The organism is Microlunatus spumicola (assembly GCF_039536445.1).
Taxonomy (GTDB): Bacteria; Actinomycetota; Actinomycetes; order Propionibacteriales; family Propionibacteriaceae; genus Microlunatus; species Microlunatus spumicola.
The window spans coordinates 820150-911289 of sequence record NZ_BAAAYR010000004.1 but is presented as its reverse complement, the minus strand read 5'-3'; the positions used below and the strand labels follow the sequence as shown (position 1 = coordinate 911289).

The window sequence follows — 91140 nt, the reverse complement described above, 5'->3', positions numbered from 1 at the left end:
GTGGTGACGGTGCCGCGGGAGCCGCGGCGACCGCGCCACGCACCCAGGAGGACCCCATGCTCGGTGGCTCAGCGGCGTTCCACGGATTCTCGGTCGACGACGTCGACGCGGCCCGCGCCTTCTACGGCGACGTCCTCGGGCTGGAGGTGACCGAGGAGAACGGCATGCTCTTCCTCCACCTCGCCCAGGGCACGCGGACGCTCGTCTACCCCAAGCCCGACCACGTGCCCGCCACGTACACGGTCCTCAACTTCCCGGTCGCCGACGTCGAGGCGGCGGTCGACGCGCTCGTCGAGCGCGGTGTGACCTTCGAGCACTACCCCCACGTCGAGGACCCCAAGGGCATCCAACGCGGCTGGGGGCCGACCATCGCCTGGTTCAGCGACCCGGCCGGGAACGTGCTGTCCGTGATCGAGGAGTGACCCCGGGCGCCGCCGTGCGGCCGGCGGCCAGGGGCCGGTCCCAGGCCTGAGCCGCGGCGGCCGGTCCGGTGCGCGTGGCCTCGGGCGCGGGGCCCGGCTGGCAGTGCGGGCACCACCAGGTCCGGCGGCGCTCTGCGTCGCCGGGCACCTCGTCGACGACCCGGACGGGCGTGCCGCAGCGCAGGCACGCCTGGCCGGCCCGTCCGGACACCCAGTGCTGGCGGCCCTCGCGCCGGTCGCCCGTCGTCACCTGGTAGGCCCCGGCCACGAGGGCCGAGTGCCGCAGGCAGCGTCGGGCCAGGGCGACGAGGGCGGGGACGTCGAGCTCGCCGACCGGCGTCCAGGGGCTCGTCCCGCGCAGGAAGCAGAGCTCGTTCACCCACAGGTTGCCGAGGCCGGCCAGGTTCCGCTGGTCGAGCAGCGCCGCGGCGACGGGGCGGCCCGGCTGCGCCTCGAGGCGGCGGACCGCCTCGGCGGCGTCCCAGTCGGACCGGAGCGGGTCCGGCCCGAGGTGCCCGACCACGTCGTCCTCCTGGGCCGTCGGCACGACCTCGACGACCGGCAGGTCGATCCCGTACGCGGTCGCCCCGTCGTCGAGCTCGAGCAGCACGCGGACCTGGTCCATGAGCCGGGAGGGGAGCCGCTTGCCCGCGCCCACGACCGTCCAGCTGCCCGTCATCTTGAGGTGGGTGTGGAGCGTGAGCGCCTCGCCGGCTTCGGTGACGAGCCGGGTCAGCTGGTGCTTGCCGTGGGTGACGATGCCGCTGACCGTGGCGCCGGCGAGGTCGAGCGTCGCGTACGTCGGCACCCGCAGCTCCGCGCGGACCAGGCGCCGTCCGACCAGCGCCGGCTCGAGGCGCCGGGCCAGCTTGTAGACGCTGTCTCCCTCGGGCACGCGTCCAGTGTGCGCACTAGGGTTTCGCCATGGCGGTGGCGGCGGTTCTCCCGGGCGCGCCCGTCCGCCTCCGGGCGTGGACGGGGCGTCTGCCCGCGCCGTTCGTGATCGGCCTGTGCGTCGCCCTGCTGCTGACCGCGGGCGGGGCCGTGCTCGCGCGGGTGGCCCCGCAGGACGCCGACGTGCCGCTGTTCAGCGGGACCGTCGCGACGGGTCCCGACGGTTCTGTGTCCGAGGTACCGACGGGAACGGGCGCCGTCGTGCCCGGCACACGGGTGCTCGCCGGCCCGGGCAGCGCGGCCGCCGTCGCGGCCGAGCAGGCCTGGCTCGACGCGGGCACCGTCCCCGCGGTGCCCGAGCTGGGGGCCGGCAGCGACCTCGTGCGCGGCGCCCTGCTCGACCTGCACGTCCTCACGCAGACCTACGGCGTCCCCGTCGCCGGCTGGACCCCGCAGTGGCGCTACGTGTGGCCGCGCGACGCCGCCTTCGCCGCGGTGGCCTTCGCCCGGACCGGTCACGACGACGACGCGGAGCGGGTGCTCGCCTTCCTCGGCCGGGTGGAGCCCGCGGCGGGGGTGCTCCAGGCCCGCTACCTGCCCGACGGCAGCGGCGTGCCGGACGACCGCGGCACCCAGCTGGACGGGGTCGGCTGGGCGCTGTGGGCCACCGCCGGCGTCGCCGCGTCGCTGCCCCCGGCGGAGCGCGCCGCGTTCGTCGCGCGGCACCGGGCGCTCGTCGACCGCTCGACCGCCGCCGCGCTGGCCGCCGTCTCCACCCGGGACGGGCTGCCGCCCGCGTCGCCGGACTACTGGGAGGTGCGCGAGCGCCGCACCACGCTCGCGACGGCCGCGGTCCTGCGCGCCGGGCTCGAGGCGGCGGCGCGCCTGCAGGGCCTCGTCGGCGACGACACGGCCGCCGCGCGGGCCGCGACCGGGGCCGAGCGGCTGGGCGTCGCGATCGACCGGGAGTTCGCGCCCCACGGCTACCCGCGCCGGCTCGGCGGTCGGGCCGGCAGCGTCGACCTGGGCGTGGCGTTCCTGCTGCCCCCGTTCGCCGACGCCGTCGACCCGCAGGCGTACGCCCGCTTCGAGACGGCGCCGGCCGCGCTGGCCCGGCCCGCGGGCGGCCTGGCCCCCGGCGGTTCCTGGAAGCGCGACGGCGTGAGCTGGACGCCCACGACCGCGACGTGGGCGCTCGTCGCCGCGGGTTCGGGCGACCGCGCCCAGGCCGTCTCCCGGCTCGCGTGGCTGGAGGCCCACCGCACGGCGGAGGGCTCGCTCCCCGAGAAGGTCCTCGCCGACGGCCGCCCCGCGGCCGTGGCCCCGCTCGCCTGGACGGCGGCGTCCGTCGTGCTCACGGCCGACGTGCTCTCCCGCTCCTGAGCCGACCTTCTCCGCTCTCTGAGAGACGCACACCCTTCCCCCAGCAGGTGCTCAGGGTGTATCAAGGGTTCACCCCGCGCCTCTTCCCGGCCGTACAGGTGGCGCACCCGCCACCACCCGTCCGATCGGAGCCCGAAGTGTCGCGTCCCCTCAGTCTCGTCAGCCTGGTCCTCGCCGGCCTGCTGCCCGTCCTCCTCGTGGGGGCACCGGCCTCGGCCTCCCCGCGGTCGCCCGATCCGGAGGTGACCCAGGCGCCGGCCCGCAGCGCGGACCGGTCGGCCGCCAAGGTCGCGCCCGCCACCGTCGACTCCGACGTCTACGTCTACACGACGACGGCCTCGTCCCGCACGTCCTTCCTCGTCGCCGGCCACCTCACGCTCACGCTGAAGTCCGGCAGCATGACCTCGTACAAGGGCAGCCTCGTCGACTACAACGGCCAGAAGTCCTACAAGGCGAGCGCGGACACGACGGACGTCTCGGCGCCGGTGCTCAAGCTCGAGGGGAAGAACGGCAAGTTCACCATCACGACCAGCTCGAGCTTCGGCGGCACCTACTACTCGGGCACGGCGACCTCGAAGCCCTCCAAGGTCAAGCTGCCGCTCTCCTCGATCGCCCTCAGCGCCTCGGCGCACTCGACGCACACCGCCACCTACTCCTTCATCCTGTCGGAGCGGACCGGCGCCCTGAACAACCCGGTCGAGTACGTCGGGACGCTCACGATGGCGTACGACGCCAACGGCCGGATCTCCGGCGGGCAGGTCACCGTGACCAACGCCAAGGGCAAGGTCGTCACCAACGCCCTGAAGAGCAGCGGCTACTACGGCGGCGGCTCCTTCTACACCGTCGCCAAGGTCGACAAGAAGCACTTCGGACTCAGCGCGACCCTGTCGGGGAGCAGCTTCAGTGGCTACGGCTTCGGTGCGGACGGGTCGAAGACGACCATGTGGGTCCTGTCCGGCACGGTCTGACGGCGGCCGGGACTCAGCGCAGCAGGAGCACGCCCGCGTAGGCGGTCACGGCGACCAGCACCCAGGAGGCGAGCCCGAGCACCAGGGCCCGCCCCCCGGTGCGCCGGAGCACGGACAGCCGGATCCCGGTGCCGAGCCCGACCAGGGCGGCCACGAGCAGCACCGACTGGACCTGCTGCACCGCGTGCAGCAGGTGGGCGGGCAGCAGCCCGGTGCTGGTCAGGCCGACCGCGGCCAGGAAGCCGACGACGAAGAGCGGCACGACGGGCGCCGGTCGACGCGTGCCGCTGGTCGCCGTCGCGGTGCCCCGCGCGCGGCGTCGCCGGGCCAGCCCCACGCCGGCCACCAGGGGGGCCAGCAGCACCACCCGGCTGAGCTTGACGACGACGGCGGTCGTGAGGGCGCCGGGGACCCGGTCGGCGGTGGCGACCGTCTGGCCCACGTCGTGCACGCTCGCGCCCACCCAGCGCCCGAAGTCGGCGGGGTCGAGCCCGAGCGGCACGCGCAGCAGCGGCAGCAGCACGATCGCGAGGCTGCCGCAGAGGGTGACGAGGGCGATGGCCACCGCGGTGTCGTCCTCGTCGCCGTCGGCCACGTCGGACATCGCCGCCACCGCGGAGGCGCCGCAGATGGAGAAGCCGGTGGCGACGAGCAGCGCGCGGGCCCGCGGGACCCGGAGCGCCCGGCCGAGCAGGCGGGTGCCGACGAAGGTGACGGTCACCGTGACCAGGACGACGGCCAGACCGCCGACGCCCAGCCCGAGCAGCTGGGGCAGGCCCAGCTGCAGCCCGAGGAGCACGACCGCGATGCGCAGCAGCCGGTGCGAGGCCACGTGCGTCCCGGGCTGCAGGACGGGGCGGTGCAGCCCGAGGTTGGCCGCCAGGGCGCCGATCACGACCGCGACGGTCGACGGGTTGAGCCCGGGCGCGAGCCGGGCGACCCCGAAGGCCAGGGCGGTGGCGGCGGCGACCGCGGCCAGGCCCGGTAGCGCCCCCGGCGTCCGGCGCCCGTCCGGGGTGCGGTGCCCGAGGAGGTGACGCAGGTCCAGCGGGGCGAGGTCGCAGCCCGGCCGGCAGCGGCTGCGGCCCTCCGGCTGCGGTTCGGGGGCCGGTCGGTGCCGGGCGTCCGGGAGGACCCTCACGATGCTCACGGGTCGAGTCTCGGCTCGGGAGCGGTCCGGCAGTAGGGGTCAGGACCCGATGCACCCATCGAGCGGCTCGATGGCTGCCGATAGGGTCGCTGGATGGTCTCCGCGCACGTCCCCGACCTCGACAGCCTCAGCCTGCTGCTGGAGATCGCCCTGGCGGGCTCGCTGGGCGGGGCGGGCGCGGCGCACGGGATCAGCCAGCCCGCCGTGTCGGCCCGCGTCCGGACGATGGAGGCGCTGGTCGGCGTCCCGCTGGTGGAACGCACGGCCCGGGGCTCCACGCTGACGCCGGCCGGGGTCCTGGTGGCCGGGTGGGCGCGCGACGTCCTCGCGGCCGCGGAGGTCCTCGACGCCGGGATCGCGTCGCTGCGCGCCGTGAGCCGGCAGCAGCTGCGGGTGGGCGCGAGCATGACGGTGGCCGAGCACCTGCTGCCCCGCTGGCTGGTGCGGCTCGCGGCGGAGCGGCCCGAGACGGCTGTCAGCCTCGAGGCCATGAACTCCAGCCAGGTCGAACGCGCGGTCCTCGCCGGGCGGGTGGACCTCGGCTTCGTCGAGGGACCGACCGTGGGGGAAGGTCTGACCGACGAGGTCGTCGCCCGGGACCGGCTCGTCGTGGTCGTCGCCCCCGGTCACCCGTGGACCCGGCGGCGTCGGGTCGACGCGGCGGAGCTGGCCGCGACGCGGCTCGTGCAGCGCGAGCCCACCTCCGGCACCCGGGCGGCGCTCGAGTCCGCGCTGGCCGCGTACGCACCCCTGGCCGCTCCGGTGCTCGAGCTCTCGACGAGCAGCGCGGTGAGCGCGGCGGCGGCCGCCGGGGCCGGTCCGGCGGTGCTGAGCCGGCTCGCCGTCGCGGACGACGTGGCCCGCGGACGGCTCGTCGAGGTCGCGACCTCCGGGGTCGACCTCACCCGCCTGCTGCGGGCGGTCTGGGTGAGCGGGCGCCGGCCGGGCCCCCCGGCCCGGGACCTGCTGCGGATCGCGACGACCGCGCCGGTCCGGCCCCGCCCCTGAGGCGGGCGTCCCCGACGGTCAGCCGGCGGCCGAGGCCGCCCGGCTCTTGGCGATCAGCGGGGTCAGGGCGGCGTGCAGGGCCTGGACGTCCTCGAGGGTCAGGTCGAGGCGCTCCATCACCGTGACCGGGACGCTCAGCGCCTCCTCGCGCAGCGCCAGACCGGCGTCCGTGAGCGTCACGCGGAGCGTCCGCTCGTCCGCGGGGTCGCGGCGCCGGTCGACCAGGCCGAGGGCCTCCAGCCGCTTGATCAGCGGGGACGCCGTCGCGAGGTCGAGCTGCAGCAGCCGGCCGACGTCGGTGACGGAGAGCGGGGACTGCTCCCACAGCGCCAGCATCACCAGGTACTGCGGGTGGGTGAGGCCGAGGCGCTCGAGGACGGGCCGGTAGACCCCGATCACGCTGCGCGAGGCCACGGCGAGCGCGAAGCAGACCTGCCGCTCGAGCGCGAGCGGGTTCGTCGCGTCCCCCCAGGGGCCGGAGGGGGCGGACGGGTCGACCGTGGTGCTCGCCATGCCGGCGACTTTACGCGTGCGCAGATGCTTCGTACACTAAGTGTCATGGTGAAGACGCAGGAGACGGTGAGCACGGACGACGACTTCGGTCTCTGGTACCGCTTCAGGTCGCTCGTGGTCTTCAACCTCCTGTACGTCGCCGGGCCCGCCCAGCTGGACGCCCACAACGACCCGCGGGCGGCGGTCGAGCAGGACTACGAGCGGCGCCGCGACCTGCACCGCGCGCGGCACGGCAAGCCGCCCGTCGTGAAGAAGCCGCCGTCGAAGCACGGCGGCGTCGACCCGGTGCTGCTGTGCGCCGTCGGCGGGGTCCTCGCCCTCGTCGCGCTGCTCGTCTGGGCGATCGCGGCCCGCTGACGGCCCGCCGGCCACCCGGTGCGGGCCGCCTCGGCTCCCGCCCACGAGAGCCGCGGTCGCCGTAGGTTGGACGACCTCGACGGGCGGGAGGCGCTGATGATGGGCACGACGGGACGGGTGCCGACGGGACGGGTGCGCGGGCTGGCGCGCGCGTGGGCGCAGGGCGCCGCGGCCGGGCTGGTCGGGGTGGCCGCGATGACCGCGGGGGAGAAGCTCGAGCAGGCCCTGACCGGCCGCCCGGGCTCGCACGTCCCGGCGCGCGCCCTGCTCGGGCTGCTCGGTCGACCGACCGGCGACGCCGAGCGCCCCACCGGGTGGAACCACGCCATGCACTGGGGCACGGGCGCACTGGTCGGCGGGCTCCGCGGCGTGTCGGCCGTGACGGGGATCCGGGGCCCGGTCGCCACGACGTGGCACACCGTGGTCCGGCTGGCGTTCGACCAGACCGTCGAGAACGCCACGGGCGCCGGAGCCCCGCCGACGACCTGGCCGCGCTCGGAGCAGGTCGTCGACGTGCTGCACAAGGGGGTCTACGCGACGGTGACCGGGCTCGTGGCCGACGCCTGGATCGCCCCGGACCTGCGGACGCTGCGCGGGCGCACCAGCCACTAGCCGGACGCTGCTACGGAAGGCTGAGGTTCAGCGGGCGGGACCGGACAGGCGCTCGACGAGGGCCCGGACGACCGCGTCGGTGTCGGTGCGGGCGCCGATCGACGGCGTGAGCAGGTCGAGCAGCAGCCCGTCGACCGCGTGGTGGAGCAGCCTGACCGAGAGGTCGCCGCCGGGGAGCCCGGCGGCGCGGTGGTGCGCGAGGTCGTCGGCGAACCCGCGGCTCAGCGTCCGGTGCAGCCGCGGGCCGAGCTCCGGGCTCCGGGTCGCCTCGAGCCGGAGCTCCACCAGCGCGAGCCACAGCGCCGGCTGGGCCACGACCCGGGCCACGACGTCCGTGACGGCGGCGACGTACGCGTCGACGTCCGGCGGGGGCGGTGCCTGCCCGGGGGGCGTCGCGACCGGCTGCAGCCGCTCGAACACCCGGTCGGCCAGGGCGCCCAGCAGGGCGGCACGCGTCCGGAAGTAGTTCGACGTCGTCCCCGCGGGCTCGCCCGCGGCCCGGTCGACCGCGCGGTGCGTCAGCCCGCGGGTGCCGCTGGCCGCGAGCACCTCCAGGCCGGCGTCCGCGAGCCGGGCGGCGCGTTCCGGGTTGGCGACCACGGGCCCACCCTAGGCCAACCACTACAGACGTAGTACGGTCGGTGGACCAGGACGAGAGGGGAGCGCCCCGTGCGAGCACTGACGTACTTCATCGCGACCTCGCTGGACGGCCGGGTCGCCGCCCCCGACGGGTCGACGGACGACTTCCCGCTCGACGCGGCCTACCTCGGCGAGCTGGCCGAGGACTGGGGCGACGCGTTCCCGACGGCGTTCCACGCGGCGACCGGCACGGAACCGCCGGGGACCCGGTTCGACGCCGTGGTCATGGGCCGCGCGACGTTCGAGCCGGCGCTCGCGGCCGGGGTGGCGGACCCGTACGCCCACCTCGACACCCACGTGCTCTCCGCGACCCTCGACCCGGCCGCGCTGCCGGCGGTGCGGGTGGTTCCGGGCGACGCGGTCGCGCACGTGCGGGCGCTCAAGGCGGCGCCGGGCGGAGGGATCTGGCTGTGCGGGGGTGGACGCCTGGCCGCGGCCCTGGTCGACGAGATCGACCGGCTCGTGGTCAAGCTGAACCCGGTGACGCTCGGTGCGGGCCGCCCGCTGCTCGACGGCGCGCTCGCCCCACGACGGTGGCGGCTGATGTCGACCCGGACCTACGACGTCGGGGTCGTGCTGCTCGAGTACGAGCCCGAGGGCCGGTGACCGCGGTCGACCGGCCGACGGGTCAGCGCAGCGGCGTGGTGAGGGCGAGCGGGTCGTAGAGGCAGGCGTCGCGGGCGGCGAGGACGGCCCCGGCCGTGACCGGCGGGTCCTCGTCGGTGACGAGGATCTGCGTGTCGGCGTACGGGCCCTCGTGGACACGGGCCCGCAGCTGGCGGTCCAGCGCCGGCATGAGGAACGGCGCGAGGTGCCCGAGGTAGCCGCCGAGGATCACGGCGTGCGGGTTCACGGAACCGAGCACGTCGTCGACGGCACGACCGAGCGACGAACCGGCCTGGTCGAGCGCGTGGCAGACCTCGGGCTGGTTGGCCCGGGCCCCCTCGACCAGCAGGCCGACGGCCTGCTCGGGGTCGGTGAGGACGAGCTCGGCGGCCTCGTCGGCGTCCCGGAGCCCGGCGCGGACGAGGAGCTCCTGGATGCGGACGACGGAGTTCAGGCAGCCGTGCCGCCCGCACCAGCACTGCGGACCGTCCGCCTGCACGTGCAGGTGGGCCAGGTCGCCCGCGCCGCCACCGGCGCCGCGGAAGATCTCGCCGTTGACGACCAGGGCGCTGCCGACCTCGGACATGCCGCCGAAGTACGCGGCCACGGTCGAGGAGGGGTCGTTCAGGAGCACCCGCGCCGCGTAGAGGCCGGCGAGGTGGAAGTCGGAGGAGATGCCGACGCTGACGTCGGTCAGGCCGGCCTCGGCGAGCGCGGCGCGCACGGCCTTGCCGACGCCGGCGCCGTCCCAGCCGAGGGCGCGGGAGGTGACGGTCATGCCGTCGGGACCGACGTAGCCGGGCACCGCGATCTCGACCGCGACGAGCTGGTGGCCCTCGGGGATGCGGTCCAGCTGCGCGCCCAGGAGGTCGGCCAGCACCGTGGCGCCGTCGTGGTTGTCCGCGAAGACCGCGGGCAGCGTCTCCCGCCACAGGTCGGTGCCGCCCACGGTGGCGCCGTGCACGTGGACGCGGTCGACCTCGACGTGCACGCCCATGACGCACCACGGCTCGCCGTCCAGGGCGATCGGGCGGGTCGGGCGGCCGGCGCCGGGGCGCCGGATCGGGTCGAGCTCCACGACGAGGCGGCGCGAACGCAGGTCGCCGACGAGGTCGGTCATGGTCGAGACGCCGAGCCCGCAGCCGCGGGCCGTGTCGTGGCGGCTGCTCGGGCCGTGGTCGCGCAGGTAGCGCAGGATCGCCGTCAGGTTGCTCTGACGCAGCTCCCCGGAACCACCGCCGCGCGAGACGTTACCGTCCCTGAGACCGATCGGCTCGGCCATACGTATCCCCGCCATGGAAACCAACTTAACCGTTGAAACGAAAACTGACGGGAGTTGGGAAACCCTGCCGAAATCTTGACGGAAAGCCAACGTCAGAAAGGTTTTCTCACGGCGGCTCAGGGAAGCCCGGACCCCCTCCCACCAGGGGGTGAACCCCCTGGTCACGGGGAGATAACGGTGGTTCAGGGCCCCTGCGGAGGGGGTACGACCGATCAGGCGTGCACGACTGACAACGCTGTCTCACGTGGCGGTACGGGTCGTCGGTCCGCCCCGTCCCGACGCCACCGGATCGCGTGCCGCGGGCCCCGTGCCGACCCCTTCGCTAGGGTTCACGTGCGCCGGCGCCGGACCGGCCCGCAGCGCAGGAGTGCCCGCCCCCGTGACCGACTTCGCCCGCCTCGACGTCGACGACGTCCCCGCAGCGTTCACCGAGGCGGCGTCGCGCTACGACCGCATGGTGTCGCTGAACCCGGGTTACCACCGCCACCTGCGCTCGGCCGCCACGGCCCTGCTCGAGACGCTCGACCCGCACCGCCCCCTCCGCCTGGTCGACCTCGGCTGCGGCTCCGGGGCGTCGACCCGGGCCGTGCTCGCCGCGGCCCGGGACGCCGGGGCCGAGGTCGAGGTCACCGGCGTCGACGCCTCGGCCGGGATGCTGACGCAGGCCGAGGCCAAGACCTGGCCGCCCGGCGTCACGTTCCACCAGGGGCTGGCCCAGGACCTCGCCGGCCACCGGGCGGAGTGGGACCTCGACACCCCGGTCGACGGGGTGCTGGCCGCCTACCTCTTCCGCAACGTCGCCCAGCGCGACGCCGTCCTCGCCGACGTGCACGACCTGCTCTCCGACGGCGGGACGCTCGTCGTCCAGGAGTACTCCGTCGCCGGCTCGCCGGCGGCCTCGGCCGTGTGGACGCTGGTCTCGTGGGCCGTGGTCATCCCGCTGAGCTGGATCACCTCGCGCCAGACCCGCCTGTACCGCTACCTCTGGCGCAGCGTCATGGCCTTCGACCCCGTCCAGACCTTCGTCGACCGCCTGTACGCGGCCGGGTTCGTCGACGTCGAGGTGCGCACGGTCCCGGGCTGGCAGCAGGGCATCCTCCACACGTTCCGGGCCCGAAAGGCAGCGTGAGCTTTTCTCGAGGAGACGCGTGACCACCCCCTTCTTCCCCGGTTACGACCGCCACGCCGTCCGGCACCCGGCCGCCGCGGGCAGCCGGCGCGTGACGCAGGACCGCGGTCCGGTGGTCGTGGTCGGCGGCGGCGTCGCGGGCATCGCCGCGGCGACGGGCCTGGCCGAGCGCGGCGCCCGGGTCGTCCTGGTCGAGCCCGAGGTCGAGCTGGGCGGTCGCGTACGGGCGTGGCCGCTGGGCGACGGCCGCACCATGAGCCGGGGGTTCCACGCGTTCTTCCGGCAGTACTACAACCTCCGCTCGCTGCTGCGCCGGGCCGACCCGGGGCTCGAGCGACTGGTGCCGATCCGCGACTACCCGCTGGTCTCCGCCGACGGCCCCGAGGACTCCTTCACCGGCATCCCGCGGACCCCGCCGCTGAACCTCGCCGCCTTCGTCGCCAAGAGCCCGTCCTTCACGCTGCGCGACCTGACCCGGGTGGACGCCGGTGCGGCGATGGAGCTGCTCGACGTGTCCTTCCCGGGGACGTTCTCGGCCTACGACGGGGAGAGCGCGGCGCACTTCCTGGACCGGCTCCGGTTCCCGCCGCTGGCCCGGCACCTCGCCCTCGAGGTGTTCGCCCGCAGCTTCTTCGCCGACCCGGACGACTTCGCGGCCGGCGAGCTGGTCGCGATGTTCCACGCCTACTTCCTCGGCTCCTCCGAGGGGCTGCTCTTCGACGTGCCCGACGACGACTACGAGACGGCGCTGTGGGGACCGCTGCGGCGCCACCTCGAGGGCCTGGGCGTGGACGTGCGGACGCAGACCTCGGTCACCGGGCTCGACCTGTCGGCCGAGGGGCCCGCGGTCGTCGCGCTGTCCTCGGGCGAGGAGCTGCGGGCCGCGGCCGTCGTGCTCGCGGCCGACCCGACGACCTCGCGCGGGCTGCTCCTCGCCGCCGGCGTCACCGACCCCGCCTGGCTCGAGCGGGTGGCCGCCCAGCGGCTCGCCCCGCCGTTCGCGGTCTGGCGGCTCTGGCTGGACCGCCCCGCCGCTGCCGGACGGCCGCCGTTCCTGGGCACCAGCGGCTTCGGCCCGGTGGACAACGTGTCGCTGCTCGAGCAGTTCGAGGACGGGGCGCGGGACTGGTCGCGCGAGCACGGCGGTTCCGTCGTGGAGCTGCACGCGTACGCGCTCCCGCACGACGACGGCCGGGTCGACGAGCCCGCCCTGCAGGCGCGGATGCGGTCCGAGCTGGCCCGCCTCCACCCCGAGCTCGCCGACGCCCGTGCCGTGCACGAGGAGTGGCTCGTCCGGCGCGACTGCCCGCTGGCCGCCCCGACGCCGTGGCGCGAGCGCCTGACGGTCGAGACCCCCGACCCGCGGCTGGTGCTCGCCGGCGACGGGGTCCGCTGCGACTACCCCGTGGCGCTGATGGAGCGGGCCGCGACCACCGGCTTCCTCGCGGCCAACCGGCTGCTCGCCGACGTCGGCGTCCAGGGCCACGACCTGTGGAGCGTGCCGATGCGGGCCCGCAACCGGGTCAGCCCGCCCCTGCACCGGCTGCTGCTGAAGGTCTCGTAGGCGGCCGCCAGACCGCAGGAGACGCAAGAACGCCCCCTGAGCCCGTCGAAGGGCCCCGAAGGGGGTCGGCGTCCCCCTGCTGCGGGGTGCCGACCTCTCCGAGGCCCTTCGACAGGCTCAGGGGGCGTTGCTTCTCGACCCCTGAGCCTGCGCTGACTAGCCCTTGGCGGGCGTCTTGAGCTTGAGCGCCCGCGCGATCGTGAAGTGCAGGTCCGTCTGGTCGGTCAGGCCGACGACGTTCGCGGCCTGCGGGCCGTAGCCGGCGATCCGGACCTGGGTGCCGGTGTGCTCCTGGCTCTTGCCGGCCGCGGCGGTGCCGTAGCTCAGCGTCATCGGAGCCTTGTCCGCGGTCTCCAGCGTCACGGTGAGGCCCGGGGTGTTCGTGCCGGTCTCGACGATCTGGCTGGTGTGGCCGTGGTCGGCCGTGACGAAGACCGACGTGTTGCCGTCGTCCTTCGCGAACTGCAGGGCCACCTTGACGGCCGCGTCGAACGCGACGGTCTCACCGATCTGCCCGCAGGCGTTCGCGGCGTGGTCCTGCTTGTCGATGCTGGCGCCCTCGACCTGGAGGAAGAAGCCCTTGTCGTTGTTCTTCAGCAGCGAGATCGACTTCGCCGTCATGGCCGCCAGCTGGGGCTGCGTGGCGGGCAGCTCGGGGTTCGGGGTGCACCGCACGGCCGCCTGCTCGGCACCCGTCGGGGTGGCCTCGGGGCCCGCCCACTGCACGGGCAGGTTGCCCGGCGCGAAGAGGCCGAGGACCGGCTTCTTCTGGTCGGCCTTGGCGATGGCCGACATCTCGGCCGCCGTGCGGACGACCTGGTAGCCGCGCGCCTGCGCCTGCTGCGCGAGCGTCAGGCCCTTGTACGTGCCGGCGGTGGCGGTCTCGGCGAAGGTCGTCTCGCCGCCACCCATGGTGACGTCCGCGCGGGTCTTGAGCAGCTGCTCGGTGATCGAGCCGTCGCCGCCGTTCTCGAGCGCGTTCGTCGGGCAGGTCTTGGTCGTCGCGACCGGCCCGTAGCAGGAGCGCGCGGTGACGTGCGAGGCCTCGACGGCCGGGGTGGCGTCCTGGATCTCGGAGGTGGTGATGTTGCCGGTCTTCAGGCCGCGCTTCTTGGCCAGCTCCAGCAGGGTGACCTGCTTCTTGCCCTTGACGTCGACCGAGATGGCGCCGTTGTAGGTCTTGGTGCCCGTCGCCCAGCCGCTGCCGCTGGCGGCGGAGTCGGTGACGTAGTCCGGCTTGCCGGTCTCCTGGTCGAGCGAGAAGGTCGTGTACTGCCCGGTCAGGGGGAGCGCGTCGATGCCGGGGAACCGGCCGTCCGCGCCGAACTGGTAGTTGCGGGCCGAGGTGATCTCGGAGTCGCCCATGCCGTCGCCGATCAGCAGGATGACGTTCTTGGCCTTGCCGCCCTCGACCGCCTTGCGGATCTTCTTGGTCTGGTCGGAGCCGATCCGGGTCGCGCCACCGTGCTGCGCCAGGACCTCGGGGGTCTTGGCCGGGCCGGCGACGGCGACACCCGCGCTGAAGGCGAGGCCGGTGGCGGCGAGGGCGACCACGACGGCGCGAGCGCGGGGCCGGGGGAGGGAGAGCTGTGGCATGGGCCAACTTTCATGACGTCGCTCCTGCCCCGTGCAGGAGTCGCCATGATCTGACCCAGCGGGGCGGAACAGCGGGTGAACGGACGTTGAACGGCGGGGCACGCGGGCGGCAACTCTGAGACCCGGCTGTGCGCGGCTGTCAGGACGCTGTGATCACGATGATCATGACGTCCGGCCCTGATCAACAGGATTGTCCACAGCCTGAGGACGGCGGGCGGGGCAAGATCAGCAGCGCACCGGGCGAAGGGTCGCCGGCCCCGTACGGTCGGGCGGTGAGCACCCCGACGGAACCGGTCGACCACGCGCAGCGCGACGACACGATCACGGTGAGCTCGTACACCACCGTGCTGGGGCGGCGCAGCCTCGCCGAGGCCGACTTCCGGGCGTACTGGCGCGACGTCCACGGTCCGCTGTGCTCCCGGGTGCCGGGCCTCGGCTGGTACGTGCAGCACCACTTCGCGCGCCACCACGACGCCCACCTGTGGCCGTTGCCGGACGGCGTCGAGCGGCTGGCGGGCTACGAGCTGGACGGCATGGTCGAGATCGGCTGGCGCGACGCGGACGCGCAGGCGGTCTTCACCGAGGCCTCCGGCATCCTCTTCTCCGACGAGCAGAACGTCTTCGAGGAGACGGCGGCCTACCCGCTGCCGACCGGTTCGACCACGCTCGTGGACCGGACGCCCGACCCGACGCCCAACGGCGCCGACCCCGTCGACCGGCTGCACGTGCACCTCGGCGTACGGCCGGAGACCCGGGACGCAGTCGTGACCACGCTGGAGGAGGGGTTCCGCGAGCTCGCCGGGCGCACCCCCGACCTGCTCAAGGTGCGGCTGCACCCGCTGGAGCCGCACGACAACTCCACGCCGAACCCGCCCGCGCCCGGGGTGGCGCACACGGTCCCGACGGGGCGGGTGGACCTGGTGGCCGTCGAGGTCGCCTTCACCGACCCGCTGGCGCGCCGGCGCGCGCTTGAGGGGGAGCCGTTCCGCGCGGTGAACGCGGCGCTGGCCGGGCTCGTCACGCACGTCACGGCGTTCGCGGTCACGGGTGTGCACACCTTCGTGCGCGACGGCCGGCTCACCGACGCCGGTCTGCGCGGCAGCCGGGTCGCCGAGCTGATCACGTCCTTCGCCGCGCTCAACCAGGTCGACGACGACGTGCGGCACCTGATGCGGACCGGGACGCTGCCGTCGCACCCCGGGGCGTGACCGGGGCGGGCGTCAGCCCGGGAACTCCCCGCGCCGGCGCAGCGCGTAGCGCCGTTCGGCGTAGTCGCGGTCGTCCATCCAGAGCAGCCGCGTCGTCCGCTTGATCACGGGGACCAGCAGGGGCGAGAGGACGTTGGCGACCTTGAAGCCCTTGCGGTCGGAGTAGGCGATCGTCGCCTCGGTGATCATGGTCATCGGGCGGCCCTCGCCGTCCACGCCGAGCGGGGTCGCGTGCGTCTCGACGACGCTGCCGGTGCCCTCGCCGTCGGTGATCGTCATGACGATCGTGCGCGAGTCCGGGCAGGTGAACTCGGCGCGCACCGGGACGCCCCAGGTCTTGTTCAGCCGGAAGGTCACGTCGGTCACGAGCCGCTCCGGCGTGCTCGCCGCGTCGTCGACGACTAGGTGGCTGAAGGCGTACGGGTGGAACCACGCGCCGTGCCAGGGGTCGAGCCGGTTCGCGATCACGTCCTGCGGCTCGCAGACGGCGGTCTCCGCGATCACCGCGGCCACCGAACCCCCGGCGGGCGGCCGGACGGGCAGCGCGGGCCGCTCGGTCGCGGGCTCGCCCCTGGTGGGCAGGCCGACCCAGATGAGCACGCCGTCGTCGTGGGTCCGGTACGGGCTCCAGGTGCGGTCGCCCTCGCGGGTAAGCGCCAGCCCGTGCCAGCGGCAGTACATGGTGCCGTCGATCACGGGGCAGCGGTCCATCAGCGCCCCGAGGTGCGGGCACGACCCCGGCCCGGCGACCAGGCCGCCGTGCTCGTCGCGCCAGAAGACGACCTCGCGCCCGGCGATGGTGCGGGCGACGGACTCGGTGCGGCCGATGTCCCCGCTGAGCCCGGCGACGAACCAGCCGCCGGCGTTGCGCGTCTGCGCCCGCTCGAGGGAGGTGCCGATGCGCGACGGGCGGGCGAGCCGCCACGTCTCGCTCATCTTGTCCTCGCGCGGCTGCGGCACGCGCTCGATCGGGACGCGGGGACGTTCGCGCCCGGCCACGGGCACGGGCGCGGGCGTCGGCGCGGCCCGCCGGGCCCGGGCGGCGGGGGCCGCGGGGCGGTCGGCCTCGATCGTCACACCAGCTCCTTCTCGCTCCTGCGTCCGACGCGGCCCGGTCCGAGGACCAGCACGCGACCGGTGGTCAGCGCCTTGCGCCAGGTGGGCACCCGCACGCGCCCCGCGAACACGTCGTACCCGGCCCGCTCGATCCGGTCGAGGATCCGGGCGTAGAGGACGCGCGCCGCGCCCACGCAGCGGGCCGACCGCGGCGGCAGCAGCGCGATCCCGGTGTCGGCGTGGGCGTACAGCTCGCGGTTGCGGGCGATCTCGAAGGCGAGGCAGGCCCGCCACTGCGGGGTGACCGTCCGCCCGCCCGGGCCGGTGAGGTCGACGCCGAACCGACGCAGGTCCTCCTGCGGGATGTAGACCCGCCCGCGGTCGAGGTCCTCGTCGACGTCGCGGAGGAAGTTCGTGAGCTGGAAGGCGAAGCCGAGCGAGCGCGCCGGGTCCTTCGCGGCGGGCGAGGTCGGCCGCAGGACGGGCAGCATCATCTCGCCGATGACGGCGGCCGAACCCTCCATGTAGCCGAGCAGGTCCTCCCACGTCTCGTACGTGGTCGTCGTCAGGTCCATCGCCATGGCGGCAAAGAACCGGTCGAAGCACTCGGGGTCGATCGCGCACAGCCGGACGCTGTGCACGATGGCGGCCAGCACCGGGTCGTCGCTGCCGCCGCTCGCGAGGGCGTCACGGAACGCCTGGGCGAACGCCTCCAGGCGCGCCGCCGTCTCGGCCGGGTCCGCGGTGTCGATCGTGGTCTGGTCGTCGACGATGTCGTCGGCCAGCCGGCACAGCGCGTAGACGGCGTAGACGTGGCGGCGCCGCTCCTTCGGCAGCAGCGCGGCGCCCCAGAAGTAGGTGGTGCCGTGCCGCCAGGTGAGCCGGCCGCACTCCTTGTAGCCCTCGGCCAGCTTGGCCGCCTCGGCCGACCCGTCCACCGGCTCGGCCAGGGGGAACGGCTCGAGCGCCGCCCCTGCGGCCCGGCCGGCCGGCTCCGTGCCCTGGCTCATCGCCCGGACGTCGGCAGGTAGTCCGCCACCCGGCGGGCGGCGAGCTTGCCGGAGATCAGGACCATCGGGACCCCGACGCCGGGCACGGTGCCGGAGCCGGCGAAGAAGAGGCCCGGGAGGCGCTTCTCGACGTTCGGCGGGCGGAAGGGGCCGGTCTGGGCGAACGTGTGCGCGAGCGCGAACGGCGTGCCCGCGGCCATGCCCTGCTCCTGCCACTCGACCGGGGTGAGCAGCTCCTCGACGACCACGTCGTCGGGGTAGCCGTTCTGGCCGAGGAAGCCGTGCAGCCGGTCGCGCATGCGCGGCGCCTCCTGCTTCCAGTCGATCCGGCCGGTGTCGAGGTTCGGCACGGGCTCGAGGACGTAGAGCGACGAGCAGCCCTCCGGGGCCTGGTCGGGCGCGTCCAGCGAGTGCACCGACACCAGCCGCGACGGGTCGGGCATCAGCGTGCCGCGCTCGAGCAGCGCGTCGAAGGACTCGTCCCACTGCTCGCCGAAGTGGATGTTGTGGTGCGCGGCCTCGGCCGGCGGCAGCCCGCGGACGCCGACGTGCCAGACGACGGCGGAGGGCGAGTAGTCGCCCTTGCCGGGACGCGCGGCCCGCGGCGGGCGCAGGTCGGGCAGCAGCTGCTCGTACGCGACCGGGGTGTCGAGGGTGCACACCACGGCGTCGGCGCGCAGGGTCTCGCCGCCCGCGAGGCGGACGCCGGCGGCCCGGCCGGTGGGGGAGCGGAGGATCGCCTCGACCGACGCGCCGTAGCGCATCTCGGCGCCGTTCTTCTCCGCCGCGGACGCCAGGGCCTGCGGGACGGCGTGCATGCCGCCCTCGGGGAAGAAGACGCCCTCGATGCTGTCCATGTAGGTGATCACGGCGTAGATCGCGAGCGCCTTCTCGGGCGCCAGGCCGGCGTACATGGCCTGGAAGCTGAAGAGCTTGACCAGGCGCGGGTCGTGGAAGAACGAGCGGACCGCGTCACCGAGCTTGCGGAACGCGCCGAGGCGCACCAGCTGCGCGGCCGCCCGCGGAGAGCGGAGCAGGTCGAGCGGGGAGTCGAAGTTCGCGTCGATGTAGTGCGGCATCTCGGCGAGGTAGAGCTTGCGCAGCCACGTCACGAACTCCTCGAACGCGGCGGCGTCGACGCTGCCGCAGGTGTCCGCGATCTCCTGGCGCATCTCCTCGCGGCTGCCCTTGACCAGGATCGTGCTGCCGTCGGCGTAGCGGGCGCGGTACGCGGGGTCGAGCCGCTTGAGCGGGCCGAGCGCCGAGAGGTCGGACCCCGCGGCGCGCAGCGCGTCGGAGATGAGGTCGGGCATGGTCAGGACCTTGGGCCCGGTGTCGAAGGAGAAGCCCCCGAGCTGCAGCTGGCCGCTGCGCCCGCCGGGACCGGAGGCCCGCTCGACGACGGTCACCTCGTACCCGGCCCCGGTGAGGTGGCAGGCCGCAGCGAGGCCGGCGAGGCCCGCCCCGATGACGATGACGGGACTCAACGAGATCTCCAGATCCTTGCGGTGCTGCGTCGGACGACGGTGGTTGTTCGGTCGCGGGCACCCCCGCGGATGACCGGACCGGCGGACCGGCTCAACGGTCCCGCCAGGCGATCAGGTGGGCCATGCCGGTGAGGCCCGCGACGCCGGCCGGGTCGAGCGCGGTGCGGGCGAGCGCGGCGCCGGCGGCCTGGACGTGCTCGCTGATGCGGGCCTCGACCGCCTCGACGACGCCCTGCTCGGCGAGCGCGGACTGGAGCGCCGTGACGTCGGCGGGGCTGAGCTCGGGCGTGCCCACGCGGCGCAGCAGCCGCCGGGCGCCGCCCTGCAGCCGGTCGTCGGCGAGCGCCATGATCACCGTCGGCTTGCCGTTGATCAGGTCGTCGCCCGCGGGCTTGCCGGTGGAGCGCGGGTCGCCCCAGACGCCGAGCAGGTCGTCGCGCAGCGCGAACGCCTCGCCCACCTCCTCGCCGTAGTCCATCAGCGCGTCCCGCACCTCGTCCGGCGCACCGGCGGCGGCCGCGCCCAGCTCGAGGGGGCGCTGCACGGTGTAGCGACCGGACTTCATCCGGGCCACCCGCCGCGCGTGGTCGAGGTCGCGCCGGCCCGAGGCGCTGCCGGTCAGGTCGCGGCTCTGGCCGTGCACGAGCTCGACGACCAGCAGCCGCCAGATCTGGCGCATCGGCCGTGGCAGCTCGGTCACCAGGTGGTCGGCCTCGGCGTGCGCGAGGTCGCCGACCAGGACCGCGATCGACTCCCCGAAGTGCCGGGCGTCGCCGCGGGCGCCCGCGTGCAGGTGCAGCTGGGCGGCGAGGGTGTGGACCGAGGGCTGGCCCCGGCGCGAGTCCGACTCGTCCATGACGTCGTCGTGGATGAGGGCGAAGATGTGCAGCAGCTCGAGGGCGGCCCCGGCGCGCACGACGGCCGCCCGGCCCTGCTCGTCGTCGCCGCCCCCGGCGGCGACCCAGCCCCAGTAGGCCATGCTCGGCCGGATGCGCTTGCCGCCCGTGCCGTTCAGGGCCTGGAGCATCTCCGGCAGGTCGTGGTCGAGCAGGATGTCGGCCGGCCCGGCGGGCGGGCTGCCCGGGCCCAGGGGCGAGGCCAGCTCGACGTGCCACGTGCGGACGAGCGAGGCGATCGCCTCGGTGAGCTCACGGTCGACCGCGACGAGGTAGTCCTGCGTGAGCGCGGTGGTGGAGGCGGCGGGCAGCGCGTGGACGGTGCCCTCGCCGGTGCGGCGCGCGTCCCCGGCGCTGCGGGGTGCGGCGGGCGACGGGCTGGCGGCGGGGGTCACGGCCTTCTCATACCCACGCGTCGGCGCGCTGGTCGAGCAGCGGCACCTGGAGCGCGGACCACGGGCTGAACGCGAAGGGCGTCGCGCCCACCGCCTGCCCGAGCGAGGCCCACGGGACCCAGCGCCACTCCATCACCTCGGCGACGTTCGCGGTGATCTGCGAGCCCGCGTGCGTCGACGCGACGAAGACGGGGCAGACCTCGTTCTCCACGACGCCGCTCGCGTCGGTGGCGCGGTAGGCGAAGTCGGGCAGCGCGCAGGTCACCTCGCCGACCTCGAGGTCGAGCTCGTCGACCAGCCGGCGGCGGACCGCGTCGACCAGCCCCTCGCCGGGCCGCGGGTGGCCGCAGCAGCTGTTGGTCCACACGCCCGGCCACGTCCGCTTGCTGAGCGCGCGGCGGGTCAGCAGCACCTGGCCCTGCCCGTCGGTGACGTAGCAGGAGAAGGCGAGGTGCAGGGGGGTGTCGGCGTCGTGGACGCTCAGCCGGGGTGCCGTCCCCACCGGGCTCCCGGCCGCGTCGACGAGGACGACGTCGTCGGCGGTGTGGAGCGGGGGGCGGCTTGCGGTCGCGACCATGCGCCGACTTTAGTGGCCCGTGACGCACGCTCCTGCCCCGTCGGGGCCCCGCAGGCGCGCCGGGCGGGGGGTCAGGGTGCTGACCGTCACACCCCGGGGCTGGGGAGAACGGTCCCGCGTGCCTTCGCGACTACCGTATTATTCGGCTGAACCTGCTTGACGTGACGGGCGGGATCGTTGCGTCCGTGCCGCCTCAGGGCGGCGGGGCGGTGAACAGTCGGTGCTTGAATTCGGTGTGGTCGCGCGCCGTCCTCCTCGACGGGGGCCGGGTCGTGCGTCACGGTCGGGAAGGACTCCCACGAACCGGTCGATGCGGGTCGCCATGGTCGGCACACGCGGTGTCCCCGCGCGTTACGGCGGCTTCGAGACCTGCGTCGAAGAGGTGGGCCGCCGGCTGGTCGAGGCCGGGCACGAGGTCGTCGTCTACTGCCGTCCGCCCGAGGGCGAGAAGGCGTCGGACCAGCCCACCGAGTACCTGGGCATGGAGCTGGTGCACCTGCCGGCCGTGCGCCACCGCGTCCTCGAGACCCTGTCCCACACGGCCGTGTCGATGCTGCACCCGTCGATCTCCGACGTCGACTGCGCCATCGTCTTCAACGCCGGCAACGCACCCCTGATCCCCGTCCTGCGCGCCCACGGGATCCCCGTCGCGACCCACGTCGACGGCCTCGAGTGGCGCCGCAGCAAGTGGAGCAAGGTCGGTCGTCGCTACTACCGCACCGTCGAGTCGCTGGCCGTGCGCTGGTCCGACGCGCTGATCGCCGACGCGGTGGGCATCGCGGACTACTACCGCACCGAGTTCGCCGCGCCGACCGAGCTGATCGCGTACGGCGCCCCGATCCTCGCCGAGCCGGGCTCCGACCGGATCGCCGCGCTCGGGCTGGAGCCCAAGGGCTACCACCTGGTCGTGGCCCGCTTCGAGCCGGAGAACCACGTCCTCGAGGCCGTCCGCGGCTACGTGGCGAGCAACGCGGAGCTGCCCCTCGTCGTGGTCGGCTCCTCGCCCTACGGCATGGAGTACACCGCCGAGATCGAGGCGGCCGCGAACGGCGACGTCCGCCTGCTCGGCGCGGTCTGGGACCAGACCGAGCTCGACCAGCTCTACGCCAACGCCCTCAGCTACGTCCACGGCCACTCGGTCGGCGGGACGAACCCGTCCCTGCTGCGGGCGGCCGGTGCCGGCGCGTACGTCATCGCCTACGACTGCATCTTCAACCGCGAGGTCCTCAACGGCGACGGTGACTACTTCCGTACGCCGGAGGAGCTCGCCACCCTGCTCGAGGCCACCGAGCGCGAGCCCGAGCAGGCCCTGGCGCTGGGGTCCTTCGCCCGCGAGTCGATCCGTCGCTACGACTGGGACGACGTCGCGGCGCGCTACGAGGAGCTGTGCACGCGGCTCGTGACCGAGGGCCCGACGCGGCGTCGGCCGAGCGGGCGCCGGGTCGGCACGTGGAACGAGTCCGCGATCGGCACCGACGCGGCCGGGCCCGCGGCGACGGCCCTGCCGCCGCTGGGCGACCGCCCCGACGACGTCGACGTCCACGGACGGGCCGACGCGCGCGTCTGACGACGCCCCGGGCGGCCCTCAGGCCTGCTCCGCCAGCACGACCTCCCGCCACCGCTCCGCGAACTCGCGCTCGGTGAACCGCTCCTCGTAGGTCCTCCGGGCCCGCTCCCCGGCCGCCGTCACGGCGGGCCGGTCCAGCCGGCGCAGCACGGCGGCCAGCGCAACCGCGTCCCCCGGCGGGAAGAGCCACCCGTCGACCTCCGGCGTGACGATGTCGACCAGGCCGCCCCCGGCGCTCGCGACCACCGGTCGCGCGCGGGCCAGCGCCTCGATCGCGACCAGGCCGAAGGGCTCCGGACGGTCCGACGGCACGACCACGACGTCGGCCGCCTCCAGCCACGGCGACGGGTCGGCGACCTCGCCCACGACCTCGACGCTGCCGGGGTGCGCGAGCGCGGCGACCAGCGCCGGGACGTCGGTGCGCTCGCCGCTGGCCGGCGGGCCGCCGAGCACGACCAGCGTCCCGGCGGCGCCGGCCGTCGTGGCCTCGTCCCACGCGGCCAGCAGCGTGGCGTGGCCCTTCCAGCCGTTCCAGCGGCTCGCGACGACGTAGCGGAGCCCGCCCGTGCGCCCCGCGAGCGGGACGGGCGGGCCCGGGTCCGGTGAACCGTTCGGGACCACCGTCGTGCGCCGCAGCAGCGCGGGCGGCAGGGAGGCGGCGGAGGCGCCGGAGATCGCGACGAGCCGACGGCAGCTGCGGGCCGGGAGCGTGAGCGCCGCGCGGTCCGCCCGCGACCAGATCTCCTGGACGTGCCCGAGCACGCGCGGCACGCCGGCGAGCCGGGCGACCGGAGCGGCGAGCAGGGTGGCGCTGGAGGTGCAGTAGACCATCGACGCCCGGCTGCGGCGCAGCTCGGCGAGGAGCCGGGCGCCGCGGCCGAGCAGCCGGGCGAGGCCGCGGGGCGTCCGGTAGGCGCGGCGCAGCACCGGCACGTCGAGGTGGCGCACGGTCACCCCGCGCTCCTCGAGCACGCCGCAGAGCGACAGCCCCGCCGCCGGGTGCACGAGGTCGGTCGGGAGCCACACCTCGAGGTCGGGCAGGCGGGGGTCGGCGCGGGCGGCGTCCACCATCTCCAGCAGCATCCGGTCGGCGCCGTAGAGCTCGTCGCTCGGGTGCACGAGCACCAGCGGCCCGCGGGACGTGCCGGACGACGGGGTCGTTGCGCGCATGGGCGGACCCTACGGCCGTCGCCGGGATATCCTCACGTCGATCCAGCGGCGGCTCGGGCCGGCGCAGCGACGGGCGCGGGCCTCCGCACGAGGAGGACCGCATGCCCACCGAACCGACGACGCCCCGCCCGGGGTTCCGCGCCGCGATGGCCCAGCTGCGCGGCGCGCAGAAGAGCGCCCGCGGCGGACCGCCGTACTCGATCTTCGTGAACCGTCCCCTCGGACGCGTGCTCGCGGCCCTCGCCTTCCAGGCCGGGCTGACGCCCAACCAGGTCACCGCCCTCAGCGCGCTCGCCACCTTCGTGGGCGTCGGGTTCCTCGCGGCCGCGCCCGCCACCTGGCTGACCGGGGTCGTCGTCGCCGTCCTGCTCGTCCTGGGCTACGCGCTGGACTCGGCCGACGGGCAGCTGGCCCGGCTGCGCGGCGGCGGCAGCCTGCAGGGGGAGTGGCTCGACCACACCGTCGACTCGCTCAAGGTCGTCGTCGTGCACCTGGCCGTGCTGGTCACCTGGTACCTGCACCTCGACCTGGCCACCGGCTGGCTGCTGGTCCCGCTCGCCTTCGCCGTCGCGTCGAGCGTGCACTTCTTCGGGATGATCCTCGTCGACCTGCTCGCGCGGGCCACGCGGGCCGAGCTCGCGCTGCCGGCGCCCGTCAAGACCTCGCCGGGCGCCTCGACCGCGCTGCTCAAGCTGCCGACCGACTACGGCGTCTTCTGCCTCGCGACCGTGCTCCTGGGCGCGCACGCCCTGTTCGTCGGCGTCTACACGCTGCTGGCCGTGGCCACCGTCGGCTACACCCTTCTGGTGGTCGTGAAGTGGCGCCGGGACGTGCTCGCGCTCGACGCGCTCCGGGTCGGGCACCGCACGAATTCCGCGCGCTGAGTGCCCAGGGTCTCCGGCGCCGGTAGCGTTGCGGCTGTGGACGTCGGACGGTTGACCGGTGCGTTCGACCTGGTGACGGTCGCCCAGCTCGACGTGATCGAGCAGGCGCGTGGCCGCTGCGCCCGCCTGGTGGCGCGGGTGCGCACCGACGAGCAGGTCGAGCGGCTCGAGGGCCTCGCGCCCGTCATGCCCCTGGACGAGCGGGTGCGCCTGGTCGCGGCGCTGCGCGACGTGGACGACGTCGACGTGGCCACCGACGAGACCGCCGCGGACGCCGAGCCGGGGCTCGCGTACGAGTTCGTCGACGTCGCCGCGCCCGCCCACGCCGAGGTGCTCCGGCCCCGTCCCGAGGGCCGGGTGCTCCCCGTCGTGCCGGACTTCCTCGTCCGCACCGACCCCCGCGACCCGGGCGCCCGGACGGGCTACGTGCCCGGCGGGTGGGACATGTTCCACATCGGGCACCTGCGGATCCTCGAGCGCGCGCGGGCCCAGTGCGACCGGCTCGTCGTCGGCGTCGTCACCGACGAGGCGCTGGTGTCGGCCAAGGGCCGGGCCCCGATGGTGACCTTTGCCGAGCGGGCGGCCGTCGTCGCCGCGGTCGGGATCGTCGACGAGGTCGTCGCGGACTCGTCGTCGAACAAGCTGCTCGCCTGGGAGCGCGTCGGCTTCGACGTGCTCTTCAAGGGCGACGACTGGCGGGGCACGGCGAAGGGCGACCGGCTCGAGGCCGAGATGGCGCAGGTCGGCGTGGAGCTGCGCTACTTCCCCTACACCCCGCACACCTCGAGCACCGCGCTGCGCTCGGTCCTCGACGCGCGCTGACCTTGAGCCCCGCCCCCGTCGTCGTCGGCGTCCCGACCTACCGGCGCCCCGACGAGCTCACCGCGCTGCTGCCGCTGCTGCTGGCCCAGGCCGACGACCTCCCCGGCCGGTCCGTGGACGTGCTCGTCGTCGACAACGACCCGGCGGGCTCGGCCCGCGAGGTGGTCGCGGCGGTCGGCGACCCGCGGGTGCACTACGTCGCCCAGCCCGTGCCCGGCATCGCGGCGGTGCGCAACCGGATCCTCGACCACGCGGCCGACGCGCTCGGCGCCGCGCTGGTCGCCATGATCGACGACGACGAGGTCCCCGAGCCGCGCTGGCTCGCCGCGCTGGTGGAGACCCAGGAGGACACCGGCGCCGCCCTCGTCGCCGGGCGCGTCGTGCCGGAGTTCACCGGGCCGCTCGACCCCTGGGTCGCCGCCGGCCGCTTCCACACCCGCCGCAACCTCGCCACCGGCGCGCCGATCATGGTCGCCGCGGCGGGCAACCTGCTGCTCGACGTCCGCCAGCTCCGCGCCCTCGGGCAGCGCTTCGACGAGCGGGTCGGGCTGGCCGGCGGCGAGGACACCCTCTTCAGCCGCGAGCTGCACGCCAGGGGCGCGTCGATGGTCTGGTGCGCCGGCTCCGTCGCGGTCGACCGCGTCCTGCCCGAGCGGATGACGCGGCGCTGGGTGCTGGCGCGGGCGATGAGCCACGGCGACGCGTGGGTGCGGGTGGGCCTGCGCCTCGCCCCCGGCCCGGCCGCCCGGGTGGTGTTCCGGGTGCGCGCGGTGCTCGGCGGCGCGGCCCGCGTCGTCGTCGGCGGGGCCCGTGGCCTGGCCGGCACCCTGCTGCGCCGGCCGGTCGACTCCGCCCGCGGGCTGCGGGCGGCGATGCGCGGCGTGGGCATGGTCCGCGGCGCCTGGGGCCTGCACCACGTCGAGTACGCCCGGGAGGAACCCCGTGCCGCTGCGTGACCGGGTGCCCGCCGGGCTCAAGCGCACGCTGCGCCGGGCGGCGGCGCCGCTCGGCTCGGTCGAGGCCGTGCGCACGTCGGAGCCCGACGTCGTCCTGACCTTCGACGACGGCCCGGACCCGGTGGGGACGCCGGCCGTGCTCGACGCCCTCGCCGCGCACGGGGCCACCGCCACCTTCTTCGTGCTGCTGACCCGCGTGCGGCAGCATCCCGACCTGCTGCGCCGCGTCGTCCGCGAGGGCCACGAGGTCGGGCTGCACGGGGTCGACCACCAGCCGCTGCCGCGCTTCTCGCACGCCCAGGCGTACGCCCGCACGCTCGCGGCACGCACCGAGCTGGAGGCGCTGACGGGGGAGCGGCTGCGGTGGTTCCGGCCGCCGTACGGTGCCCAGACCCCGCCGACGTGGCTCGGGGTCCGGCGCGCCGGGCTGATGCCGGTGCTGTGGGGCCCGACCACGTGGGACTGGCGCGACCTGCCCCAGGCCGACCGCGTGGCCAAGGCCCAGCAGGGTGCCCGGGCGGGTGCGGTGGTGCTCGCGCACGACGCGTTCGCCGGCGTGGCGGACGGCGCCGTGGACGACGGCAGGGGCATGATCGAGCCCGACGTCGACCGCTTCGACCTGGTCGACCGGGTGCTCACCGCGTACGCCGCGCGAGGCCTCCGCGGGCGTTCGCTGGGGTCGGCCCTGGCGCACGGGAGCCCCGTCCGGGCCGCGCGGTTCCGCAGGTGACGTCGCTCACGGGCTGAGCGGGAGCCCGCTTTCTTACCCGCACCGGACGACGGCTGGTGTGGACAACGGTCCCGGTGCGCCTTGTACCCTCGGCCCATGCCGGGGGCGGTGCCGCCCTGCAGCCACACCATTTTCCTGCGGGGGACCTCACGTTGACTCACCTTTCTGCTCCTCGACGCGCGGTCACGCTGCCGCTGACGCTCGCGCTGGCGACGCTCGGCCTGCTCGGGGCCTTCGGCCTCCCGGCGGCGGAGGCCGCCGCCCCGCCCGCCGTGGTGCAGCCGGACTACTCCGCCGGCGTCACCGCCGACGTGCTGCCCACCACCCAGATCAACGCGGGCGGCTACGTCCAGGACCAGGCCATCGTCGGTGACACGGTCTACGCCGGCGGGTCCTTCTCCTCGGCCCGCCCGGCCGGCGCGGCCGCGGGCACCAGCCAGAGCAGCCGCACGAACCTGCTCGCCTTCTCGCTGAGCACCGGCACCCTCAAGGCGTTCGCGCCCAAGCTGAACGGCATCGTGCGGGTGCTCGCGCTGTCGCCGGACAAGACCAAGCTCTACGTCGGCGGCGAGTTCACCACCGTCAACGGCCTCGCGCGCAACCGCCTCGCGGTCTTCGACGCCTCGAGCGGCGCGCTGCTCAGCAACTTCAACGTGAACCTCGGCGGCCCGGTCTACGCCATCGCGCCCACGGCGAGCACCGTCTACGTCGGCGGCCAGTTCACGCAGGCCAACGGGGTCAACCGCGGCCGCTTCGCCGCGTTCCGCGCGTCCGACGGCGGCCTGCTGAGCGGCTGGACGCCCAAGTCCGGCGACTACCAGGCCGTGCGCGCGCTGCTCGTGGCGCCCGGCGGCAACGTCATCGCCGGCGGCCAGTTCGCGACGATCGGCAACCTGTCGACCTCGACCCTGACGTCCGCGCCCGGTTCGGTCTCCCTGAGCCCGACGACCGGCGCCGTGCAGACCTGGGCCGTGAACAAGACGATCAAGCAGTACGGCACCGACGGCGGCGTCCTGTCGCTGAAGACCGACGGCACCACCGTGTACGGCGCGGGCTTCTGGTTCGGTGGCACGCAGTCCAACTTCGAGGGCGCCTGGGCGGTCAACCCGTCGGGTGGCGCCATCAAGTGGCTGGCCGACTGCCACGGCGACACGTACGACACGACGGTCGCCAACGGCGTCGTCTACGCCGCGAGCCACCAGCACGACTGCTCGAACATGGGGTCCTTCCCGCAGCAGCGCCCGACGCAGGTCGAGTGGCGCGCGAACGCCTTCACCGCGGCCGCCAAGGGCGACCTCCTGCCGAACTCGCTGTCGCCGACCAAGTTCAAGGACTACTCGGCCTACGACTCCCCGGCCGTCATCAACTGGTTCCCGCAGTTCGCGCAGGGCCCGACGACCGGCTACTACTCGGGCCAGCCGACGCTGACCATCGAGAGCACGAGCGACTACGTCGTCGTGGGCGGGCAGTTCCCGACGGTGAACGGCAAGGCCCAGCAGGGCCTGGTCCGCTTCGCGCGCGGGTCCAAGGCGCCCAAGGACGTCGGCCCGCGGGTCTACTTCTCCGACCCGGGCAGCGCGAGCACGTCCGTCGGCACCCCGAGCGTCAAGGTCGTGGGCGGCAACACGGTCCGCGTGACGGCCGCGCCCTGGGACCGTGACGACGCGGTGCTGAGCAAGGTCGAGCTGATCCGCAACAACGTGTCCGTCTGGTCGGCCACGAACGTGACGGCCCCGTGGTGGAAGACCACGGTCGCCTACACCGACAAGAACATCAGCGCCGGCTCGACCTACCGCTACTACCTGCGGATGACCGACGCCGACGGCAACACCACGACCAGCGGCACCGCGAGCGTCACGCCCAGCGGCAGCGGCATCCCCGGCTCGACGTACTACAACCAGGTCCGCTCCGACGGCGCCGCGAACTACTGGCGCCTCGACGACCCGTCCTCGGGCACGGCGGTCACCGACTGGGCCGGCGCGACCGACCTCGTCCGGTCGTCCGGCCTCGGGCTCGGCACCTCCGGCGCGATCGGGGCCGACAAGGCCGCGACGGTCAACGGTTCCGGCAGCGCGTCCGCGGCCTCGAACACCGGCTTCGTCCGGGCGCCGCAGACCTTCAGCGTCGAGGCGTGGTTCAAGACCTCGTCGACCACCGGCGGCCAGATCGTCGGCTTCGGCGACGTGCCGACCGGCAGCAGCTACCGCCACGACCGGCAGGTCTACCTGAACGGTGCGGGCAAGCTCACCTACTACGTCGACCAGAACGGCACGTCCCGGTCGGTGACCAGCGCCGCGAGCTACAACAACAACGCCTGGCACCACGTCGTGGCGACGCTGTCGGGCTCGGGCATGGTGCTCTACGTGGACGGCAATAAAGTCGCCTCGTCGTCCACGGTCACGTACGGGCGCAGCTACGGCGGCTTCTGGCGCGTCGGGGCCGACGTCCTGCCGGGCAAGACGTCCAGCACGTCGGCCTACCTCAGCGGCGCGATCGACGACGTCGCGGTCTACCCGACCGCGCTGAGCGCCACCCAGGTGAAGGACCACTGGACGGACTCGGGTCGGTGACGTCGCTCACGACCTGAGCGCCGTCCGGGCGGGGAGCCTCCTCCCCGCCCCCGGAGATCCCGCGAAGAGGCCGCGGGGGTCCCGACAGCCCCCTTATACTCCTCGCGGGGCTCGGGGGAACGATCGCCCCTCTTTCATCACTCGGTTCGGGGGACCTTCGTCGTGACTTCATCATCTCTAGGGCGCAGGCGCGCGGTCACGCTGCCGCTGACGCTCGCCCTGGCTCTCGTCAGCCTGCTCGGTGCGTTCGGCCTGCCGGCGGCCGAGGCCGCCGCACCGCCCGCCACCGTGCAGCCGGACGCGTCGTCCGGCGTCACGTCCGACGTGCTGCCGACGGCGCAGATCAACACCGGCGGCTGGGTCGAGGACCAGGCCGTCGTGGGTGACACCGTCTACGCCGGCGGCAAGTTCACCTCCGCGCGGCCGGCGGGCGTCGCCGAGGGCACGAGCGAGTCGGCCCGGGGCAACCTGCTGGCCTACTCGATCAGCACCGGCGAGCTCTCGGGCTTCGCCCCCAAGACCAACGGCGTCGTGCACGTCCTCGCGCTGTCGCCCGACCAGTCCCGCCTCTACGTCGGCGGCGAGTTCACGACCGTCGACGGCGTCACCCGGAACCGGCTGTTCGCGCTCAACACCGCGACCGGCCAGGTGGACCCGAGCTTCGCGGTCAACCTCGGCGGCCCGGTCTACGCCGTGACGGCGACCGCCACCACCGTGTACGTCGGTGGCTCGTTCACCCAGGCCAACGGCGTCAACCGGGGCCGGTTCGCCGCGTTCCGCGCCTCCGACGGCGGCCTGCTGAGCAGCTGGACCCCCAAGTCGGGCGACTTCAAGGTCGTCCGCGCCCTGCTCGTCGCGCCCGGCGGCAACGTCGTCGCGGGCGGCCAGTTCGGCTCGATCGGCAACCTCGCGAACTCGACGCTGACCCCCGCCGCGGGCTCGGCCTCGCTCGACCCGACCACGGGTGCCGCGCAGACCTGGAACGTCAACAAGGTCGTCAAGCAGACCGGTGACAACGGCGGCGTGCTGTCGCTGAAGACCGACGGCACCACCGTGTTCGGCGCCGGCTTCTGGTTCGGCGGGACCGACTCCAACTTCGAGGGCGCCTGGGCGGTCACGCCGAACGACGGCACCATCAAGTGGCTGGCCGACTGCCACGGCGACACCTACGACACCACCGTCTCCAACGGCGTGGTCTACGCCGCGAGCCACCAGCACGACTGCTCGAACATCGGCTCGTTCCCGCAGCAGCGCCCGACGCAGGTCGAGTGGCGCGCCAACGCGTTCACCGCCGACGCGCAGGGCGACGTGCTGCCGAACTCGTTCTCGCCGACCAAGTTCAAGGACTACTCCACCTACCAGGCCCCGGCCGTCATCAACTGGTTCCCCCAGTTCGCGATGGGCCCGACCGCCGGCTACTACTCCGGCCAGCCGACGCTGACCATCGAGAGCAACAGCGACTACGTCGTCGTGGGCGGCCAGTTCCCGACGGTGAACGGCAAGGCCCAGCAGGGCCTCGTCCGCTTCGCCCGCGGCTCGATCGCCCCGAAGACCGACGGCCCGCGCCTCTACTACTCCGACCCCGGCAGCGCGAACACCTCGCTGGGCACCCCGAGCGTCAAGGTCGTCGGCGGCAACACCATCCGCGTCACCGCGGCGCCCTGGGACCGTGACGACGCCGTGCTGAGCAAGATCGAGCTGCTCCGCAACGGGACGGTCGTGCAGACGCAGAACGACGTGACGGCGCCCTGGTGGAAGACCACGGTCGCCTACACCGACACCGACATCACCGCCGGCACGACCTACAGCTACAAGCTGCGGATCACCGACGCCGACGGGAACGTCAACACCAGCAACGCCGGCAGCGTGACCCCGAGCGGCACCTCGCTCGCCGACTCCGACTACTCGCGCCAGGTGCTGGCCGACGGCGCCGCGAACTACTGGCGCCTGGACGACCCGGCCGCGGGCACGTCGATCACGGACTGGGCCGGCGCGACCGACCTCGCCCGCTCGTCGGGCCTGACGCTCGGTGCGGCCGGGGCCGTCGGCTCCGACACCGGCGCCGCGGTGAACGCCACTGGCAACGCGTCGGCTGCCGCGAGCAACGGCTTCGTCCGCGCGCCGCAGACGTTCAGCGCGGAGGCGTGGTTCAAGACCGCGTCGACCTCGGGCGGCCAGGTGCTCGGCTTCGGCGACGTGCCGACCGGCAGCAGCTACCGCCACGACCGCCAGGTCTACCTGAACGCGGCCGGCAACCTCGTCTACTACCTGGACCAGAACGGGACCTCGCGCTCGATCACCAGCGCGAAGTCCTACAACGACAACGCCTGGCACCAGGTCACGGCGACGCTGTCCTCGACCTCGGGCATGGTGCTCTACGTCGACGGCGCCAAGGTCGCGTCGTGGTCGTCGATCACCTCCGGACGGGCGTACGGCGGCTTCTGGCGGATCGGCGCGGACGTCCTCCCGGGCAAGACGGCGACCACGTCGACCTACCTGAGCGGGTCGCTCGACGACGTCGCGATCTACCCGACGGCCCTCACCGCCGCGCAGGTGAAGGACCACTTCGGCCGCTCCGGCCGGACCGCGGTGGCCACCCCGACGGCGGCCTTCACGACCGCCTGCTCGGCGCTGGTCTGCTCGTACGACGCCAGCCCGTCGACCGCCGACGCGCCCGCCGCGAGGACCACCGCGGCGGCCGCCGGCTCCGGCGAGGTCCCCGCCGACGACCCGAGCATCGCCGACTACGCCTGGAGCTTCGGCGACGGGTCGTCGGCCAAGGCCGCGAAGGTCAAGCACAGCTACAAGAAGTCCGGCACGTTCGACGTCGCGCTGACGGTGACCAACAGCGAGGGCATGGTCTCCTCGGCGATCCAGACGGTCGACGCGGCGGGCAACTCGATCCCGGTCCCGGTGATGACGAGCAAGGCCAAGGGCAAGAAGCTGTCCTTCGACGGCCGCAAGTCGGTCGACTACGACGGCAAGATCAAGAAGTACAAGTGGTACTTCGGCGACGGCTCCAGCAGCACGAAGTCGTCGGTGAGCCACACCTACAAGGGCACCGGCTCCTACTACGTCAAGCTCGCGGTGACCGACGACGACGGCGCGACCAGCTGGATCGCCGACAACGTCCTGACCGGCGGCACGACGCTCGCGTCGGACGCCTTCCAGCGCAGCGGGACCGGCTGGGGCAACGCCGACAAGGGCGGGGTCTGGACGACGGACCCCGACGCCGGCTTCAGCCTCGACGGCGAGCAGGGCGAGCTGTCGCTGAGCGCGGCGGGCGAGGGCTGGACCGCGACGCTGAAGGACCTGTCGACGAACAAGGCGAACGTCGTCGGCGACGTCACGATCGACAAGACCGGCGTCGCGTCGGGCACGACCGCCGCGTACGTGCTGCGCGAGCAGGCCGACGGCGACTACCGCGTCAAGCTCGTCTTCGTCGAGAAGGGCAAGCTCTTCCTGGTCGCCAGCCGCGTGGTCGGCGGCACGGAGAAGGTCATCAAGACCGTCAAGGTCAAGACCACCTACAAGCCGGGCGACATCCTGCGCCTGCGCGCCTCGATCAGCAGCGCCAAGAGCGCCGCGATCAAGGCCACGGTGTGGCACGCGGGGAGCAAGGAGCCGTCGGCCCAGCTCTCCACCAAGGACAGCACGAAGTCGCTGCGTCGGGCCGGCTCGGTCGGCGTCTGGGGCTACCAGTCCCAGTCGGCCACGAACGCCCCCGTCCAGCTGAGCTTCGACAACCTGCTCGTCACCCCGAGCTGAGCCCCGTCGTGCCGCGCGCCCCCCGGACCGTGCCCCTCGGACGCCTCGTCGGCGTCCTGGCGGGGATCACCCTCGTCGCCGCCGGGTGCTCCGACCCGGCTCCGTCGGGCGACGTCCCGCCGCCGGCCGCGACGAGCGCACCGGCGCCCGCGCCCAGCGCGACCCCCTCCGCCTCGTCGTCCGCCGCCCCGAGCGCGTCGGCCACCGCGGCGGCCCCCTCGAGCAGCGCCGCGCCGGAACCGCCGCAGCCGAGCAGCGACGGCACCGTCGAGAGCCGGCCCGTCGAGACCGCCGCCCCCAAGAAGCTGGACGAGCCCACGCGGACGGCCGGCGCCACCGTGTCCCTGGTGTCCGTGAAGGCCACGACGGTCAAGGCCGCCGGACCGGCCGACAGCTCCGGGCCGGGCGTCCTGGTCCGCCTCAAGATGGCCAACACGACGGGCAGGACCCTCGACACGAGCTTCGTCCAGGTCAACGTGAGCAACGAGGCCGGCGACCCCGGGACCCTGGTGATCGGCCGGCCCACCGACGCGATTAGCGGCTCGCTCCGTGCGGGCCGCAGCGCGGAGGGCGCGTACGCCTTCGTGCTCGACGACGCCGGCTCCGGCCCGCTCACCGTGGCCGTCTACGTGACGTCCGGCCAGCCCGTGGTGACGTTCCGTGGTCGGGCCTCCTAGGCACCCACCGGTCTGGACCTCCGACCGGGCCGGCGTCCTCTTCGTCCTCGTCGGGCTGTGGGCCGTCGTCCCGAAGATCCTGCAGACGCTCACCTCGGCCAAGTACCGGGTCCGGGTCGACCAGGCCGAGCCGCCGCCCACCGCGCTCACCGCGCTGGCCACCGACGTCCTGACCGCCGCGCTGCTGGGCTTCTGCCTGCTGGTCGTGCTCGACGCGCTCCGGCGGAACCCGCGGCGCGACCTGCTCGGTCTCGTCCTGCTGCTCGCCCCGTGGCTGTGGGTCGAGGTGCGCTCGTTCACGCTCGACCGCGGCTTCGCCGTGGCCGACCTCGTCTACCCCGCCGTCGTCGTGGCGGTCTGGCTGCTGCGCCCGGGCCTGCGGCACCTCCGCCTGCTCGGCTACCTGGCCGGCGCGGTCGCCCTGGTGTCCGTCGCCATCGGCGTCCTGCTGCCCGACGCCGGGGTGTTCCGGGCGTCCGACGGCAGCGTGATCGACGAGGAGAAGGCGATCCTCCCGCTCGGCGTCCTGGTCGGTGTCTTCACCCACGGCAACACGCTCGGGCAGTTCCTGATCATGGGCTTCCCGCTCGTCGCGCTCGTGCAGCGCCGCGGCGTGCGTGCCGTGCTGCTCGCCGTCTCCGCCTTCGCCCTGCTGTGGAGCGCCGCCCGGTCGACCATCGCGGGCGCCGTGGCGCTGGCCCTCGTCGTGGCCGTGCTGTCCCTGCTCCCGGTCGCGCGGCGGACCGTCCCGTACCGGCTCGTGCTCTGGGGCGCGTTCGGTCTGGTCGCCGTGCTGCCCTTCGTCACGACCGCGCCGCTGGCGTTCACGGGGCGGGGGGCGATCTGGACCAGGAGCCTCGCGCTGTGGCGCGACCACCCCTGGGTCGGGAACGGCTCGGACTTCTACAGCCGCATCGCCCAGACCTCCGCCGACCTCGGCGGCACGGTGTACCACGGCCACAACGAGATGGTGCAGCTGCTGGTGACCGGCGGGGTGGTGCTCGCCGTCCTGGTCGGGGCCCTGGTGCTCGCCGCCGTGCACCGCGCCGCGACGGTGCCCGGCGGCGGGACCGTCGGGGTCGCGATCCTGCTGGCCCTCGCTGCGGCGTCCCTGCTCGAGGTGTCGCTGCTCTTCGACGGCGGCAGCGTCTTCGACCCCGTCCTGCTGCTCCCGCTCGCGACGCTGCTCGTGGGCGAGCCCCTCGGTCCGGACCCCGCGCCGGACGCTGCCGTCGCCGGCTCCTCCCGGTCCACGCCGGCTGACGTCGCCCCGCTCGCGCGCGCCCGTGGTTGACCTCGGGCGGGCGGCGGCGCGCGGGACCGCCTTCACGCTCGGGGCCCAGGGCGGGCGGTTCGTCCTGCAGATCGGCTCGCTCGTCGTGCTGGCCCGGCTGCTCAGCCCGGAGGCCTTCGGCCTGGTGGCCATGGCGACCAGCGTCCTGGGCGTCGCCGAGCTGATCCGCGACTTCGGCCTGTCCTCGGCGGCCATCCAGGCCAAGCACCTGAGCGACGCCGAGCGGACCAACCTCTTCTGGCTGAACGTGGCGATCGGCACGACCTGCGCGATCGTGGCGCTGGCGCTGGCCCACCCCATCGCGTCCCTCTACGGCGACCCGCGGGTGGCGGGCGTGGTGCTGGCGCTGGCCGGCCTGCTGGTCGTCAGCGGCGTCACCACGCAGTTCCGGGCCGAGCTGAGCCGGGACCTGCGGTTCGGTCCCCTCGGCGTCGTCGAGCTCTCGGCGCAGGCGGGCGGCGTGGCGGTGGCCATCGCCAGCGCGGCGCTCGGGGCGGGCTACTGGTCGATCGTCGCGCAGCAGGGGACCGTGGTCCTCCTGACCTGCGTCCTGTGCGTCGCCTTCTGCGGGTGGCGGCCCGGGCTCCCGCGCCGAACCACCTCCGTCCGCCGCTTCGTCCGTTTCGGCAGCCACGTGCTCGGCACCCAGGTCCTCGGCTACGCCACCAACAACGTCGACAACGTGGGGATCGGGGCCGTCTGGGGCGCCGGGCCGCTCGGCGTCTACAGCCGGGCCTACCAGCTGCTGATGGTCCCGATCAACCAGATCAACGACCCGATGAGCCGCGTCGTGCTGCCGGTGCTGTCGCGCGTGCAGGACGACCAGCCGACCCTGCAGCGCTACGTCGAGAAGGCGCAGCGCGTGGGCACGTACGGGCTGGGGCCGGCCTTCGCGGTCGCGGCGGGCGTCGCCGCGCCGCTGGTGGCGCTGCTGTTCGGCCCGCAGTGGACCGCCGTGGTGCCGGTGTTCGTCGCGCTGGCGGTCGGGGGCGTGTTCCGGGGGGTCGGGCTCGTCACCTACTGGGGGTTCCTCGCCCGGGGCCGCGCCGACAAGCAGCTGCGCATGTACCTGGTGACCCGGCCGCTGATGATCGGCATGATCCTGGCGGGCCTGCCCTGGGGCCCGGTCGGGGTGGCCGCGGGGCACTCGGCGGCGTTCGCCGTCTACTGGGTCGTCGCCCTCCTCTACATGGGCCGGGTGACCGGCCTCGACAGCGGCCGGCTGCTCCGTCAGGCGCTCCTCGCGCTCGGCGGCCTCTCGCTCCCGCTCGGGCTGCTGGCCTACCTCGGGACCCGGCTCGTCGACGGCACGGTCTGGCAGCTCGTCGTCGCCGGCCTGCTGGCGCTCGCCTGGGTCGGGCTGCTGCTGCTCCTGCTGCCCTCGGCCCGCGCCGAGCTCCTCGCCGCCCGCGGCCTGCTGCGCCGCGAGCGGGTCACGCCTGCGGAGGGCGTCCGTACTCCACGCTGACGACCCCGAGGGCGCCACCGACCACCCCGAGCGCGGTGGACACCTGGCAGGCGCCCAGGGCCCGGCGGCCCACGTCGCCCCGCACCCGGCCGCGGACCTGGTTGGCCACGCCGGTCGCCCCGCGGACCGCGCCCCGGGCGAGCAGCTCGGCCCGCTCGGCCCAGCGGCCCGGGCCCGGGCGCAGCGCGAGCGCCACCCGGCTCCAGTCGTTGCCGGTGCGGTAGGAGCGTCGCCGCACCCAGGCGTGGGTCATCCGGTCGACCGAGTGGAAGTCCAGGACCTCCGCCTCGTCGCACCAGCGGATCTCGCCGCCCGCGGCCACGATCGCGTGGGTGAGCATGGTGTCGCTGCCGCCGGTGAGGCCGAACGCCTCGTCGAACTCCAGCCCGTACGCCCGCAGCTGCGCCAGGTCGAGCAGCAGGTTCGCGCTGCTGGCGCCGCCCAGGAGCGCGCCGGTCGGACGGACCGTGCGGTCGAAGACCCCGGAACCGGCCACCCAGGCGTCCGGCTCGCCCTCCTCGAAGCGGGGGACCGCCGGCCCGGAGACCGCCGTCGGGTGCCAGCGCGACCACGCGCCGACCATCCGGCCGAGCCAGCCCGGCAGCGGCAGGCCGTCGTCGTCGACGAAGAGCAGGAGCTCCGCGGAACCCGCGGAGGCCAGCGCGCGGTTGCGGGCGGCCGCGATGCCGGGCCGCGGCTCGTGCACGTAGCGCACGCCGTCGGCGGCCCAGGCCTCGACCTGCTCACGGGCGCCGCCGGCGGGGTCGTTGTCGACGACGACGACCGAGCCCGGCCCGGCGTAGCCCTGCAGCTGGGCCACGAGCTCCGGCAGCAGCCGGGCGAGGGCCGCGGGACGCCGGTAGGTCGCGACGCCGACGACGACCTCGGGGGTCGACGCGTCGGTCGGGGTGCTGCCGGGCGCCGGTCGGACGGCCCGGGACGTCTGGTCTCGTTCCGCCACGGTGCGGAAGATTACCGGTCCGGCCAGGGGCGGTGTGGGACCATCGACCTCGGCCCCGGACGAGACGACCGGGGCGGACGACCCGGGCGGCCCGCCCGGACGGGATCCCTGGACAGACAAGGAACGCGGCGTGGAGTTGCGCGGATACCTGCACGCGCTGCGGCTGCGGTGGTGGCTCGTCGCGGGGCTGGCCGTGCTCGGCTTCCTGCTCGGCCTCGTGGCGTTCCTGCTCACCCCGCCCGTCTACGCCAGCACCGTCACCTTCTACGTCAGCGTCCCGCCGGTCGCCGGGGGCAGCTCCGCCACCGCGACGCAGTACGCGCAGGCCAAGGTGAACTCGTACGTCTCCCTGGTCCGGAGCGAGGAGTCGGCCCGCCGCGTGGTCGCCGACCAGAAGCTGTCGGTCTCGCCCGCCTCGGTCGCGAGCTCGATCTCCGCCAGCGCGCAGCTGAACACCACCCTGCTGACCGCCACGGTCCGCTCGGGGTCGCCGGAGCGCTCGCTCGCCGTGGCCCGGGGGCTGGCGACCACGTTCGGCCCCCTCGTGGACGAGCTGGACAACGCCGGGCGCCCAGCCGCGGTCATCGCCGTCGACGTCGTGTCCGGACCGACGTCCGCGTCGTCGCCGGTGAGCCCCGACCTGAAGAAGTTCCTCGCGCTGGGCCTGCTCGCGGGCCTCGTCCTCGGCGCGCTGCTCGCCGTGCTGCGCGACCTGCTCGACGCGACCGTGCGCTCCTCGGCCGTCGCGTCCGAGCTCGTGGGCGCGCCCACCCTGGCCGTCGTGGACGAGGACCGCGACGAGCGGGGGAGGGCCGAGGCGGTCCGCCAGCTCCGCACCAACCTGATGTTCGTCCGGGCCACCGGCGGCGCGACCCGCGGCGCCGAGGTGGTCGTCGTGACCTCCGCCGTGGGGGGCGAGGGCAAGACCACGACCGCGCTCGACCTGGCCCGGTCCCTGGCCGAGGCCGGCGAGCGCGTGCTCCTGGTCGAGGCCGACCTGCGCCGCCCGACGCTCGCACCCACGCTGCACCTGGAGCCCGGGCCGGGCCTGTCGGAGGTGCTGGCCGGTCAGGTCGAGGTCGCCGCCGCGGTCCGCCCCGGCGGGGCCGAGGGCCTGAGCGTGCTGCCCGCCGGCGCCGTGCCCCCGAACCCGGCCGAGCTGCTCGGGTCGGAGCGGATGGCCGCCGCCGTCGCCACGCTGAGGACGGGCTACGACAAGGTCCTGCTCGACGCGCCGCCGCTGCTGCCGGTGACCGACGCGGCGGTCTGCTCGGCGGTCGCCGACGGCGTGCTCCTGGTCGTGCGGTGGGGCCGCACGAGCCGCGACGAGGTCGTCGAGGCCGTCGCCATGCTCGAGCAGGTGCACGCGCCGGTGCTCGGCAGCGTGCTCAACGGCCGCCGCCTGACGCGCTCGGAGCGTCGCCGCTACTCCTCGGACCCGTCCGACTTCTCGTGGTCCTCCGTCAGCCCCGTCGGCCACGGGTCGCACCCGGGCTGACGCCCGCCAGGGTCTCGACGAACGGCACCAGCGCCGCCTCGACCCGCCGCCGGCACAGCCGGAACTGCCGCACGCTGCGCCCCATCGGGTCGGGCAGGTCCCGCTCGTACGCCACCGGCCCCGACCGCTCGCGCCCGGCCGCGGCCCGCGCCAGGAGGGCGTCCACGCCCCGCTCCGGCCCTCCGCCCCCCGGAGCCGCCTCCAACCAGGCGGCGAGGTCCAGCAGGGTGAACGTCTTCGCTGCCGCCTCCGGGCCCGCGAGGGCGACCACGTCGCGCCGCTGCTCGGCGGCCGCGGTGACCACGAGGTCCGCCGCCCGGACCGTGGCGACGTCGAGGGCCGTGGAGCGCCAGAGCGAGGCGTCGACGCCGCGCTCGGCGAGGACCTGGACGACCGAGGGGTGCGCGGGGACGCCGGGGTGGGCGTACGTGCCGGCGGAGCCGACGAGCACCGGCGGCGCCGACGGACCGGCGGCCTCCAGCGCGGCCCGCAGGAGGAGCTCCATCATCGGCGAGCGGCAGTGGTTCGCGTGGCAGACGAAGACGAGCCGGCCCGTCCGGCTCCCGACCGCGCCGGCGTCGACCATCGGTGGACCGTCCTCCTGCTGACCCCTGCCCCAGAAACTGCTGGGAACTCTCAGTAACAACCGGGCCGTCGCGGCGATGTCTCAGGCGAGCATCGAGCGGTCGGACCTGCGCGGGGGAGCGTCGCGGTCCGCGGCCCGAACGAGGCACCCACGGCCTCGCTCCTGCCCTCACCCTCCAGCTCGGGGACCCCTCGAAAGGTAGTTGCTGTCATGCCGCACGCCCTCCTCCGGACCAGCCTGACCCTCGCCAGCGTCGTCCTGGCCACCGCCGCCATGCTCGGGGCGCCGAGGACGACCGAGGTCGCCACGGCGGCCCCTGCGCCCGCCACGGCCAAGGCGCAGACCACGATCATCAGCGCGACCTTCGACAGCACCAAGCGGGGCAAGGTCGACGCGAAGTCCTTCCGCAGCCTCGTCGGCCCGACGAACAAGAACGCCTCCGCCTACCTCGGCATGACCTACCGCAAGGACTACCGCGGCTCCGGCAACGTCGTCCGCACCAAGCTCGCGGGCGGCAAGTTCATCCAGTCCAAGGGCGAGGGCCGCGGCAACGTGCTGATGGTCAAGCTGCCCGGCGCGTACGACTCGGCCTGCATGTCCTACGACATCCGCTTCGCCGCCCCGTTCGACTTCTCCGCCGGCGGCAAGCTGCCGGGCTTCGTCGGGGTCGCGCCGGGCACCTCGCCCAGCACGCCCGAGGGCGGCGGCTCCACCGCGCACGGCTGGTCCGGCCGGCTGATGTGGCTCGGCTCGAAGATGTGGAAGTTCGTCCGCGACGCCCACCGGTCGAACATGGTCGTCACGTACCTCTACCACCCCGGCCAGGACCGCGAGTACGGCGACAACGTCTCCTGGGGGGCGTCCTTCGTCCCCGGCAAGTGGCACCACGTGCGCCAGTGCCACGTGATGAACACGATCGGCAAGGCCGACGGGGTGCTCCAGACCTGGTTCGACAACGACCTCGTCATGGACCAGCGCGACGTGGTCTACCGGACCGACCCGGCCGTGCACATCACGCACTTCGACTGGAGCGTGTTCCGCGGCGGCAACTCGACCACCTGGGCCGGCGAGAAGAACGCCTTCGTGGACATGGACAACCTGAAGATCACGGCCGCCGTCTAGCCGTCCGGGCTGACCGGGCCGTCACCCGCTCCCGGCACGAGCCACGGCGTACGACGAGACCCTCCGCCCTTCGGGGCGGAGGGTCTCGTGCATCGCGGACGCGGACGGGTGGGTCAGGCGGCGCCGACCCGGCGGAGCACCGCCGAGAAGGTCTTCCAGATGATCAGCAGGTCGAGCGCGAGGGTCCAGTTCTCGACGTAGCGCAGGTCGAGCTGGATCGCCTCGTCGCCCTCGAGCCCGGAGCGTCCGCTGACCTGCCACAGCCCGGTGAGGCCGGGGGTGACGAGGGCCCGACGGCTCGAGTGGGCCGGCATCTGGGCCAGCTCGTGCGCCAGGTGCGGCCGCGGCCCGACGAGGGACATGGTCCCGTTGAGCACGTTGAAGAGCTGCGGCAGCTCGTCGAGGGAGAAGCTGCGGAGGATGCGGCCGAGCCGCGTGATGCGCGGGTCGTCGCTCAGCTTGAACAGCCCGCCCTTGCCCTGGTTGCGCTCCATCAGCGCGGCGAGCTCGTTCTCGGCCCCGGTCCGCATGGACCGGAACTTGTACATCGTGAACTCCTCGCCGCCGCGGCCGATGCGCTTCTGGGCGAAGATCACCGGGCCGCCGTCCTGCAGCTTGACCGCGAGCGCGATCACCAGCAGCACCGGCGAGATCACCAGCAGGCCCAGGGCGGTCAGGACGATGTCGCTGGTCCGCTTCACGACCCTCCTCGGCCCGGTGAAGTGCGGCTCCTCGATGTGGAGCAGCGGGAAGCCGACGAGCGGGCGGATGTGCATCCGCGGGCCGGCGACCTCGACGAGGCCGGGGTCCACGAGCATCTCGACGCCGCTGCCCTCGAGGGACCAGGACAGCTCGCGCAGGTAGGTGAAGCGGGTGGCGTCGTCGCTGGTGACGGCGACGGCGTCGCAGGCGTGGTCCCGCATGGCCGTGCCGACGTGGCGCAGGTCCCCGAGGACCGGCACGTCCAGCCCGACCAGGTCGGCGAGCTCCGCGTCCGGCACGCAGACCCCGACCACGGTCATCCCGGCCTCGGACTCGTTCGCCAGGCGCCGGGTCAGCTGACCGGCGGCCGCGGCGCTGCCGGCGACGACCACCCGGCGCACGAACCGGCCGGCGCGCTGCTCGCGGTGGAGGTACTTCCGGGCGGCGAAGCGTCCGACGACGCTCAGCGCGACGGCGAACGGGGTGCCGGTGACGGCCAGCTTGAGCAGCGCGTCCCGCTCGGTCTCGGCCAGGGCCGGGACCAGCTCGGCGCAGACGGCGCCGGCCACCACGACCGCGACCCACGCACGCAGGACGGCGTGCACCTCGTCCGAGCCGACGCCGACGGCGCGGCGCTGGTAGCCCTTCATCGACGCGACGGCGAGCGGCCAGACCAGCGCGCCGAGCGCGCACAGGACGACGATGCGCAGCCACGAGGAGGACAGGGTCTCGCTCACCACCGAGGGCACGAGGGCGGCGGTCGCGCCGACCAGCACGTCCCAGGCGGTGAGGGCGGCCACGTAGCGGCGCGCCCAGACCGCGAACCGGGGCCCCGTCGGCGAGACGGGCGGGGTGGCGCGAGCGCGACGTCCGACGGTCCGGAGCGGCTGCTGCTCGACGGTCCGTGAGGGCGGCGGGACGAGCGAGCCGATGAGGTCGAGCCCGTCGACGGGCATCTCCTGGGTGCTCACCGGTGGTCCGGCCCGAGCGTGCTGACGCCGGACGGACCGGTGCCGCGGACGGCTCCGCCCGTCGAGAGCGTGCCGAAAAAGACAGTTCTGCCGTACATGGATCCCCCGCCGTGCTTCCCCGAGAGTGCCCGTACGGGCACCGCGCCATCCCAGGCCTCACGGCGGTGCACGTCCCCTGACGCCCACCTCGCGAGCACCGCGCGGCGCACTGGCGCCGTCCGGTTCTCCCACCTGGGAAGACTTCCCTCACGCTACCGGCGCCGGGAGGGGCTCGTCAGGGAAACGAAAAGTTCCCCCCGGCCGTCGATCCGCGGCACGACCTGACACGCCGCCCGAAAACAATGTCCGAACAAAGTCTTGACACCATCGTGGGGCTGGGTCACGCTAGGCCGCGTCGGCACCGCAGCCGGCCACGACCCGGAGGTTCACCGATGAACCCACCGTCCGACCGCACCCCGACCGTCACCACGGTCGTGACGCGGACCGGCGTGGCCGCGCGACGTCTCTCCGCCCGACGTCTTCCGGCCGCTCGTGCGCCGTTCCCGTACGGACCGACGTGCACGTCCGCTCTCCCTCACCGTCCGCTCCCGGACACCCCGGCGCCCGCTGGAACCTGTTTGACCGAAAGGACTCATCGATGACTCCGCTCCCAGACGGACGCGTCCTGCGTCGTCCCCTCCTCACCCGGACGCTCGCCGTGGTGACCGTGACCGCCGCGCTCGCCCTCTCCGCGTGCAGCGGCGGCGGCGCCCCGCAGTCGTCGGGCTCCGCGCCCGCCGGCGGGGGTGGCGGCGGCAACAGCGGCTACACCTTCGCGATGATCACGCACGAGACCCCGGGCGACACGTTCTGGGACCGGATCCGGGCCGGCGGCGAGCAGGCGGCCAAGGACACCGGCTCCACGCTCAGGTACTCGTCCGACCCGGACGCGACCAAGCAGGCCACGCTGATCGACGCCGCGGTCAACTCCAAGGTCGACGGCATCGCCAGCACGCTCGTGACCCCGGACGCGCTCATCCCGTCGCTGAAGAAGGCGGAGGCCGCCGGCATCCCCGTCGACACCTTCAACTCGGGTCTCGACTTCTACCAGCAGGCCGGGGCGATCGCCCACTTCTCCTCCGACGAGAAGCTCGCGGGCCAGCAGGCCGGGGCGAAGGCGAAGGCGGCCGGTGCCACGAAGATCCTCTGCACGATCCAGCAGACCGGTTCGGTCGCCCTCGAGGACCGCTGCGCCGGCGTCAAGGACAGCTTCCCGAACACGGAGAACCTGCAGGTGAACGGTGCCGACGACTCCGCCGTCACCTCGGCGATCCAGGCCAAGCTGAGCCAGGACAAGGACATCAACTGGGTGATCACGCTGGGAGCCGCGCAGTCCCTGGACACCATCAAGGCCAAGAGCGCCGCGGGCCGTGACGACGTGAAGGTCGGCACCTTCGACCTCAACGCCGAGGCCGCCAAGGCGGTCCAGTCCGGTGACCTGCAGTTCTGCATCGACCAGCAGCCCTACCTCCAGGGCTACCTGGCCGTCAGCCAGCTGTACCTCTACAAGAAGAACGGCAACGTCATGGGTGGCGGCAAGGCCACGCTGACCGGCCCGTCCTTCGTCGACACCACCAACGTCGCTGCGATCCTGCCCTTCATCGACCAGAACACCCGCTAGTCCCCGCGGTCGGTGGTCGGGCTCCGCGAGCCCGGCCGCCGACCACCCACACCTCGGAGCTGAGCATGAGTCAAACAGTCAAGACCGCCCCGGCGGGTGCGCCGGCTGAAGCGTCGAACCGGGTCCAGCTCGGTCTGTCCAACCGTCTGCTCGCTCGCCCCGAGATCGGGGCGCTCGTCGCAGCCATCGTCATCTTCATCTTCTTCCTCGTCGTGGCGCCCTCGTTCCGCTCCGCGCCCTCCTTCTTCACCGTCCTCTACCAGTCCTCCACCATCGGCATCGTCGCCGTGTCCGTCGGCCTGCTGATGATCGGCGGTGAGTTCGACCTCTCGGCCGGAGTCATCACGACGACCGCGGGCCTGTTCAACGCGATGTTCTGCTACGAGCTGGGCATCAACCTGTGGGTCGGCGCGTTCCTCAGCCTGATCTTCTGCCTGTGCATCGGCTTCTTCAACGGCTACATGGTGATGCGGACGGGCATCCCGAGCTTCCTGATCACGCTCGGAAGCTTCTTCGTCCTGCAGGGCGCCAACCTGGGCGTCACGAAGCTCGTCACCGGCTCCGTGTCGGGGCCCAACACCACCCAGATGGCCGGCTCGAGCTCGCTCAAGTTCATCTTCGCCCACGTCTTCCAGATCGGTCCGGTGCAGCTCAACATCACCGTCATCTGGTGGTTGATCTTCGCGGCGCTGGCCGCCTACATCCTGCAGCGCACCCGCATCGGCAACTGGATCTACGCGGTCGGCGGCAACGCCGCGAGCGCGCGGGCCGTCGGTGTCCCGGTGACCCGGGTCAAGATCGGCCTGTTCATGACGGTGTCGTTCCTCGGGTGGTTCACCGGGATGCACTACCTCTACAACTTCAACGTGCTGCAGGCCGGCAACGGCGTGGGCAACGAGTTCCTCTACATCATCGCCGCGGTCGTGGGCGGGACGCTGATGACCGGCGGCTACGGCAACACCATCGGCGTCGCGCTCGGCTCCTTCATCTTCGGCATGACCAGCCTCGGCATCGTCTACGCCGGGTGGGACCCGAACTGGTTCCGCGCCTTCCTCGGCGTGATGCTGCTCCTCGCGGTCATGGTCAACCTGTACGTCAAGAAGCTCTCGACCACCAGGAAGGTGGGTTAACGATGACCGACACCCTGCAGGAGCACGCCGACCCGACCCTCAGCCACGGCGAGACGCTCGTCGAGATGAAGAACGTCGGCAAGACGTACGGCGCCATCCGGGCACTCAAGGGCATCAACCTGACGGTGAACGCCGGCGAGGTCGCCTGCGTCCTCGGTGACAACGGCGCCGGCAAGTCGACGCTGATCAAGATCATCGCCGGGCTGCACCCGCACAACGAGGGCCAGCTGCTCGTCGACGGCCAGGAGATGCACTTCGGCTCGCCGCGCGAGGCGCTCTCCCACGGCATCGCCACCGTCTACCAGGACCTCGCCGTGGTGGGGCTCATGGAGGTGTGGCGCAACTTCTTCCTCGGCTCGGAGCTGACGGGCAGCCGGTTCCCGCTGTCCGGGCTGAAGACGAAGGAGATGAAGCGCATCGCCGACGAGGAGCTGCGCAAGATGGGCATCGTCGTCAAGGACATCGACCAGCCGATCGGCGAGCTCTCCGGCGGCCAGCGCCAGTGCGTCGCGATCGCGCGGGCCGTCTACTTCGGCGCCCGGGTGCTGATCCTCGACGAGCCCACCGCGGCGCTCGGGGTCAAGCAGTCGGGCGTGGTGCTGAAGTACACGGCCGCCGCCCGCGACGCGGGGCTCGGGGTCGTGTTCATCACGCACAACCCGCACCACGCCTACCTGGTCGGCAACCACTTCGTCATCCTCAAGCTCGGCCAGGCCGTGCTGGACAAGCACCGCGGCGAGGTGACGCTCGACGAGCTGACCCGCCAGATGGCCGGCGGTGACGAGCTCGCCGAGCTGTCGCACGAGCTGCAGCGCTGAGCGCGGGGGTCGGTAGCCTGCCGGACGTGTCCGAGGCCCGACCCCCGCACCTGCGGGCGCCCCTGCTCGGGCTCGTCTTCCTGGGCGGGGCGACCGGCACGCTCGCGCGCTGGGCCGTCGGCCTCGCCGTCCCGCACCTCGGCCGGGTCCCGGTCGCCACCGTGCTGGTCAACGTGGTCGGTGCGTTCGTGCTCGGCGCGCTGCTCGAGGGCCTGGCCCGACGCGGCCCCGACGAGGGCCGCCGGCGTGCGCTCCGGCTGACGCTCGGCACCGGGTTCTGCGGCGGGTTCACCACCTACAGCGCGCTGGCCAACGACACCGACGCGCTGCTGCGGGCCGGCCTCGAGGGCCGCGCGCTGGCGTACGTGCTCGGCACCCTGGCGCTCGGGCTGGCCGCCTCCGCCCTCGGGATCGCCCTCGCCCGCCGGTCGCGGCCCGCGTGACCGTCCTGCTGCTCGCGCTCGCCGGCGGCCTGGGTGCCGTCGCCCGGTTCGTCCTCGACGGCACCGTTACCGCGGCCCGCGCCCGACGCGGGGGAGCGGCCCACCCGGTGGGCACGACGCTCATCAACCTCTCCGGTTCCTTCCTGCTCGGGCTGCTCGCCGGCCTCGCCGCGGGGCAGGTGCTCGACGCCCCGGGGCTGCTCGTCCTCGGCACCGGGTTCCTCGGCGGGTACACGACCTTCAGCACGGCCGCGTACGAGACGGTGCGTCTGGCCGAGGGGCGGCGCTGGGCCGCGGCGCTCGTGCACGGGCTCGGCCAGGCCGTCGTCGCCACCGCGCTGGCCGCCCTGGGCTACCTGCTCGGCGCGGCCGCCTGAGCGCCCGACCGGTCCCCGTCGTGAGAGCGTGGCGCTCGTGACCCGCCTCCAGCACACCGTCGTCTTCCGCCTCGTGCACGCGCCGGGGTCGGCCGAGGAGGCCGCCTTCCTCGCGACCGCCCGGGGGACGCTGACCGCGATCCCCGGCGTCACGGACTTCACCGTCAACCGTCAGGTCAGCCCCAAGAGCGACCTGACGTGGCAGTTCTCGATGGTGTTCGCCGACGACGCCGCGTACGCCGCGTACGACGCCCACCCCGCGCACCGGGGGTTCGTCGAGACCCGCTGGGTGCCCGAGGTCGCGGCGTTCCAGGAGTACGACCTCGTCGTCGAGCAGCCCGCGGGCTAGGCGGTCGGCCGTGAGCGACGTCGAGCCGGGACGGGCCGCCCCGCGCCCGACCATGCGCGACGTCGCCGAGGCGGCGGGCGTCTCCCGCGCGCTGGTCTCCATCGTCTTCCGTGGGGCACCCGGGGCCAGCGAGCAGACCCGGGCGCGGGTGCTCGAGGTCGCCGCGCGGCTGGGGTTCAGCCCGAACCGGTCCGCGAGCCTGCTCAAGCTGCGGCGCAACCGGCACCTCGGCGTGACGATGGACGTGCGGAGCACCTTCCACGCGGAGCTCGTCGAGGGGATCCAGGCGGCCGCCGACGCCGCCGGGTACGAGGTCGTCCTGTCGGTCGTGAGCCCGGACCGGTCGGAGGGCCGGGCGGTGTCGACCCTCCTGGACTTCCGCTGCGAGGCGCTGATCCTGCTCGGCACCCGCCTCGACGACGGCGCCCTGGCCGACCTCGCGGTCCGGGTCCCGCTGGTGCTCGTCGGCGGTGCCCGGACGCGCCGGGCCGTCGACGTCGTGCGGTCGTCCGACGACCGCGGCTCGAGCCTGGTCGTGGACCACCTCGTGGCGCTCGGGCACCGACGGCTCGCGCACGTCGACGGCGGCGACGGCCTGCCGAGCACCGGGCGCCGGCGCGGGTTCCGCCGGGCGCTGGACCGGCACGGCCTGACCGCGGTGGCCGTCCTGGCCGGCGGGGACGACGAGGCGGCCGGGGTGCGCGCGGCCGAACGGCTGCTGGCCGACGGCGACCTCCCGACGGGGGTCTGCGCGTACAACGACCGGGTGGCGATCGGGGTGATGGAGCGGTTCGGCCGGGCCGGGCTGCGGGTGCCGGACGACGTCTCGGTGACGGGTCACGACGACACGGCCTTCGCCGCGCTGCTCGCCGTCGACCTGACGTCGGTCAACCAGGAGGCGCAGGCGCAGGCCGAGGGCGCCGTCGGCGCGGTCGTGGAGCGCCTGGACGGCGGCAGGACCACCGCCTCGGAGCGGGTGTTCGAGCCCCGCCTGGTCGTGCGGGGCAGCACCCGCCCGCCGCGGGTCTGAGGCCGCCCACTCCTTGACAGGACAAACCGCGCGGCACTAGCGTCGCGCCTACTAGACCGATCTAGTCCCGCCGCACCTTGGCGGAACCTGATGCTCGGAGGAGCGCCCATGACCCTCGGTGTCGCCGTCATCGGGGCCGGGATGGCCGGCCGCGCGCACGCGGCCGCCTACCGCGTCGCCCCCACGCTGTACGCCTCGACGCTCCCGCCCCTGCGGTACGTGTCCGTCGGCGACCTCGACCCGGGCATGGGGGCACTGGCCGCCCGGCGCTTCGGCTACGAACGCAGCGACACCGACTGGCGGGCGATCGCCGAGGACCCGTCGGTCGACGTCGTGAGCGTGGTCGTGGCGAACGCCCTGCACCGCGAGATGGTCGAGGGGCTGGTGGCCGCGGGCAAGCACGTGCTGTGCGAGAAGCCGCTGAGCGACAGCCTCGAGGACGCGCGCGCGATGGCCGACCTGGCGCGCGCCGCGGGCAGCGTGGCGCGGGTCGGCTTCACCTTCCGGCGGGCACCCGGGGTCGCGATGCTGCGCCGGCTCGTCACCGACGGCACGATCGGCGACGTCCTGCACGTCGACGTCCGGTACTACTGCGACTACGCGGCCGACCCGCGCGGACCCATCAGCTGGCGCTTCAAGGGCGCCCCGGGGACCGGCGCCCTCGCCGATCTCGGCAGCCACGCGGCGTACCTGGCCGAGTTCGTGGCCGGCGACATCGCCGAGGTCAGCGGCGGCCGGTTCACGACGGCGATCACCGAGCGGCCGGTGCCCCTGGGCGTCGTGCAGCGCGGCGCGGACGTCGCGGTGAGCGACGAGCGCGAGGCCGTCGAGAACGACGACTACGCCAGCTTCAGCGTGAGGCTCGCCTCCGGGGTCGGCGTGGTCGAGGTCTCCCGCGTCGCGGCCGGCCACCCGAACGGTCTCGTGGTCGAGGTGTACGGGGACCGGGGCGCCGCGACCTGGGAGCTGGAGCGTCCGGGCGAGCTCTCGCTGGTCCTGAACGACGACCCGCCCGCGATCCGCGGCTTCCGGCGCGTGGTCCTCGGGCCCGACGCCCCGTACGTCAGGGGCGGCCTGGCGATGGACGCCCAGGGCGTCGGCCTCGGGCAGAACCAGGGCTTCGAGTACCAGGCCCGCGCCTTCCTCGAGGAGGTGGCCGGGATCGACGAGGCCGCGTCGCTGCCGCGCTGCGCCTCCTTCGACGAGGGCGTCCACAACCTGGAGGTCCTCGCCTCCGTCGCGGACAGCGCCGCGCGGGGTGGCGCCGGCGTGGCGGTGCCGGCGCAGCGCACGTCCTGACGCACCTCTCTCTCGAGCCCGTCCCCCGGCTCGCCCATCCCCGTCCGACGAAGGAGTCCCCCATGAAGTTCGGTGTCTACGACGCGGTCCTGCACGACCGGTCCCTGCCCGAGGCCGTCGAGGTGGTCCGCGGCCTCGGTCTCACCGGGATCGAGCTCAACTCGGGCGGCTTCCTGCCCGCCGTCCACATCCCCACGTTCGACGACATCCTGGTCTCCGACACGGCCCGCGACGACTTCCTGGGCCAGCTCGAGGGCACGGGCGTCGAGATCGCGGGTCTGAACTGCAACGGCAACCCGCTCCACCCGGACCGGGAGATCGGCGACGCCCACGCCGAGGACGTCCGCCGCAGCATCCGCCTGGCCAACCGCCTCGGCCAGCACCGCGTGGTGACGATGTCGGGGCTGCCCGGCGGGGAGCCGGGAGCCACCCGGCCGAACTGGGTCGTCAACGCCTGGAACTCCGCCGCCCTCGACGTGCTCGAGCACCAGTGGGGCGTCGCCGAGGCGTTCTGGCGCGAGATCGACCGGGAGGCGGCGGACCTCGACGTCAAGGTCGCCCTCGAGCTGCACCCGCAGAACCTCGTCTTCAACCCGGCCGGCATCCGCGAGCTGGTCGAGCGGACGGGCGCGACGCACCTCGGCGTCGAGCTCGACGCGTCGCACCTCTTCTGGCAGTGGATGGACCCGGTCGCCGTCGTCCAGGACCTCGGGCCGCTGGTGTTCCACGCCGCGGCGAAGGACGTCCGGATCAACCCGGCCGCCGCGGTCCACGGGGTGCTCGACAACCGGTTCCGGCGGCTGTCGCCCGACGAGCCCCGCACCAACCTCGGCGGCGACGAGTGGGCGAACGAGTGGCCGAAGGAGGCCGCGTGGGACTTCGTCGCCCTGGGTCGCGGTCACGACGCCGTCTACTGGTCGACCTGGCTGGCCGCCCTGCACGCCGTGGACCCGGACATGCTGGTCAACATCGAGCACGAGGACACCAGCCTGGGCCGGATCGAGGGGCTCGAGGTGGCCGCCGGGGTGCTGCTCGACGCGGCCCGGCGCGCCGGGGTCGGCTGAGGCCGGGTGGGAGGCTGGTCGCGTGGGGGAGCGGCTGGAGGCGTACGCGCACGACGGGCTGACGTTCGACGTCCGTGACCACGGGCCGGAGGACTGCCGCGTCGTCGTCGCGCTGCACGGCTTCCCCCAGACCTCGCGTTCGTGGGACGGCGTCGCGGGCCACCTCGCCGCCGCCGGCTGCCGGGTGCTCGCGCCCGACCAGCGCGGCTACTCGCCCCGGGCGCGGCCCTGGGAGGTCTCGGCGTACGCGCTCCCCGCGCTGGTGGGTGACGTGCTCGCCCTGGCCAAAGCCGCGGGCGCGGAGCGCTTCGACGTCCTCGGCCACGACTGGGGTGGCGCCGTGGGCTGGGCGCTCGCGGCGCAGCATCCCGACCGCGTCCGTTCGCTGACCGTCGCGTCCACCCCGCACCCGCGGGCGCTGGTCGCCGCGATGCTGCACGGGCAGGCGCTCCGCTCCTGGTACATGGGGGCGTTCCAGCTGCCGGTCCTGCCCGAGCTGGTGCTGGGCTCGCCCGCGCTCGCGGGCCCGCTGCTGGCCCGGATGGGCACCCCGGACCCGGCGGAGGTGCAGGCGCTGCTGGCCGACCGGCGGACCGCGCGGGCCCTCCTCAACTGGTACCGCGCGGCCTGGCGACCGATGCTCGGCCGCACCGCCTGGCCGTTCCCGCGGGCGCGGGTGCCCACGACGTACGTCTGGGGCGCGCAGGACCCGGCGCTGGGCCGGTGGGCCGCCGAGCACACCGGGCTCTGCGTCGAGGCCGACTACCGCTTCGTCGCGCTCGAGGACGTCGGCCACTGGATCCCGGACGAGCGGCCGGCGGAGCTCGCGCGTCTCGCGCTCGAGCGGATGGCGAGCGTTCCCTAGTCCGACGGTCGGGAAATCCCCCGCCGCGCCGCCGGGCTGACTTATCGTGACGCGGTGAGCACCCTCGTCGGCGTCGACCTGCCCCGCTACGAGGGGGCCGAGGTCGTCGTCCCGGCGCCGGGACCGGGTGCGGGCAACTGGGCGGGCGCGGCCAGCGTCGTGCTCGCCGACGGCGTCTTCTGGATGGCCTACCGGGTCCGCCGGCCGCTGGACGCCGGCCGCGGCGTGAGCGTCGTGGTCTCCCGCTCCGAGGACGGCGTGCACTTCCTGCCCGTCGCCACCCTCGACCGCGACGCCTTCGCCGCCGCCTCGTTCGAGCGTCCCGTCGTGCTGCCGGTGCCCGGCGGCGGCTGGCGCCTCTACCTGAGCTGCGCGACCCCGGACTCCAAGCACTGGTGGATCGAGGCGGTCGACGCACCGCGCCCGGAGGACCTCCCGCACGGCCGCCGCCGGATCGTCCTGCCCGGCGACCGGCGCTGGGGCGTCAAGGACCCGGTGGTCACCGTCCGCGACGGGCGCTGGGAGATGTGGGTCTGCTGCCACCCGCTCGAGCCCGCCGGCGACGAGGACCGCATGGTCACCGCGTACGCCACCAGCGCCGACGGGCTGGACTGGGACGTCGCGGGCACCGCGCTCGAGGGAGTTCCGGGTCGCTGGGACGCCCGCGGCGCACGCGTGACCGCCGTCCTGTCGCACGAGCCGCTGCGGGTCCTCTACGACGGCCGTGCCGACGCCGCCTCGAACTGGTTCGAGCAGACCGGCGTCGCCGAGGAGCGGGACGGCAGCCTCGTCGGCTCGCCCGACCCCGTCGCCGTGTCGTCCGACGGTGACGGCGCCCTGCGCTACGTCAGCGTCGTCGCCCTCCCCGACGGCCGCCACCGCTTCTACTTCGAAGCCGCCCGCGCCGACGGCTCCCACGACCTGATGACCTCGCTCTCCGACTGAGCTCTCCTCTCCCGCCGGCCCTCGACCGGTACGCACTCCCGCCGAGCGGTACCTGTTCCCGGTCATCGCGGCCGTCCAACCGGGAAGGCGTACCGCTCGGGGGTCACGCGCCAGGTCCAGCGCGCCGGACCGCGCAGCAGGCCCTCGGCGCGGGCCGCACGCATGCGTGAGATCAGGCCAGGACGGTGTCGCGCCAGGTCCGGCCCGGTAGCGCAGAGCACGAGGAGGCCGTTCCGCTCGAACCACTCCTCGCGCTCGTTGTCCTCGCGGTGCTGCTCGGGGTCGAGGTGCCCGTCCGGCCGCTCGGGGTCCTGCCAGCTGGCCCCGTCGTACTCGAGGACGAGGCCGGCCTCTGGGTCGAGCAGGTCGGGCAGGCCGAGGAACCGGCCGAGGCGGTCGTGCACCCGGGGGTTCAGCAGCGGCGTCGGCGCACCGAGCCCGAGGACGCACGTCAGCCGGAGCCGGGTCTCGCCCGGGCTGCGCGCCCCGTACCGCGCGAGGTTGAACGCCGACCGCGCCTGGCGTGCGCCGCGGCGTGCACCGAGGTCGTGGGCCAGCAGAGCCAGGGCGCTCTCCTGTACGACGCCGGCCTGGAGCAGGGCGTCGAGGTCGACCACCGCCTGCTCCAGGTCCGGCGCCCAGCGGGCCAGGTCGGAAGCCGTCCGCGCCGGGCTGGTCACCGGGATCCCGCCGACGTGGACGACCTCGTCGGACCCGAGCTCCTGCCGCACGTACCGCAGCCCCGGTGCAGCCCGGCGGTGCAACGCGTCCGGCACGCACAGGACCACGGGTGCCGGCCGGAGCCGTCGGTCCAGCCCGTCGAACCTCACCGCCCCGAGCAGGTGGGCGGCCGACCAGCCGCCGAGCGCGCCGCCGGTCGGCAGGTGGGCCGCCGCCTCGACGAGCCGCTGGGTCGTCGTCGCCGGAACCCCCGCGGGTACGTAACGGCCGGGCGAGGTCCGGCTGTACCGGGGCCCGTCGAGGAGGTGCTTGCTCACGCCCTGCTCCCGCAGCGCGCGGGAGGTGCGCGGGCGTACGACGCCGGGCAGGTCCGTGGTGGTCACACCCGGACTCTTGTGCTGGATCCGCGATCGTGCCGCTCGTCCACAGGCGGCCGCCGCCCACCAACACGTTCTTGTGGACAGCCGCCCCGCACCGGCACCCCCGACCGGTACCCCATCCCGGTCGGACGCCCCTCTCGACCGGGAACAGGTACCGCTCGCGGGTCGGAGGTACCGGTCGAGGTGAGGGGGTCAGGAGGGGGGAGTCACGCGTTCGGTGAAGGAACCGCGGCCCTCGACCGAGCGCCAGTCGTCGAACGACTGGCCGAGGACGTCCTCGAGGACGGCGATGTCGTCGGTGCAGCCGGCGAGGAGCTCGCTGCGCTGCTCGGGGCTCAGCTTCGGGCGTCGGTCCGGACCACCGCGCTGGAGCGCGCGCGTCAGGGGCTGGCTGGCGCGGCGCCAGACCTGGGGCGGGGCGTACGCGCCCGCCGCCGCGCCCAACCGGATGACGCGGCTCAGCGCGTCGGTGCGGAGCCCCGGCCGGACGAAGCCGCGCGAGTTGTCCGGCGGCACCGTCCCGACGAGGCCCTCGTCGATCCCGAGGAACCGGGCGACGGTGTCGAGGGTCTCGACCGGTTTGCTGACCAGCTGGAAGTAGCGCAGCACCAGCACCCGGTCGCGGTCGACGTGGGTGAACAGGTCGGCGAGCTGCTCGCCGTAGCGGCCCATCCGGCGGTAGTGCCAGAACGGCGCCCAGCCGGCGCGGATCCGCTCCTCCTCGAGGTGGCACGCGGTGACGAAGTCCGCCTCGGGCTCGAGGCCGTCGACGTAGAGGTGCATCCAGTTCGAGTACGCGCGGTCGATCGGGTCGCGCACGACGACGACGAGCTTCGCGTCCGGGAGCTCCTCGGCGATCCGCCGCCGGGCCGAGCGCAGGTAGAGGTAGAAGGGCGTGCTCTCCAGCCGCACCGACCCCTCCGGCGCCGGCGCGAAGAGGTCGGCGTAGTCCTCCGCGCGCCAGACCCACTCCTGCTGGCTGTGCGCGTCACCCGGCCCGACGTACGCAGGCGGGGGCGCGTCGGTGCACATGTAGTACTTCGGTTCCTTGACCGCCGACGCGTACACCTGCGGGTGCCGCGCCAGGGCGGCGTGCAGCGCGCTCGTGCCCGCCTTGGGCGCGCCGATCACCAACGCGTCGGGCCTGGATTCCCTAGTGGGCATACCGGGATCGTAGCGAAAGCGGAGGGCGCCGCCCTCCGGCCGTTCAGTGCGCGGAGGCGATGCCCTCGTAGCTCGTGCCCTTGGCCCGCTCGAAGCTCGCGCGCACCTCTTCCTCGGCCTCGTCCACGCCGACCCAGGTGGCGCCCTCGACCGACTTGCCGGGCTCGAGGTCCTTGTAGACGGTGAAGAAGTGCTCGATCTCGAGCAGCAGGTAGGGGCGGACGTTCGACATGTCGCGCAGGTGGTCGCGGCGGACGTCGTTCGCCGGGACGCAGAGGACCTTGTCGTCGCCGCCGGCCTCGTCGGTCATCCGGAACATGGCGATGGCGCGGCACTTGATCAGGCAGCCCGGGAACGTCGGCTCCGACACCATCACGAGCGCGTCGAGCGGGTCGCCGTCCTGGCCGAGCGTGCCCTCGATGAAGCCGTAGTCGGCCGGGTAGGCCGTCGAGGTGAAGAGGGTCCGGTCGAGCCGGATGCGCCCGGTCTCGTGGTCGACCTCGTACTTGTTCTTGTTCCCCTTGGGGATCTCGACCGTGACGTCGAACTCCAGGCCGCTCAGCTCGCGTACCTTCTCAGCGTTGGGTGCAGTCATGACCGACCTTCCTTAAACTGGCCGGGGCGGTGCTTCGCACACCGGCACCGGGTGCCGCCCGGGGGTGCGGACGAGCCAGGCAGAACCTTATCGTCCAGGAGGGGAGCGCGGAGACCGTGGGCCTGAAGCGCTTCCTCGTGCCCGTCGTCGCCCTGGTCGTGGTGACCGGGCTGGTGCTCGGCCTGATCAGCGGCGTGTTCGGCTCGCTGGCCCGGCAGGGCCTGGAGGCCACCGGCCTCGAGACGCCGCGCGCCCCCAGCACGATCGCCTCCGGCGCGCTCGACCCCTCCGCGGAGGCCACCGGCAGTCCCGGTCCCTCGACCGGTCCCGCGTCGCCCGACCCGTCTGCGCCGGGGGCGTCCTCGTCCGTGGCGCTGCCCGCGCCCGTGCTCGCCGGGACGGAGGGCCAGGGGAAGGTGTCGGCCGCCGCGCTCGGCGACCGTGTCCGCGGGGTCAAGGTCAAGGACTCGGGCGGCTACTCCGGCGAGGTGCGCGACATGCGGACGGGCGCGGTCGTCTTCAGCCACCGCGCGGGCAAGGGGGCCATCCCCGCCTCCACGACCAAGCTCGTCACCGCGGCCGCCGCCCTCGACCTGCTCGGGCCCGAGCACCGCTTCACCACCTCCGTCGTCTCCCCGGGCCGCGGTCGGATCGTCCTCGTCGGGGGCGGCGACCCCTACCTGCAGGAGAAGGCGTCGCGCGCCGAGCCCACCCGCGCCTCGCTGAGCACCCTGGCCCGCCGGACGGCGGCCGCGCTCAAGAAGGACGGCGTCCGCAAGGTCTCGCTGGACTACGACAGCTCCCTGTTCTCCGGCCCGGCCTGGAACCCGACCTGGCCCGGCTCGTACGGCGACGTCGCCTCGCGCGTCTCGGCGCTCTGGGCCAACGAGGGCCGCTCGACGCCCGGGGGCGGCGTCCTCGGACCGCGGCAGACCGACCCGGCCGGGTCGGCGGCGAAGGTGTTCGCCCGCCAGCTCGAGGACCAGGGGATCGACGTCGGCACGGTCGCGAAGGGCCGCGCCACCAAGGGCGCCGCGAAGGTCGCCGCCGTCTCGTCGATGACGCTCGAGCGGATCGTCGAGCACGTCCTGATGACCAGCGACAACGACGGCGCCGAGGTGCTGCTGCGCCAGGCCGCCGTGGCCGGGGGTCGCAGGGGCACCTCCGCGGACGGCGCCGCCGTGGTGGCGGCCCGGCTCAAGGAGCTGGGCGCCTGGACCTCCGGCACGCGGCTCGTCGACGGCAGCGGGCTCTCCCGCAGCACCCGCATCCCGGCGGCCACCCTGACCAAGCTCCTCCGCGTGGCCGGCGAGGACGCCCACCCCGAGCTGCGCCCCCTGCTCACCGGGCTCCCGGTGGCCGGCGTCGAGGGCAGCCTGGCGACGAAGTTCGGTGACGACGAGAGCCTCGCCGGACGCGGCGTCGTCCGCGGCAAGACCGGCACGCTCAGCAAGGTCCACGGCCTGGCCGGCACGATCACCACCCGCGACGGCACGCTGCTGGCGTACGCCTTCCTGGTGAACGACCCGAAGAACGACTACAACGCGACCGTCTGGCTGCAGCGCGTGACCGCGGCGATCAGCACCTGCGGCTGCCGCTGAGGCAGGTCCGGCCCCTCCACGGGGGCCACGGAACTACCCTCGGTGCATGCCTGCCGAAGCGCCGCCCATGGTCGACTGGGCGCTCGCCCGCAGCACCGCCACGCGCCTGGTCAAGCCCGGGCCCACGATCTCGGCCGACGGCGCCCTCGCGGCGGTCGCCGAGCTACGGGAGGCGGCGGCGCGGGCCGAGCGCTACGTCACCGAGGTGACCGGCCTCGACGCCTCCTCGGGCAGCGCGCCCGTGCTCGTGATCGACCGGCCGGGCTGGATCCAGGCCAACCTGGACGCGTTCCGGCTGCTGCTGACCCCGCTCACCGACCTCGCCGCGAGCAAGCTGGCCGCGACCCCGCGCACGGCGGGCGTCGGTGCCCGCGTCACCGGGGCCGAGGTGGGCGTGCTGCTCAGCTACCTCGCGCCCAAGGTGCTCGGCCAGTTCGACCCCTTCTGGACCGGCGAGGACGGCGCCCGCGGCCGGCTGCTGCTGGTCGCGCCGAACGTCGTCGAGGTCGAGCGGCTGCTCCGGGTGCCGCCCAGCGACTTCCGGCTGTGGGTGTGCCTGCACGAGGAGACCCACCGGGTGCAGTTCACCGCGGTGCCGTGGCTCCGCGACCACCTCCTCGGCCTCATCGAGCGGCTCGTCGCCACCGCCGACCTCGACGACGGCGTGCTGGTCCAGGTCGTCCGCCAGGCGGTCCGGCGCGTCGTCGAGGGGATCCGGGAGGGCGAGGAGCTGTCGGTCGTCGACCTCGTCCAGACCCCGGCCCAGCGCGCGATCGTGGACGACATCACCGCCGTCATGTCGCTGCTCGAGGGCCACGCGGACGTCGTCATGGACAGCGTCGGGCCCGAGGTCGTGCCGAGCGTGGCGCAGATCCGGGCGAAGTTCGACGTCCGGCGCCAGGGTCAGGGCCCCGACAAGATCGTGCGGCGGCTGCTGGGCCTCGACGCCAAGATGCGGCAGTACCGCGACGGCGCGGCCTTCTGCCGCCACGTCCTCGACGAGGTCGGCATGGCCGGGCTGAACCGCGTCTGGACCTCGCCGGACACGCTGCCGAGCCGCGCCGAGATCGCGAACCCCCAGCTCTGGGTCATCCGCAACCACCCCGAGCCCGCCACGCCGCCCGCCGGCTGAGCCGCGACGTCGTGTCCCGGCGCGCGCTCGGCCCGGCCACCCTGGCCGTGGTCCAGGCCGTGGCGGCGTCGCTCCTGCCCGCCGACCGCACGCTCCTCGTCGCCTGCTCGGGCGGCCCGGACTCCCTGGCCCTCGCGGCCGGCGCCGCGCACGTCGCGCGCAGAGCCGGACTGGCGTACGCGGGGGTCGTGGTCGACCACGGGCTGCAGGAGGGTTCGGCGGGAGTGGCCGAGAGCGCCCGCTCCGCGCTGGCCGGGCTGGGCTACGCCGACGTCGCCGTCGTCCGCGTCGCGGTCGTCGCCGACGGCACGGGGCCGGAGGCTGCCGCGCGGGACGCCCGGCACGCTGCGCTGCAGACCGAGCGCGCGGCGCGCGACGCGACCCTGCTGCTGGGGCACACCCGCGACGACCAGGCCGAGACCGTGCTGCTGGGCCTCGCCCGCGGTTCGGGCGCCCGCTCGCTCGCGGGGATGCCGGTCCGCGGCGACGACCGCGTCCGCCCCCTGCTCGGCCTGCCGCGCGCGACGACCGTCGCCTGCTGCGCCGAGCTCGGGCTGACGCCCTGGACCGACCCGCACAACGCCGACCCCGCGTACGCCCGGGTGCGCGTCCGCGAGCGGGTGCTGCCCTTCCTCGAGACCGAGCTCGGGCCGGGCGTCGTGGCCGCGCTGGCCCGTTCCGCGGACCTGCTGCGCGCCGACGCCGACCTCCTCGACGCGCTCGCCACGGAGGCAGCCGCCGGTGCCGAGCAGGACGGCGGTCTCGCCTGCGACCGGCTGGTCGCCCTGCCCGCCGCGCTGCGCACCCGGGTGCTGCGCACCTGGCTCCGGACGGCGGGGGCCGGGAGCCTCGCCGCCGACCACGTCGCCGCGGTCGAGGCGCTCGTCACCGGCTGGCGGGGCCAGGGCCCCGTCCACCTGCCCGGCCTCCGCGTCGTGCGGACCGACGGCGTCCTCCGCACCCGCTGAACCCGCGTCAGACGGCCGAGTACCCGCCGTCGGCGACGAGGACCGAGCCGGTGATGAAGCTCGAGGCGTCGCTGGCGAGGAAGACGACGCTCGGCGCGATCTCCTCGGGCAGGGCGGCGCGCTGCTGCGGCGTGTCCTCGATCCAGTGCCGGTGGAACTTCGGGTCGTCGACCGGGGCCATCGCGGTCTTGACGTAGCCCGGCGCGACCGCGTTGACGCGGATCCCGTACGGCGCCCACTCCACGGCGAGCGACTTGGTCAGGTGGTGGACCGCCGCCTTGGAGGCGTTGTAGGCCGGCTGCCACTGCGGTCGGTTCACGATCAGCCCGGACATGCTGCCGATGTTCACGATCGAGCCGGAGCCCTGCTCGCGCATGAGGTGCCCGACCGCGAGCGAGGTCTTCCACAGCGCGCGGACGTTCAGGTCGAACACGTCGGCCCACTGCGCGTCGGTGACGTCGAAGGAGGGCGCGTGGTAGCAGGTGCCCGCGTTGTTCACGAGGATGTCGATGCGGCCGTCGAAGGCGTCGCGGGCCTGCTCGGTCATCGCGACGACCTGGTCGTCCTCGGTGATGTCGGCGGTGATCGTGACGAGCTCGATCCCGGCCTCGGCGGCCTCGCGGGCGGCGGCCTCGTTGGCCTCCGTCCGGCGCCCGGAGATCGCCACGCGGGCGCCGGCACGCGCCAGCCCCAGCGCGAATGCCTGGCCGAGGCCCTGGTTGCCGCCCGTGACGAGGGCGGTCCTGCCGGTGAGGTCGAAGGGGTTGTCCAGGTTCACGGGGTGCTCCTTGCTCGGGCGTCGCTGGTCGGGCGGCCCGCGTGGTGCCGCGGCGGGCCGAGGTCAGGATGGCCCGTCGGGCGCGGTCCGTCCTGCGAGGGTCGAGGACGGAGACCGGTGCCGGGCGACGCCTCGGCGGAACCTCCCCGCGACCTGTGGCAGGCTGAGGCCGTGGACGTCTCCGCCCTCGGCAACGACCTGTCCCGCGTGCTGTACACCCCCGAGGAGGTGCAGGACCGGATCGCCGAGCTGGCGGCCCAGGTGGACCGTGACTACGAGGGCAAGGACGTGCTCCTCGTCGGCGTCCTCAACGGCGCGGTCATGATCATGGCCGACCTGTCGCGCGCGCTGTCGATCCACTGCCGGATGGACTGGATGGCCATCTCGTCGTACGGGTCGGGCACCAAGTCCTCGGGCGTCGTCCGGATCCTCAAGGACCTCAGCACCGACATCGCCGGGATGGACGTCCTGGTCGTCGAGGACATCGTCGACACCGGCCTGACGCTGTCCTACCTGATCAGCAACCTCCGCTCGCGGAACCCGGCTAGCCTCGAGGTGCTCACCGCCTTCCGCAAGCCGGAGGCGCTCAAGATGCCCGTCGAGGTCCGCTACGTCGGCTTCGACATCCCCAGCGAGTTCGTCGTCGGCTACGGCCTCGACTACGACCAGCGCTACCGGAACCTCACCGGCGTGGCCACCCTCGCGCCGCACGTCTACAGCTGACCCGGGCCGCGGGGGCCCGACCGGGGCCTGTGCACGCCGGAGCCGCACCTTGGCGCGCACCGGTAGCCTGGGGGCTTGAGGGCACGCGTTCCGAGAGCCGTGCTGCTCCCGACTCTCTAGGCAGGTCATGAACCTCAAGCGCATCTTCCGCGGTCCCCTCATCTGGATCGTGCTCGCCGTCGTGGCGGTCGGGCTGCTGATCGACTTCAGCACCCGGCTCAGCGGCGGCTACAAGGAAGCGCCCACGTCGCAGGTCGTCGCGCTCATCAACGGCAACGAGCCCATGTCCCAGGTGGTGCTCAAGGACCGCGAGCAGACCATCCAGGTGACCATGAAGGACGCCGCCCAGACGCGCTACGAGGCCGTGTGGGTCGGCAACCAGAGCGACCAGCTGATCGACCGGCTCAACCAGCGCGTGGCGGACAAGACGCTCGACACCTGGGTGGGCGAGAACCCGCAGCCGAGCTTCTTCTCGAACCTGCTGGCGACGCTGATCCCCTTCATCCTCATCGCGGTCGTGTTCTTCTTCCTGCTCAACTCCGTGCAGGGCGGCGGCAGCCGGGTCATGCAGTTCGGCAAGTCCAAGGCCAAGGTGGCCAACAAGGACACGCCCAAGACGACGTTCGCGGACGTGGCGGGCGCCGACGAGGCGGTCGAGGAGCTGCAGGAGATCAAGGAGTTCCTGGCCGAGCCGGCGAAGTTCCAGGCCGTCGGAGCCAAGATCCCCAAGGGCGTGCTGCTCTACGGCCAGCCCGGCACCGGCAAGACGCTGCTGGCCCGCGCGGTCGCCGGCGAGGCCGGCGTCCCCTTCTTCTCCATCTCCGGCTCGGACTTCGTCGAGATGTTCGTGGGTGTCGGCGCCAGCCGCGTCCGCGACCTCTTCGAGCAGGCCAAGGAGAACGCCCCGGCCATCGTCTTCATCGACGAGATCGACGCCGTCGGCCGGCACCGCGGCGCGGGCATGGGCGGCGGGCACGACGAGCGCGAGCAGACGCTGAACCAGCTGCTCGTCGAGATGGACGGCTTCGACGTCCGCGGCGGGGTCATCCTCATCGCCGCGACGAACCGGCCCGACGTCCTCGACCCGGCGCTGTTGCGCCCGGGCCGTTTCGACCGTCAGATCCCCGTCGACAACCCCGACATGAAGGGGCGCCTGCAGATCCTCAAGGTGCACGCCCAGGGCAAGCCCGTGGCTCCGGACGTCGACCTCGAGTCGATCGCCCGCCGGACCCCCGGCTTCACCGGTGCGGACCTGGCCAACGTGCTCAACGAGGCGGCGCTGCTGACCGCCCGGATGAACGCCAAGGTCATCACGAACGCGTTCTTCGACGAGGCGATCGACCGCGTCATCGGTGGCCCGCAGAAGCGCAGCCGCCTGATGAACGAGAAGGAGAAGCTGGTCACCGCGTACCACGAGGGTGGCCACGCCCTCGTCGCCGCGGCGCTGCCGGGGACCGACCCGGTGCAGAAGATCACGATCCTCCCGCGCGGCCGGGCGCTCGGCTACACGATGGTGCTGCCGGAGAACGACAAGTACTCCAACACCCGCGCCGAGCTGCTGGACCAGCTCGCGTACATGATGGGCGGCCGCGCGGCCGAGGAGCTCGTGTTCCACGACCCCACGACCGGCGCGAGTAACGACATCGAGAAGGCCACGAGCGTGGCCAAGGCGATGGTGACCCAGTACGGCATGACCGAGCGGCTGGGTGCCATCAAGCTCGGCGCCGGCGACTCCGAGCCGTTCCTGGGCCGTGACTACGGCCAGGGCCGGGACTACTCCGAGGAGATCGCGGCGGTCGTCGACGAGGAGATCTCGCGGCTGATCAGCACCGCCCACCAGGAGGCGTTCGACATCCTCACGGCCAACCGTGACGTGCTCGACGACCTGGTCCGCGCGCTGTTCGAGCACGAGACCCTCGACCGGGCCGCCGTCGCCGGGATCTTCCAGAACCTGCGGCTCTGGCCGAAGCGCCCGGCCTGGACGGGTTCCGACAGCCGGGTCCCGTCGGACCTGCCGCCCGTCACGCCGCCCCCGCGCGTGAACGGCGACGCCCCGCTCAGCCTGAACGGCGCGAACGGGTCCAACGGCTCGCACAGCAACGGTCAGAACGGCTCGAACGGGCACGGTCCGGTTGACGGCGGTGGCGAGGGCGTCCCCGCCGGCGGGGCTCCGATCCCGCCCGGGCAGTCCCCGGTCCCGCCGCAGCTGCCCCAGGGCCCGGCCGGTGGCGGCACGCTGCCGCCGCGCGGTCCCGACTTCCGCTGAGGCCCGCGGCCACCGCCCTTCCTCGCTCGGCGAGGATGGGGCGGTGAGCCGCCGACCCGACACCCCGGACCTCGCGCAAGAGGTCGACGAGAACCCGCCCGACGAGCGCGGGCCGATCGACGAGCCGCGCATCGCGGCGGCCGTGCGCGAGATCCTCTTAGCCATCGGCGAGGACCCCGACCGCGACGGTCTCGTCCGGACCCCCGAGCGGGTCGCGCGGGCGTACACCGAGATGTTCGCGGGGCTGCGCCAGGACCCGGCCGACGTGCTCGCCACGACCTTCGACCTCGGCCACGACGAGCTCGTCCTGGTCAAGGACATCGAGGTCTGGAGCAGCTGCGAGCACCACCTCGTCCCCTTCACGGGCGTGGCGCACATCGGCTACATCCCCAGCAAGGACGGCCGCATCACCGGCCTGTCCAAGCTCGCCCGCCTCGTCGACGTCTACGCCAAGCGCCCGCAGGTCCAGGAGCGCATGACGACCCAGATCGCCGACGCCCTCGAGCGCTACCTCTCGCCGAGAGGCGTCATCGTCGTCATCGAGTGCGAGCACCTCTGCATGACCATGCGCGGCGTCCGCAAGCCCGGCTCCAGGACCATCACCAGCGCCGTCCGCGGCGCCCTGCGGACCAGCGCCACCACGAGAGCAGAAGCGATGAACCTCATCCGCTCCTGACTGCCCGCAACCCCTTCCGGGCTCGAGCGCGGCCCCTCACCCGAAGAAGCCGCTGGCGTACAACACCGAACAGGACCGCGGACTTGTCGAGAGTCAGCGTTCCCTGGACAGGGGAGGGGGCGGGGAACAAGCAGAAGGGCGAAGGCGAGGGGCAGCGAGCCGCACGTGAAGGGTCGTCCTCCAGGGGCGGCGCTGAGCGTGGATGGGTCTGGCGGGAGCCCGGGCGCGGCCAGCCCGAGCACGCGGTCGTACGCGACGGCGCCCGGGCGGATGGTTGCGAAGCGCCGCGCCTGGAGGACGACCCGGCGCAAAGCCCCGCTACTACAGCCGAGGGGCGGGCACGGCAACCGCAAGCAAAGGGGCTACGTGACCGACGAAGCCTTCGCCGTCCAGGTGTTGCAGTCGGAGGCGTCGCCGGAGTCGAGGCCGCGCTCGAGCCATGCCCACTGCGCCTTGGACGAACCATGGTCCGGCTTGCGGTCCTCGGGCGGGTCCTCGTCGCCGGTGTAGCTGTGCCACGACTTCAGCTCGCGGCGGTCCTTCCCGCTGACCCCGAGGTCCTTCGTCGTCGCGTGCAGGAACACGCCCTCGAAGCACTGCGCCTGCAGCTCGAGGCGCCGGCTGAGGGCGTAGCGCTCCTTCTTGGACGCCTTGTCGTACGCGTCGGCGTACGCGCGGAGAATCCCGGTGGTCGCCTGCACGTGGTGCCCGAACTCGTGGGCGACGAGGCCGACGTAGCCGAGCCGCGCGAACGTGTAGGCCTCGCGGCCGTCGTCGACGGTGTCGGGCCAGTAGATCGTGCGCGTGGTCGAGCAGTAGTAGGCCGGCGACCCGCTCTGCCCGAAGCTGCCGCAGGGGCTCTCGACCCGGCGGTGGTAGGTCTTCACCGTGGGCTCGGCGAGCGTGAAGCCCTGGGCGGCCAGCGGCCCCTTGAACACCTTGGTCAGGCAGCCGACGACGTCGGTGAGGTAGGGCTGGAGCTTCTTGTTCGCCAGCGGCGGCTTGGGCGAGCGGACCTTGAGCCCGCAGTCCACGGCCGCGCGGTCGAGGTCGATCCCGTAGACGCTGTTGGTGCGCAGGCTGCGGTCCGGGCCGGGCGGCGTGCTCGGCGGCGCGGACGCGGTGGGCAGTGGAGCCTGCGGGGCGGCGGTGGGCGAGGTCGAGGCCGGCGTCACGGTCGGACCGGCGGTCGGGCTCGCGGTCGGGCTGGGGGCGACGGGGGAGGCGCTCCCGGGCGCCGGGGCCGGCCGGCTGCTGGCCGAGGGCGTCGCGGGGGGCGCGGCGGTCGTCGTGGTGCCCGGCCCGCGCGTGGCGAGGACCACCACCGTCGCCACGATCCCGGTCAGCACGAGCGCCGACACGACGCCGATCGCGAAGAGCCACCCGCGGCCGCGACCCGGTGCGGGCCCCGGACCCGTGCCGCGTCCAGGGGTCGCCCAGTAGTCGTCGGGCGCCGGCATCGGACGAGCATAGACAGAGAAGCGCCTCCGACCAGGACCCTTAGGGTGTCCGGATGCACCTCCCGGTCGTGGCCGGCCTCCCGGCACCGGGTCGCACCCTCGTGATGGGCGTCGTGAACGTCACGCCCGACTCCTTCTCCGACGGCGGGACGTGGTTCGCGCCCGAGGCGGCCCTGGAGCACGGGCTCGCGCTGGTGGCCGAGGGCGCCGACGTCGTCGACGTGGGCGGGGAGTCGACGCGGCCCGGGGCCGAGCGGCCCAGCCTCGACGAGGAGCTCCGCCGGGTGCTGCCGACGGTCGAGGGCCTGGTGGCGGCCGGGGCCTCCGTGAGCGTCGACACGATGCGCGCCGAGGTGGCCGAGGCCGCCGTCGGAGCGGGCGCCTGCCTCGTGAACGACGTCTCCGGCGGCCGCGCCGACCCGCGCATGCTCGACGTGGTCGCGGGGCTCGGGGTCGCGTACGTCTGCATGCACTGGCGCGGCCACGCCCGCGCGATGCAGGGGCGGGCGACGTACGACGACGTGGTCACCGACGTCGTCCGCGAGCTGGGGGAGCAGGTGAACCTTGCCCGAACAGCCGGTGTCCGCGAGGACCGCCTGGTCGTGGACGCGGGCTTCGGCTTCGCCAAGACCGGGGCCCACAACTGGCAGCTGCTGGACCGCTTCGCCGAGCTGGACGCCCTGGGGCTCCCGCAGCTGGTCGGGGTGTCGCGGAAGTCCTTCCTGGGCAGCCTCCTGAGCGGTCCGGACGGCTCGCCGCGCCCGCCCGCCGGACGCGACGGCGCCACCGTCGCGCTCACCACCGTGCTCGCCCTGCAGGGGGTCTGGGGCGTCCGCGTGCACGCCGTCCGGGCCAACCGGGACGCGGTCGAGGTCGTCGCCCGGCTGTCGGGCGAGCGCGTGGCCCGCGTCGGGGCGTCGGATAAGGTCGCCCCACCTGGGGAGGTGGGATGACGAGCGCTGCACGCGAGGTGGGCCACGACCGCGTGGTCCTGACCGGCCTGCGCGCGTTCGGCCGGCACGGCGTCTTCGCCCACGAGCGCGAGGACGGCCAGCACTTCGTCGTCGACGTCGCGCTCTCGCTCGACCTCAGCCCCGCCTCGACGTCCGACGACCTCAGCCGGACCGTCGACTACGGGGTCCTCGCGGAGGCCGTCGTGGCCGACGTGCAGGGCGAGCCGCTCAACCTGATCGAGGCCCTCGCCGAGCGCGTCGCGCAGACCTGCCTGCGCGAGCCGGCGGTCGACCGGGTCGAGGTCACGGTGCACAAGCCCGAGGCACCCATCGGGGTCACGTTCGCCGACGTGGCCGTCACGCTCACGAGGAGCCGGTCATGACCAGCCCCAACCCGCACGCCATCGACACGGACACGCTGAGCGGGATGAAGCCGCTCCGCAAGGTCGTCTACTCGCTCGGGTCCAACCTGGGCGACCGGCTGGGCAACCTGCAGGGCGCCGTGGACGCGCTCCGCGACACCCCGGACGTGATCGTCGTGGACGTGTCCCCGGTCTACGAGACGAGCCCGGTCGGCGGTCCCGAGGAGAGCCCGGACTTCCTCAACCTCGTCGTCGTCGCCGAGACGACCCTCGAGCCCCGCACGCTGCTCGAGCGGGCGCAGGCGATCGAGGACGCGTACGGCCGCGAGCGCACGAGCCGCTGGGCCCCGCGCACCCTCGACGTCGACCTGATCATGGTCGGCAGCACCGTCGTCGACCACGACGACCTGCGGCTGCCGCACCCCCTCGCGCACGAGCGCGGCTTCGTGCTGATCCCGTGGCTCGCGATCGACCCGCGCGGCGAGGTCCCCGGCCAGGGCCCGCTGGACGTCCTCGCGGCCGCGGCGGACCGTTCCGGGATCACCCGCCGCGACGACCTGGTCATCGACTGACCCCCATCGACGACGACCACAGGATGAGCGAGGCCCCCAGCGGGAACCGGGTCACCAGCACGCCGCCGCGGGCGCTGGTCGTCGCGGCGCTGTTCGGCGGGCTGGCCGGCTGGCTGCTGGCCGTCACCACCTCGGCGCTGGACGTCGTCCCGCCCTCGATCCCGTGGTCGGCCCCCGTCGGCCTGTTCGTCGTGGGCGCCCTGGTGGGGGCGCTCGCCCGGTCCACCCACCAGCAGATCCAGGTCCGGCGCGAGCGGATGGAGCCGCAGCGCGCGGTCGCCTTCCTCGTGCTCGGCAAGGCCTCGGCCCTCGGCGGGGCGCTGGTCGCCGGCGGCTACCTCGGCTACGCGCTGTCCTTCGTGGGGGCGTTCGAGGCTGACGGACCGCGTGAGCGCGTCATCCGCTCCCTCGTGGCCATGGTCGGCGGGCTCGTGCTCGGCGCGGCCGGCCTGCTGCTCGAACGTGCCTGCCGCGTCCCCCACGACGAGGACGAGGAACGCGAGCGGCGCGGTCTCGACGACGACTGACGGCGGCTCGCGCGTGGCTCCCAGGAGCCCGGCCCGGTCCGTCCTAGGGTCTGCGCATGAGCTCTCGACCGGCCCCCTCCCCGCGTCCGGGCCAGGCCTCCCGGCGTGAGCCGGTCGCCCGGTCGCACCGCACCACCCAGACCGTCCTGGTCGTCGGCAGCGTGCTCGCGCTCGCCGCGGCGCTCGGTCCCGTCTGGCTCGTCCGCGCCGGCGTCGTCATCGCCGTGGCCACCTGCATCGTCACGTGCGGCCTCGCCTGGCGCGAGCTCGCCGACGCCCGCCGGCGCCACGCGCACCGGCTGCTGGTCGTCGACCGCAAGCACGGCGACGCGCTCCGCGGCGAGCGCACCCGCAACGCCGAGGTCGTCGACGCGCTCTCCGAGCGGCTCAGCAGCACCGGCATGGTCGTCGCCGGCCAGCGCAACGTCATCACCCAGCTGCGCGGCGAGGTCGGGGTCCTCATGACCGAGCGCGACGGCCTGCGCGAGCAGATCACCGAGCGTGACGGGCTCATCAGCCTCTTCCGCACCAGCCTGCGCGAGCAGGAGGTCGCCCTCCTCGCCGTCCGCGCCCAGCAGGCCGAGCTCGCCGCCCAGATCAGCGCGCAGGCCGACGCCGAGGTGCACGCCCTCCCGCGCCGCAGCACCCGCCGCGTCGAGGAGCACCACGTGACCGACGCCGCGCTCGATCCTCAGATGGCCGAGCTGGCCATGGTCCTGCCGAACTACGAGGCCACGCGCCGCTACGCGGTCTGATCTGCGCTGCCCGCTCACGCGCGGGCGGCCCCGATCTATTTGTCGATGTCACCGACGACGTAGCCGATCGAGGCCAGGGTCGTCTCCAGGGCGCTGACGTGGACGCCGCGGAGCAGGGGCTCGAGCGCGGAGACGTGGTTGAAGGACGGCGTCCGGAGCTTGAGGCGCCACGGCGTCTTGTCCCCACGGGACACCAGGAACACCCCGGACACCCCGAGCGGGGCCTCGGTGGCGACGTACGCCTCGCCCTCGGGCAGCCGCACGACCTTGCCGAGCCGGACGGCCACCTCGCCGGACAGCTCCCGCAGCCGGTCGGCGCAGGCCACGACCAGGTCCGCGGAGACCCGCAGCTCGTGGACGAGGGTCGTGAGGCGGGCGGCGGCGTCGCCCGCCGTGGCCGGGGTCGGGCGCAGGAGGTCCGCGAGCTCCCGGTACGCGAGGTAGGGCCGGTGCAGCCGGAGGTCGGCCTCGAGCCCGCCGGCCCGGGCGGCCGGTCCGGTGACCCCGTGCCCGGCGACCACCGCGGGCGTCAGGACCGCCGTGCCGACGGTCGCGTCCCGCAGGGCGGGTTCCGCGAGCCAGGCGTCGAGCCGGTCGGCCACCTTCCGGACGTCGGTGAGCAGGGCGCGCTCGGCGTCCAGCCACGCGTCGTCGGCGTCGGCCGCCAGCCCGCCGACGCGGTTGAGCATGGGGTGCACGCGGTTGCCGCTGAGCCGCTGCAGCTGGCCGCGGAGCGCCTCGCGGACGGCGGAGGTCGGGGAGGCGGCGCCGAGCCGGTGCGGCACCCACCCCAGGAACCCCAGGTGGCTGAGCAGGCGGGTGTGCTCCGCGAGCAGGGTGCGCAGCCAGACCGCCCGGGGCGGGACCTCCAGCCCGAGCAGCCGCTCGCAGGTCAGGGCCACCGTCAGCTCGGCGGCGAAGGGCGCCTGCCAGTCGTGCCGGTCGGCCAGCACGAGCACCTGGCGGTAGTCGCGCACCTCGAAGAGCTTTTCGACCCCGCGGTGCAGGGCGCCGACGACCACGGTCGCCTCGGTGACGACGTCGTCCTCCACCCACAGCCGCAGCTCGACCAGGCCGGTGCCGCTGGGGTGCTCGGGCCCGAGGTCGAGCAGCACGGTGCCGTCGGGCGGCGGTTCCGTCGCCGCGGTGGGCAGCACGCCGGGGCCGAGCGCGCCGACGAGGACGCGCAGCGGGGTGGGCACGGACCGAAGGCTAGTGCGGCCTACGGGGCGGTGAGCGGTGCAGACCGTCGCTCAGGAGGCCCGCGCACCCTGCAGGAGCCACCACAGGTCGCCCCACCGCCCGGGCGCGGTCAGGGCGGCCTGCTCGCTGCGCCGGACCAGCGCACCGAGCGGGTCGGCGGGGGCGGGTTCCGGGTGCCGTCCGAGCACCGCGGACTGCCGCTCCAGCAGCAGCGTCTCCGCCCCGGCGTCCTCGCCCGCGCGGACCAGGGCGTCCACGGCGACGGCGGCGGTGAGGTTCACGCTCCCGTCCGGCACGGGTGCGCGCTGCCGCCCCCGTCCGTACGCCAGCAGGCTCCCCTCCACCGGTCGCTGCGTCGCCAGGTGCCCGTAGTCCACGGCCAGCGCCCGGCCGCCGCGCGCCACGGCCCAGCGGACGAGGACGGCCCAGGCGGCGTCGCGGGCCCGCCCGACCTCGGCCCGCACGACCTCGGGCGACCCGCTCTCCCACCAGTCCGCGAGCCACGCCCGGTCCTCGGCGCCGACGGCGGCGCCGGGGCGTTCGTGACCCCGGCCGTCGACCTCCACCTCGTGCCACGTGCCCGCCCGGCGGCCGACGACCGGGACCGGCAGGTCGTCCAGCCACTCGTGCGCCACGAGGAACGGGGTCCCGGCGGAGGACCAGGCGTCCGGGCCGCCGTTCGTCCAGCGCTCCCGCTCGACGTCGAAGTGGTCGCGGAACCAGCCCACCCGCGGGTCGAGCCCCTCGGGGCGCACGCGGCGGTCGACGCCGACCAGGGCGACGCCGGGGAGGAGGTCGGCGAGGTGCGCCAGCAGCCGGGCGTCCCCGGCCCCCACGTCCACGACCACGCCGACCGAGGCGGGCACCAGGGCGGCCACGGCCTGCGCCACCAGCGGCCCGGCCCGGACCGCCGTGCTGAAGTGCCCGCCCGGCTGCTGCGTGGACCAGAAGCCGGTGGGGGAGTAGGCCGCGTCCAGCCATGCGGAGCGCCACGGGCGCCACGTCCGCGGCCCCGGTCGTGGCGGGTCGCCGGGTCGGCGATGGGAGACCATGGGTCCATGCTGCCGACGACGGCCGGGCTCGACGACGAGCGCGCCGAACGCACCGTCCCGCCACCCGCCGTCGAGGAGCACCCGCTCCCGCGCCTGGCCGGCACGCCGCTGCCCGGCCGGCTGGCCGCCGAGGCGCCGGGCTGGACCCGCGAGGTCGACGTCGTCGTCGTCGGGTCGGGCGTCGCCGGCCTCACCGCGGCGCTCGAGTGCCGGGAGCGGATGGGCCCGGACAGCCTCGTCATGGTCGTCACCAAGGACGTCGTCGCCGCGGGTTCGACGCGGTGGGCGCAGGGCGGCATCGCCTCGGTCCAGGCCGAGGGCGACACGGTCGCCGAGCACGTCACCGACACGCTGGTCGCGGGCGCCGGCCTGTGCGAGCCGGCGGCGGTCGAGGTGCTCGTCAGCGAGGGGCCGGCCGAGGTCGCGACGCTCGTGGAGCGCGGCACGCAGTTCGACCTGGACGCCTCCGGGCAGCTGGCCCTGACCCGCGAGGGCGGGCACCACCGCAACCGCATCGCGCACGCCGGCGGTGACGCCACCGGTGCCGAGATCGAGCGGGCGCTCGTCGCGTCGGTGAGGACGGACCCGGGCATCGAGATCGTCGAGCAGGCGCTCGTCCTCGACCTGCTGCCCGGCCGGACCGAGGACGGCGCGCCCGCCGTCGCCGGGATCACGCTGCACGTGCTCGGCGAGGGCACCCGGCAGGGCGTCGGGGCCGTCCGCGCCCGCGCGGTGGTGCTGGCCACCGGCGGCATCGGCCAGATCTACGCGGTCACGACCAACCCGCCCGTGTCCACCGGCGACGGGGTCGCGGCCGCGCTCCGGGCGGGCGCCCGGCTGCGCGACGTCGAGTTCATCCAGTTCCACCCGACGGTGCTGTTCCTCGGGACCGGCGCCCGCGGGCAGCTGCCGCTGGTCAGCGAGGCCGTCCGCGGCGAGGGCGGCCTGCTGGTGAACTCCGCCGGCGAGCGCTTCATGGTCGGGCAGCACGAGCTGGCCGAGCTGGCCCCCCGCGACGTCGTCGCGAAGGCGATCATGAAGGAGATGGCCCGGGAGGGCACGGACCACGTCTACGTCGACGGCCGCATGCTCGGCGAGGAGACCTGGCGGGTCCGGTTCCCGACGATCCTGCACAGCTGCCGCGTGGCCGGCATCGACCCGGTCACCGACCTCATCCCCGTCGCCCCGGCCGCGCACTACTTCTGCGGCGGCGTCGAGACCGACCTCGACGGGGCCACGAACCTGCCCGGCCTGTACGCCTGCGGCGAGGTGGCGTCCTCCGGCGTGCACGGCGCCAACCGGCTGGCCTCGAACTCCCTGCTCGAGGGCCTCGTCTTCGCCGTCCGCATCGCCGAGGCCCTCGCGCGCGACCTGCCGCCGCTGCGCGAGCCGCTCGAGGACGCCCGGGAGGCGTGGCTGCTCGACCCGGCGGTCGTGCCGGCCCTGCAGCGCACGATGAGCCGCGACTGCGGCGGCCTGCGCAACGCGACGGGCCTGGAACGCGCCGCCGGCGGGCTCGACCGCCTCGGCGGCCGGCGCACGACCGAGGCGGGGCTGGCGGCCTGGGAGGCGACGAACCTGTTCTGCGTGGCCGCCGCCGTCCTCTCGTCGGCCCGTCAGCGCGAGGAGTCGCGCGGCGCGCACTGGCGCGACGACTTCGGTGAGCGACGCGAGTCCTGGCAGCGCCACCTGGTGGTGCAGGCCGACGGCGACCAGCTCGTCCACCGGCTGACCCCGGTGGGCACGGAGACGGCAGCGGAGACGGCAGCGGAGGAGAGCGCACGATGAGCACGCGGGTCACCAGCCTGGCGGAGGCCGAGGCGTACGTGGCGTCGGTCGGCCTCGACGTCGCCGCGCTCGCGGTGGTCGTGGCCGAGGCGCTCGGCGAGGACCTGGGCGGGCGCGGCGTCCTCGCGCCCGGCACGGGCCAGGGGGTCGACGTCACGTCGGTCGCCACCATCCCCGCCGACGCCGTCGCGCACGGGGAGTTCGTCGCCCGTCGGCCCGGCGTCGTCGCGGGGCTGCCGGTGGCCGCGTACGTGGTCGCGGTCGTGCTGGGCAGCGTCGTCGAGCCGGTGGGGGAGTTCGCGGTCGAGGTGCTCGCCGAGGAGGGCGACCGCGTCGAGACGGGCGACGTCCTCCTCCGTGTGCAGGGCGGCACACGCGGCCTCCTGACCGCCGAGCGCGTCGCGCTGAACCTGCTGACGCTCACCTCGGGCGTCGCGACGGCGACCCGCGCGTGGGTCGACGCCCTGGCGGGCTCCGGCACCCGGGTCCGCGACACCCGCAAGACCACGCCCGGGCTGCGGATGCTCGAGAAGTACGCCGTGCGCGTGGGCGGCGGCGTGAACCACCGGATGTCGCTGGCCGACGCCGCGCTCGTGAAGGACAACCACGTCGTCGCCGCCGGCGGGGTCGTGCCGGCGTACGAGCGGGTGCGCGCGATGTTCCCCGACCTGTGGGTGCAGGTCGAGGTGACGAGCGCGGAGCAGGCCCGCGACGTCGTCGCCGCGGGCGCCACGGACCTCCTCCTCGACAACATGAGCCTGGCCCAGATGAGCGAGGTCGTGACCGAGCTGAAAGGCCGCGCGGAATTCGAGGCCAGCGGCGGGCTGACTTTGGCTTCGGCGGCTTCTGTCGCCGCCACGGGCGTCGACTTCATCGCTGTGGGAGCAATCACGCATTCAGCGCCCATTCTTGATATCGCCATGGACCTGGTCTGACAAAAATTACCCTTGTGCTGCGCTATCGTTCTCCGGTCAGGTAAATGAACGAAGAAAGGCTAAGAACAATGGCGCAGCGCGTGCAGGTCATCCTCGAAGACGATTTAGACGGCTCCCAGGCCGACGAGACCGTCCTTTTCGGTCTCGACGGTGCTGAGTACGAGGTGGACCTGTCCACGGAGAACGCCCAGGGCCTGCGCGACGCGCTCGCGCCGTGGGTCGGGGTGGCGCGCCGGACCGGTGGCCGCCGCAAGCGGGCGACCGCGGGCGCAGCGGCGCCGCGGCCCGCCGAGAACGGCAGCGGCTCGAACACCAGCGACATCCGCGCGTGGGCGCAGGAGAACGGCTACGAGGTCAGCAGCCGGGGCCGCGTGTCGGCCGAGGTGCGCGACGCGTACGAGAAGGCGCACGGCTGAGCCGAGCCCTCGAGGTTTGCGCCCTGGGCGAACGGCTGGTCCGCCCGGGGTGCTGCTCCCGCCAGGCTGCCCGACGCGGCGAGACGCCCGCTTTTCCGCCTGCCCCGCGGGAATCGGTCGCCCTCGTCACGACGTTGTGATGAGCACGGAACGTCCGAGAGCCCCCAGACGCTGGGTGCGCGTGGTTCGCTGGATCCACGACCCTCTGGGTGGTCTGCCCTCCCGACTAGCATGAGCAGCGCTGGAGTGCAGCCGCCGACGGGCGTCCGCACCGTAGAGCGAGGAGCACCGTAAGCATGTTCGAGAGGTTCACCGACCGGGCGCGTCGCGTCGTCGTGCTGGCGCAAGAAGAAGCCCGCATGCTCAACCACAACTACATCGGGACCGAGCACATCCTGCTCGGCCTCATCCACGAGGGCGAGGGTGTCGCCGCAAAGGCGCTGGAGTCCCTCGGCATTTCCCTCGAGGCCGTCCGCCAGAAGGTCGAAGAGATCATCGGGCACGGCCAGCAGAGCCCCAGCGGACACATTCCGTTCACCCCCCGGGCCAAGAAGGTCCTGGAGCTGAGCCTCCGCGAGGCGCTGCAGATCAACCACAGCTACATCGGCACCGAGCACATTCTTCTCGGCCTCATCCGCGAGGGCGAGGGCGTCGCCGCCCAGGTTCTCGTGAAGCTCGGCGCGGACCTCAACCGGGTGCGCAACCAGGTGCTGCAGCTGCTCTCGGGTTTCCAGGGCAAGGAGGCCGCGACCTCCGGTGCTCCCGAGCAGGGCTCGACGCCGTCGTCCTCGATGGTGCTCGACCAGTTCGGCCGCAACCTGACCCAGGCCGCGCGCGAGAACAAGCTGGACCCGGTCATCGGTCGCGAGACCGAGATCGAGCGCGTGATGACGGTGCTGAGCAGACGCACCAAGAACAACCCCGTGCTGATCGGCGAGCCCGGCGTCGGCAAGACCGCCGTCGTCGAGGGCCTGTCGCAGGCGATCGTGCGCGGCGACGTGCCCGAGACGCTCCGCGACAAGCAGATCTACACCCTCGACCTCGGCGCGCTCGTGGCCGGCAGCCGCTACCGCGGTGACTTCGAGGAGCGCCTCAAGAAGGTGCTCAAGGAGATCAAGACCCGCGGCGACGTGGTGCTGTTCATCGACGAGATCCACACCCTCGTGGGTGCGGGTGCCGCCGAGGGCGCCATCGACGCCGCCAGCATCCTCAAGCCGATGCTGGCCCGCGGCGAGCTGCAGACCATCGGCGCCACGACGCTCGACGAGTACCGCAAGTACGTCGAGAAGGACGCCGCGCTGGAGCGCCGCTTCCAGCCGATCCAGGTCGCGGAGCCGTCGATCGCCCACACGATCGACATCCTGCGCGGGCTGCGTGACCGCTACGAGGCGCACCACCGGATCACCATCACCGACCAGGCCCTCGTGGCCGCGGCGCAGATGGCCGACCGGTACATCTCCGACCGGTTCCTCCCGGACAAGGCGATCGACCTGATCGACGAGGCCGGCGCCCGGCTCCGGATCCGCCGCATGACCGCTCCGCCGGACCTGCGCGAGTTCGACGAGAAGGTCGCCAGCGTCCGCCTCGAGAAGGAGGCGGCGATCGACGCGCAGGACTTCGAGCGCGCCGCGGGTCTCCGCGACGACGAGAAGAAGCTGCTGTCGGCGCGCGCCGAGCGTGAGGCGCAGTGGAAGTCCGGCGACCTCGACGTGGTGGCGGAGGTGGACGAGGAGATCATCGCCGAGGTGCTCTCCACCGCCACCGGCATCCCGGTCTTCAAGCTGACCGAGGAGGAGTCGGCCCGCCTCATCCACATGGAGGACGAGCTCGGCAAGCGCTACATCGGCCAGCACGACGCCGTCCGGGCGCTCTCGCGCTCGATCCGGCGTACGCGGGCGGGTCTGAAGGACCCCAAGCGGCCGAGCGGCTCGTTCATCTTCGCCGGCCCCTCGGGCGTCGGGAAGACCGAGCTGACCAAGGCGCTGACCGAGTTCCTGTTCGGCGACGAGGACGCGCTCATCCAGCTCGACATGAGCGAGTACTCCGAGAAGCACACCGCCTCGCGGCTGTTCGGCTCGCCCCCCGGCTACGTCGGGTACGAGGAGGGCGGCCAGCTCACCGAGAAGGTGCGGCGCAAGCCGTTCAGCGTGGTCCTCTTCGACGAGGTCGAGAAGGCGCACCCGGACATCTTCAACTCGCTGCTGCAGATCCTGGACGAAGGTCGCCTGACCGACGCGCAGGGCCGGGTGGTCGACTTCAAGAACACGGTCATCGTCATGACGACCAACCTGGGCACCCGTGACATCGCCAAGAGCGTGTCGCTGGGGTTCAGCGCCTCGACGAACGCCGAGGGGTCGTACGAGAAGATGAAGGCGAAGGTCGCGGACGAGCTCAAGCAGCACTTCCGCCCGGAGTTCCTGAACCGCGTCGACGAGATCGTGGTGTTCCGCCAGCTCACGCAGGAGGACATCATCCGGATCGTCGACCTGATGGTCGCGCAGATCGAGATCCGTCTGAAGGACCGGGACATGGGCATCGAGCTCACGACCGCCGCCAAGCGGCTCGTCGGCGAGCGCGGCTACGACCCGGTGCTCGGTGCGCGTCCGCTGCGCCGTGCGCTGCAGCGCGACATCGAGGACCACCTCGCGGAGAAGATCCTGTTCGGCGAGCTCAACCCGGGCGAGATCGTCGTCGTCGACGTCGCCGAGCCCGGTGCGGAGAACCCGTTCACCTTCGTCGGGCACAAGCGGGACGTCGCTCCCGACGTGCCCCCGGTGGAGTTCGACGGGATCATCGAGGACGGGTTCGAGGGCTTCGAGGAGCCCGGCGAGGCCGCCAAGGGCTGATCACCGCCCGCTAGACCAGCCGAGGCCCGGCACCGTTCGTACGGTGCCGGGCCTCGCTGCGTCTGCTGCCGGAAGTGGTCACTCCGGAGGTCGTACGGGCCGCCCGCCGCAGCGGGACCGACCACTTTTGTCAGAGGACGCGACGCCCTCCTCGCTCAGTGCCCGAACTCGTCCGAGTCGGTGAGGTCGGCGTCGCCCCGGTCGAGGGCGCTGACGGCGTCCATCTCGTCGGGGGTCAGCTCGAAGTCGAAGACGCCGATGTTCTCGGCCAGGTGGGCGGGGCTGGTCGACTTGGGGATGGCGATCAGGCCCATCTGGACGTGCCAGCGCAGGATCACCTGCGTCGGCGTCTTGTTCAGGCGCTCGGCGATGCCGCTGAGGCTCGGGTCCTCCCGCAGCTCCGTGCTGCTCGCGCCGATCGGGCTCCACGACTCGGTGGCGATCCCGTACATGTCGTCGATCTCGCGGACGTCGGGACGGGTGGAGTAGGGGCTCAGCTGCACCTGGTTCACGTCGGGGATGATCCCGGTCTCGTCGACCACCCGCTGAAGGTGCGCAGGCTTGAAGTTCGAGACGCCGATGGCGTGCACCAGGCCCTCCTCGCGGAGCGCCTCCAGCCCGCGGACCGCGTCGACGTAGCGGTCCTGGTCCGGGTTGGGCCAGTGCACGAGGAACAGGTCGAGGTAGTCGGTCCCGAGCCGCTCGAGGCTGCCCTCCAGCGCCCGGCGGACGCCGTCGACGCCGTGCCACTGCCGGTTGAACTTGCTCGTCAGGAAGATCGCCGAGCGGTCCACGCCGGAGACGCGCAGGCCCTCGCCGACGCCCTCCTCGTTCTCGTACGCCTCCGCGGTGTCGATCAGCCGGTAGCCGGCGGCCACCGCGGTCGCCACCTGGCGCACGACCTCCTCGCCGAGGACGGGCGCCGTGCCGAGGCCGAGCATCGGGATCTCGGCGCCGTGCAGGAGCTTGCGGGTCGGCGGCGTCGGCGCCGGCACCGTCGGCAGCGAGTCGGGGTGGGCGGCTTCGTCGGGAGTCAGGGACACGGCCTCAAACTACCGAGAGGACCCGGTGGGTCTCCGGTGCGTCAGCCCGGCAGCGACCAGCGCGGCTCGGACCCGTCCACCGGCTCGACCCGGACGACGAGGCCGTCGTCCACGAGCGAGGCGAGGGCCCGCTCGCGCTGCACGGCCTCGGGCCACGCCGCCGCCAGCTCGTCGGCGCCGACCGGTTCGACGCTGCCGCGCAGCACCGCGAGCAGGGCGCCGCGGCACTGGCGGTCGGTGCCCTCGTACGACTGGCCCCGCCGCGGGGGTCCGACGTGCGCGGGGTAGCCGGCGGTGCGCCACGCGCACAGGTCGCTCACCGGGCAGACGTCGCAGTGCGGGGCGCGCGCGGTGCAGACCAGCGCGCCCAGCTCCATCGACGCCACGGCCCACTTGGCGGCACGGGCGGGCTCGACCGGGGCGTACGCGTCCGCGGCCTCCGTCTCCGCGCGCGTGACCGCGGTTCCGGGGTGGGCCTGGCCGACGGTGACGCGCCCGAGCACCCGGCGGACGTTCGTGTCGAGGACGACGGCCCGCTGCCCGAAGGCGAAGCTCGCGATCGCCGCGGCGGTGTAGCTGCCGACCCCGGGCAGGCTGAGCAGGTCCGCCGAGGTCTCGGGCACCTCGCCGCCGAACCGTTCCGTGATGGCCACCGCCGCCCCGTGCAGGCGGAGCGCCCGGCGCGGGTAGCCGAGCCGGCCCCAGGCCCGGACGGCCTCGCCGGACGGCGACGCCGCGAGGTCGGCCGGGGTCGGCCAGCGCTCCAGCCACCTTGCCCAGGGCTCGCGGACGCGCTCGACGGGCGTCTGCTGCAGCATGAACTCGCTGACCATGACCGCCCAGGCCGACGTCCCGGGTCGTCGCCACGGCAGGTCGCGGGCGTTGGTGTCGTACCAGGCGACGACGCGGGTGATCAGCTCGTCCGGCACCGGGCGACGGTACCCGTTCGTGATGTTCCGCCGGGCGCGGCGAGCCTGACGGCGGCGGGCGGCCCCGCTGCTTAACCTCCCCGTTATGAGCAGCGTCCTCCACCCGGTCGGGCCGGAACCGCGGGAACGCTACTGGGTGCGGCGGCTCGCCGTGCTGGTCGCCGCGGTCGTCGCCATCGGGATCGTCATCGCCCTCGTCGGCAACGCCATGAGCGCCGGGTCGGCGGTCCAGGCCGAGCCGGCCCCGCCGACCGTGGTGGCGCCCACCCTGCCGCCGCCCGCCTCCGCGAGCCCCGTCACGGACCCGACGGCCAGCCCGACCCCGGGCACGACGCCGGGCGCGTCGGGCACGGCGGCCCCCAGTGCGTCGGCGACGCCGGGCGCGGCCACGACGACCCCGAGCGCCTCGGCGTCGCCGACGGACGGCAGCGTCGTCACCCCGGCCCCGGGTCAGAAGACCAAGACCGAGAAGGCGACGCCGCCGACCGACGCGGCGAAGCGCAAGGCCGCCGCGCAGGCGGCCGAGAAGAAGGCGGCCGCGCAGAAGAAGGCGAAGGCGAAGGTGCTCGCCACCTGCCCGACCGACGACCTGCGGCCGACGCTGACCGGGCCCAAGAAGGTCGGGGCGACGAAGTCGACGTCCTTCGCGGTCTCGCTGATCAACGGCTCGAAGACGTCGTGCTACCTCAAGGCGACCAGCGCGAACTTCACCCTGACCGTCGTGTCGGGCAAGGACAAGATCTGGTCGACCGACGACTGCCCGGCCGCCGTCCCCACGCAGAGCCGCAAGCTGGCTCCGGAGAAGTCGCTCGACTGGAAGGTCAAGTGGAACGGGGAGCGTTCGGGGTCCGGCTGCAAGGACCAGAAGGAGCGTCCGGAGCCCGGCTACTACTGGGCCATCGCCAACTTCGACGACACCAAAGAGGTGCGCTGGCGGGTCATCCTGACCTAGGCACTGCGCCTGGTCGGGTCCCGCTCAGTCGAGGCGGTCGCTGTAGGCGGCGTCCGCCAGGCGGAGCAGCCCGTCGCGGATGACGCGGGCCCGGCTCTCGCCGACGCCCTCCACCGCCTGCAGCTCGGCGATGCTGGCTCCGAAGAGCGCCTGCAGGTTGCCGAAGTGCTCGATGAGCCGGACGCCGAGGGCGGCGGGGAGCCGGCTGATCTGCGCCACCTGACGGAACCCGCGGCTGACCACGCGGGCGTCGAGGTTGACCACCGGTCCGAACCCGAGGGTGCGGGCGACCACGGCCGGCTCGACGAGCTGCGGCGTGCTGAGCCGGCGCAGGTTGGCCAGCGAGAAGTCGGCCTCGTCGTGCGGGCGGTAGTCCCGCTCGAGCAGCTCGGGCAGCCGGGCGAAGTCGACCGCCAGCTCCGAGAGCTGGAGGGTCAGCAGCCGGCCGTCGGTGCCGAGCTCCAGCACGTAGCTCTCGATCTCGTCCTCGAGCCGCCCCACCATCTCGAGGCGCTGGGCGACGAGCGCGACGTCGCGGACGGTGACGGCGTCCTGCACCTCGAGCGACGACAGCCGCGCGATGACCTGGGTGAGCCGGCCGCGGTAGCGCTCGAGGGTCTGCAGCGCCTGCTCGGCACGGGAGAGGATCTGGCCGGACTGCTCCAGCAGGTGGCGCTGGTCGCCCATGAACAACGAGATGGTCGCCATCGACGCGGACACCGTCACCACGGGCAGCCCCGACTGACGGGCAACCCGCTCGGCCGTACGGTGCCGGGTGCCGGTCTCGGAGGTCTCGATGGCCCGGTCGGGCATCAGGTGCACGCCGGCCCGGACGATGCGTTCGCGGTCCTCGCTGATCACGATGGCGCCGTCCATCTTGGCCAGCTCCCGCAGCGCGGTCGGCGTGAACGGGACGTCCAGCGCGAACCCGCCCGTGGACACCTCTTCGATCACGTCGGTGTCGCCGAGCACGACCAGGGCACCCGTACGCCCGCGCAGGATGCGTTCCAGCCCGTCGCGCATCGGGGTGCCGGGCGCGAGCGCCCGGAGCTCGTCGAGCAGCGTGAACCGCTCGTCGCCCTCGTCGTCGTCCGCCTCCACGGCCTGTGCCCCCGGCTCGTCTCGTCGGCCCGCCCGCTCAGGCCGCCGTCATCTTAGGTCAGTCTCAGCCGCAGAGCGTCACCCAGCGGCTCGGCGCCCTCAGCGTCCGTCGATCCCCGCGGCCGCGAGCGCGTGGGCGAGCGTGGGCACGGTGTGGACGCGCAGGCCCCCGCGCTCGGAAGTGGCGATCTTGCGCGCGTCCACCAGCCGGCGGCCGTTGGGCGGCGGCTCGGCGGGGACGACGGCGTCCGTGAACCCGAGCCGCGCGGCCTCCGCCAGCCGTCGTTCCGTTCCCGGCACGCGGCGCAGCTCGCCGGCGAGCCCGACCTCGCCGAGGGCGATGGTGCGGGCGCCGAGCGTGGCGTTGGTCGCCGCCGACGCGATGGCGATGGCGATCGCGAGGTCGGCCGACGGGTCGGAGACCTTGGCCCCGCCGACGGTGGAGGCGTAGACGTCCCGGCTGCCCACGGCGACGCGGCAGCGCCGCTCGAGCACGGCCAGCACCATCGAGACCCGGCCGTTGTCGAGGCCGTGGACCGTACGCCGCGGCGACGGCAGCGTGCTCGGCACGACCAGGGCCTGCAGCTCGGCGAGCAGGGGGCGCCGGCCCTCCATGGTCACCGTGATGCAGGTCCCCGGGACGGGCTCGGCGTGCACCGAGGTGAACAGCCCGCTGGGGTCGGTCACCTCGACGATGCCGGTGTCGGCCATCTCGAAGCAGCCCACCTCGTCGGCAGGCCCGAAGCGGTTCTTGGTCGCGCGCACCATCCGGAAGCCGGAGTGCCGGTCGCCCTCGAAGGCCAGCACGACGTCGACCAGGTGCTCGAGCAGCCGCGGTCCGGCGATGGCCCCGTCCTTGGTCACGTGGCCGACGATGATGACGGCCATGCCGCGGCGCTTCGCCACCCGGACCAGGGCGCCGGTCACCTCGCGGACCTGGGTGGGCCCGCCGGGGGAGCCCTCGGCCTCGGCCGTGCCGACGGTCTGCACCGAGTCGAGCACCATCAGCGAGGGCGCCACCTCCTCGATGTGACCGAGGATCGTGCCGAGGTCGGTCTCCGCCGCCAGGTAGAGCTCGTCGGCCAGGGCGTGCGTGCGGCCCGCGCGCAGCCGGACCTGGGCGGCCGACTCCTCGCCGGTGACGTAGAGCGTGCGACGGCCCGACTTGGCCCAGCGGGCCGCGACCTCGAGCAGCAGGGTCGACTTGCCGACCCCCGGCTCCCCGGCGAGCAGCACCACCGCGCCGGGGACGATGCCGTCGCCCAGCACGCGGTCGAGCTCACCGACGCCGGTCAGGGTGCGGGCCGCGAGGTCCGGGTCGACCTTGCCGATCGGCACGGCCTTCGCGGTCGGCGCCTGCGACCGGACGGTCGCCAGCTTGGGCGCGCCGGTCTCGCTGACGCTGCCCCAGGTCTGGCACTCGCCGCACCTGCCCTGCCACCGGACGGTCGTCCAGCCGCACTCGGTGCAGGTGAACCCGGGTCGCGTCGCTGCCTTTGCCACACCCGAGACGTTAGGCGGGGCCTCCGACAGTTCCCGCCAACCGCGCCGCGACCTCGACCACGCGGGCGTTGGCCTCGGGCTCGCCGACGGTGATCCGCACCCCGTCGCCCGGGTGGTCCGACACGTACGGCCGGACGACGAGCCCGGCCTCGCCGAACGTCGCGGCGACCTCGGCCGTGCGCCGCCCGGCGGGGATCCAGACGAAGTTGCCCTGCGCGTCGGGGACGTCCAGCCCGGCCCCGCGCAGCCCGGCCACCAGCGCGTCGCGCCGGGTCACCAGCTCGGCGACCCGGGCCAGCAGCTCGTCCTCCTGCTCCAGCGAGGCGAGCACGGCGGCCTGCGCGGGCAGCGAGACGCCGAAGGGCAGCGCCACCGACCGGACCGCCTGGGCGAGCCGGGGCTCGGCCACGCAGTAGCCGACCCGGAAGCCGGCCAGCCCGTACGCCTTGGAGAACGTCCGCAGCACCACCACGTTGTCGCGGCCCTGCGCCACCTCGAGCCCGCGCACGGCGGTCGGGTCCGTCACGAACTCGACGTACGCCTCGTCGACGACCACGAGGACGTCGTCGGGCACCGCGTCGACGAAGGCGACGACCTCGTCGTGGCGCAGCGCGGGGCCGGTCGGGTTGTTGGGGCTGCAGAGCAGCACCGCCCGTGTGCCCGGGCCGACCGCCGCGAGCATGGCGTCCAGGTCGTGCTCGGCGCCGGTGCCCAGGGGCACGCCGACCCACCGGGCGCCGGTCAGCAGCACGGCGATGGGGTACGCCTCGAAGCTGCGCCAGGCGTGCACGACCTCGTCGCCGGGCCCGCACACCGCCTGCAGCAGGTGGTAGAGCACGCCGACCGAACCGGTGCCGAAGGCGAGGCGCTCGGGCTCGACCCCGAGCCGGGCGGCCAGGGCGTCGGCCATCACCGCGTTGGCGATGTCGGGGTAGCGGTTCATCGAGGCGGACGCCCGCGCGACCGCGTCGAGCACGCCCGGCAGCGGCGGGAACGGGTTCTCGTTGCTCGACAGCTTGTAGGTGACGAGGTCGTCGCGGGCCGGGGCCGGCCGGCCGGCGACGTACGCGGGCAGGCCGGAGACGGCCGGCCGGAGCGGGACGGGCATCGGGGCGCTAGATGCGGACGACGCCGGAGGGCGTCGTGAACACCGCGGCGACGACCCCGGGCTGGCCGTGCGGGGCGACCCACTCGACGTCGAGGTCGTCGAGGACCAGGTTCATCTTGCCGCCGAGCCACTCGTCCACGCGCTCGTGGTCGCCGGCGATCTCGAGCGTGGTCAGCGCGATGTCGCCGCCGCCGGCCGACGGGTGCCGCTCGGGGTCGCTCAGCCACTGCACGAAGAAGGGGAGCTGGGGGTCGCTCTGCAGCCCCTTGACGCCCACCTGGCGCCAGCGCAGCTGCGAGCCGTCCGGGGTGAACCGGCTGCCCTCGACCGCCGTCCGGCCGAGGCGCTCCTCCACGGGGGCGAGGTCGTCGACCGCCACCACCCAGCCGAGCCAGCCGCCGCCGTCCGCGGAACGCGCCCGCACGGCCTGGCCGAAGGGCGCCTTGTCCGCCGCCGGGTGGTCGAGCACCTCGACGACCTCGAGGTAGCGACCCCCGGCGAGGGGCAGGATCCGGTTGCGGGTGCCGAAGCGGGGGTGGAAGCCGCCGTCGACGAAGCGGCCGCCCAGCTGGCCGCCGAGCCGCCGGGTCGTCTCGTCCAGCCCCTCGGGTCCCGCGGCGAAGGCCAGATGGTCCAGCTGCATCGTCCCCATCACCCCAGTCTCGCTGCCGCACCCGCGGCGGGTGCCGGGGGGTCGGCGGGGTGGGACAGCCGCCGTCCCCGGCGGGTCTCGAACTCCTCGCACAGCCCGACCAGCACCTCGTACGCCGCGTCGCCCATCAGCGCGCGGAGCTCGTCGGCGTTGGTGGCGTAGACCGGCGCCGTGCCGACGTGGGCCTCGGTGTTCGAGGAGCAGTACCAGTCGAGGTCGTGGCCGCCCGGTCCCCAGCCCTCACGGCCGTACTCGCCGATGCTCACCTCGAGGTAGGTGGTGTCGTCGGTGCGCGTGACGGTCCGGTACTGGCGGCGCTGCGGGAGCTGCCAGCAGACGTCGGGCTTGGTCTCGGTGATCGGCAGCCCGGTGTCGAGGGCGAGCTTGTGCAGCGCGCAGCCGGTGCCGCCGGCAAAGCCCGGCCGGTTCAGGAAGATGCAGGCGCCGTCGTGCACGAGCGTCTTGCGGGAGGGCTCCTCGCTCTCAGAGACAGGGTCGTCGGGCTCCTCGGGGCCCGCCCAGCCGTCGCGCAGGCCGACGTCGCGCAGCTGCCACTGCTCGGCGGTCAGCCAGGAGACCGCCTCCGCGACCCGCGCCTCGTCCTCCTCGTCGGCGAAGTGCGCACCGAGGGTGCAGCAGCCGTCGTCGGGCCGGTCGGCGTAGATGCCGGGGCAGCCCTGGCCGAAGATGCACGTCCAGCGTGAGGTGAGCCAGGTGAGGTCGCAGCGGAACACCTGGTCGGGGTCGGCGGGGTCCGTGAGCTCCGCCCACGCCCGCGGGAACCCGATCTGCACCTCAGGCACGAGTGGTCCCTCGCGGCACTTCCGAACTACCGGGCACGACCACCGCTTGAGCGTAGTCTCGCGGGGTGACAGAGTCCGACGCCACCGGGCGCACGCCCAAGGTGGCCCTCTCGACCTCGTCGGTCTACCCCGAGGGGACGTCGAGCGGCTTCGAGCTCGCCCGCCGCCTGGGGTACGACGGGGTCGAGCTCATGGTCGGCATCGACGCCGTGGCCGCCGACATCGACGCGGTGGAGAAGCTGCGGGACTACCACGGGGTCCCCGTGCTCGCCGTGCACGCGCCCTGCCTGCTCATCAGCCAGCGGGTGTGGGGGACCGACCCGTGGGCCAAGCTGGAGCGTTCGGCCGAGGCGGCCATCCGGCTCGGCGCCGACGTCGTGGTCGTGCACCCGCCGTTCCGCTGGCAGGTCGAGTACGCCCGCGGGTTCGTCGCGGGCATCGAGCGGCTGAACCGTGAGTACGACGTCACCTTCTGCGTGGAGAACATGTACCCCTGGCGTACGCCCGGCCGCGAGGTCAAGGCCTACATGCCGGGCTGGGACCCGACCGAGCTCCCGTACGAGCACCTCACGCTGGACTTCTCGCACGCCTCCACGGCGCAGCAGCAGTCGATCGACCTGGCGAAGACCTGGGGCTCGCGGCTCCAGCACATCCACCTGACCGACGGCACGGGCTCCCGCAAGGACGAGCACCTGATGCCCGGCTACGGCGACCAGCGGGCGGGGGAGACCCTGACCTGGGTGGCCGAGAACGGGTTCGCGGGACACGTCGTGCTCGAGGTCAACTCGCGCAAGTCGGGTTCGCGGAGCCGCCGCGAGGCGGAGCTCGCCGAGGCCCTCGACTTCACCCGCGAGCACCTCGCCGCGGGCGACCGCTCCTTCGCCGTCGACGCGACGGGCAGCGCGCAGGAGCAGTAGGCGCCGCCTTCTCACGGACCGAGGGGCTGAAACATCGCCGTCGCCCGCGTCTGCTCGCCTTTGTGTCATCTGCGCGTGTGGCAACACGCGCAGCTGACACAAGAGCGAGCAGATCGAAGCAGGGGACAGGGTTGGGCGTCCGGGGGGTGCTGCGCCCGGACACCGCTCGGTCGCCGGGCTTGCGACGGAGCACCATTGCCGCCTCCAGGCCCCTCGACCTGGCCCGATCCTCGGGGACCTGGCCCTGGGCCGGCAACCTCTTTACCGCCGCAGCCGCTCAAGGCTGCTGAGCGCTGACGCGGCGCGCCCGCCTACAGCCTCAGACGCCGAGGCGCTCCAGGAACGGGGTCGCCGCGTCCACGAGGGCGGTGGGGTCGCGGGTGGCCCAGCCCTCCCTGGCGCCGGGCACGAGGACGAGCTCCGCGCCGACCAGCACCGTGGCCAGACGTCGGCTGGGTCCCCGGTTGATCGGGTCGCGGTCCCCGAGGACGACGACCGCCGGCGTCCGGACCTGCGCCGCGAACGGGCTCCAGTCGACCGTGCGGACCTGGTCGAGCAGCTCGAGCACCCGGACCTGCGGGCCGTGCAGCTGCTGCACGCGGGAGACGGGGAGCAGCCCGTACGCGGCGTCCGCGATCCCGCGGCGCTGCCGGTCGACGATGCGGCCCGCGGTGCTTAGCACCAGCGCGGCCACCCGCTCGGGGTGGTGGGCGGCGACGTGCAGCGCCACCATCGCGCCGTAGCCGCTCCCGTAGAGCACGGCGCGCTCGGCGCCGGAGGCCGTGAGGGCCGCCAGGACCTCGAGCCCCGGGGACTCCAGCACGACGAGCCCCGGCGAGGGCTCCAGGTCAGGGACGAGGGCGGTGCGGCCCTGGGCGGACCACGCGGTCGTCCAGTCCTGGGCGCTGCCGCCGGGCGAGGTGGCGGGCCGCAGCACGACGACCGGCGTCCTGCCCTGCGCTGAGCTGTTCACCGAAGCATCCTCACAGCCACGACACGTGCGGCGCGACCAGGGCGTAGCCCACGAACGCCCCGACGTCGAGCAGCGTGTGCGCGACGACCAGCGGCGTCACCCGTCGCCAGCGCAGGAACACGAGCAGGAAGATCACGCCCATGATCAGGTTGCCGACGAACCCGCCGTAGCCCTGGTAGAGGTGGTACGACCCGCGCACGACCGCGCTGAACGCGATCACCGCCGGCAGCCGCCAGCCGAGCTGCCGCAGCCGGACGACGAGGTAGCCGACCATGACGACCTCCTCGAGCGCGGCGTTCTGCGCGGCCGAGAGCACCAGCACGGGGATCGTCCACCAGCTGTCGCCGAGGCCCGATGCCTGCACCTGGGTGTTGAGGCCGAGCGCGCGGGCCGAGAGGTAGAGCCCGAGCCCGGGGATCCCGATGGCCAGCGCGATGACCAGGCCGCCGAGCAGGTCGAAGCGCGGGCGCGGTGGGACGAGCCCGACCAGCCGACCGGCGGGCGGGTTCGTCTGGTTGAGCAGGTAGAGGGCCAGCAGCACCGGCACCATCGCGAACCCGATCCCGACCAGCTGGTAGCCCAGGTCGAGCCACGGGCGGTCGGGCGTCGCCGACGCGTTGAGCGTGGAGGTCTGCGAGGACAGCGGCGTGCCCCGCGTCGAGCGCTCGATGATCGACAGGATCGAGTAGACCGCGGATCGCCCGAGCGACAGCCCGAGGACGACGAAGATCTCCAGCCCGATCCACCCGCCCGGCGCCCGCCCGTGCGGCGCCGGCCACGTCGCGTCGAGCCCGCTCAGACCTGCGCGCACGCGCCCCACGACCACGACCCCATCCTGCCCTGGCGGCGGAAGGACACGGGTGATCCTTCGCACACGCCCTACGCTGGCCCCCATGCGTGTTGGAGTCTTCGGGGCCACCGGCCAGGTCGGCGGCGTCATGCGGACGCTGCTCGCCGAGCGCGGCTTCCCCATCGAGCAGATCCGTTACTTCGCCTCGGCCCGGTCCGCCGGCAAGACGTTGCCCTGGGGCGACGGCGAGGTCGTCGTCGAGGACACCGAGACGGCGGACTTCGCCGGGCTCGACCTGGCGCTGTTCTCGAACGGCAAGGCCGCGTCCAAGGCGACCGCCCCGCGGGTGGCGGAGGCCGGCGCCGTGGTGGTCGACAACTCGTCCGCCTGGCGCATGGACCCCGACGTGCCGCTCGTCGTCGCGGAGGTCAACCCCGAGGACGCGCTGAGCCCGGCCAAGGGCATCATCGCCAACCCGAACTGCACGACGATGGCCGCGATGCCGGTGCTCGCACCGCTGCACCGCGCGGCCCGGCTCGTCCGGCTGCAGGTGGCGACGTTCCAGGCCGTCTCCGGCTCCGGCGGCGCCGGGGTCTCCGAGCTGGACCGCCAGGTCCGCGCGGTGGCCGACGAGGCGGCGGGGCTGGCCTTCGACGGTCGGGCCGTGACCCTGCCCGCGCCCGAGCTCTACGCCAAGCCGATTGCCTTCAACGTGCTCCCGCTCGCCGGGTCGATCGTCGACGACGGCTGGGGCGAGACCGACGAGGAGCAGAAGCTCCGCAACGAGTCCCGCAAGATCCTGCACATCCCCGACCTGCTGGTCGCCGGCACCTGCGTGCGCGTGCCCGTCTTCACCGGCCACTCGCTCGCGGTGCACGCGGAGTTCGCGGACGACCTGAGCGCCGACCAGGCGACGGCCCTCCTGGCCGAGGCGGCCGGGGTCGAGCTGATGGACGTCCCGACGCCGCTGGACGCCGCCGGGCGCGACCCGAGCTACGTCGGTCGGATCCGCGCCGACCGCTCCGCGCCGGAGGGCAAGGGCCTGGTGATGTTCATCAGCAACGACAACCTGCGCAAGGGCGCGGCGCTGAACGCCGTGCAGATCGCCGAGCTGATCGCCGGGCAGCAGCCGTCGCGGGCGCTGAGCGGCAGCCGGGCCTGACGTGACCACGGTCGAGGAGGACGTGCGGGTCCCGCACCGCAGCCGGCTCGCCCTGCTGGGCGCCGGCGTGATGGGGGAGACCGTGCTGTCCGGCCTGGTCCGGGCGGGCTGGGACCCGTCCGACCTCGTCGCCACCGACCGGCGCCCGGAACGCGCCGCCGAGCTGGAGGCCGCGTACGGGATCACCATGACGAGCAACCTCGACGCCGTCGCCGGGGCCGAGACGGTGGTGCTCGTGGTCAAGCCGCAGGACATGCGCGGCCTGCTCGCCGAGATCGCACCCGCGCTGGCCGCCGGGGCGCTCGTCGTCTCGCTCGCGGCCGGCGTCGACACCGGGACCCTGGAGGCGGGCCTGCCCGCCGGCCAGCCGGTCGTCCGCGTCATGGCGAACACCCCGGCGCAGGTCGACGAGGGCATGGCCGCGATCGCCGCAGGGTCGGCCGCGACCGGCGAGCACCTCGAGCGGGTTCGCGACATCCTCTCCGCCACCGGCCGGGTGGCCGTCGTGCCGGAGCACTACCTGGACGCCGTCACGGCGATCTCCGGGTCCGGTCCGGCCTACCTGTTCTTCGTCGTCGAGGCCATGATCGAGGCCGGCGTCCACCTCGGGCTGCCGCGCGACGTGAGCACCGAGCTGGTGGTGCAGACGATGCTCGGCTCGGCGAAGCTGCTCCGCGAGAGCGGCGAGCACCCGACCGTCCTGCGCGAGCGCGTCACCTCGCCCGGCGGCACCACCGCGGCCGCGTTGCGCGAGCTCGAGGACCACAAGGTGCGGGCCGCGTTCCTGAGCGCGATGGAGGCGGCGCGCGACCGCAGCCGAGCGCTGGCCGCGGCCGCACGGGAGCAGCAGGTCACGCCGTGACGAGCACCGTGGGAGCCACCAGCCCGAGCACCGAGCAGCCCGAGGGCCGGCCCGTCCTCGTCTACTCCGAGGCGCTCACCGGCTACGACTTCGGCGTCGACCACGCCATGTCGCCGGGCCGCGTACGGGACGCCGTCGCCCTCGCGGGTGACCTCGGCGTGCTCGACCACCTCGAGATCGTCCCGCCCCCGCCGGCGGACGACGCGCTGCTCGCGACGGTCCACACGCCCGACTACGTCGAGGCCGTGCGTCGTGGTGTCGCCGACGAGCGCTACGGCCTCGGCACGAGCGACAACCCGGTGTTCCACGGCATGCACGAGGTGTCCTCGCAGGTCGTGACCGCGACCGTCGAGGCGGCCCGCCAGGTCTGGGAGGGCCGGACGCGCCGCGCGGCCAACGTCGCCGGCGGCCTGCACCACGCGATGCCCGACCGCACCAGCGGCTTCTGCGTCTACAACGACCTCGCCGTCGCCATCCAGTGGCTGCTCGACCACGGGGTCGAGCGGGTCGCGTACGTGGACGTCGACGTGCACCACGGCGACGGCGTCCAGAAGGTCTTCTGGGACGACCCCCGCGTCATGACGGTGAGCCTGCACGAGACGCCCGTGTGCCTGTTCCCGGGGACCGGCTACGCGACCGAGACCGGCGGGCCGAACGCCCCGGGATCGGCCGTGAACGTCGCCCTCCCGCCCGGCACCGGCGACTCGGGCTGGCTGCGCGCGTTCGACGCGATCGTGCCCCAGGTCCTCGCTGCGCACCGCCCGCAGGTCCTCGTCACCCAGCACGGGTGCGACTCGCACAGCCACGACCCGCTCGCCGACCTCGACCTGTCGCTCGACGGGCAGCGCACGTCCTACATGGCGCTCGCGGCCCTGGCCGACGAGCTCTGCGAGGGCCGCTGGGTCTCGACCGGCGGTGGCGGCTACGCGGTCCTGCACGTGGTGCCGCGCGCGTGGACGCACCTGCTCGCCGTGGTGGGCGGGAGCCCGCTCGACCCGACCACGCCCACCCCGCAGGCCTGGCGCGACAGCATCGGCGAGTACGCCCCCGAGACGATGGGCGACGGGGTCGAGGTGTCGTTCCGGCGCTTCGACGACGGCTTCTCGCCCGACAGCCGGCTGGACCAGGCGATCATGGCCACCCGTCGCGCCGTCTTCCCCGAGCTGGGCCTCGACCCCGGTTTTTGAGCGGGTCCTCCTCCTCGCGCCCGCGCCTCGACGTCGGCGCCCGGAGGCTCTGCCGTAGGCGCCGGGCAATGCCCCGGCGACCTCTTCCGACGGCCGCTTCTACGACCTCGGTCTGACCGAGTGTCGACCTCTGGTTCAGGTCAAGGACCAGGGGCGGCGTGTCGAAGATTTTCCTGTGAGGAGCCTGTACCAGGAGCATCGATTACCACTACTCTCACACCAGTGTTCGCGTGACGCCGGAGGGGAAGCCCGGCGCCGACGGCACAGAAACGAGCACAAGAGCATGGTGGACAAGCCGACCCCGAGCGGTGTCAGGCCGATCGGCGGCAACCTGTCGAACGTCAACTTCCTCACCGTCGCCGAGGTGGCGGCGGTGATGCGGGTCTCCAAGATGAGCGTCTACCGCCTCATCCACGGCGGCGAGCTGGAGGCCGTGCGCTTCGGGCGCAGCTTCCGCGTCAAGGAGTCGGCCGTCGACGCGTACCTCAAGGAGTCCTTCTACGAGACGGGCTAGGCGACCCGGAGCGGGGTAGGGAAGAGGGGTCGTCCCCGGACCGGAGGTCCCCCTTGCCCAGCCCCGCGCCACCCGCCCGCAGCACCTGGTCCGGAGTCCTCGCGGGCCTCGGGCTGATCGCGTTCGTCGACGAGACGGTGTTCCACCAGCTGCTGCACTGGCACCACTTCTACGACCGCTCGACGACCGACGTCGGGCTCGTGTCCGACGGGCTGTTCCACGCCTTCGGCTTCGTCGCCGTGGTGAGCGGGCTGTTCCTGCTCGCCGACCTGCGGCGCCACCGTGCGCTGGTCGTGCGTCGGTGGGTGGGGGGCGTGCTGCTCGGCGCCGGAG

Annotated in this window: 86 protein-coding genes (1 of these 86 only partly in view); 55 read left to right on the top strand and 31 right to left on the bottom strand. The window is 74.0% G+C overall.

Annotation, left to right across the window (positions count from 1 at the left end; genetic code table 11):
• A partial coding sequence (locus ABD665_RS17185; RefSeq protein ID WP_344742557.1) for a VOC family protein occupies positions 1 to 422 on the top strand: 422 nt, incomplete at its 5' end.
• Here the strand turns inward: ABD665_RS17185 and ABD665_RS17180 are convergent.
• Entirely contained in the window at positions 379 to 1317 is a 939-nt protein-coding gene (locus ABD665_RS17180; RefSeq protein ID WP_204910149.1) for an Fpg/Nei family DNA glycosylase, read from the bottom strand. The two genes, ABD665_RS17185 and ABD665_RS17180, sit on opposite strands and share 44 nt — an antisense overlap.
• A 29-nt stretch (positions 1318 to 1346) precedes the next feature.
• On the opposite strand from ABD665_RS17180, the gene ABD665_RS17175 reads away from it, so the two are divergent.
• Together ABD665_RS17175 and ABD665_RS17170 are read left to right on the top strand one after the other, a co-directional pair.
• Positions 1347 to 2699 (top strand): glycoside hydrolase family 15 protein, encoded by a 1353-nt coding sequence (locus ABD665_RS17175; RefSeq protein ID WP_204910148.1) that lies wholly within the window; start codon positions 1347 to 1349, stop codon positions 2697 to 2699.
• Positions 2700 to 2836: 137 nt separating this feature from the next.
• Positions 2837 to 3667 (top strand): hypothetical protein, encoded by an 831-nt coding sequence (locus ABD665_RS17170; RefSeq protein WP_204910147.1) that lies wholly within the window; start codon positions 2837 to 2839, stop codon positions 3665 to 3667.
• 13 nt (positions 3668 to 3680) lie between these two features.
• Here ABD665_RS17170 and ABD665_RS17165 read toward each other — a convergent pair whose 3' ends face one another.
• Positions 3681 to 4817: a putative sulfate exporter family transporter gene (locus ABD665_RS17165; protein WP_204910146.1), complete on the bottom strand. Its 1137-nt coding sequence runs from the start codon at positions 4815 to 4817 to the stop codon at positions 3681 to 3683.
• A 93-nt stretch (positions 4818 to 4910) separates the two neighbouring features.
• Between ABD665_RS17165 and ABD665_RS17160 the strand changes: the two genes are divergently transcribed.
• Positions 4911 to 5825 carry a LysR substrate-binding domain-containing protein gene (locus tag ABD665_RS17160; RefSeq protein ID WP_204910145.1) on the top strand — a complete coding sequence of 305 codons (915 nt, stop codon included), beginning with the start codon at positions 4911 to 4913 and terminating at the stop codon, positions 5823 to 5825.
• An 18-nt stretch (positions 5826 to 5843) separates the two neighbouring features.
• Here ABD665_RS17160 and ABD665_RS17155 read toward each other — a convergent pair whose 3' ends face one another.
• Complete coding sequence (locus tag ABD665_RS17155; protein ID WP_204910144.1) at positions 5844 to 6338, bottom strand: MarR family transcriptional regulator; 495 nt, start codon at positions 6336 to 6338, stop codon at positions 5844 to 5846.
• Between the two features lie 45 nt (positions 6339 to 6383).
• Between ABD665_RS17155 and ABD665_RS17150 the strand changes: the two genes are divergently transcribed.
• Together ABD665_RS17150 and ABD665_RS17145 are read left to right on the top strand one after the other, a co-directional pair.
• Positions 6384 to 6695: a hypothetical protein gene (locus ABD665_RS17150; protein WP_204910143.1), complete on the top strand. Its 312-nt coding sequence runs from the start codon at positions 6384 to 6386 to the stop codon at positions 6693 to 6695.
• A gap of 66 nt (positions 6696 to 6761) precedes the next feature.
• A complete protein-coding gene (locus ABD665_RS17145; protein WP_204910142.1) occupies positions 6762 to 7307 on the top strand; it encodes a hypothetical protein in 546 nt (181 codons plus the stop codon).
• 27 nt (positions 7308 to 7334) lie between these two features.
• Here ABD665_RS17145 and ABD665_RS17140 read toward each other — a convergent pair whose 3' ends face one another.
• On the bottom strand, positions 7335 to 7907 hold the full coding sequence (locus tag ABD665_RS17140; protein ID WP_204910141.1) for a TetR/AcrR family transcriptional regulator: 573 nt from the start codon (positions 7905 to 7907) through the stop codon (positions 7335 to 7337).
• Positions 7908 to 7976: 69 nt separating this feature from the next.
• On the opposite strand from ABD665_RS17140, the gene ABD665_RS17135 reads away from it, so the two are divergent.
• A complete protein-coding gene (locus ABD665_RS17135; RefSeq protein ID WP_204910140.1) occupies positions 7977 to 8552 on the top strand; it encodes a dihydrofolate reductase family protein in 576 nt (191 codons plus the stop codon).
• 22 nt (positions 8553 to 8574) lie between these two features.
• Here ABD665_RS17135 and ABD665_RS17130 read toward each other — a convergent pair whose 3' ends face one another.
• Entirely contained in the window at positions 8575 to 9849 is a 1275-nt protein-coding gene (locus tag ABD665_RS17130; RefSeq protein ID WP_204910139.1) for an ROK family protein, read from the bottom strand.
• Positions 9850 to 10213: 364 nt separating this feature from the next.
• Here ABD665_RS17130 and ABD665_RS17125 point away from each other — a divergent pair, with 364 nt between their 5' ends.
• Together ABD665_RS17125 and ABD665_RS17120 are read left to right on the top strand one after the other, a co-directional pair.
• Positions 10214 to 10963 (top strand): class I SAM-dependent methyltransferase, encoded by a 750-nt coding sequence (locus tag ABD665_RS17125; protein WP_204910138.1) that lies wholly within the window; start codon positions 10214 to 10216, stop codon positions 10961 to 10963.
• A 19-nt stretch (positions 10964 to 10982) separates the two neighbouring features.
• A complete protein-coding gene (locus ABD665_RS17120; RefSeq protein ID WP_204910137.1) occupies positions 10983 to 12527 on the top strand; it encodes an FAD-dependent oxidoreductase in 1545 nt (514 codons plus the stop codon).
• Between the two features lie 156 nt (positions 12528 to 12683).
• On the opposite strand, the gene phoA is transcribed toward ABD665_RS17120, so the two are convergent.
• Positions 12684 to 14123 (bottom strand): alkaline phosphatase, encoded by a 1440-nt coding sequence (gene phoA, locus ABD665_RS17115; protein WP_204910136.1) that lies wholly within the window; start codon positions 14121 to 14123, stop codon positions 12684 to 12686.
• Positions 14124 to 14395: 272 nt separating this feature from the next.
• Between phoA and ABD665_RS17110 the strand changes: the two genes are divergently transcribed.
• Positions 14396 to 15331, top strand: a complete 936-nt coding sequence (locus ABD665_RS17110) for an EthD domain-containing protein (protein ID WP_204910135.1) — start codon at positions 14396 to 14398, stop codon at positions 15329 to 15331.
• 12 nt (positions 15332 to 15343) lie between these two features.
• Here ABD665_RS17110 and ABD665_RS17105 read toward each other — a convergent pair whose 3' ends face one another.
• The 5 genes from ABD665_RS17105 to idi form a co-directional block, all read right to left on the bottom strand.
• The gene (locus tag ABD665_RS17105; protein ID WP_344742556.1) at positions 15344 to 16408 is read right to left on the bottom strand and encodes a Rieske (2Fe-2S) protein; all 1065 of its coding nucleotides are present in this window, start codon (positions 16406 to 16408) and stop codon (positions 15344 to 15346) included.
• A complete protein-coding gene (locus ABD665_RS17100; RefSeq protein WP_344742555.1) occupies positions 16405 to 17397 on the bottom strand; it encodes a phytoene/squalene synthase family protein in 993 nt (330 codons plus the stop codon). The genes ABD665_RS17105 and ABD665_RS17100 overlap by 4 nt, the downstream gene beginning before the upstream one ends.
• Positions 17394 to 18884 carry a phytoene desaturase family protein gene (gene crtI, locus ABD665_RS17095; protein ID WP_344742554.1) on the bottom strand — a complete coding sequence of 497 codons (1491 nt, stop codon included), beginning with the start codon at positions 18882 to 18884 and terminating at the stop codon, positions 17394 to 17396. Before crtI ends, ABD665_RS17100 begins: the two co-directional genes overlap by 4 nt.
• A 91-nt stretch (positions 18885 to 18975) precedes the next feature.
• The gene (locus ABD665_RS17090; RefSeq protein ID WP_204910134.1) at positions 18976 to 20175 is read right to left on the bottom strand and encodes a polyprenyl synthetase family protein; all 1200 of its coding nucleotides are present in this window, start codon (positions 20173 to 20175) and stop codon (positions 18976 to 18978) included.
• 7 nt (positions 20176 to 20182) lie between these two features.
• Positions 20183 to 20752 carry an isopentenyl-diphosphate Delta-isomerase gene (idi, locus tag ABD665_RS17085; protein ID WP_204910133.1) on the bottom strand — a complete coding sequence of 190 codons (570 nt, stop codon included), beginning with the start codon at positions 20750 to 20752 and terminating at the stop codon, positions 20183 to 20185.
• A gap of 322 nt (positions 20753 to 21074) precedes the next feature.
• Between idi and ABD665_RS17080 the strand changes: the two genes are divergently transcribed.
• The gene (locus ABD665_RS17080; RefSeq protein WP_344742553.1) at positions 21075 to 22319 is read left to right on the top strand and encodes a DUF1972 domain-containing protein; all 1245 of its coding nucleotides are present in this window, start codon (positions 21075 to 21077) and stop codon (positions 22317 to 22319) included.
• A gap of 18 nt (positions 22320 to 22337) precedes the next feature.
• Here ABD665_RS17080 and ABD665_RS17075 read toward each other — a convergent pair whose 3' ends face one another.
• On the bottom strand, positions 22338 to 23489 hold the full coding sequence (locus tag ABD665_RS17075) for a glycosyltransferase (RefSeq protein WP_204910131.1): 1152 nt from the start codon (positions 23487 to 23489) through the stop codon (positions 22338 to 22340).
• A 101-nt stretch (positions 23490 to 23590) separates the two neighbouring features.
• Between ABD665_RS17075 and ABD665_RS17070 the strand changes: the two genes are divergently transcribed.
• The 9 genes from ABD665_RS17070 to ABD665_RS17030 all read left to right on the top strand — a co-directional run bounded on the left by ABD665_RS17070 (position 23591) and on the right by ABD665_RS17030 (position 36658).
• Positions 23591 to 24373, top strand: a complete 783-nt coding sequence (locus ABD665_RS17070) for a CDP-alcohol phosphatidyltransferase family protein (protein WP_344742552.1) — start codon at positions 23591 to 23593, stop codon at positions 24371 to 24373.
• 36 nt (positions 24374 to 24409) lie between these two features.
• Entirely contained in the window at positions 24410 to 25195 is a 786-nt protein-coding gene (locus ABD665_RS17065; RefSeq protein WP_344742551.1) for an adenylyltransferase/cytidyltransferase family protein, read from the top strand.
• Positions 25196 to 25197: 2 nt separating this feature from the next.
• A complete protein-coding gene (locus tag ABD665_RS17060) occupies positions 25198 to 26151 on the top strand; it encodes a glycosyltransferase (protein ID WP_204910130.1) in 954 nt (317 codons plus the stop codon).
• The gene (locus ABD665_RS17055) at positions 26138 to 26881 is read left to right on the top strand and encodes a polysaccharide deacetylase family protein (RefSeq protein ID WP_204910129.1); all 744 of its coding nucleotides are present in this window, start codon (positions 26138 to 26140) and stop codon (positions 26879 to 26881) included. The genes ABD665_RS17060 and ABD665_RS17055 overlap by 14 nt, the downstream gene beginning before the upstream one ends.
• 152 nt (positions 26882 to 27033) lie before the next feature.
• On the top strand, positions 27034 to 29451 hold the full coding sequence (locus tag ABD665_RS17050; protein WP_204910128.1) for a LamG-like jellyroll fold domain-containing protein: 2418 nt from the start codon (positions 27034 to 27036) through the stop codon (positions 29449 to 29451).
• A gap of 162 nt (positions 29452 to 29613) precedes the next feature.
• Complete coding sequence (locus tag ABD665_RS17045) at positions 29614 to 33219, top strand: PKD domain-containing protein (RefSeq protein WP_204910127.1); 3606 nt, start codon at positions 29614 to 29616, stop codon at positions 33217 to 33219.
• Positions 33220 to 33227: 8 nt separating this feature from the next.
• Positions 33228 to 33896 (top strand): hypothetical protein, encoded by a 669-nt coding sequence (locus ABD665_RS17040; RefSeq protein ID WP_204910126.1) that lies wholly within the window; start codon positions 33228 to 33230, stop codon positions 33894 to 33896.
• Entirely contained in the window at positions 33880 to 35190 is a 1311-nt protein-coding gene (locus ABD665_RS17035; RefSeq protein ID WP_204910125.1) for an O-antigen ligase family protein, read from the top strand. The genes ABD665_RS17040 and ABD665_RS17035 overlap by 17 nt, the downstream gene beginning before the upstream one ends.
• The gene (locus ABD665_RS17030; RefSeq protein ID WP_204910124.1) at positions 35183 to 36658 is read left to right on the top strand and encodes an oligosaccharide flippase family protein; all 1476 of its coding nucleotides are present in this window, start codon (positions 35183 to 35185) and stop codon (positions 36656 to 36658) included. Before ABD665_RS17035 ends, ABD665_RS17030 begins: the two co-directional genes overlap by 8 nt.
• Here the strand turns inward: ABD665_RS17030 and ABD665_RS17025 are convergent.
• Complete coding sequence (locus tag ABD665_RS17025) at positions 36624 to 37619, bottom strand: glycosyltransferase (protein ID WP_204910123.1); 996 nt, start codon at positions 37617 to 37619, stop codon at positions 36624 to 36626. The genes ABD665_RS17030 and ABD665_RS17025 overlap by 35 nt on opposite strands.
• A gap of 130 nt (positions 37620 to 37749) precedes the next feature.
• Here ABD665_RS17025 and ABD665_RS17020 point away from each other — a divergent pair, with 130 nt between their 5' ends.
• Complete coding sequence (locus ABD665_RS17020; protein ID WP_204910122.1) at positions 37750 to 39117, top strand: polysaccharide biosynthesis tyrosine autokinase; 1368 nt, start codon at positions 37750 to 37752, stop codon at positions 39115 to 39117.
• On the opposite strand, the gene ABD665_RS17015 is transcribed toward ABD665_RS17020, so the two are convergent.
• The gene (locus ABD665_RS17015; RefSeq protein WP_204910121.1) at positions 39083 to 39703 is read right to left on the bottom strand and encodes an arsenate reductase/protein-tyrosine-phosphatase family protein; all 621 of its coding nucleotides are present in this window, start codon (positions 39701 to 39703) and stop codon (positions 39083 to 39085) included. The genes ABD665_RS17020 and ABD665_RS17015 overlap by 35 nt on opposite strands.
• A 210-nt stretch (positions 39704 to 39913) precedes the next feature.
• Between ABD665_RS17015 and ABD665_RS17010 the strand changes: the two genes are divergently transcribed.
• Positions 39914 to 40825 carry a polysaccharide lyase gene (locus ABD665_RS17010; RefSeq protein ID WP_204910120.1) on the top strand — a complete coding sequence of 304 codons (912 nt, stop codon included), beginning with the start codon at positions 39914 to 39916 and terminating at the stop codon, positions 40823 to 40825.
• A gap of 113 nt (positions 40826 to 40938) precedes the next feature.
• Here ABD665_RS17010 and ABD665_RS17005 read toward each other — a convergent pair whose 3' ends face one another.
• The gene (locus ABD665_RS17005; RefSeq protein ID WP_204910119.1) at positions 40939 to 42498 is read right to left on the bottom strand and encodes an exopolysaccharide biosynthesis polyprenyl glycosylphosphotransferase; all 1560 of its coding nucleotides are present in this window, start codon (positions 42496 to 42498) and stop codon (positions 40939 to 40941) included.
• A gap of 637 nt (positions 42499 to 43135) precedes the next feature.
• Between ABD665_RS17005 and ABD665_RS17000 the strand changes: the two genes are divergently transcribed.
• From ABD665_RS17000 to ABD665_RS16950, 11 genes are all read left to right on the top strand, one after another.
• On the top strand, positions 43136 to 44158 hold the full coding sequence (locus tag ABD665_RS17000) for a substrate-binding domain-containing protein (RefSeq protein WP_204910118.1): 1023 nt from the start codon (positions 43136 to 43138) through the stop codon (positions 44156 to 44158).
• Between the two features lie 65 nt (positions 44159 to 44223).
• Entirely contained in the window at positions 44224 to 45288 is a 1065-nt protein-coding gene (locus ABD665_RS16995) for an ABC transporter permease subunit (protein WP_204910117.1), read from the top strand.
• Positions 45289 to 45290: 2 nt separating this feature from the next.
• Entirely contained in the window at positions 45291 to 46106 is an 816-nt protein-coding gene (locus ABD665_RS16990) for an ATP-binding cassette domain-containing protein (protein ID WP_204910116.1), read from the top strand.
• A gap of 26 nt (positions 46107 to 46132) precedes the next feature.
• Positions 46133 to 46549, top strand: coding sequence for a CrcB family protein (locus tag ABD665_RS16985; RefSeq protein ID WP_204910115.1), 417 nt, complete (start codon positions 46133 to 46135; stop codon positions 46547 to 46549).
• Positions 46546 to 46926, top strand: coding sequence for a CrcB family protein (locus tag ABD665_RS16980; protein WP_204910114.1), 381 nt, complete (start codon positions 46546 to 46548; stop codon positions 46924 to 46926). The genes ABD665_RS16985 and ABD665_RS16980 overlap by 4 nt, the downstream gene beginning before the upstream one ends.
• Before the next feature lie 37 nt (positions 46927 to 46963).
• A complete protein-coding gene (locus tag ABD665_RS16975; protein ID WP_204910113.1) occupies positions 46964 to 47275 on the top strand; it encodes a Dabb family protein in 312 nt (103 codons plus the stop codon).
• A 10-nt stretch (positions 47276 to 47285) separates the two neighbouring features.
• The gene (locus tag ABD665_RS16970; protein ID WP_344742550.1) at positions 47286 to 48305 is read left to right on the top strand and encodes a LacI family DNA-binding transcriptional regulator; all 1020 of its coding nucleotides are present in this window, start codon (positions 47286 to 47288) and stop codon (positions 48303 to 48305) included.
• A 108-nt stretch (positions 48306 to 48413) separates the two neighbouring features.
• On the top strand, positions 48414 to 49604 hold the full coding sequence (locus ABD665_RS16965) for a Gfo/Idh/MocA family oxidoreductase (RefSeq protein WP_204910112.1): 1191 nt from the start codon (positions 48414 to 48416) through the stop codon (positions 49602 to 49604).
• A 62-nt stretch (positions 49605 to 49666) separates the two neighbouring features.
• Entirely contained in the window at positions 49667 to 50668 is a 1002-nt protein-coding gene (locus ABD665_RS16960; protein ID WP_204910111.1) for a TIM barrel protein, read from the top strand.
• Between the two features lie 22 nt (positions 50669 to 50690).
• The gene (locus tag ABD665_RS16955) at positions 50691 to 51533 is read left to right on the top strand and encodes an alpha/beta fold hydrolase (protein WP_204910110.1); all 843 of its coding nucleotides are present in this window, start codon (positions 50691 to 50693) and stop codon (positions 51531 to 51533) included.
• Between the two features lie 54 nt (positions 51534 to 51587).
• Positions 51588 to 52478 (top strand): glycoside hydrolase family protein, encoded by an 891-nt coding sequence (locus ABD665_RS16950; RefSeq protein WP_204910109.1) that lies wholly within the window; start codon positions 51588 to 51590, stop codon positions 52476 to 52478.
• A 62-nt stretch (positions 52479 to 52540) separates the two neighbouring features.
• Here the strand turns inward: ABD665_RS16950 and ABD665_RS16945 are convergent, their stop codons facing one another.
• The 3 genes from ABD665_RS16945 to ABD665_RS16935 form a co-directional block, all read right to left on the bottom strand.
• Complete coding sequence (locus ABD665_RS16945; RefSeq protein WP_204910108.1) at positions 52541 to 53542, bottom strand: type IV toxin-antitoxin system AbiEi family antitoxin; 1002 nt, start codon at positions 53540 to 53542, stop codon at positions 52541 to 52543.
• A 189-nt stretch (positions 53543 to 53731) separates the two neighbouring features.
• Complete coding sequence (locus ABD665_RS16940; protein ID WP_204910107.1) at positions 53732 to 54703, bottom strand: sulfotransferase; 972 nt, start codon at positions 54701 to 54703, stop codon at positions 53732 to 53734.
• Positions 54704 to 54746: 43 nt separating this feature from the next.
• On the bottom strand, positions 54747 to 55298 hold the full coding sequence (locus ABD665_RS16935) for an inorganic diphosphatase (protein WP_204910106.1): 552 nt from the start codon (positions 55296 to 55298) through the stop codon (positions 54747 to 54749).
• A gap of 116 nt (positions 55299 to 55414) precedes the next feature.
• Between ABD665_RS16935 and dacB the strand changes: the two genes are divergently transcribed.
• The 3 genes from dacB to tilS are packed head-to-tail and all read left to right on the top strand — an operon-like array spanning position 55415 to position 58999.
• Positions 55415 to 56899 (top strand): D-alanyl-D-alanine carboxypeptidase/D-alanyl-D-alanine endopeptidase, encoded by a 1485-nt coding sequence (gene dacB, locus ABD665_RS16930; protein WP_204910105.1) that lies wholly within the window; start codon positions 55415 to 55417, stop codon positions 56897 to 56899.
• Between the two features lie 46 nt (positions 56900 to 56945).
• Positions 56946 to 58031, top strand: a complete 1086-nt coding sequence (locus ABD665_RS16925; RefSeq protein WP_344742549.1) for a zinc-dependent metalloprotease — start codon at positions 56946 to 56948, stop codon at positions 58029 to 58031.
• 11 nt (positions 58032 to 58042) lie between these two features.
• Positions 58043 to 58999: a tRNA lysidine(34) synthetase TilS gene (gene tilS, locus ABD665_RS16920; protein ID WP_204910104.1), complete on the top strand. Its 957-nt coding sequence runs from the start codon at positions 58043 to 58045 to the stop codon at positions 58997 to 58999.
• Between the two features lie 7 nt (positions 59000 to 59006).
• Here tilS and ABD665_RS16915 read toward each other — a convergent pair whose 3' ends face one another.
• A complete protein-coding gene (locus ABD665_RS16915) occupies positions 59007 to 59777 on the bottom strand; it encodes a glucose 1-dehydrogenase (protein WP_204910103.1) in 771 nt (256 codons plus the stop codon).
• Between the two features lie 171 nt (positions 59778 to 59948).
• Here ABD665_RS16915 and hpt point away from each other — a divergent pair, with 171 nt between their 5' ends.
• The 3 genes from hpt to folE all read left to right on the top strand — a co-directional run bounded on the left by hpt (position 59949) and on the right by folE (position 63442).
• Positions 59949 to 60500, top strand: coding sequence for a hypoxanthine phosphoribosyltransferase (gene hpt / locus ABD665_RS16910; protein WP_204910102.1), 552 nt, complete (start codon positions 59949 to 59951; stop codon positions 60498 to 60500).
• 127 nt (positions 60501 to 60627) lie between these two features.
• A complete protein-coding gene (gene ftsH, locus ABD665_RS16905) occupies positions 60628 to 62766 on the top strand; it encodes an ATP-dependent zinc metalloprotease FtsH (RefSeq protein ID WP_204910101.1) in 2139 nt (712 codons plus the stop codon).
• A gap of 115 nt (positions 62767 to 62881) precedes the next feature.
• A complete protein-coding gene (gene folE / locus ABD665_RS16900; protein WP_425562184.1) occupies positions 62882 to 63442 on the top strand; it encodes a GTP cyclohydrolase I FolE in 561 nt (186 codons plus the stop codon).
• Positions 63443 to 63804: 362 nt separating this feature from the next.
• Here folE and ABD665_RS16895 read toward each other — a convergent pair whose 3' ends face one another.
• A complete protein-coding gene (locus ABD665_RS16895) occupies positions 63805 to 64902 on the bottom strand; it encodes a neutral zinc metallopeptidase (RefSeq protein ID WP_204910099.1) in 1098 nt (365 codons plus the stop codon).
• A gap of 53 nt (positions 64903 to 64955) precedes the next feature.
• Here ABD665_RS16895 and folP point away from each other — a divergent pair, with 53 nt between their 5' ends.
• The 5 genes from folP to ABD665_RS16870 are packed head-to-tail and all read left to right on the top strand — an operon-like array spanning position 64956 to position 68071.
• Positions 64956 to 65855 (top strand): dihydropteroate synthase, encoded by a 900-nt coding sequence (folP, locus tag ABD665_RS16890; protein WP_204910098.1) that lies wholly within the window; start codon positions 64956 to 64958, stop codon positions 65853 to 65855.
• On the top strand, positions 65852 to 66238 hold the full coding sequence (gene folB, locus ABD665_RS16885; protein ID WP_204910097.1) for a dihydroneopterin aldolase: 387 nt from the start codon (positions 65852 to 65854) through the stop codon (positions 66236 to 66238). The genes folP and folB overlap by 4 nt, the downstream gene beginning before the upstream one ends.
• Positions 66235 to 66789, top strand: coding sequence for a 2-amino-4-hydroxy-6-hydroxymethyldihydropteridine diphosphokinase (gene folK, locus ABD665_RS16880; protein WP_204910096.1), 555 nt, complete (start codon positions 66235 to 66237; stop codon positions 66787 to 66789). The genes folB and folK overlap by 4 nt, the downstream gene beginning before the upstream one ends.
• Before the next feature lie 23 nt (positions 66790 to 66812).
• Positions 66813 to 67316 (top strand): DUF3180 family protein, encoded by a 504-nt coding sequence (locus tag ABD665_RS16875; RefSeq protein WP_204910095.1) that lies wholly within the window; start codon positions 66813 to 66815, stop codon positions 67314 to 67316.
• Positions 67317 to 67372: 56 nt separating this feature from the next.
• On the top strand, positions 67373 to 68071 hold the full coding sequence (locus tag ABD665_RS16870; protein ID WP_204910094.1) for a hypothetical protein: 699 nt from the start codon (positions 67373 to 67375) through the stop codon (positions 68069 to 68071).
• Between the two features lie 35 nt (positions 68072 to 68106).
• On the opposite strand, the gene ABD665_RS16865 is transcribed toward ABD665_RS16870, so the two are convergent.
• Both ABD665_RS16865 and ABD665_RS16860 read right to left on the bottom strand, forming a co-directional pair.
• Positions 68107 to 69273 (bottom strand): NADH-quinone oxidoreductase subunit D-related protein, encoded by a 1167-nt coding sequence (locus tag ABD665_RS16865; RefSeq protein WP_204910093.1) that lies wholly within the window; start codon positions 69271 to 69273, stop codon positions 68107 to 68109.
• 51 nt (positions 69274 to 69324) lie between these two features.
• Positions 69325 to 70326: an SAM-dependent methyltransferase gene (locus tag ABD665_RS16860; RefSeq protein WP_204910092.1), complete on the bottom strand. Its 1002-nt coding sequence runs from the start codon at positions 70324 to 70326 to the stop codon at positions 69325 to 69327.
• Positions 70327 to 70332: 6 nt separating this feature from the next.
• Here ABD665_RS16860 and ABD665_RS16855 point away from each other — a divergent pair, with 6 nt between their 5' ends.
• The 4 genes from ABD665_RS16855 to ABD665_RS16840 all read left to right on the top strand — a co-directional run bounded on the left by ABD665_RS16855 (position 70333) and on the right by ABD665_RS16840 (position 76311).
• Positions 70333 to 72114, top strand: a complete 1782-nt coding sequence (locus tag ABD665_RS16855; RefSeq protein ID WP_204910091.1) for an L-aspartate oxidase — start codon at positions 70333 to 70335, stop codon at positions 72112 to 72114.
• Entirely contained in the window at positions 72111 to 73049 is a 939-nt protein-coding gene (nadC, locus tag ABD665_RS16850; RefSeq protein WP_204910090.1) for a carboxylating nicotinate-nucleotide diphosphorylase, read from the top strand. The genes ABD665_RS16855 and nadC overlap by 4 nt, the downstream gene beginning before the upstream one ends.
• A gap of 68 nt (positions 73050 to 73117) precedes the next feature.
• Entirely contained in the window at positions 73118 to 73465 is a 348-nt protein-coding gene (locus ABD665_RS16845) for an Lsr2 dimerization domain-containing protein (protein ID WP_204910089.1), read from the top strand.
• Positions 73466 to 73761: 296 nt separating this feature from the next.
• Positions 73762 to 76311: an AAA family ATPase gene (locus ABD665_RS16840; protein ID WP_204910088.1), complete on the top strand. Its 2550-nt coding sequence runs from the start codon at positions 73762 to 73764 to the stop codon at positions 76309 to 76311.
• Between the two features lie 155 nt (positions 76312 to 76466).
• Here ABD665_RS16840 and ABD665_RS16835 read toward each other — a convergent pair whose 3' ends face one another.
• Both ABD665_RS16835 and ABD665_RS16830 read right to left on the bottom strand, forming a co-directional pair.
• Complete coding sequence (locus tag ABD665_RS16835) at positions 76467 to 77354, bottom strand: aldo/keto reductase (RefSeq protein WP_344742547.1); 888 nt, start codon at positions 77352 to 77354, stop codon at positions 76467 to 76469.
• A 41-nt stretch (positions 77355 to 77395) separates the two neighbouring features.
• The gene (locus tag ABD665_RS16830) at positions 77396 to 78283 is read right to left on the bottom strand and encodes an A/G-specific adenine glycosylase (RefSeq protein ID WP_344742546.1); all 888 of its coding nucleotides are present in this window, start codon (positions 78281 to 78283) and stop codon (positions 77396 to 77398) included.
• Between the two features lie 85 nt (positions 78284 to 78368).
• On the opposite strand from ABD665_RS16830, the gene ABD665_RS16825 reads away from it, so the two are divergent.
• A complete protein-coding gene (locus ABD665_RS16825; protein WP_204910087.1) occupies positions 78369 to 79235 on the top strand; it encodes a hypothetical protein in 867 nt (288 codons plus the stop codon).
• 24 nt (positions 79236 to 79259) lie between these two features.
• Here the strand turns inward: ABD665_RS16825 and disA are convergent, their stop codons facing one another.
• The 5 genes from disA to ABD665_RS16800 all read right to left on the bottom strand — a co-directional run bounded on the left by disA (position 79260) and on the right by ABD665_RS16800 (position 84402).
• Entirely contained in the window at positions 79260 to 80336 is a 1077-nt protein-coding gene (gene disA / locus ABD665_RS16820) for a DNA integrity scanning diadenylate cyclase DisA (protein WP_344742544.1), read from the bottom strand.
• A 99-nt stretch (positions 80337 to 80435) separates the two neighbouring features.
• Positions 80436 to 81839, bottom strand: a complete 1404-nt coding sequence (gene radA / locus ABD665_RS16815; RefSeq protein ID WP_204910086.1) for a DNA repair protein RadA — start codon at positions 81837 to 81839, stop codon at positions 80436 to 80438.
• A 10-nt stretch (positions 81840 to 81849) separates the two neighbouring features.
• Positions 81850 to 82947 (bottom strand): histidinol-phosphate transaminase, encoded by a 1098-nt coding sequence (gene hisC / locus ABD665_RS16810; RefSeq protein WP_204910085.1) that lies wholly within the window; start codon positions 82945 to 82947, stop codon positions 81850 to 81852.
• A 7-nt stretch (positions 82948 to 82954) separates the two neighbouring features.
• A complete protein-coding gene (locus ABD665_RS16805) occupies positions 82955 to 83590 on the bottom strand; it encodes a VOC family protein (RefSeq protein ID WP_204913646.1) in 636 nt (211 codons plus the stop codon).
• Positions 83591 to 83598: 8 nt separating this feature from the next.
• A complete protein-coding gene (locus ABD665_RS16800; protein ID WP_344742542.1) occupies positions 83599 to 84402 on the bottom strand; it encodes a DUF3109 family protein in 804 nt (267 codons plus the stop codon).
• Positions 84403 to 84467: 65 nt separating this feature from the next.
• On the opposite strand from ABD665_RS16800, the gene ABD665_RS16795 reads away from it, so the two are divergent.
• Positions 84468 to 85319, top strand: coding sequence for a TIM barrel protein (locus tag ABD665_RS16795; protein ID WP_204910084.1), 852 nt, complete (start codon positions 84468 to 84470; stop codon positions 85317 to 85319).
• 319 nt (positions 85320 to 85638) lie between these two features.
• On the opposite strand, the gene ABD665_RS16790 is transcribed toward ABD665_RS16795, so the two are convergent.
• Together ABD665_RS16790 and ABD665_RS16785 are read right to left on the bottom strand one after the other, a co-directional pair.
• Positions 85639 to 86292, bottom strand: a complete 654-nt coding sequence (locus tag ABD665_RS16790; protein WP_204910083.1) for an alpha/beta fold hydrolase family protein — start codon at positions 86290 to 86292, stop codon at positions 85639 to 85641.
• Positions 86293 to 86302: 10 nt separating this feature from the next.
• On the bottom strand, positions 86303 to 87034 hold the full coding sequence (locus ABD665_RS16785) for a CPBP family intramembrane glutamic endopeptidase (RefSeq protein WP_344742596.1): 732 nt from the start codon (positions 87032 to 87034) through the stop codon (positions 86303 to 86305).
• A gap of 142 nt (positions 87035 to 87176) precedes the next feature.
• Between ABD665_RS16785 and ABD665_RS16780 the strand changes: the two genes are divergently transcribed.
• The 5 genes from ABD665_RS16780 to ABD665_RS16760 form a co-directional block, all read left to right on the top strand.
• Positions 87177 to 88244, top strand: coding sequence for an aspartate-semialdehyde dehydrogenase (locus tag ABD665_RS16780; RefSeq protein ID WP_204913645.1), 1068 nt, complete (start codon positions 87177 to 87179; stop codon positions 88242 to 88244).
• Between the two features lies 1 nt (position 88245).
• Positions 88246 to 89106, top strand: a complete 861-nt coding sequence (gene proC / locus ABD665_RS16775; RefSeq protein WP_344742541.1) for a pyrroline-5-carboxylate reductase — start codon at positions 88246 to 88248, stop codon at positions 89104 to 89106.
• Positions 89103 to 90293, top strand: a complete 1191-nt coding sequence (locus ABD665_RS16770; RefSeq protein ID WP_344742540.1) for an acetoin utilization protein AcuC — start codon at positions 89103 to 89105, stop codon at positions 90291 to 90293. Before proC ends, ABD665_RS16770 begins: the two co-directional genes overlap by 4 nt.
• 283 nt (positions 90294 to 90576) lie before the next feature.
• Complete coding sequence (locus tag ABD665_RS16765) at positions 90577 to 90807, top strand: excisionase family DNA-binding protein (RefSeq protein ID WP_204910081.1); 231 nt, start codon at positions 90577 to 90579, stop codon at positions 90805 to 90807.
• 53 nt (positions 90808 to 90860) lie between these two features.
• A protein-coding gene (locus ABD665_RS16760) for a DUF2243 domain-containing protein (protein ID WP_204910080.1) crosses the window boundary here: on the top strand, positions 90861 to 91140 show its 5' portion. The gene runs 176 nt beyond the window's last position; only the first 280 of its 456 coding nucleotides appear in the window; it begins with the start codon at positions 90861 to 90863; its stop codon lies off the right edge, out of view.

Coding starts and splice junctions, on each gene's coding strand:
- ABD665_RS16935 (WP_204910106.1), bottom strand. CDS start 55,298: ATGACTGCACCCAACGCTGAGAAGGTACGCGAGCTGAGCGGCCTGGAG.
- ABD665_RS17080 (WP_344742553.1), top strand. CDS start 21,075: ATGGTCGGCACACGCGGTGTCCCCGCGCGTTACGGCGGCTTCGAGACC.
- ABD665_RS16965 (WP_204910112.1), top strand. CDS start 48,414: ATGACCCTCGGTGTCGCCGTCATCGGGGCCGGGATGGCCGGCCGCGCG.
- ABD665_RS16925 (WP_344742549.1), top strand. CDS start 56,946: ATGCCTGCCGAAGCGCCGCCCATGGTCGACTGGGCGCTCGCCCGCAGC.
- ABD665_RS17160 (WP_204910145.1), top strand. CDS start 4,911: ATGGTCTCCGCGCACGTCCCCGACCTCGACAGCCTCAGCCTGCTGCTG.
- folP (WP_204910098.1), top strand. CDS start 64,956: ATGCACCTCCCGGTCGTGGCCGGCCTCCCGGCACCGGGTCGCACCCTC.
- ABD665_RS16860 (WP_204910092.1), bottom strand. CDS start 70,326: ATGGTCTCCCATCGCCGACCCGGCGACCCGCCACGACCGGGGCCGCGG.
- ABD665_RS17175 (WP_204910148.1), top strand. CDS start 1,347: ATGGCGGTGGCGGCGGTTCTCCCGGGCGCGCCCGTCCGCCTCCGGGCG.
- phoA (WP_204910136.1), bottom strand. CDS start 14,123: ATGCCACAGCTCTCCCTCCCCCGGCCCCGCGCTCGCGCCGTCGTGGTC.
- ABD665_RS17130 (WP_204910139.1), bottom strand. CDS start 9,849: ATGGCGGGGATACGTATGGCCGAGCCGATCGGTCTCAGGGACGGTAAC.
- idi (WP_204910133.1), bottom strand. CDS start 20,752: ATGGTCGCGACCGCAAGCCGCCCCCCGCTCCACACCGCCGACGACGTC.
- ABD665_RS17000 (WP_204910118.1), top strand. CDS start 43,136: ATGACTCCGCTCCCAGACGGACGCGTCCTGCGTCGTCCCCTCCTCACC.
- ABD665_RS16995 (WP_204910117.1), top strand. CDS start 44,224: ATGAGTCAAACAGTCAAGACCGCCCCGGCGGGTGCGCCGGCTGAAGCG.
- ABD665_RS16875 (WP_204910095.1), top strand. CDS start 66,813: ATGAGCGAGGCCCCCAGCGGGAACCGGGTCACCAGCACGCCGCCGCGG.
- ABD665_RS16895 (WP_204910099.1), bottom strand. CDS start 64,902: ATGCCGGCGCCCGACGACTACTGGGCGACCCCTGGACGCGGCACGGGT.
- ABD665_RS16990 (WP_204910116.1), top strand. CDS start 45,291: ATGACCGACACCCTGCAGGAGCACGCCGACCCGACCCTCAGCCACGGC.
- ABD665_RS17015 (WP_204910121.1), bottom strand. CDS start 39,703: ATGGTCGACGCCGGCGCGGTCGGGAGCCGGACGGGCCGGCTCGTCTTC.
- ABD665_RS17155 (WP_204910144.1), bottom strand. CDS start 6,338: ATGGCGAGCACCACGGTCGACCCGTCCGCCCCCTCCGGCCCCTGGGGG.
- ftsH (WP_204910101.1), top strand. CDS start 60,628: ATGAACCTCAAGCGCATCTTCCGCGGTCCCCTCATCTGGATCGTGCTC.
- ABD665_RS16805 (WP_204913646.1), bottom strand. CDS start 83,590: ATGCAGCTGGACCATCTGGCCTTCGCCGCGGGACCCGAGGGGCTGGAC.
- ABD665_RS16855 (WP_204910091.1), top strand. CDS start 70,333: ATGCTGCCGACGACGGCCGGGCTCGACGACGAGCGCGCCGAACGCACC.
- ABD665_RS16940 (WP_204910107.1), bottom strand. CDS start 54,703: ATGCCCACTAGGGAATCCAGGCCCGACGCGTTGGTGATCGGCGCGCCC.
- nadC (WP_204910090.1), top strand. CDS start 72,111: ATGAGCACGCGGGTCACCAGCCTGGCGGAGGCCGAGGCGTACGTGGCG.
- ABD665_RS16870 (WP_204910094.1), top strand. CDS start 67,373: ATGAGCTCTCGACCGGCCCCCTCCCCGCGTCCGGGCCAGGCCTCCCGG.
- ABD665_RS17150 (WP_204910143.1), top strand. CDS start 6,384: ATGGTGAAGACGCAGGAGACGGTGAGCACGGACGACGACTTCGGTCTC.
- ABD665_RS16825 (WP_204910087.1), top strand. CDS start 78,369: ATGAGCAGCGTCCTCCACCCGGTCGGGCCGGAACCGCGGGAACGCTAC.
- ABD665_RS17075 (WP_204910131.1), bottom strand. CDS start 23,489: ATGCGCGCAACGACCCCGTCGTCCGGCACGTCCCGCGGGCCGCTGGTG.
- hisC (WP_204910085.1), bottom strand. CDS start 82,947: ATGCCCGTCCCGCTCCGGCCGGCCGTCTCCGGCCTGCCCGCGTACGTC.
- folK (WP_204910096.1), top strand. CDS start 66,235: ATGACCAGCCCCAACCCGCACGCCATCGACACGGACACGCTGAGCGGG.
- ABD665_RS16765 (WP_204910081.1), top strand. CDS start 90,577: ATGGTGGACAAGCCGACCCCGAGCGGTGTCAGGCCGATCGGCGGCAAC.
- ABD665_RS17070 (WP_344742552.1), top strand. CDS start 23,591: ATGCCCACCGAACCGACGACGCCCCGCCCGGGGTTCCGCGCCGCGATG.
- folB (WP_204910097.1), top strand. CDS start 65,852: ATGACGAGCGCTGCACGCGAGGTGGGCCACGACCGCGTGGTCCTGACC.
- ABD665_RS17010 (WP_204910120.1), top strand. CDS start 39,914: ATGCCGCACGCCCTCCTCCGGACCAGCCTGACCCTCGCCAGCGTCGTC.
- ABD665_RS16960 (WP_204910111.1), top strand. CDS start 49,667: ATGAAGTTCGGTGTCTACGACGCGGTCCTGCACGACCGGTCCCTGCCC.
- ABD665_RS17100 (WP_344742555.1), bottom strand. CDS start 17,397: ATGAGCCAGGGCACGGAGCCGGCCGGCCGGGCCGCAGGGGCGGCGCTC.
- ABD665_RS16845 (WP_204910089.1), top strand. CDS start 73,118: ATGGCGCAGCGCGTGCAGGTCATCCTCGAAGACGATTTAGACGGCTCC.
- ABD665_RS16840 (WP_204910088.1), top strand. CDS start 73,762: ATGTTCGAGAGGTTCACCGACCGGGCGCGTCGCGTCGTCGTGCTGGCG.